This window comes from Erysipelatoclostridium sp. MSK.23.31 (assembly GCF_019125875.1).
In the GTDB taxonomy this organism is placed as follows: Bacteria; Bacillota_I; Bacilli_A; order Erysipelotrichales; family Coprobacillaceae; genus Thomasclavelia; species Thomasclavelia ramosa.
Genome location: NZ_JAHOCB010000002.1, coordinates 1 through 115,343, shown reverse-complemented (window position 1 = coordinate 115,343; position 115,343 = coordinate 1). Strand labels below are relative to the sequence as shown.

Genomic DNA, 115,343 nt, shown 5'->3' with positions numbered 1-115,343 from the left:
GTAATGTATTTGGTGAAAAATATAAGAGTAAAGCAGAATTAGCCGGTGGATTAATATTAATTGTGATGGGCGCAAAAATATTAATTGACCACTTGTTCTTTTAGGAGGATAAAAAATGAAGGTCTCGACTTTAAAGATGCATCATGAGCACCATCCTATGCGACCAACAAGACAGATTGCCATTAGCTTTTTAGCAGTTATCTTAATTGGTTCAGTTTTGTTAATGCTGCCAATTTGTAATAATACAACACCGACAGCATATTTAAATAATTTATTTATTGCTACTTCAGCAACTTGTGTAACAGGATTAGTACCTGTAGTAACAAGTGAACAGTTCAATATATTAGGACAAATCGTTATTATTATTTTAATTCAAATTGGTGGGTTAGGTTTTTTGACTTTTTTAAATTTATTATTAATAATGGTCAAAAAGAAAATATCTCTTACAAATAAGTTGGTTTTACAAGAAGCTTTAAATCAGCCATCGTTAAATGATCTGCCTAAGTTTGTAAAAAATGTAATTAAATATACATTTATTGTTGAAGGGTTAGGTGCAATCATTCTAGCATTTGTATTTATTCCTGATTTTGGAATCGTGAAAGGAATTTATTATTCAATCTTTCACTCGATTTCAGCATTTTGTAATGCTGGATTTGATGTGCTAGGAGCTAACTCATTGATTGGATATCAAAATAATCTGATTATCAATTTGGTTATTCCAGGTTTGATTATAATGGGTGGTCTTGGATTTGTTGTTTGGTTTGATGTTGCTCATTGTATAAAAAAAGAGTATGGAAAACGGTCGAAATTTAGTAAAAAACATTTATTTAAAAGTTTTTCATTACATACAAAACTGGTTATTATTGCAACAGTAGTATTGTTATTAGCAGGAGCTGTTTTATTTTATTTGTGTGAATTTAATAATATCAAAACAATTGGAGGACTACCTCTATTTGATCAAATACAGATTTCTTTTTTTCAATCAGCAACTCTTAGAACGGCTGGGTTTGCTTCAGTTGACATGGCAAGTTTACATCCTTCAACGAAGTTGATGATGTGTGTATTGATGTTTATTGGTGGTTCACCTGCAGGTACTGCTGGAGGAATCAAAACAGTAACGTTTGCAATAGGTGTATTAGAAGTATACAATATTTATCATGGACGCAAAGAAGTAACAGCTTTTTCAAGAAGAATTCCTAAACGTTTAATTGTGCGTTCATTTGCGATTATTTCTATGGCATTAGCAATTGTATTTTTAAGTATATTTGCTTTGAGTATTACCGAACAGGCACCATTTATTGATATTTGTTTTGAGGTTGTTTCTGCAGGAGCAACGGTAGGATTAAGTGCTTCACTAACACCGTATTTAAGTGTTTTCGGTAAAATTGTAATAATTATGTTGATGTATATTGGTCGAATCGGACCAATTACAATGATGATTTCTTTTGCAAGAAAATCATATATGCAAGCAAGTAAAAAAGAGGTAAGGTATCCTGATGGGAATATCTTATTAGGATAAAAAGAGGGTATAAAGATGAATAGTAAACAATATGCAGTATTAGGATTAGGAATTTTCGGTTCAACAGTCGCAACAACATTGGCAGAATATGGCTGTGAGGTTATTGCTGTTGATCAAGATGAATCATGTGTTGAGCGGGTAGCTGATGAAGTAACGAAAGCAGTTGTAGCGAATGTTACTGATCAAGAAGAGCTGCGAGCTATCGGTATTGAGGATATTGATGTTGCTATTGTTGCAATCGGAACACATTTGGAAGAAGCTGTTTTAGCAACTATGAATTTAAAAGAATTGGGTGTTCCATATGTTATTGCCAAGGCTAAAAATAAACAATTTATGAAAATTCTTGAAAAGGTAGGGGCTAATAAAGTTATTCGTGCTGAAAAAGATATGGGACTTAAAGTAGCTAAGAGTTTATTGAGAAAAAGTATTGTTGACTTAGTTGAACTTGATGAAGATTATTCAGTAGTTGAAATTAAAGCACCACTTGATTGGGTAGGAAAGAATTTTATTGATTTAAATATTCGTCGTGTTTATAATATGAATATTATTGGAATCAAACATGGTGATGAAGATCATCTTTCTCTAGATGTTGCTCCAGAATATGTGATCCAAAATGGGGATCATTTCTTGGTAATTGGTAAGACTAAAGAACTGGAAAGATTCGATTATATGACTAAATAAGGACACTTTTTAAACTAAATCCTATAGAAAAGACACAAAATAAAGAGGAGTGTCATCTATAGGATTTAGTTTATTTAGTCCTTTTTTATTTTGTTATAAATGGTTTACGAAGGCTAATATAGGCTAAGTTATTTAAATTTATACTAATGAATCATAGTTAATGAAAATGAGAAATCTATTTTAAAATTAAATGATATAAAAATTGTTAATCTTATAAGAACTTATTAAGTCCTTGTAAAAATGTTTCAATTTGGTAAACTTCTTATGTATTTGCCGAATTCCTATTGAGAAATATAGGAAAATGGACTACAATTTGGTTATTATCAAGGGAGGCTATTCTTTATGAATGTTATAATTTTGGGTGCTGGTAAGGTTGGAAAAACTTTAATTAAGCATATGTCCAACGAGGATCATGATATTATTGTGATTGACCAGGATGCACAAAAAATAGAAGATGTAGTAAACTTATATGATGTCATTGGAGTTGTAGGTAATGGTGGTTCTTATGATATCTTGATGGAGGCAGGGGCAACTACAGCAAATTTGATTATTTGTGTTACTGCATCGGATGAATTAAATATCTTAGCTGGATTAATGGCAAAACAAATGGGGACTCGCCATACAATTGCTCGAGTAAGAAATCCCGATTATTCTAAACAACGTGATTTTATGCGTAATCAGTTAGGTTTTTCAATGATTATTAATCCTGAATTAGAAGCAGCAAATGAGATTAGAAGATCATTATCATTTCCTTCGGCTGTAAAGGTTGATACCTTTGCTCGTGGAAAAGTTGAATTGGCAGAATTTTATGTAGAAGAAGATAGTTATTTACGTGATATTCCGCTAAGTCAATTACATAGTATTACTAAGACTAATATTTTAGTATGTGCTGTAAGTCACAATGAAGAAGTAATTATACCAGATGGTAATTATATTATTAAACCAGGTGATCATTTATTTATTACAGGATCACATCGAGACTTATCAAGATTTTGTTTAGATATTGGCATTGTTACAAATAGGATAAAAAATGTTTTAATTGTTGGTGGAGGAAAGATTGCTTATTATTTAGCTAAACAGTTAGGGGTTCAAGGAATAAAAGTAAAAATCATTGAAAAGGATATTGAACATTGTCGTGTGCTTGCTAAAAAATTACCGTTTGTTACTGTTATTAATGCAGATGGAAGTGATGAAGAGGTATTATTAGAAGAAGGTTTAGAGACAACAGATGCTTTTTTAGCATTGACAGGGTTAGATGAAGAAAATTTAATTTTATCTTTGTATGCTAAAAATATTTATCATAAAAAGACTATTGCTAAAGTTACTCGGATGAGTTTTACAGGTCTTGCGGATAGTCTAAAGGTTGATAGTATCGTAGCTCCAAAGAAAATTATTGCTGGTCAAATAATTCGTTATGTTCGAGCAAAAATGAATAAAGATGATGATTCAAGTGTTAAAACTTTATATAAGATTGTAGATGGTGAAGTGGAAGCTAGTGAATTTATCGCTACACCTAAAATAACTTTTTTAGGAATGACGTTAAATGATTTGAATTTAAAGAATCATGTGTTAGTTGCTGCTATTTCCCGAGAAAATGAAACAATTGTACCTAAGGGGGATACGACGATTGAATTAGGGGATCATTTAGTCATTATTTCTCGTGGTGAGACAATGAAAAGTCTAAATGATATTATAAGGAGATAAGCAGGATGAATAAAAAAATGATTGTTTTTACAATCGGTAAGTTATTAACAATTACCGGTTTATTAATGTTCATGCCAGTAATTGTCTCGTTGATTTATCAAGAAACAGAGGGGGTTTATTATGCGATACTTGGCATAATAATGCTGGCTTTAGGAATTCTAATTTCAAGAAAAGCTCCTCGTAAAAAGAATATTTATGCTCGTGAGGGTTTTGCTATCGTAGCATTGAGCTGGTTATTGATATCATTATTAGGGGCCATTCCGTTTTGTTTAACTGGTGAGATACCTTCATATGTAGATGCGGTGTTTGAAACTGTATCGGGTTTTACAACAACCGGATCTTCGATTTTATCCAATGTGGAGGCATTAAGCCATACAAGTTTATTTTGGCGAAGCTTTACACATTGGGTTGGAGGAATGGGGATTCTTGTGTTTGTAATCGCATTTATCCCGATTGCTTCAGGACGTTCATTACATATTTTACGAGCTGAGGTTCCTGGACCGGTGGTTGGAAAATTGGTTTCTAAAGTACGATTAACTGCACGAATCTTATATGTGATTTATGCAATTATGACGGTTATTGAAATAATTCTTTTACTATTTGGCGGAATGCCGTTATTTGATTGCATTTTGAATGCTTTTGGAACCGCTGGTACAGGAGGGTTTGGAATTAAAAACGCAAGTATCGCTGCTTATGATAGTGCTTATATTGATGGTGTGATAACTGTTTTTATGATCTTATTTGGAATTAATTTTAACTTGATTTATTTCTTCATTTTAGGGCGAATCAAGGAAGTATTAAAAAGCGAAGAATTGCGCTGGTATTTGATTATAATTGTTGCTGCAATAGCTTTAATTACGATTAATATTTTACCATTATATGATTCAATCTTATCTGCATTCCGTTATTCAAGTTTCCAGGTTGGGTCAATCATAACGACGACAGGATTTGTAACTGCTGACTATGGGCAATGGCCAGTATTTTCACAAGTAATATTATTATCATTGATGTTTGTTGGTGCTTGTTCAGGCTCAACTGGTGGTGGAATCAAGGTATCAAGAATTGTAATTTATTTTAAAAATGCAAGAAATGAACTGCATAAATTATTACATCCCCATAGCGTTCGTGCAGTTGAATTTGAAAATCAACCGGTTGAAGATAATGTAATCAGAACGATTCATGCATATTTAGTCGTATATATTACGATATTTGCTCTATCGTTATTGATTTTAACATTTCTTAATCTTGATTTTAAAAGTGCTTTTTCAGCTATTGCTTCTTGTTTAAATAATATCGGTCCTGGTTTAGATGTTGTTGGACCAGTAAGTAATTTTGGTTCGTTGCCAGATGTTTCTAAAATAGTTTTAACTTTCGACATGCTGGCAGGACGTTTAGAACTTTTCCCAATGCTGCTTTTGTTTTCACCATCACTTTGGCGAAAGTAGCATAAATAAGAAAAAATCGTGTAGAATATAGAGAGGTGTTCCAATGAAAAAAGAAGAAATAGTCATAAAAAATGCATTACGAATGACTAAAGAGGCCGATGATCAGCTTTCTATCTATGCCACTAAAAATCGTGATTGTATAAAAGTAAAACAGACGATTAGAAATCGTGAAGAATTTGATATCCGATGGCCGTTTGAAGAAGACATTGATCGAATTTTATATTGTAAATCATATCAGCGATATGTTGATAAAACTCAAGCATTATCTTTTTTTAATAATGCTCATATTTCAAAGCGTTCTATTCATGTCCAATGGGTGAGTCGGATTGCTCGTCAGATTGGTCGTGGTCTTGCTTTAAATCAAGATTTGATTGAAGCGGCGGCTTTAGGACATGATCTAGGCCATGCACCATATGGACATGTTGGAGAAAAAGCTCTTGATAAAATTCTGCAGATAAAGGGATTTGGATATTTTGCCCATAATGCTAATAGTGTACGGAATATTCTTTTTATTGAACGCGATGGAATCGGTTATAATGTCTCTTTACAAGTGTTAGATGCGATTCTGTGTCATAACGGTGAAATGTTATCGAAAAAATATATGCCGGATTATGATAAAACTATTGCGCAATTTTGGCAGGAATATGAAGATTGTTGGCACCAAAAGAATACTAGCTTAATTATTCGTCCAATGACATTAGAAGGCTGTGTTGTTCGGGTGTCAGATGTTATCTCATATATTGGTAAAGATATTGAAGACGCAATTAAAGTAGGAATCATTAAACAGTCTGATCTTCCTAAAGAGGTAACTGATATTTTAGGTTTTGATAATAAATCAATGATAAATCGATTGATTGGAGATATTGTTATTCATAGTTATGGAAAGCCATATCTTCGCTTTTCTAATGAAGTGTTTAGTGCTTTGAAAACTTTATTGAATTTTTTATCCAATCGGGTTCATCAACATCCGGTGCTAGTAAAAGAAAATACAAAATTAGTCCGAATGATTAATCAGTTATATCATGTTTATTATGATGAATTAACTGATCCTAATAATCATGATTGTAAAATAAAAGCATTTGTTAATAAGATGGCTCCGGCATATAGTAAAAATGATCCAGCATTAATAGTTGCTGACTATTTATCAATGATGACAGATTCTTATGTTTTAAATGAATATGAATCTATCTTCTTACCTATTCAACATAATGAAATACTTTAATTATTATATTTGTACTATCTTTTGAAAAATCGTAGTATAATATATGTATAAGAAGTATAAGGAGGAGTTAATATGAAACTTATAATCGCAATTGTTAATTCAGATGACAGCTCATCGGTTCAAGGAGCTCTTACTGAAGGCGGATACTTCGTAACTAAATTATCTACTACTGGGGGATTTTTGAAAAAAGGAAATACAACATTTTTTGTTGGAACTAATGATGATAAAGTAGAAGACTGTATTTCTATTATCAAAGCACATTCAAAGAAACGGGTAGAAAAAGAACCTACTGTTCCTCCAACAGAGATGGGAGAATTCTTTACACCAATTATGGTTGATGTTTTAGTTGGTGGGGCAACCGTATTTGTTTTAAATATTGATCAATTTGAAAAATTCTAAAAAAAGAAGTGGCTTAGCCACTTCTTTTATTCTATAATGTTCTAAGGTGGAGAATATGGAATATAGAATATTAAAAGAAAATGAAATAAAAGAAGCAATTGAATTAGTTGCACGAGTAGCTAAAAAAGATATTTATAAAGACTTTGATCAAGAGGGAATTAATAGTTTTAATCAAGTAAATTGTGATACATTTTATCGTAATAAACAAAATTTGACTTATATATGTTTAGAGAATAAAAAAATAATTGGGATTATTACACTTACTCAGGGAAAACATCTAAGTTTATTATTTGTTGATAATGATTATCAGGGAAATGGGATTGGAACAAAATTATTTGAGTTGATTGATAATTTGGCTTTAGCTGATCTTGAAGTTAATTCTGGAATTGGGGCTAAAGGATTTTATTTAAACTTAGGTTTTAAAATGGTCGGTGATCTAACTAAGAAAAATGGTATATTATATTATCCAATGCTTAAACAAAGGGTAGTCAATAAACGTTTTAATACTTATGATGAGGTAGTTAATTTTATAAATAGTCAAAAAGATCGGGTATACAGCCTTAATAATTTTAAACATTATATGGAAGATATAGGAAATCCTCAGTTATTTCTTGACTGTGTTCATATTGGTGGGACAAATGGAAAGGGTTCAACTACTAATTATATTAAAGAAGTTTTAAAACAGGCGGGATATAGGATTGCAACATTTACCTCACCAGCACTATACTCAAGATTAGATATTATTCGTATCAATGACCAGTTCATTGATGAAGAAACAATGGTTAGATATGCAAATCGATATGTGGAACTATGGTTAAAATATGAAATCTCAATGTTTGAAATTGAAGTATTTATTGCAATTATGTATTTTATTGAGCAGAATGTCGATTTTGCGTTATTTGAAGTAGGATTAGGCGGTTTATTGGATGCAACGAATATCATTATGCCTAAATTAGCAATCAATACTAATATTGGTTTAGATCACGTTGATTATTTAGGTCATGATTATCAAAGTATTGCTTTAAATAAAGCTGGAATTGTTAAAGAAGGAATTGATTACTTAACCGGGGAAACAAAGGAAGAATGTTTGGCTGTATTTAGAGATGTTTGTTTAAAACATCATAGTGAGCTTATAACTTTAAAACCAATAACTAAAATTATTGATGGGAATAATGTTAGTTATCATTATCGTGATTATGATATTATTCTTGATACACCGGCTTTATATCAGATTAATAATAGTGCTTTAGCACTAGAAGCACTGATATATTTAAAAGAACATCAATTTGTTGATTTTAGTGATGATGATTTACTTCAGGGAATGTATAATGCTCGCTGGGCTGGTAGATTTGAAATAATTAATATTGAACCTTTGATTATTATAGATGGTGCTCATAATAAAGAAGGAATTGATGCTTTCTATGAATGTGCTAAAAAATATGACAATATAAAAATAATCTTTAGTGCTTTACGGGATAAAGATTATAAACATATGATTGAAAAATTGTTACAATTAACTAAAGATATAACTATTTGTGAATTTGAACATGTTCGAGCTAGTGATGCTAAGACATTAGCAAATGGCTTTGATGTTAAAATTGAGCCAAATTTTAAAACAGCGATTGATAAGGCTTTTACTCATGAGGGGACAGTATTTGTAACGGGATCGTTATATTTCATCTCTAAGGTAAGGGAATATATAATTGATAGAAGTTAGAATCAGGTAATACTGATTCTTTTTTTGCTAAAAAAATTTCATAATGAGTTTTATTTATTATTTTTAATTAGATATGATATAATAATACAAAGATAGGAGGAATGACATGACGTTATTTTTATTATTGATTGCAGTAGTAGTAATTGTGTGTATTCTTGCAACAAGGCTTTCATCTAAATTTGGAGTACCAACTTTATTGATTTTTATTTTGTTGGGAATGGTATTTGGAAGTGATGGCTTGTTTAAAATCAGCTTTGATGATTTTATTATAAGTGAGCAAATTTGTACATTTGCATTAATTTATATTATGTTTTATGGTGGTTTTTGTTTGAATTTTAATAGTGCTAAACCGGTACTTATTAGAGCAACGATAATGTCGACACTTGGCGTTATTTTAACTTGTGGCTTTGTTGGTTTATTTTGTTATTGGGTATTGCACACTAGTTTAATTGAAGGGATGCTGATTGGAGCAGTAATGGCTTCAACTGATGCGGCTTCAGTATTTAGTATTTTAAGAATGAAGCGTTTAAATCTAAAAGCAGGTATTGCTCCATTGCTTGAAATGGAAAGTGGAAGTAATGATCCTACAGCATATATGCTGACAATTATTATTTTGACCCTTTTATCAAGCGGGAAAACTAATATTTATATGCTTATTTTTAGTCAGATAATATTCGGGATTATTAGTGGTGTAGTAATTGGTCTTTTAGCAAAAAATTATTTAGATAAGATTCAATTAAATGAAGTTGGCTTAAAATCGATTTTTGTAGCTGCTCTAGCATTGTTAGCATATGCATTACCAGTAGCACTGAATGGAAATGGTTTTTTAAGTGTTTATCTATTTGGAATAATATTAGGAAATAGTCGTTTAAAAAAGAAAGTTTCACTAGTTCATTTTTTTGACAGTATTTCTCATATGATGCAGATCTTGTTGTTTTTCTTACTAGGTTTATTGTCTTTCCCGTCACAAATTCCCGATATAATAGGCTCTGCTATCCTAATTACACTATTTTTAACTTTTGTTGCGCGTCCGTTAACGGTATTTATCTGTTTAACGCCGTTTAGAGTACCGTTTAAACAACAATTGTTTATTTCCTGGTGTGGTTTAAGAGGTGCGGCTTCGATTGTTTTTGCAATCATGACAGTGGTATCACCTGCATATACGAATAATGACATTTTTCATATTGTCTTTTTCGTTGCTTTACTTTCAATAACATTTCAAGGGAGTCTATTGCCTTTAGTAGCAAAATGGCTCAAAGTGGAAGATGATCAAAATGATACAATGAAAACATTTAATGATTATAGTGATGATAGCTCATTTGAATTAATTCGAGTTTATTTGAGTGATGATCATCCATGGATAAATCAAACATTAATTGATATTGTAATGCCGACTAATATGTTAGTTGCTACAATTATTCGCGATAATCAGATGATCTTACCTAAAGGGACAACAAGGGTTTTAAAAGGTGATCTATTGATTATGTGTGCACCAGGTTACGAAGGAAATGATATTTATTTAGATGAGGAATACATTGAAGAGCATCATCATTGGATCGATTGTACTCTAGCGATGATCAATCCTCGTAATAAGTTTTTAGTAGTCTTAATTAAACGTGATAATAAAATGATTATCCCTGATGGTAAAACACGGATAAAACGTGATGATATGCTTGTAATTTGTAAAAAGGAGTACTTAGGCTTTGTTGATGAATAATTAAATATGTTGAAGTGTCTGCTAATTTGTAGTATTATTTCCATTGTATACAATCTTGTATATAATTTAGAAAAAGGGGGAGTCTACTTTTTAGTAGCAATCGCATGTACGGTCAGTGATCGGAATTAACGCCTGTGGACTAGAAATGAGGTTGAAGCAGGAAAGATTGTAAATAAGTAGCAATCAAGTTATGATTCAAATTATTTGCGGAATTATTTTAGTTTTAATTGGAATTTTTGTATTTTGGAAATTTCCAATTAAGAGTGATACTAAATCACTCACATTAGCAGCTTTATTTATTGTTTTAGCCGCTATTTTAAAAAGGTTATCGATTATGATACCTTTGTTTGGTTTTGAGAGTCTAAAAATCTCAATTGAAGTAATCCCAATGCTTTTAGCAGGGATAATACTTGCACCAGGATATTGTTATATAATTGGTCTTGCTGTTGATTTAGTTGGATTAATTGTGACACCAACGGGATTTCCTTTTTTAGGATTTACTTTGAGTGCGGTATTACAATGTTTGATTCCATCCATTGTAGTTGCCACGATTAAAGAAAATTATATGAATTATTTAGAAAAGGCAATCCAAGTAATTTTAATTTTTTTAGGAATAGGGGCTTGCTTTTATGTATTTAGTTTAGATCAAGTAGTTATTTCTAAGAATGTTGTAGACATTACACTTAATTTTAAAATAATAATTAGTGTGGTTTGTATTGTGATGATAAGTGTCTTGTTTACTGTTATGCGTTATTATAAAAAGAAATTAAATGATCAGGAATATCATTTGTTTAATCTGTGGTTGATTTCGGTAGTATTAGTTGAAATGGTAATTACATTTATGTTAACGCCTTATTGGTTACAAGTTATGTATGGAATTCCATTTACATTATCGTTATTTATCCGAGTCATTAAAGAATGTATCATGATTCCAGTAGATATCATTTTAGGATATAGTGTTTTAAGAGTGTTAAAACGCCTATAAGAGTCAGTTTTGACTCTTTTTTGTTTAATTTTTTTTAATATGGAAAAAATATTGTGAGGTGAATAATATGAATACATCACAGTATAATGAAATTGCTGAAGATTTAAAACCCCAAAAACAAGTGGGGAAGCATTGTTTAAGTGCATTTATTTATGGTGGCATTATCGGTGCTGTCGGTCAAGGCATTTTAGAGTTTTACATGTATATTTTTGATGTGAGTGAAAAAGAAGCAACACCAATGATGATTATTACGATTGTTTTGGCTGCTGCTATTTTGACAGGATTGGGAATATATGATCGAATTGGAAAAAAGGCAGGAGCTGGAACTTTTATCCCAATTACTGGATTTGCTAATAGTATGACTTCTAGTGCCTTAGAAGCTAAAAGCGAAGGTTTAGTAACAGGTATAGGAGCTAATATGTTTAAATTAGGAGGAACAGTCATTACTTTTGGGATTGTTGCTTCGTTTGTGTTAGGAGGTATTCGTTATGTCATCAGTCTTATCTGGTAGTTCAATGCAGTTGAATAATGTTTATGTTAGAGCAACAGGAACAACGTGCGGGATTGACGAATTTAATGGACCGTTAGGTCAATATTTTGATAGACACTACCCTGATTTTCATTTTGGACATAAATCTTATGAATTAGCAGAAATGGCAATGCTTCAAGATGCGATTAGTCATGCTTTAAAAAAAGGAAAGTTGAAAAAAGATGACATTAATGTCTTTTTAGGTGGAGATTTAAATAATCAAGTCACTGCCAGTAATTACACTGCTAAAGATTTTCAAAGACCATTTATGGCGATGTATGGTGCTTGTGCAACAATGGGGCTAGTTATTAATACAGCCTCAATGTTAATTGAAAATCATTGTATTCATAATGCAAATTGTTTTGTTTGCAGCCATAATGCAACTGCTGAAAGACAATTTCGTTATCCAATTGAATATGGTGTCCAACGTAAAGAAACAATGACAACGACAGCTACAGGTGCAGTCAGTGTAATTCTTGATAATAATCCTAGCGCTGTTAGAATAGAAGCATTAACTATTGGTCGTGTTATTGATATGAACCAAAGTGATCCTAATGACATGGGAAGAGCAATGGCACCAGCAGCCTTTGATACATTAGTTAATCATCTAAAAGATTTAAACCGGCAAGGAACTGATTATGATTTGATTCTTACTGGTGATTTATCAACTTATGGGAAATCGATTATGAAGGAATTAATGAATGAAAATAGTGTTACCTATAATGAGTATGATGATTGCGGCTGTCTATTATATGATAGTGATCAAGATGTTAATCAAGGTGGGAGTGGGCCTTCGTGCAGTGCTTTAGTAGCATTTGGGTACATCTATCAGAAAATGTTAAAACATAAGTACAAGCGGGTTTTAGTGATTACAACAGGGGCATTATTGTCACCGGTTATGACTAATCAAAAACAAAGTATACCTTGTATTGCCCATGCCTTTAGTTTGGAGGTTGTTGAATAATGAATTATCTATTAGCATTTATTTTTTGTGGCTTTGTCTGTGTAATTGCACAGTTGATTTATGAATATTCAAAATTAACTCCTGGACATATTACGAGTCTATTTGTTGTTATTGGTGCTTTTTTAGATTTGTTTCATATCTATGATAAACTAGTTGAAATATTTCATGCAGGAGCATTATTGCCAATCACAAGTTTTGGTCATTCGTTGATGCATGGAGCGCTTGCAGCAACTAAAGAATTTGGCGTTTTTGGATTAGCGATGGGTATTTTTGATTTAACCGCAGCGGGTATTAGTAGTGCTATTTTATTTGCTTTTTTAGTTGCAATTTGTACTAAGCCAAAATCATGATCAATAACAATCCATCATTTGATTTAAATACCCGAACGCTTGATTTTGAAAATGAAAAAGTTACAATTAATTATGTTTCTAGTCTTTGCTCTGATGATCTAATTGCTTATTTAGTTGAAGGGATTACCAACCATCGTGGTGAAACATTAAAAGATTGCTTAAATAATGGTGATGTTAAAGACGAACCGGATTATCAAAAGGCCATGTATTCAATGTTAACTGGTTGTGCAATGATTAGTTATCGCAATAAAACTTATGTTTTAGATACTCGTCACTTTCCTAGTCGTTCTGTAGAAGAACCCGAGACAGAAAAAAGCGTCAGAGGCTCTAAAGATGGTTTTAATGAATCGATGCTGACTTGTGCGGGTTTGATTCGCCGACGAATTCGTACGATTGATCTAGTTATGAATAAACAGACGATTGGGAAAAATAATCCCTTAGATGTTTGTTTATGTTATTTAGATAGCACAGTTGATCAAACTATGCTGGAAACAGTATTACAACGTATAAAAGAAATTAAAAATGAAGATTTGGTCATGTCTGATCGTGCCGTTGAAGAGATGATCTTAGATCAAGGATATAATCCATTTCCACTTGTTCGATATAGTGAACGCCCGGATGTAGTAGCTACGCATATCCTTCATGGTCATATTGCTATTATTTGCGATACATCGTCTTCAGTAATGATGCTGCCGACCACATTATTTGAAATATTGGAGCATGTTGAGGAGCATCGTCAAACACCAATCATTGGGACTTTTATACGATTAATTCGTTGTAGTGCAGTATTAATTTCTATTTATTTAGTACCTTTATGGCTACTATTGACAAGTAAGGGGACTATTGATCTAGTCTTTTTAGGACAAGTCTTGCTTGTTGAATTAGCGATTGAGTTGTTACGGATTGCTACGATTCATACTCCTACCTCTTTGTCAAATGCGATGGGGATGATTGCCGCTGTATTATTAGGACAGTTTGCAATTGATTTAGGAATTTTTAGTGAAGAAATTTTATTATTCTGTGCAATTGGTGATGTCGGTGGTTTTGCAACCCCTAACTATGAGCTATCGCTTACTAATAAATATTTAAAAATATTTTTAATTATTTTTGTTGGTTTTTTAGGATGGATCGGTTTTGTCATTTATCATGTGATCTTAATTGGTTATTTAGTATCTTTAAAACCATTTGGGGTATCTTATTTATATCCTCTATATCCTTTTGATGGCAAAGAAATGCTTAATTTTATTATTCGTAAGCCCAAGACGAAAAGAGGCTCATAATAGACTATAACGTGATTTAAACGCTATAGTTTTTTGTTTGTTACGGTCCTAAAAGAATACTTCTAAAGCAATAATATATATGTTATAATAACAAATGCGTAATCGAAGTGAAGGAGGTATCGATAGTGGAATATCAAGTAATAATTGAAGATTTTCAAGGTCCATTAGATTTATTACTACATTTGATCAAGGAAAAAGAAATGGACTTAGAAAAATTAGAATTGTCTTTGATTGCAGATCAATATTTGCAATATATTCATGCTATGGATCCTTCTAAATTAGAAATCATGTCAGAGTATTTAGTGATGGCGGCAGATTTGATTGAAATGAAAAGTAAGATGCTGATTCCTAAAGAAAAGGTGACAATTAATGATGAATATCAAGAAGACCCTCGTGAAGCTTTGATCAAACGACTAATCGAGTATAAGCGTTATAAAGATGTTTTAGATGAAATTCGTGATAAATATGAACAGCGTCAAACAGTTATTATTAAACCGGCAGAGTCAATGGACGAGTATGTTGTGGATACTAGTTCAATGATTCCTGAAGGATTAGAAGTTTATGATTTAATGAAAGCAATGCAAAAAATGTTTCAGCGAAAAGCAATGATGAAACCACTGGATACACATATTGCTAAAAAAGATATTTCAATTGATGAAAGAACAGCTCAAATACGAAATTATTTTAAAACAAGAGTAAATAAGAAAGTTAAATTTGAGGAATTATTTGACCGTCATGACCGTTTCTATTTTATTGTAACTTTTATTTCAATATTAGTTTTAGCTAAAGATAAAGAAGTAGAGATTATTCAAGATGGGTTATTTGAAGAAATATATGTAGAGGGGAAAGTTTAATGGAACAAAATAATTATTTAGATATTATTGAGGGTATGTTGTATCTAGCTGGTGATGATGGTGTTGATATTAAACAAGTAGCCGGAGTATTAGAAATAAGTAAAAAAGAAGCAACGCTATTAATGGATCAATTTACAGAAATTTATGGGAATAAAGCTTTAAAGGGGATTGTTCTAGTTAATTTTGGCGGACGTTATAAATTAGCTACTAATGCTGATTACTTTATTTATTATCAAAAGATGGTCGAACAAAGCAGTGCTAGTTTATCGAATGCTGCTTTAGAGACATTAGCAATTATTGCTTATAATCAGCCCATTACACGGGCTGGAGTTGAAGATATTCGTGGAGTTGGATGCGATGCAATGATTCGTAAGCTCGTAGCTAAAGCCTTGATCAAAGAGGTTGGGCGAGAGGATACTCCGGGAATGCCTATTTTGTATGGTGTAACTGATGAGTTCATGGATACTTTTGGTTTAACAACACTTGAAGAATTACCAGATCTAGCTGACATTGTTGAAGTGGATGAACAAGAGGATATATTTGCTACACGATATCGTGAAGATACTAGTGACGATATTTCAAAGGCAGAAAGTGAATTAAATGAAACTGTTTAAGCATTTTAAAACAATTACAAAACATAAATTTTATGTAATGAAATTATGTTTCAGATTGGGTTTGTATAAACAAGGGTTAAAACATGATTTATCTAAATATTCTTGGACTGAATTAGTAACAGGTGCTAAATATTATTTGGGCTATAAATCACCAAATAGTAATGAACGTGATACTATTGGTTATAGCAGTGCCTGGCTGCATCACAAAGGACGTAATAAACATCATTGGGAATATTGGATCGATTTTACTAGCAAAGGAATTATCGCCATTGAAATGCCAATTAATTATGTTGTTGAAATGTTTTGCGACCGTGTTGCTGCAACGATGGTTTATCAAGGAACTCAGTTTAATTTTAAAGCACCACTTGATTATTATAATAAGACGCATCACTATTATGTGATTAATGAAAATACAGATAGAATCTTGAGAGATATGCTTGAACGCTTGGCGAATTCTAATTTAGATGAAACAATTGAATATATTAAAGAAAAATATTTAAGAAATCATTAAACTGTTCTTATAGAATAGCTACAAAATAAAAAGGAATATCGTCTATGAGAGATATGAAGTGAACCCAAATTATTAGGTTCCTTTTTATTTTAAGTTTATATATGAAAAATGGTATAAATTTACTATAATAGAGATGAACGAAGGTGATTAGATGAATGAAAAGGGGAAAGCTGCTCATAGTAACTATGTACGAAGTGTGTATTTACAAATTGTAGCTTTAGCATTAATTATGCATCTAATCTATTTATGTATTTTCTATTTATTAAACTTTAATTTTTTAGTAGTTTACAATCTGTTTAGTGTTATTTTTTATGGAATCATGCTGGTAATAATAAATAAAGGCTATTATCGAACTGCAGTATTATCGGTACATCTTGAGGTTATCACATTTGTTGGAATTACAGTTTTTACACTTGGATGGGAAAGTGGTTTTCCCTTGTACTTATTAGCAATGGTATCGCTAGTATATTTTTGGCCATTTAAAAATTCAAGATGGGCTTATTTATGTGCAATTATTGAAGTGTTTATTTATATTATTATTAGAATAATCAGTTCAACCCAAGATGCTCCAATATATATAATTTCTGATAAAAATATTATTTTAACTCTTTCAATATTTAATGCAGTTTGTTGTTTTATTGTTATGATATACAGTGTTTTTATTTCTGATGTTTCTTCAAAAGCAATAGATAAATTAAATGAAAATTTACAAGAAATAGCTGATAATGATCAGTTAACAGGACTTAGAACACGTCATTATCTATTTGATAGTTTAAATTCATCTCCTAATTTAGATTGTAATATTGTAATAGGCGACATTGATGATTATAAGATTATTAACGATACTTATGGTCATTTATGTGGTGATTATGTATTACATAGTTTAGCAAATTTGATGAAAGATAAGATACCTGATGATATTGATATATGTCGTTGGGGTGGTGAAGAGTTTGTTTTCTTATGTTTTAATACAAATAAAGAAGAACTTACTTATGTAATTGAACGTTTTAATAATCTCTTAAGGCAGCACTCTTTCATTTATGAGGGTAATGTTATTAAGATAACGATGACTTTTGGAATTTCAGATACGATGAAAGCAAAGCATTTAAATACTATGATAAAGTGTGCTGATGATCGTTTATATAAAGGAAAACGTTGTGGAAAAGTTCAGATAATTGTAGATGATAAAAAGTAAAGAAGTGTGATTAGCGCTAGTTATGGCAAATCGCTTGACTTCTTTACTTTTTATCTTTATTAATTATTTTATTAGTAAAATATGTAATTAACATAATAATAATAACCATCCAGATGGTCCAGGCAAAAATACTGACCATATCAATTTGTGCTCTAGCAAAATACAACTGTTTACCAATTCCTTGATTTGAGGAAACAAAAATTTCAGCCATCACACCGACCTTTAAACTTTGTGGTAGAGCTGTTTCAACGGCTGAGACGATATACCCTTTGATTAAAGGGAGATAAACATGAATTAGATTAAATTTAAATGGATGGTGATAGAGAATCGTAACATCATTTAAATCGTTACTTATGTTTTTAATACCGTTAACAGCATTATTATAAAATACTGGCAAAATCATCAATAAAACAATGATGATCAATGCAGTCAGACTTTTAAACCATACCAATAAAATTAAAATATAGGCAATTTGAGGGATAGTTTGTAAGAATGAGAAAATTGGAGCTAAGTATTCATTAACACTTTTAAACAAGCCACTAAAAACGCCTAAGATGGTCCCAACTATTAAAGCTAAAAAGAAACTTAAAGCAACACGTGATAAAGTTGCTCCAATTGCGATATAGAAGGATTGACTAGTTGCTAGGTTGAACATTTGGTTAAAGACTACAAGTGGTAAAGGCAAGATTACTGCTTTATCAATTGATAAAGCAAAACCTTGCCATAAACCAATAATTAATATTAAAGTAATTATTTTACGTCTCATGAACTTAACATATTTTTATTATAATCAATGTTAAATAATTTTAAGAAGTCTTTAATTTGCTCAGAACATTCACTAGCTTTTTTATAATGGACATTTTGACGATCGATAGATTTAACTGTAATTTCAACACTTGGCAAACTCAATGTCTCGATACCAATTTTTTCTAGATAGTCTTTTAATCCATTGTAATCATTATTAGTGAACTGATCGATTGCTTCAAATAGTTCATCATAGCTGTTATTTTCTTTAACAAAGATAGCGGCCTGAGGATAACCATCTTTACCGTATTCTTTTTGTAAATCAGCAATAATTGAAAGTTCAATTCCTGCTTGTTTAGCTTTAGCAATCGTTGCACTTGCAAGTGGTTCAGCTAACATTCCAACTTGAATGTTGCCCGATAATAATTGTTGTTGTACTAATGTTGCTGATTGATAGTACTTAGGAGTCAATGAAGTATTAATTTTTACAGTATCAACGATTTTTTGAGGAACTGCACCTTCACCGAATAAACCCAGTTCGCCAGTCTGATTTAATGCTTCGTTACTAGTTCCAATATAGTATAAATTACCCCAGGTAATAACCCCTTGAATACGATAATCGGTTTGTTCGCTAGCAATCAATTTAGCACCTAAATTAATTGGGGCAACAATAATATCGTAATCACTGCTATTTTTTGATAATTCAGCAACAAGCTGATCGCTACCATCAACAAAATCTATTTTTCCTTTTTTACTGATATTTTCATACTCACTGACAAAGGCAAGTGACGGAGCTCCCGCAGGACATAGTATTTTAACTGTATTGGATTTATCTTTAGTTTCTGTATTTGAACACCCAATCATCGTGAATATCATCATTAAACATAATAAATATTTAATTATTTTCTTCATATATTCCCCCCTAACGATAATTATTTAAACCGTTCTTTTCTTGTATAATGTGTGTGTAATAAATGATGTGCTTTTTCGCTGTTTGGTTCACCTAAGAAATCAGCATATAATTTTTGAATTTGTGAATTCTTATGGGATTTTCTAACAGGTAATGCTAAGTCTTCATCATACAACGCTTTAGCACGAGCTTGTTTCCAGTCAAAACCGCTATTACGAGTTAAAGCATTAACATATGATTGACCACCACCGTTAACACATCCGCCAGGACATCCCATGATTTCAATGAAATGATATTTAGATGTACCGTTTTTAATTTCTTCGAGTAAAGGTTTAGCTAGAACCATACTATGGGCAACTGCAACATTTACTGTCATATCACCAATTTTTAAACTAGCTTCTTTGACTCCTTCTTCACCACGAACTGCATGATAGTCTAAATTAGTTAAGTCTTCTTTTGTTAAAACATCAGTTACAGTTCTTAAGGCAGCTTCCATTACACCACCACTGGCACCAAAGATAACTCCGGCACCTGTGTATTCACCGAACATGTCTTGATCAAAATCTTCGTCTTTTAAATCACGGAAATTAATCCCAAACATTTTAATTAATTTACCTAACTCTCTAGTTGTTAATACCGCATCAACATCTTTTAAACCATCAGTTAAGTTTTCTTCACGTTCTTTTTCACCTTTTTTAGCAACACAAGGCATAATAGAAACAACATAGATATCTTTTGGATCAAGGTTATTTTCTTTTGCATAATAAGATTTAATCATTGAACCTAGCATCATATGTGGTGATTTACAACTTGATAAATGATCTAATAATTCAGGATATTCGTGTTCAATATAGTTTACCCATCCAGGACTACAAGATGTAATCATTGGTAAAACTCCATCATTGCTGATACGATGGATAAACTCGTATCCTTCTTCCATTATGGTCAAATCTGCACCAAAATTTGTGTCATATACTCTATCAAAGCCCATTAATTTTAAGGCATGGACCATTTTACCAGTTACTCTAGTTCCTATTGGCATTCCAAATTCTTCGCCTAAACTGGCTCTAACTGCTGGTGCAGTTTGCACTACAACATGTTTACTGTCGTCATTTAAAGCCGCAATAACATTATGGACTTCTTCTTTTTCTTGTAACGCTCCAACTGGACAAACATTGATACATTGTCCACATTGCATACAGTTGACATCATTCATACTCTTATCATAAACTGGACCAACTTTAGTTTTGAAACCACGATTCATAAAGCCTAGGATTCCTAAACCTTGGGTTTTAGCACATGTTTCAACGCAGCGGCCGCAAAGGACACACTTTGAAGTATTACGAACGATTCCAGGCGAAACTTCATCAAAGGTAGGAGCTGTTTTTTCGCCAGCAAAAGCATCTTCGCGGACTCCTAATTCTTGACAAAGTCGTTGTAATTCGCAGTTTGTATTACGGATACAAGATAGACAATCTTTAGAGTGGTTAGAAACAATTAATTCTACGACTCGACGTCTTGCATCTAAAGCTCGTTGAGAATTAGTTTTAACTACTAGTCCTTCTCTAACAGGATAAACACAGGCAGCGCATAATGTTTTTGCACCTTCGATTTCAACTTGGCAAACACGGCAAGCACCTGTTCCTGTAACATCTTTTAAATAACATAAAGTAGGGATATGGATTCCGTTATTTTTGGCTGCTTCCAAGACTGTTTGGCCTTCATATGCCTCTACCTCACGGTTGTTGATAGTCATTTTTATTTTCGACATTCCTTACACCTACTTTCTTTCAATTACATTAAAGTGGCATGCTTTAATACATTGACCACATTTAATACATTTTTCTTGATCGATAACATATGGAACTTTTCCAAGTTCACCACTGATTGCTCCAACTGGACATTGTTTAGCACAAAGACCACACTTACGACATTTATCTTCATCGATTTCATATTGTAATAATTCTTTACATACCCCAGCAGGACATTTTTTATCAACGATATGTGCAATATATTCGTCTCTAAATTGATGGATCGTAGAAAGTACAGGGTTAGGAGCAGTTTGACCTAAGCCGCATAGAGCAGTATCTTGAATTGTTGAAGCTAGTAATTCAAGTTCATCTAAAGTTTCCATTGTTCCTTTACCGTCACAAATTTGTTCAAGCAATTCTAGCATTCGTTTGGTTCCTACACGGCAAGGAGTGCATTTACCACATGATTCATCAACAATAAAATCCATATAGAAGCGGGCTACATCGACCATACAGTTGTCTTCGTCGAGAACGATCATTCCACCTGATCCCATCATTGAGCCAAGTTTTACTAATTCATCAAAACCAATTGGTGTATCTAGTTGTTCTTCAGTCAAACAGCCACCTGATGGACCACCTGTTTGAACTGCTTTAAAGCGTTTGTGATTTGGGCAGCCACCACCAATTTCATAAATTACTTCACGTAAAGTAGTTCCCATTGGAACTTCAACTAATCCAGTATTAACAATTTTTCCTCCAAGGGCAAATACTTTTGTACCAGGTGATGTTTCAGTACCAATGCTCCTAAACCATTCAGCACCATGTTGAATAATTTGAGCAATATTGGCATATGTTTCAACGTTGTTAATAATAGTTGGTTTTCCCCAGACCCCTTTATGGGCAGGAAATGGTGGTTTCGGATTAGGCATTCCCCGTTCACCTTCAATTGATTGAATCAAAGCTGTTTCTTCACCACAAACGAAGGCTCCAGCTCCTAAACGTAGTTCTAAATCAAAATCAAAACCACTCTCAAAAATATTTTTACCGATTAGTCCTAGCTCACGTGCTTGCTCTAAAGCTGTATTTAAACGTTCTACGGCAATAGGATATTCAGCTCGAATATAAATATATCCATGGTTAGCACCAATTGCATAAGCGGCAATAGCCATTGCTTCAATAACACTGTGGGGATTTCCCTCAAGAATTGAACGATCCATAAATGCTCCAGGATCACCTTCATCAGCGTTACAAATAACATATTTTTCTTTACCGGGTTCATTTAAAGCAAATTGCCATTTAACTCCAGCAGGGAATCCACCACCTCCACGGCCGCGTAATCCACTAGCTTTAATTACATCTACGACTTCTTGTGGAGTCATTTCGCTAACTACTTTAGCTAAGGCAAAGTAGCCATCTTTCCCGATATATTCATTAATGTTTTCTGGGTCAATTACACCACAATTATGAAGGGCGATTCTTTTTTGTTTATTATAGAATTTAGTATCATTTATATCATGAATCTCTTTTGTTTCTTCATCAGATTCATTTAACATTAAACGATGAACTGGACGACCTTTATAGAAGTGTTCCATAACGATTTCTTTAACATCAGAAACCTGAACAGTTTTATAAATGATATTATCTGGATAGATAGAAATATTTGGACCAACTCCACATAATCCTAAACAACCAGTTCTTAAAACTTCAACTTCTTTTTCAAGCCCAAGAGCTTTGATTTCTTTTTCGAATTCCGTGATTAGCTCACCTGAATTACCGATTGTACAACCAGTTCCAGCACAAACTAACACTTGGGTTCTTTTTGTTGGCATCTTACAACCTCCTATTTCTTATAATGTCCGACAGTATACTCGTCGATTATTTCATCATGTTTTAAGTGTTTTTCAGCAATTTCTTTAGCTTTAGCAGGGTTTACTAATACATATGTTGTTTTATTGTCATCGCGATCAAACACTTCTACGATTGGTTCTAGAGTGCACATTCCAATACATCCAGTTTGTAATACTGTTGCAGGTAATTTTTCTTGGGCAACAGTTTCTACTAAAGTGTTTAAAACAGGACGCGCTCCTGCTGCAATCCCGCAAGTTGCCATTCCTACGACAACCCGATATTTTTGTTGTTCATCTGTTCGCATTGACATGTTGCTTTGAGCAGCATCACGAAGTTTTTTTAAATCTTCTAAGGATTTCATAGTTGCAATCCCTCCTTTATATATTCTTTTAACCAGACAATTATCTCTGGTTGATTAATTGGAACACCCTCAAGAATTTTTTTAATTTCTTGAGTGTCTAAAATAAATTCTAATTTATCACTTGTATATTTAAATAAATAATTAATTTTTTCATCAGCTTGAATCAAAGTAATAATTGTTTCAACAATATTTCCCATTGGTGGCGTATCCAAATGATTTTTAATAAATTCACCAGTTACATGAGTACCTTTTCCAACTTCGGATTCGATTTTAAAGGTTCCTCCAGTAGCTTCAATGTTTTCCTTAAACATTGGGACTCCAAGACCGACTTTTCTAGTGGTTCTTGTTGTATAGAATGGATCAATAACATTTTTTACAGTTGTTTTGTCCATCCCAATGCCATTATCAATAATTTGGATATTAATAATATTTAATTTACTGCTATCGTGAATAATGATCTTGATCAAATTAGCCTGAGCTTTTATTGAGTTATAAGCAATATCGAGAATATTCATTGCGATTTCCTGCATTATATTTTCCTCCACAGTTGATAAAAATCATCTTTATTAATTTGATTGACTGGTTCATTGATAGCTTCTAAATTATGAGCATCGCTGTTATAAAAGACATGTTCACAACGCACAGAAGGGCATCTTTTTTTTAGTTCTTTTAATTCCCTTAAATTACCAACTTCAATACCATCATAAGCTAAATCATCGGGAATTCCTTGATATATCTCATAGATTCCAAATTTTTTAGCTAATACATGAGCTAAAACAGCTATTCCATTAAAAGAATGGATTGTCTCAATGATTTGATATATATCTAGATCAAGGGAACTGATCAATAAATTGTCTTCATGATCGATAATTTCATCATTGACATTAAAGATATATTGATTGCCATAATAATCGGGATTATTTGGAACTTTTATTAAATAACTGTCGATCCATGCTTGAATCGGTTTTAAATCGGTGTCTTTTAAAAAGTAGGCGAGAATATGAATCTCTTCTTTACTCTGTAATTCAACACCATGGATATAATCAATCTTGCCTTTTAAGATTTCATGATTGATGATTTCTTCTAAGTAGTTTTGTTGTTTTAAAGAATTATGATCAGTAATTGCAATTAATTCCAGACCTTTAATATAAGACATATTAAAAATGTTATTGATTGTCATAGTATCATCGCCACAAGGAGAGAGAGCTGAATGAATATGCAGATCGTAATACATTTTAAAGACCTAAAGAAATTAATTGTTTACAAAGATGATAAGCATCAAGCTGACTAATAAATAACGGAATTTCTAATTCGTCAGCTTTAGCGATGGTATCTCCATCCGGAAAACTATTTTGGACAAAGATAATTCCAGCAAAATCATTTAATTCAGCTACTGCTACAACATTTAAATGTTTTTGGACAGTCAACCATAAAGCACCTTCCTTACCATTTGCCATAACAAAACTTAACAAATCTCCAATATATACATTTTCAACAATATTAGTCAAAGGTGCTTTGTTTATTTGTTTGATTTCTAGTTGAAGTATTTCTTTGATATTCATACCATCACCTTCTTTTTACTCGACATAATGAATCATCAACCTCACCACTAGCAATTCGTGAAGCTAGACCGCGACAATTTGCGAATCCACAGCTGCCACAATCATATTGAGGTAAAGTTTCTAAAATAGCATTTACTTTATTAAACCAAGCTAAGCGTTCTTTGAAATTCTTTTCATTACCACTTGTTATTTCATGTGCTTTGATATAATCTTTTTTATCTAACGAAGCTAAATTACCATTACAATCATCGATCATGCTTTCAATATTAAAGCAGCCTTCAAAAGGATTAGACCATAAATAATAGCCGCCGATACATCCTTGGAAACAAGCAAATAATGCCATTAAATCTACATGTTTTAGTTGATCAAATTCAATTAAATCCAAGGCTTTTCTAATTTGTGATAATCCTTCAACACTGATTGCTGAAAGTCTTTTATCTCCATAAAGATCACCAACAATACTTTTTACTCCATATTCATTGATTTCAAGTTCTTCTTGTGAATCATTTTTAAATTGATTTATCCGTGGAAACATTTGTGAAACACTTAAGGCATAATCGATATTTGAATCTTCATTACCAAAAGGTTGTTTAGCAAGTGTTAATTTTCCAACACACTCACATAAAGAATAGATAGCAATATCTTTCTGTGCGTATTTTTGCCGTAATTTTTTAGCAGCAATCTCAACAGGATAATCATATGGTAGTAAATGATCGATCAAAGTAGGGTAATCATTAATAATCAGTTTATTAATTGTCGGGCAAAATGATGTTAACATTACTTCTTCACCATTTTTACTATCTTTTAAACCCTGTTTATATAAAAGTCCTTCAATATCACTATATTGAACTACTTCATCAAATCCAAACTCCTTGATTGCATGAGCAATATTTTTTATCTCATCATATGTTTTTAAATCAGATAAGATTGCAGTAGGAATCAATGCAATATTGTAATCATGTTTTTTTAAGGTGCTTTCAAGATCGATATTTTTAATTCTTAATACTTTCTGGTCACATGCCTGAATACAAATGTCGCAATTAATACACTTATCTTCATCGATAATTACTTGTTCATTGACAATTGAAATGGCATCCATAGGACATGATTTAACACATTTAATGCAGTTTTTACAACCACTGCCTAAATAACTAATAACTTGCTTCATTAAAATGTCATCTTGATGTGGGTTCCCTCATTTGAAGAAGTAATTTCAAAGGTAGAAGCCACACTTTTCATGTTGTAAAGACCCATTCCGGCACCAAAACCTAATTCCCGTGCTTTGGGTGAGGCCGTTGAATAACCGGGTGTTTGAGCAAGGTTTAAATCTTCAATCCCAGGACCAATGTCATCAAAAGCTAAATGAACAATACCGTCATCATCAATTTCAAAAGTAACTGTTCCTCCATCGGAATGAATTGCAATATTGATCTCAGCTTCATAGCAAGCAATCGCTACTGCTTTTAGAATTTTTCGGTCAATTCCTAGGGCTTTTAGAGTCCTTTTGATATCACTTGATGCTTTCCCGGCATCTTGATAATTATCTTTTTCTACTTGATAAGTTTTAATCATCGTCGCATTCCTGCCTCGTATAGCTTGCCGCAAGCTTCAAACATTGTTTCATCAGTTTGGAAGAGATTAATATGAAGATTTTTAGCCATATCAACAATTGTCATGTCTAGTGGCTTTCCTCTAACAAATAAAATTGTATCAATATCTAAAACTTCTGCTGTCCTTAAAGATTGTACGTTGGCTAGACCAGTAATAAATAATACTTCTTCGGTTTCGTTTTTCAATAATGCTAGAGCATCTGACATTAAATCAGAAGAGAAGCCCTTTTTATAGTCTTTTTGATAGATTGCTTGATCATCAATATATATTTCCTTCGCTTTTAGTATATCGACAATCTCTTTAACTAACATGGGGCTTCTTCTTTCAAATAATCTAAGACAAGCATTTTTAAATCTTCTAATTGTTTAGTACATCCAAAAACAATTCCGTCAACACTGACAACTGGCGCAAGACCACAGGCACCAACGCAGCGTGTTGCATCAATTGAAAATAGTCCATCAGGACTAGTAGAATTTACTTCGCATCCCGTCATTTCACAAAGTAAGTCTAGAATAGTTTGGGAACCATTGACATAACAAGCTGTTCCTAAACATACGGCGATAACATGTTTACCTTTAGGTTCAGTTGTAAATTGAGAATAGAAAGTGACTACACCGTATACTTTAGATACTGGAACACCAATTGTTTCAGAAATTTTTTCCATTGCTTCAAAAGGAATATAGCCTAATTCGTTTTGAATCTCGTGAAGCATAAGTTTCATTGGACCTTTTTCATCTTTGTGCTTAGCAACGATTTCGTCAATTTTATCCAAATATTCTTGTTTCAACTTTTTCATTTTTACACCTCTTTCTTTTTTATCATTTGATTTAATTATAACATAAGTTGAAAGCGCTTTAAATACAATTAAGTCAAAAGTACCATATATTTGTAAGTTATAGCGATAGATAAAAAAATATATATTTGATAAATATGTTAGAATATAAACACAATTTATCTTTTCTATGTTAAAATAATCACTAAGGAGATATTGGGATGAATCTATTACATTTAAAATACGTGATTGAAGTTGCAAAAGCCGGCTCAATTAGTAAAGCTGCCAGCAATTTATATATGAATCAGCCGCATTTAAGTAAAACAATTAAAGATCTGGAAGAAAATATGCAGATAATTATTTTTGAACGAACTTCAAAAGGAGTTATTCCAACAAAAAAAGGTGCTGAATTTATTGAACGAGCTAAAAGTATCATTATGCAGGTAGAAGAGATGGAAGCCATGTATCAAGGATATGATGATAAGTCTGTTCATTTAGATATATGTGTACCGCGGGCTAGTTATGTCGCTAATGCGTTTACTAATTATTTATCGATGATTAATTTTCATGATAAAAATATTAAGGTTAATTATCGCGAAACGAATTCTTTTGATACAATCAAGGATGTTTATGAAGGAGAAGCAAATATTGGAATAATTCGCTTTCCTATTGATGAAGAGAGTTATTTTCTCCATTTATTAGAAACAAAGGAACTAAATTTTGAAAAACTATATCAATTTAATTATCAATTATTATTTTCAAATGAAAATCCGTTATCATTTAAAGAGATTATTTATCTATCTGATCTAGAAACCCAAATAGAAATTACACATGGGGATACAGCTTTACCATCATTACCGATCGTAGCAACCAATCGTAATGATGAAACACGTCATAGTAAAAAAGAAATTTCGGTATATGAACGGGCTAGTCAATTTGAGTTATTAAATCATCTACCTCATACTTTTATGTGGGTGTCACCGATTCCTCAAGAAGTTTTAAGACGTTTTAATTTAGTTACTAAGGAGTGTCAAGAAAATAAAATGAGTTATCAAGATCTGTTGATTACGAGAAAAGGATATCGTTTGTCGAAAGAAGATGAGGGCTTTATTAGAGCAATCAAGCGTAGTATTAAAGAAATTAATATCTAGGTATACATAAAAAGGGATAGGGCTATTCCTTTTTTGTCTCTTCATAACTAAATATGTAAGCGCTATAATTTGGTTATGGAGGTGGTCTGATGCAAAGATTTACATTACCTAGAGATTTGTATCACGGAAAAGGTTCGTTAGAAGCTTTAAAATCTTTAGAAGGAAAAAAAGCGATTATTTGTGTCGGTGGCGGAAGTATGAAAAGAAATGGTTTTCTTGATCGTGCTATCGCTTATTTAGAAGAAGCTGGAATGCAAGTAAAACTATTTGAAGGGATTGAACCTGATCCATCTGTGGAAACAGTGATGAAAGGTGCTGCAGTCATGGAAGAGTTCCAACCTGATTGGATCGTAGCTATGGGTGGTGGTTCACCAATCGATGCTGCTAAAGCAATGTGGATTAAGTATGAATATCCGGAAATTACATTTGAAGAAATGTGTAAAGTTTTTGGTATTCCTAAACTAAGAAAAAAAGCACATTTTTGTGCAATTCCATCAACTAGTGGAACTGCTACAGAAGTAACAGCATTCTCAATCATTACAGATTATGAAAAAGGAATTAAATATCCAATTGCTGATTTTGAAATTACACCAGATGTAGCAATTGTTGATCCTGATTTAGCTGAAACAATGCCAATTAAGCTAGTTGCGCATACCGGTATGGATGCGATGACGCATGCGATTGAGGCATATGTTTCAACTGCGAATTGTAATTACACTGATCCATTAGCGATTCATGCCATTGAAATGATTCAAGCTAATTTAGTTAAATCATACAATGGAGATATGGGTGCTCGTGACGATATGCATGATGCCCAATGTTTAGCAGGACAAGCATTCTCTAATGCGCTATTAGGAATCGTGCATTCAATGGCACATAAAACTGGTGCAGCTTTTGTTGATCAAGGTGGTCACATTATTCACGGGGCAGCAAATGCAATGTACTTGCCAAAAGTTATTGCCTTTAATGCAAAAGATGAAACAGCTAAAAAACGTTATGGTGTAATTGCTGATTATATGCATTTAGGTGGAAATAGTGATGATGAAAAAGTAGCTTTATTAATTGCATACTTACGCAAAATGAATGATGAATTAAATATTCCACATTCAATCAATCATTATGGAGCTGATGGATTACCGGCAGATACTGGTTTTGTTAGAGAAGATGTATTCTTGGCACGAGTTGATAATATTGCAGCACTAGCAATTGAAGATGCTTGTACAGGTTCTAATCCAAGAATTCCAACTCAAGAAGAAATGGTTGAGTTGTTAAAAGCTTGCTATTATGACAGCGAAGTAGATTTTTAAAAAATAAAAACTTTTTAGCGATTTAGACAAGGAAGCAAGGGCCTTGTCTTTTCTTTTGTTTTATCAAAAGAATATACTATAATTAGTTGAATAAAGAGACTTATTTGTAGTAGAATAACCGTTAGTTAAGAAAAAATCATTGTGAGTACAGTGATAAAAGTAAAGCAGGTGAATGAAATGAGTCTTTATGTAACGAGACACGGACAGACAAATTATAATGTTAATAATTTAGTTTGCGGAATTAGTCCAGCCGCTTTGACAACAGATGGAATTGAACAAGCCAAAGAATTGGGTCGACAATTAAAATCAATTAAATATGATTTTTTATATGTATCACCGTTACAACGTGCTATTGATACTGCTGACTATGCTAATGTAGAAGGTTTAGAAGTGATTATTGAACCGAGAATCAGTGAAATTAATTTTGGTATCTATGAGGGGGTACATCGTGATGATCCTGGTTTTATTGCTAATAAACATAATTTAGCAATACGGTATCCTAATGGTGAATCGTTTATTGAATTATGCAAGCGGGTCTATGAATTTCTTGATGAAATCAAAGAACAGGCAACCAAAAGTAATGTTTTATTAGTGTGTCATGGTGCTGTTTGTCGGGCAATTAATACGTATTTTAATGAGATGAGCAACGATGATATTTTTTATTATCAAACGGAAAATTGCCAATTGCTTAAATATGATTATTTATCTAGATAATTGCTTAACTCATCATGGTCAACAATAATGATTTTACGATAGGCTAGGTCGATCCAGCCCTTTTGATAAAAATCATTGAGAATTTTAGTAACAGTAACGCGATTAAGTCCTGTTAAAGAGGCTATTTCTTCATGTGTGTATGAGATAGTCTTTTTCTTTTGTTCTAATAAAAAAGCAGCAATTTTTTCATGGCGGTTATAAAAATATGCTTTTTTTACTTGGTTAGTAAGATGATCATTAGTTGAAGATAAGAGCTGCATGATTGCTATAGTTAGTTCTTTTGATTCTAAAATGGCAGGATACAAATTTTCAAGATTACAAGAGATCAATTCAACTTCATCAATAGCACTAACACAAACTGGTCTTGAAGTGTTTAATAAAAATGAAGATTCGCCAAAGATTCTTCCTTTATCGATGATATCTAAAGTGATTTCTTGTCCGTCTTTTGAAATTAAATAAACACGAACACGTCCTTTTAAAATCAAATAAAGATTGTTGCTTGAATCTTCTTGCATATAGATAATATCGTTGGGCTGATATTTGATCAATGTACCTGTATTTTTAAAGTAATTAAAGAGATTTTCTGCTATTTTCATATTTTTTCCACCTTTTTTCTTAATTGTAGCATATGTTACATTCTTTGGTAAATAATTATGCTATCTTATACCCCGAGGTGATAATATGAAAGGAAAATTATTAAGAATCGGAACTATTATATTAGGAAATGTTTTTGTAGCTTTTGCGGTAAGTACTCTGGTTTTAGAAAATCAATTAATTTCTGGAGGAGTAACTGGTCTAGGAATCGTTACTAATCATTATACTGGGATAAATATTTCACTTATCGTAGGAATCATTAATGTTTTATTATTTTTATTAGGATTATTTTTTATTGGTAAAAAATTTGCTTTATCTACACTTATATCAACATTTGCTTTTCCTGTTTTGCTAGAATTTTTCAATACCAATGCAATTTTCCATAATTATTGTCAAGATACTTTATTAGCAGTCGTTTTAGCAGGCTGCTTAGTTGGAATTGGGGTAGGATTAATGATCCGTTCAGATGCATCATCTGGAGGTATGGATATTATTGCGATTATCTTGAATAGAAAATTAGGAATTCCAGTATTCATTATGGTTAACGTATTTGATTTTATTATCTTATGTATGCAAGCAACCTTCAGTAATCCAACTAAAATCTTATACAGTATTGTTCTTGTTTTTGTAACATCATTTATGTTGAATAAAACTTTAACAAAAGGTTCTAAGATGGTTCAATTAGTAGTAATTAGCGACTGCCATGAAATGATCAAAAAAATGATTATTGAAGAAGCGGATGCTGGGGTAACTTCTTTATATAGTCAAAAAGGTTTTAATGAGACTGACACTAAAACCTTATTAACAATTATTCCACCGGTTAAATTAACCAAAATCAAAGAACAGATTAAATTAATTGATCCTGTTGCATTTATGGTAGTAGCAACGGTTGATGAAGTTAGTGGCCGAGGATATACATTAGAACGGCATCATTAGTGATATTTCTTTGAGAATATGGTAAATATTACCATTTCCTGCAAAACGATTAAGATCTTTAAAATCATCAGTTAGCTTGATCCAGGCTAACTGATTTTCTTCACCGTGAATATCAACATTGGTTGAAAGGGTACCAATATATGTTTCTAGAAGAGTATCATCAAGGTAATAGGTAAAATCCATAAAATGGATCAGTTCAATATCTGTTTTAGATATATTAGTTTCCTCGGCTAATTCACGATATGCTGCCTGAAGATGATCTTCATTTGGCTCGATTTTTCCTCCGACAAAATTATAAAGTCCTTTAAAAGGAGCTTTTTTTCTTTTACACATTAATACTTTTGATTTATTTTGATTAAATACGACAATTATGTTTACATTTCTTTTCATTTCATTTTTCCTCTGCGTATATTCTATCATATTAATAAAATCTTAAGAATATATTTAATGTAATTTAGTTAAGATAGTGCTATAATGCACTAGTATAATTGGTGGAGGAGAGTATGGAAATTATTGAATTAATTAAAGTTATTATTTTAGGAATTGTTGAAGGTATTACTGAATGGCTACCAATTAGTAGTACTGGACATATGATTCTAGTTGATGAATTTATTAAATTAAATGTTAGTGCTGATTTTTTAGAAATGTTTCTAGTTGTAATTCAGCTAGGAGCAATTTTGGCAGTAGTTGTACTTTATTGGAAAAAGTTGATACCTTTTGATTATAAAAATAGATGGAGAATAAAGAAGGATACTTTTTCAATGTGGTTTAAAATTATTTTTGCATGCCTTCCAGCAGCTGTAGTAGGTCTTTTGTTTGATGATCAATTAAATGAGTTGTTTTACAATCCTTTGACAGTTGCAATTGCATTGATTGTTTTTGGGGTTCTGTTTATTTTCATTGAAAACTACAACAAAGGTAAAGAAACAAAAATCAATTCATTAAGTGAAATTACTTATAATACAGCCTTGATCATTGGAATCTTTCAATTGATTGCTGCGGTATTTCCTGGTACATCACGCTCAGGAGCAACGATCGTTGGGGCTTTATTGATTGGAGTTAGTCGAACTGTTGCAGCAGAATTCACTTTCTTTTTAGCAATTCCAGTAATGTTTGGAGCCAGTTTATTGAAATTAGTTAAATTTGGTTTTGCTTTTACAACAGCAGAATTGTTATTATTAGTGATTGGAATGCTAGTAGCTTTTGTGGTCAGTATGTTAACGATCAAATTTTTAATGAGCTATATTAAAAAACATGATTTCAAAGCATTTGGCTGGTATCGAATCATTTTAGGAATTATTGTTTTAATATATTTTATGGTATTTTAAAAGCTGAAGGATTGTAGCTATGTTACAACTTTTCAGTTTTTTTATAGGTGAAAATTTATTATCAAGCAAAGTAAAAGAGTATAAGTTTACTATTTTAACTTATACTTTTTGAATTCTATATTTTTCTATTATTTTAATGTATATTATTTCTTCTTTTTCCAACCATGTCTATTACTGTCATTTTTAATACAGTTGTAACCCTCATCATATCGGTATTAAATTTAAAATCTTCGGCATGATATTGTCGCATTAGAATCTTTAATGATTCATATTTATTCTCGTCGGGAACAGTTTCAATAACACCATGACCAATAACACTTTCATATCCCATTGTGCAGCTCATTCTTTCTTCATAAAGAATAAAATTGTGATCACAATCCATTTCAAATGTTACACGGTTATCTTTCGCAATCAAGTCTAATTTTTTTCCTTCCATGGCACAATGAAAATATAAATATACTTCTTTTCCCTGGATATCCAATCCAAAGTTGAGTGGAACAATATAGGGAAAATCTTTATCATTTAAGGCAATTCTACAAACATCACATTTTTTAATAATGTTAATGATTTCATTAAAATCTGTAATCTCTCTATCTTTTCTTCTCATAATATTCTCCTTATCAAAATCATATTTGTCTGTTTAATTTTATGTTATAGTATGATATTTATTGAATGGGTCTTTTTTCTAGATTTGAAAATATATTTATTATTTTGGATAAAATAAAAACCGCTCTAGAAAGCGGTTTATAGACTTCATGGCATCCTCAGTAGGAATCGAACCTACAACTTAACCTCCGGAGGGTTACGTGATATCCATTTCACTATGAGGACAGTACTTGATGATTATATCATCATTACTCTAAAAAATAAATATTAAAAAACTATTTTTCTGAAATAATTTGACTAGCACTGAAGAATAACTGACTAGGTAAGTATAAAATCCAAATCAAAATTCTAAATACAGCAGGGACCGGTAGATTGATATTAGTAAGTGCAACAAAAAAATCACAACATAATAAAAGAAAAATTGCTATAAATAAATAATATTGATGTTTTGATTGATAACGTGATTTAAAACTGTAATAAAGATTGTGTAAACTTAGTAATGCATAATTTGACGCTAAAGCAATAAGAGGATTAACAGGCCATAAGAGTATTGCGACAAAAGGAAAAAAAGTATATTGATCTAAAAGCTTCATATAGTTGCTTTGAACAATGATAAAGCATAGTACTCCAGCAAGCTGATTATTAGTGAAAAGTAAAAAGTAGTCAGCAATGCAGGTGAATAGACTTGCTAGAAGAGCTGTTTTATTTACAGATTTAACGAGTAGGTAAAGAAAATTATTAAAAATAGTTAGATATTTAATCAAGCAGCTATCTATATTATTGAAATCAAGATAAACAAAAATAAAACCTAAAAAAAGATTAAATAGATAAAACATATTTTATCACCAGTTGAATTATTAACTAATGATGATGAATTTAACAGAATTTCTCTACTAATTACTTAGAATATGGTAAAATATCCTAAATGTTATAAAGAGAAAGTAGGTGTAATTATGTATGGTAAGTCTTAGTGCTAAAGCAGTATGTATCATTGATTGTCATAATAAACTAGTCTACATGAATGATTTTTATCAAAATTTATTTAATGAAGAAAAAATTGGTTATAAAACAAAACTAGGGGATGCTGTAATAAATGAGATAAATAAAGTATCTTATCATACAATTCAAAAGACAGATTTTAAAGTTATCAAAGAGGACTTTATAATCAATGATCAAGCCAGCTATATTTATACACTTGAAAGAGTAAATATTAATTCTGTAAGTCCTGTATTAGAATCAGCATTATATGATGAATTAGTAGAAATTAATCTTACAAGAGATACTTATAATATTTTATTTTATCGTAAAGATAAATATATTATTCCAGCATTATCAGGTAGTTTTAGTAAGCGAATCAGAGAAATCGCTCAGAAAATTATTCATCCACATGATCAAAATGATTTTTTGCAGTTATTTAATAAAATGAAAAATAATCATGGGGATTTTAAGCCAGTTATGGGAAGGTTTAGGAGACTTTTAAATAATGGTGAATACAGTTGGATCAATGGTATTTTGATTGCAATAAGTAAAGGACAATTTAGTGATACTGTTTACATGTGCCTTTTTCAAGATGGGGGATTAACTCCGATAAATGTTGAAAGTACAAACTATAAGGAATATGATCAAACAACCGGTTTATTAAATGAGCATAGTTTTTTGAAAGCGGCAAGATTTTTATTAGAAGAAGGAGGTAATGATAACTATTGTTTGATTGCGATAGATATTGAGCATTTTAAATTATTTAATGACTGGTATGGTCGTCAAATGGGAAATAAAATATTAGGGCAAATTGGCCTAGAATTACAAAAGATACAAAATGAATTTAAAACAGTAGCAGGATATTTTGGTGGTGATGATTTTGTTGTCATTATGCCAAATGAACGACCATTGATTGATAAATTATTGACTGATTTAATCGCCCATATAAAAGTAGTAACTGTTAATCCAGGTTTCTTTCCAAAATTTGGAATTTATATTGTAATTGATGGTGAATACGTTGCAGCAATGTATGATCGGGCTTTAATCGCTTTAAGTTCAATAAAAGAAAATTATACAAAACAAATTGCTTACTATGACAGCAATATAAGACAAGATTTTGAATATAGCCAAAGTATTTTAATGGATACCCAACAAGCCCTTTATAACCATGAATTTATGGTATATTTCCAACCAAAATGTAATATGTTGAATGGAAAAATTGTAGGTGTTGAAGCATTAGTGCGATGGAATCATCCAACCAAGGGAATAATTTCACCAGGGGATTTTGTTTTTATTTTAGAAAAAAATGGATTTATTGTAAATTTGGATTTATTTGTCTGGCAAGAAACTTGCCGTTTGTTGAGTAATTGGCTTGATCAAGGAAATCAAGGTGTACCAGTATCCGTTAATGTTTCTAGAACAGATATTTATGCAATTGATGTAGTAAAAACATTTAAAGAACTCGTAGCTGAATATAAACTACCTGTAAATTTAATTGAAATTGAGATTACTGAGAGCTCATATGCGAGTGATTATGAAATTATTTCAAAAGTGGTAGATGATTTTAGACTAGCTGGATTTACTGTACTAATGGATGATTTTGGAAGTGGTTATTCTTCATTGAATATGCTTAAAGATGTAAATGTTGATATTTTAAAAATTGATATGAAATTTCTCGAATTACGTGAAGACAGTATTGGGCGTGGGATTGGAATTTTAGAGGCAATTGTAAAAATGGCTAAATTGATGGGTTTACGAGTAATCGCAGAAGGTGTGGAGACAAAACAGCAAATTGATTTGTTGAATGAATTAGGCTGTATCTATGGTCAAGGATATTATTTTTATCCTCCTTTATCAGTTCAGGAATTTGAAGCTATTATCAGTAATTCTGACCTTGTTGATTATCGAGGGATAATGTTAAAGCAGGTTGATCAAGTTAGATTACAAGATATTTTTATTAATGATATATCAAGTGAAGCAATGTTAAATAATATTTTAGGCGGGATTGCTTTTTATCAAGTTTCAGAGGATAAAATATCGATAATTAAAGTAAATGATATTTTTTATCATATTACTAAAATTAATCCAGCGGATTTTGAAAATATTCGAGATAGAATAATTGAATTTGTACATCCGGATGATCAAAATGAATTTATTAGTTTATTTGATCAAGCTTATCAAAACCCAATAAGTGGTAGTGAAGCTACGATTCGTTATTATTCATTAAAAGGAAAAGTTTCATGGATAAGTTTAAGAGTTTTTTTCTTACGAAAACAAGATAAAAGTCTGATTTTTTATGGTGCTATGAACGATGTTACAAAAAATAATTTGCAAGAACAAGAGCTTAAAGCATCAAAACAAACAATCAATCAATTGTTAGGTTTTCCTGAAGATACGGCTGTAGAAGATTATTTAAATTATCAAGATAGTCAAACAGCAGTTTCGATGTTTTCAAAAGTAGTTCCTGCGGGAATTTTAGGATGTTATCGTACCAAGGAATTGCCGATTTATTTTATTAATCGGGAAATGTTGAGTCTACTTAACCTTACTACAATGGAAGAGTTTAATCTTTTTTGTAAAGGGCAAATTATTAACATTATTCATCCTGAAGATCATCAAACAGTATATGCAGCCATTGGATTAGAAGAAGATGAAGGATTTGAATATACCGTTCGATATCGAATTATGAAAAAAGATCAGACTTGGCTTTGGGTTCAAGAAAAAGGGCGAATCGTTAAAGCTAAAGACGGACTATTAGCTTATATCTGCGCGATTGTAGATATTAATGAAACAATGTCATCAAAAATCGAGTTAGAAAAAATTAATCAACAGTTAATAAAACAAAAACAACAACTTTCATTTTTAAATGAATGTACGTTAGGTGGATATTTTCATTGTAAAAACAACAGCCAATTAGAATTTGACTATCTTAGTGAAAGTTTTTTAAATATTGTTGGTTTTAGCCAAGTGGAAATTATTACTAGCTATAACAATCAATTAGTACAATTGATTCATCCTGATGATCGTCATAAGATTACTGATAAATTAACAAGTAAGAGTACATCGATTAATTTGATGTATCGAATTAATAGTAGTACAGGATATATGTGGGTAACTAATCAATTAGAACTTGTTGCTCATCAAGGAAACCTGATTTGGCGTGGAATCGTTATTAATATAACCGAACGTGTAGAACTAAAAAATCATCTGGAGGCAGTAGTAAATAATTCGCCTGGAGATATTTTTATGATGACACCTAATCATATTGAATTTTTTAGCAGTAATTTATCAACATCGTTAGGTTATTGTAAAGAAGAATATTGTCAGCTGACAAAGCGGAGCTATGATTTAATTGATAAACGTGATATTGATTACGTTAATGAAGCATTTGAGGCAGCCTATAGGGAAAAAAGACCATTAGATGTTATCTATCGTGTTCAACATAAAAATGGGAGTATTGCTTATATTCAAATGATTGCAAGTTATTATGAAGACAAGGCTGGAAGACCATATTTTTATGGTGACTTTATTAATATTACCGAGGTAGTAAATGCACGAAAAAATAATCAGTTAGTTATTGATAATACTATGACCGTAGTCTTTTTAATTCGTTTGAGAGATGCTCCTCCAAATTTTGAAAATCCAGAAATAAATATGATTTCAATCGGTATTTTAGAAAAATATGGATATACAAAACAATCATGTATCGAAGCAATGAAAAAAGGTGGAAACTGCGGATTGATCAATAAAAATGATTATGCAGCAATTAAAGATGACTATATCAAAGCGGTAGATAATAAAGAAGATTACAATGCGATTTATCGATTTGAATTGGAACAAACAACATTGTGGATGGATTCCAAAACAAAATATTTAAATACTGAAAATGGTTATCGAACATATTTGTGTGTATTAAATGATGTAACATCAATGAAACAAAAAGAAGAGGAGATTTGGCTGTCATCACAAATTCTTGATCGCGTTATAAAAATGGCAAATCTAAATATTTGGCAGTATGATTATCAAACAAAGCAGCTGATTTTAATGAATTTAGAGAGAGATAGTTTTATTTATCAAATATTAGATCTTCCAAGGAATGAAGATATTATTATTGATAATTATTTAAATAAAATCAATAATATTGAAGTAATGAATGAACAAACTAAAGAAAAAATAAGGGAACAGCTGATTGCTCAAACAGTACAGAATAAATTTAGTTATGAATTACCGCTTACGCTTAATAGTAAAATTATTTGGATCAAAGTAGTCGGAGAAACTATTTATGATTACGGTGACCGTCCTTTGAAATTAGTAGGTTATTTTAAAGATGTTACTCTTGAGAAATCATCATTTCAAAAATATTTAGAAAATGCTAAAACATTAGAAGCATTACAAGAAAAATCTTTTTATGAGTTGTCAATTAATTTAAGTCAAAATCGAATTATTAATACTAATATACAGGAGGATGATTTAAGTTTTATAAACAGCAGTTATAGCAGCTATATCAATAGCATAACTGAAAAGATTATTCAAAAAGAATATCAGGATAAAGTTAAAGAAGTCTTAGGATTAGAGGCAATTCTCACTCGCTATCAACAAGGTACTACAACTAATTCTGTGGTGTATAAACGATATGTTGATGGTGAGTATTATTGGATGGAGGCAACTTATCATATTTTTGATCTGCAGGAAAATAAAGATATTTTTTGCTATTTATATGTCATTGATATTGATAAACAAAAACGGCAAGAATTGGCTTTGAAAAATAAAGCAGAACATGATGGTTTGACAGGATTATATAATCGGTCTAAAGCTATTAATGAAATCAATCAGATTTTGCTTAGTAACGAAATGACGTGCGGAGCATTATTGATGCTGGATATGAATGATTTTAAAGAAATTAATGATAATTACGGTCATGCTATTGGTGATAAAATAATTACTAAAACTGCTAAACGATTAAAAGAGATGTTTAGAAATGATGATATCTTGTGTCGACTCGGAGGCGATGAATTTATGATTCTATGTCGCAATATCGATGAAATATCAATCCGAATGAAATTAGAAGATGTCACAAGACAAATGAAAATACCATATTTGATTGAGGAGTACCAAATTATGGCTCCATTATCGATTGGGTTTGTGATGATCCCTTTGTATGGTACGACATTCAATAATCTTTATAAGAAGGCCGATATTGCTTTATACAAAGCTAAGCAGGATGGTTTGGCTAGTTATCGGATGTATCATGATGATATGAATAAAAAAGCTCTTTAGTAAATCTAAGAGCTTTTTGTTGTTTTAGCATTAGTGGGAATCCCATTTACAGCTTCAATATTGATGGAGTAGTGATGCTTATCTTTAGTAAAACTGATGTTATAGTAGATATTGCTACTGTCATTATCTAACTCAATGTTTAAGTTACTAATATCTGATTCAGTGAAATTAAAATAATTTAAGCTAATTGTTTTAGCTTCATCACTACTGATGATCTTATCATAATCATTGAGAGGAGAAAATTCTTTAACTAAGATTTCTTTATTCTCAATTGTTCCATCATGAATATCAATTTCATATTCATAAGTGTAATTATCATCTTCAAACAAATAGTGATATCCATTTTGATCTTTACCTTGAATCGTAAAAGTAATATTTGCTTCACTGACTTCAGCGTCATTCAATGCGATTTTTTTAGCTTTATCTTCAGCAATTGTTTTATTAGAACAGCCGGTTACTCCAATTAGTGATGTCACAACAGTGATGAGTAATATTTTCTTCATAGCAATCTCCTTTAGCATATGTTATCACATTTAAAAAAAGATGATAATAGTTATGACGTTTTTTATCAAAATTTGTTAGAATATACTAAAGTAGGTGAGAGAATGAAACATATATTTATTATTAAACCTGATCAAAATAATAAGAATATTGAAGCGATGATCGTTAAAGTGATGCAGGGATATCGTTATGAGATTAAATATACACATTATCCACGCCATGCAACTCTCTTAGCTAAAAGTTATAGTGGATGCAATTACCGAATTTACGCAGTAGGTGGTGATGGAATGATTCATGAAATAGTTCAGGGACTTGTGGGGAGTGATAATGAACTGGTAGTTATTCCAACAGGAACAGGAAATGATTTTGTCCGTACGATTGCTGATGAAAATGATCCAGAAAAGTTATTAAAGAAATCATTATCGTTAGCGGCATCAGAAATTGATTTGATTAAAGCTAATGATATTTATTGTATTAATGTTTTATGCTGTGCTTTTGATAGCGATATTGCAAATAATGTTCATAAATATAGTCAAATAAAATATCTTCCTCGTTCTTTGCAATATGCCAGTGTATTAGTTCGGCGAATAACTCAGTATTGTTTGTTTCCAACCGCTTTATTCCAAGATGGTAAAAAATTTTATGAAGGGAATTTAATCGTCGGGGCTTTTTGTAATGGAAAATATTTTGGAGGTGGTTTTAAAATCGGTAAAGAAGCTCAAATTGATGACGGAATGATTGATATTAATCTTGTTTCAAGTCTTCACAAACGATACATACCTTATTATTTAACATTACTATTAGCGGGCAAACTTGAACAAGGGAAGCTCTATTATCATCAAAAATTACCTTATTTAACATTAAAAACAAGACAGCAGGTCAATATTGATGGTGAAACATATCCGTCTGGAACTTATAATCTTAAAATTGTTAAGAATTCGTTAAAGATTGTTTTATATCGACAAAAAGATTGACTTTCGAATGAGTAGAGGATAATATTATGGTTAATAAAAGGGAGTAGCTAACACAATGTGTTTACGATTTCGTCAATACGATGGTTTTAAATCATCCGGAACGTAATGAAATAGCGAGACTTTTATTGCATTTTAAGTATGCAATAAAGGGCTCGCTTTTATTGTGTTGAGAAAAGGAGAAAATGAATGAAAGAATACTACAATGAGGCCAAGACGGAGGTCCGCAAAAGAGTAAATGGTTCATTAAAGCCACTAACTAATGAACAAGTTAAAGCTAACCAAGAAAAGTATGGTTTAAATGAGTTAATTGAAACTAAAGGAAAGAGTATACCTGTAATTTTCTTAGAACAATTTAAAGATTTTTTAGTAATTATTCTAATTTTTGCAGCTATTATTTCTGGAGTATTAGGTGATATCGAAAGTACGCTGGTTATTTTAATCGTTATTACGATTAATGCTATTTTGGGAACTGTTCAAACAGTCAAAGCAGAACAATCATTAAATAGTTTAAAAGAATTATCTTCACCAAGTGCTAAAGTCTTACGAGATGGAAAAGTTATTGAAATTCCCAGTAAAGAAGTAACGATCGGTGATGAGGTTTATTTAGAAGCCGGTGATTTTATTCCTGCAGATGGACGTATTTTAGAAAATGCTAGTATGAAGGTGGATGAAAGTGCTTTGACTGGTGAAAGTGTTGCCGTTGAAAAAAGCTCTGATCTAATCACTGGAGAAGTTGCTTTAGGTGATCGCACAAATATGGTTTATTCCGGGAGTTTTGTTACCTATGGACGTGGTAATTTTTTAGTAACAGGAATTGGAATGGAAACTGAAGTAGGAAAAATTGCACAATTATTGAAATCTACTTCTGAAAAGAAGACACCACTTCAAGTTAATCTGGATAATTTTGGAAAAAAACTATCAATTATAATAATGGTTTTCTGTGCATTGTTATTTGGTATTAATATCCTTCAAGGTGGTAATGTTGGAGATGCCTTTATGTTTGCTGTCGCACTAGCTGTTGCTGCAATTCCTGAGGCATTAAGTTCAATTGTAACAATCGTTTTATCTTTTGGAACTCAAAAGATGGCTCGAGAAGGAGCAATTATTCGTAAATTACAAGCAGTTGAGGGATTGGGCAGTGTTTCTATTATCTGCTCTGATAAAACTGGAACATTGACCCAAAACAAGATGACTGTTGAAGATTACTATATTGAAGGAAAACGAATTGATGCTAGTGAGATTGATCCAAGTATTCCTTTGCATAAAGATTTGATGCGTTTAAGTATCTTATGTAATGATTCATCAAATGTTGATGGTCAAGAAATCGGAGATCCAACAGAAACGGCATTAATTAATTTAAGCGCTCATTTAGGAGTACCAGCAAGTCGTGTTCGGGCAGTATATCCACGTTTAAGTGAAATTCCTTTTGACAGTGATCGAAAAATGATGTCAACCCTTCATTTATTAAAAGATGGGTACACGATGATTACAAAAGGGGCAGTTGATGTTTTGATCGAACGGATTAAATATATTCGTAAAAATAATCAAATCGTACCAATAACGGCACAAGATAGAGAAGATATTTTAGCGATGAATATGGAATTCTCACAAAATGGATTACGTGTTCTAGCGATAACTTATAAAAAATTAACTGCTGAAAAAAGTTTAGATTATGATGATGAAAATGATTTGATTTTCTTAGGTCTGATTTCGATGATGGATCCCCCACGAGTTGAAAGTGCACCAGCAGTAACAGAATGTCTCCAAGCGGGAATCACTCCAATTATGATTACCGGAGATCACAAGATTACTGCAGCTGCGATTGCGAAAAGAATTGGAATCTTAACAGATATTTCACAAGCTGTTGAAGGTAGTGAAATTGATGGTTTAAGTGATGAAGAACTAAAAACATATGTTGAAGATAAGCGAGTTTATGCGCGAGTTTCACCGGAACATAAAATAAGGATCGTTCGTGCTTGGCAAGAAAAGGGTAATATTGTAGCGATGACAGGTGATGGTGTTAACGATGCACCAGCTTTAAAGCAAGCAGATATTGGAGTGGCAATGGGAATTACCGGAAGTGAAGTTTCTAAAGATGCAGCTGCAATGGTCTTAACTGACGATAATTTTGCAACAATCATTAAAGCGGTTGAAAATGGGCGAAATGTTTATGCTAATATCAAAGATGCAATTCAGTTTTTATTATCAGGTAACTTTGGTGGAATATTAGCAGTTTTGTATGCTTCGATAATGGCTCTGCCAGTACCGTTTGCTCCAGTACACTTGTTATTTATTAACTTATTGACTGATAGTTTGCCAGCGATTGCACTAGGGCTAGAACCTCATAATGCAGGTGTTATGAAAGAAAAACCACGGCCAATGAATGAATCTATTTTAACAAAACCATTTTTAGCAAGTGTTGGAATTGAAGGTTTTGTTATTGCTGTAATGACGATGGTTGGATTTATGATCGGTTATCAAGAAAGTGCATTACTTGCTAGTACAATGGCATTTGGAACATTATGTCTTTCAAGACTAGTCCATGGTTATAACTGTAAATCTAAATCACCAGTATTATTTAAAAAATCATTTTTTAATAATAAATATTTGCAAGGTGCATTTTTAGTCGGCTTTATTTTAATTACACTTGTTTTAACAATGCCGCTTTTACAATCAATGTTTAAAGTTCAAACATTAAATATTGAACAATTAATGATAGTATATGGTCTTGCTTTAGCAAATTTACCAGTTATTCAATTTATTAAATATCTTAGAAATCGCTAAAGTTATATAAATAATGCGTTGGATATATTGACTAAGTAGTTATAAGGATAGAAAATAAGTAAATTTTCTATCCTTTTTCTTTTTTCAAAGACTTATTTATACTATAATAGAACTAAATGAGGTGAAGTAAAGTGGAAGTAGCTTTAAAAACAGATTCACGAGCAGTTAAACCAGGTGATACATTTATTGCCATCCCAAACGTAGCGCGTGATGGACATGATTATATTGAACAAGCAATTGCCAACGGTGCGACAAAAATTATTGCAGAACATGGAAGTTACAAGGTTGAAACAATAATCGTAGAAAGCACTCGTGAATATTTAAAAACATATTTATATGAAAATTATTATCCATTGATTAAAGATATAAAATTAATTGGATTAACAGGAACTAACGGTAAAACGACAACCTGTTTAATGACCTATCAGATTTTAAAAATGTTGAAAAAGAATGTTGCTTATATGGGAACAATCGGATTTTATTATGGTGATGTGAAAAAGCCGATGGTAAATACTACTCCTGATGTCGATGTGCTTTATAATATGTTATTAGAAGCTAAGGAAAATGGTGTAGAGTATTTTGTCATGGAAGTAAGTTCTCATGCCCTTGATAAAGATCGGATTCATGGTTTAGAATTTGATGAGGTGGCTTTTACAAATTTAACTCAAGATCATCTGGACTATCATAAAACATTAGAAAATTATGCTAATGCTAAAAGGATTCTATTTACTAAGACTAGAAATGATAAGATTGCTATTATTAATGGTGATGATGAACATTACCAGCATTTTGTTTTAGAATCAAACAATAATATCATTATTGGTCAACATGATAGTGATGTTAAAATTTTAGAAATGAGCTTTTCACATTTAGGAACAATATTTAAATTTGAATATTTAAATCATGAATATCAAGCTAGATTAAATATGGTGGGGCGATATAATATTTATAATTATTTAATTGCTCTATTATTAGTAAACAAGTTAGGTGTAAAAATCGAAGATATACTTGCTTTAAACGATAAATTAAAGGCACCAGCAGGAAGAATGGAATTGCTTAAATATGGAACAAATAGTATTTTTGTTGATTATGCTCATACTCCCGATGCGGTGATCAATGTATTAAAAAGTGCTGAAGAGTTTAAAAATGGTCGTATTATTACCATTATTGGTTGTGGTGGTGATCGTGATGCAACTAAACGTCCAATTATGGGAAAAGCGGCGTTAGAACATAGTGATTATGTAATTTTTACAAGTGATAATCCGCGCAGTGAAGATCCTCAAATGATCTTAGATGATATTACTAATGGACTTTCTGGAAGTAATTTTGAAATAGAAGTTGATCGCCAAAAGGCAATTATTAAAGGGATGCAACAATTAAAGCATAATGATATTTTAATGATTCTTGGAAAAGGACATGAGGATTATCAGATTACTAAAACAGGGAAACATCATTTTAGTGATCAAGAAGAAGTGATGAAATATATAACTAAACAGGGGACGCTTTAAGCGTCCTTTATCTCATAAGGAGGTTAAAATGAAACAGATAGAAATGCAAGATTTGACTATTCCTCCAATTGCTATTGGCACTTGGGCTTGGGGAAAAGGACCATTTGGGAGTAAATTTATTTTTGGTGTTAGTCATGGAATTGAAGAATTAAAGCCCATATATCATTATGCAGTAAAAAATGGGCTAACGCTTTTTGATACAGCGCCTGTTTATAGTTTAGGGTCATCTGAAAAAATAATTGGGGATCTATCTAACGGTGAAGATATTCTTATGTCAACTAAGTTTATGCCGACATCTTGGCTGCCGCGTAAATCAATGTCTTGGACACTTAATTCTAGTCTGAGTCGATTGAAAAGAGAAGATACTGATATTTATTGGATTCATCGACCTGCCAATGTAACTAAATGGGCTAAAGAAATTATTCCATTAATGAAGGCTAATAAAATTCGATATTGTGGAATCTCAAATCATAATTTGAAACAAATCAAAGAAGTAGAGCTAATTTTAAAGAATGCAGGTCTTAAATTAGCGGCAATTCAAAATCATTTTAGTTTATTATATCGTAACAGTGAAGAAAATGGGATTATGAAATATTGTGAAGAACAAGGAATTACTTTTTTTGCTTACATGGTTTTAGAACAAGGGGCATTAACTGGATATTACAATTATAATCATCCCTTTCCTAAACGGACAAGACGTGCCAGGGCTTTTAGTAAGCAACGTTTAAAACAGATTGAACCATTGATTCTAGAAATGAAAAATATTGGATTAAAATATAATGTCGGTGTTGCTGAAATTGCTATTGCTTATGCTCTGGCAAAAAATACTGTTCCAATTATTGGGGTAACGAAAGTTAAGCATATTGATAGTGCTTTGGCTGCTTTAAAAATAACTATGAGTGAAGAAGACATTCATAAACTAGAATATTTTAGTAATAATTTTCAATTAAAAATCAAAGGATTTTGGGAGAAGAAAATGTAATGATAGTGGTACGAGTAATGACAATTAAAGATTACGACGATGTGTATGAGCTTTGGATGAATACCAAAGGAATGGGAATGAGAAATCTTGATGATAGTCGTAGTGGAATTGCTAAATTTCTTGAACGCAATCCGACAACAAACTTTATTGCGAGTGATGGTAATAAAATTGTTGGGGTGATCCTTGCTGGTAATGATGGGCGCCGTGCTTATATTTATCATACAACTGTGCGAAGTGATTATCGTGGTCAGGGAATTGCGACGCAGCTAGTAAAAGAATGTTTGTCAGCGGTTAAAGCTGAGGGAATTAATAAGACTGCTTTAGTTGTTTTTGCGGACAATCAGCTAGGTAATGATTTTTGGCAGAGTCAAGGATTTAAGGAGCGTGAGGACTTAACTTATCGTGATTTTAGTTTAAATGAGGAGAATATTTGATGAGGATCCAGCAGGTAGATATAACAGAGGTTTTTTTTCAAACAAAGGAGTATACTCAAGGAATGTATGATTCGATTGTTCGAATTGGACTGTCATTTCCGGTAAAAGTAAGTTTAGAACAAGGGAAATTTTATTGTCAAGATGGTCATAAACGGTTAAGTGCAATTGCAAATATGGAAAAATTAGAAGTATATAAAAAACGTCGAAAAATAAATATTATTGTTATTAATAATGGTAATAGTCGTTCTAATGATTGCTGGAGAGGCAGAAATATGCATTAATTAGGATTAAATATGGAAAATTGGGAATAATATTGATGATCAAGAATTATTGTATTAGTTGCTTTTTAAAACGCTTAATGATAAAATAAGTATATATAAAAGGGAGTAGTTAGCCATTAGGTTTACGATGCCGTCAACTCGATATTATTTTATATCCGTATCGTAATTAAACAACGAGACTTTTATTGTATGCAAATACGATATAGTCTCGTTTTTTGCATAATGTTTTAGAAAAAGGAGAGATATTTATGTATTACAATCGTGAGATTAAAGAGTTAGCCCAGGAATTTTCAACTGATTTAAAAAGTGGCTTAACTGAACAGCAAGTCACAGAGAATTTGGCAAAATATGGTCCAAATGAATTAGAACAGACTAAAAAACAATCTATTATAGTTCGATTCTTTTTGCAGTTCAAAGATGCGTTAACGATTATTTTAATTATTGCTGCAGTTGTCAGCATTATTGTTGAACCAACTGAATGGATCGATAGTGCAATCATTGTTTTTGTGGTAGTAGTTAATGCGATTTTAGGCTTAGTTCAGGAAAATAATGCAGAAAGAGCACTAGAGGCTTTGCAAAAAATGGCGAGTCCTAAAGCTAAGGTTATTCGTGAGGGTAATATTATTACGATCAATGCCAGTCAAGTCGTACCAGGGGATCTGTTAGTGCTTGAAGCGGGTGACTGTATTGCAAGTGATGGGCGATTAGTGGAATGTTTTAACCTTAAAGTTGATGAGAGTGCACTAACTGGTGAAAGTGTTCCTGTCGAAAAAATCAGCTCGATTCTTGATAAAGAAGAGATCCCGTTAGCAGAACGAAATAATATGGTTTATGCTTCTTGTAATGTTACATATGGACGGGGAATCGCAATTGTTACCACGACTGGTGAAGAAAATGAAGTTGGAAAGATTGCAACGATGATTCAGCAGACTAAGCGTGAAAATACACCGCTTCAAGATCAATTGGATCAAATTGGAAGAACAATAGGAGTTATTTGTATTATTATTTGTATCGTTGTTTTTGGAATGGAACTGTTGGAAGGTCTCTCAATTCTTGAGGCTTTTAAAACATCAATTGCATTGGCAGTTGCAGCAATTCCTGAAGGGTTGGCAACTGTTGTTACTGTAGTTCTTGCCTTGAGTGTTCAGCGAATGGTTAAAAAGAATGCAATTGTTAAAAGTTTACCAGCAGTTGAAACATTAGGTAGTACCTCAATAGTATGCTCAGATAAGACGGGGACTTTGACTCAAAATAAAATGACAGTTGTAAAAACATATCTTTATAATCGCAAAATTGAATTATTAGAAACTTGTAGTGAAGAGACTAATCAATTATTGAATTATTTTACTTTGTGTAGTGATGGTAGTATTTCTACTGTTGCAGGAAAGGAAGTTGCAGTTGGTGATCCTACGGAAACTGCTCTTGTTAAAGCTAGTTTAGAAAAAGGATTTACCAAAGATGGTTTAGCCGAATTATATCCTCGATTTAATGAGCTGGCCTTTGATTCTGAGCGTAAAATGATGACAGTTTTTGTTAAACATGAAGATAAGATTATTTCGATTACTAAAGGGGGACCTGATGTTATTTTTGCGCGATGCAATAATTTAGACATTGATGAGGTTAGCGTAGTAAATGAAACAATGTCAAATGAAGCACTGAGGGTTTTAGCTTTAGGAATTAGATATTGGGATGAAGAACCACAAGAATTCACCAGTGAAATGATTGAAAATAATTTAACTTTTATTGGGATGGTTGGAATGATTGATCCCCCACGTGAAGAAGCTAAACAGGCAGTGGCAGAAGCTAAATCAGCTGGGGTCAGAACGATTATGATTACCGGTGACCATGTTATTACCGCAAGTGCAATTGCTCGAAGTCTTGGAATTTTAGAATCTGGTCAAAAAGCAATCATGGGAAGTGAGTTGGCAAAAATGTCAGATCAAGAACTAGCTGAGCATATTGAAGAGTATTCTGTTTATGCACGAGTTGCACCAGAACATAAAGTACGAATTGTTAATGCTTGGAAATCCAAAGGTAAAGTAGTAGCTATGACCGGTGATGGAGTTAATGATTCACCAGCTTTGAAAGCAGCGGATATTGGTTGCGCGATGGGAATAACTGGAACTGATGTTGCAAAAGGTGCTGCAAGCATGATTTTGACAGATGATAATTTTGCGACAATTATTACATCAATTCGTGAAGGTCGCGGTATTTTTGATAATATCAAAAAAGATGTTCAATTCTTATTATCAAGTAATATAGGTGAAGTATTGACAATTTTTGGAGCTTCGTTGATCTCATTGTTAACACCACATAATTTTGGGGTGCCATTGTTACCGATCCATTTGTTATGGGTGAATCTAATTACTGATAGTTTACCAGCATTTGCATTAGGAATGGAACCGACTGAACCAACAGTAATGCATCGTAAACCACGCCAAAAAGATGAAGGATTTTTCTCGCATGGTTTAGGTTTTACTATTGCTTGGCAAGGATTAATGATCGGAACGCTAACGTTGATTGCTTATGCAATAGGCAATAACCAAGATCATACAGTTGGGATGACAATGGCTTTTATTACTTTATGTGGTTGTCAGTTAGTGCATTCTTTTAATGTTAAAAGTAGTGCTTCGATTTTAAATCGAACACTATTTAATAATCCTTATTTATGGGGAGCATTAGCAGCAGGGTTATTGTTACAAGTGATTATTTTAGCAATTCCTGAATTAAGTGCGATTTTTAAATTGCAACCATTAAACATTGTTCAATGGGGAATTTGTGTAGGACTTTGTTTATCAACTACTGTGATTTGTGAACTTGTAAAATTTTTTGATAGACGAAAAAATAATCCATCTTAAGATGGATTATTTTATTATCTTATTAAGTAGTTCTACTGCTTCCATAGCATCTTTAGAATAATAATCAGCATTAATTTCTTTAGCATAATCAGCAGTAAGAACAGCACCACCTACAAAAATAGGGCATATATTATCGATTTGTTTTAATAGTTCGATAGTTTTTGCCATTGAAACTACGGTGGTAGTCATTAATGCACTTAAACCGATTGCCTTAGGATGATGCTTATGGAAAGCTTCAACAACAGTTTCTGGTGGAACATCTTTACCTAAATCGATTACCTTATAGCCATAGCTCTCCAATACTACTTTAACAATATTTTTTCCAATATCATGAATATCTCCATGAACTGTTGCCATAATGATTGGTCCTTTTGTAGCAGCAGTATCTTTAAAAGTATCTTTAATTATCCCGAAAGCAATTTTTGATGTTTCAGCAGATTGAATCAATTGAGGTAAAAAGATTATATTTTTTTCATACTGTTTACCAACGGTATCTAAAGCAGGAATGAGAATATTATTAATTATTTCTAAACCAGGTGTTGTTTTCAATAATTCTTTTGTAGCATTAGTAACTTCATCTTTTAAACCATGAAGAACAATATCATTTAAAGTAAATGTTGAAGTGTCCTTTTTTGTTATGGTTTCTTGATTGGCACGACGTTCAATATATACTGCAGCATCATGATCATAGTTGTATAATACGTTAAAAGCATCGATTGTAGCCATTAATTCTTGATCCATTGGATTAATGATTGGGAGATCTAGACCAGCTGACATAGCCATAGCTAAGAAAGTTTTGTTTAATAAAGGACGATTTGGCAGTCCAAAAGAGACATTACTTACTCCTAAAACAGTATGAACACCTAATTCTTTGACCATTGCAACTGCTTTGACCGTTTCCATAACTTCTTTTTGCTGAGCAGAAACAGTTAAAACTAAACAATCAATAATAATATTTTCTTTGGTAATACCATAAGAAGCTGCCTTATTTATTATTTTTTTAGCAATCTTATAGCGGTCTTTAGCAAGAGGAGGAATACCATTTTCATCTAACGTCAATCCAATGACAACCCCGCCGTATTTTTTTACGATTGGGAAAATTGCATCCATCGTTTCATCTTTACCATTTACAGAATTAATCAAGGGTTTACCATTATAATAACGGCAAGCTTGTTCAATTGCTCCAGGAACAGAACTATCAATTTGTAGTGGTAAAGAAATTACCTCTTGAAGTAACTTGATCACATGTTTCATAGTCGCAACTTCATTAATACCGGGAAGACCAACATTAACGTCAAGAACATGGGCTCCAGCTTGATCTTGTTTGATTGCTTCTACAACTAATTCATCATATCGTTCTTCTTTTAATGCTAATTTTAATTTCTTTTTACCGGTAGGGTTTAGTCGTTCCCCACAAACTACAACATGATGCCCAAATTCAACAGTTTTCGTTCCGCTAGAAACCCGAGTGGCTCGTTTTGGGGTAATTTTCTTACGAACAGGTAAATTATTTTTTAGTGAAGCGATAAAGTCGGGTGTTGTACCACAACATCCACCGATAATTGCTACCCCATTTTTTACGTGTTTTAAGCTTTCTTGAACAAACGTTTCTTTATCCATATTGTAACAGGTTTTACCTTCAACAAGGCAAGGAAGGCCAGCATTTGGCTGGAGCAGTACAGGGATTGTAGCTGCGGCTAAGATTTGGTCAATGATGGGGGTTAATTCAATTGGTCCTAATGAACAATTTACGCCTAAAACATCAACATTTAACCCTTCTAAGACATTGACCATAGTTAAAGGATCACAGCCGGAAAGTGTTCGCAGATTATTTTCATATGTCATGGTAACAAATACAGGAAGATCACTATTTTCTTTAACAGCTAAAATTCCAGCTTTTACTTCATAAATATCAGTCATTGTTTCTAATAATACAGCATCAACTTTATCTTTAGCGATAATAACTTGTTTTTTAATAATTTCATATGCCTCATCAAAAGTTAGAGTACCCATTGGTTCAAGAAGCTGACCAATGGGACCAATATCTAAAACAATATAACTATCGTTTTGACGGTCAGCTGTCTTACGAGCAATAGTCGCATTATCAATTGCAGCATTGATTATTTCTTCATAAGAATATGGAGCCTCTGCCATTTTTAGAGGATTTGCCCCAAAAGTATTAGTCGTAATAAAATCAGCACCAGCATTTAAATAATTTAAGTGAATTGTTTGAATTAGTTTGGGGTCAGTAATATTTAAACATTCTGGAATATCACCAGCTTTAAGTCCAGCATCTTGAAGTTGCGTCCCCATCGCACCATCAAAAACCAAAATATCATTTTTTAATCTTTCTTGTAACATCTTTGTCCTCTTTTCCGATACATACAATTTTCTTTATTAACACATGAAAAGCAATGTTTAGTCAATTTTTCATCTCCAAGACCAATTAGTCCGATCATTGATTTTTGCGGTAGCAGCAGATTACTTTCTTGAACAGTCAAACCAATATGTTTGCTGCAATTTAATGCGTTAGCAAGATTTTTGTTTAATTCGAGTGGAACATTACCATATCCCGGACAAAAACGGAAGGTCCGTTTACCAAAATTTTGCTTTGCTTCATATTCATCACATTTAATTTCAATATAACTACTAGCTAAGGCATCCATCACAGTCATTTTCGTTAAATTTATTTTTGAATAATAACGTAACTGTTGATCTAGCTGTAACCCCAAAGTACAGGCAATTATAACGATTCTATCGCAACTGTCAAATAAATCAATTAAATCGGGATAGTTAATCGTTAAGTTTAATTCTTTTATAGTTAAGGGATGATGAGTTAAGGTGTATATTTGATACATGAATTTGGGTGTTACTTGTTCTAATTCTTTAAGACATTCATTTAAAAGAATTTCAGTATTAGAATCTACTTGATTATCTAAATAGCCCAAATATTTTAAAGCATTTTCTTTAATCATTTTTAAACTCAGCTAAAATATTACTAGTTCGTTTTAAAATTTCATGTACAGTCTCCGGTTTATTCATTGTATAAAGATGAATTCCATCTACTCCATTAGTGATCAAATCAATAATTTGATTTGTCGCATAGTTCATCCCAACTTCTTTCATTGCTTGAGGATTGCTTTTGAAACGCTCAATTGAGGCTGATAAATTATAAGGAATATTACAACCACTTAATTTAGCAATATTTAATAACGACTTTGAATTTGTTGCAGGCATTATTCCTGCAATAATCGGAACATTGATTCCTCTAATTCGAGCTTCTCTAACCAAACGATAATAATAGTTGTTATCAAAGAAAATTTGTGTAATTAAATATTCTGCTCCAGCATCAACCTTTTTCTTTAAAGCGATTAAATCTTCTTCCAATGACGCTGCTTCTTGGTGTACCTCGGGATAACATGCACCACTTAAACAAAAAGTATCAGGATAATTTTTACTAATAAAATCATTTAATTCACTAGCATATTTATAATAGTGCGGAGCCTTCATCGGATCGTATCCTCTTGGATAATCTCCACGTAAAGCTAAGACATTTTCAATATTGTTAGCTTTTAATGAATCTAGAACGCGAATTAACTGTTCTGGTGTCGCATCAATACAACTTAAATGTGCAACTGCTTCAATACTATATTCGTTTTTGATTTTAGATGCAATTTCTACCGTGTTTTCAGTTGTTGACCCCCCAGCCCCATATGTAACTGAAATAAAGTCAGGTTTAAGTTTTGCTAATTCATCAATTGTTTGATAGATTGAGCTTATATCCCCATCGTGATTTTTAGGGGGAAAGATTTCAAACGACAAAGTTGGTCGCCGGTGTAATAAATCAATAATTTTCATGTGTAGTCTCTCCTTAAATAAATTACGTTAATTATAAGAAAAACAAGAGGTCTAGTCAACTAAAACCCCTTGTTACTCACTTTCAATATAATAGTTATCAATGATTCCTTGAACGATATTTGTTAATTGATTAGACAATGATGATAAAGCCATGATGCTAATCAACCTTTGGTTATCATTATCAATATCTAAATTAAAATTTTCAACTGTTTTCAATACTAATGGTTTTAATTGATCGCTTTGAAACTTTTTTATTTCAATAAATTGATCATAAATATTTTCTAACGATTCATCATTAGCATAAACAGGAGCCAAAACTTGTTTTATCTCTTGAATAGTAATCGTGTTTTTCAAGTTATAAACAAGAAGCATTCCAACGATTTGCTCTTTTGTATATTTCTTTCCTTTTACTGGTTTAATTACTCCGGCTTTAGAATAATTGTTGATCATTGTTTTGGTAAGTAATTTATCATCAACAAAGCGTTTATTGTCTTGAAGATGGTCATCAAACAAAGTCATAATCTGATCCATATATAGATCTAATGATGGAATATCTTTTGTGGTTAAATCGCTTTTATTTACAACTTTATCAATTATTTCTGATAATTCTAATTGATTCATAAAATCACCTCATGGATATTTTATAATATTTGAGTTAATGTTTCAAGATATGGTTGACATATCTTATAATAATGATATCATAAATACATAATATAGTTATTAAAACTACTTAAGGAGGTTGAGATATGAGATTTTTTAAAAAAGCGATGGATCCAGTTAGTAGTGAAACGCATTTTATTGGTGCTGTTTTATCATTGGCAACACTAGTTATGATGATGATTATTGCTATTATTGAAGGGTCAGATCACTTAACTATAATTGGAATTATTGTTTTTGGACTATCGTCAATTGCCTTGTATAGTGCCAGTTGTCTTTATCACTATTATAACGCGAATGAAGATAATAAAATTAAGCTGATTTTACGAAAACTAGATCATTCGATGATTTATGTACTGATTGCTGGTACGTATACTCCTATTTGTTTGTCATATTTAGAGTATCCGCATAGTATTTATTTTTTGGCAGTAATATGGGCAATTGCTTGTGTTGGTATTATCATTAAATTATTTTGGATGAATGCACCGAGATTTATTTCTACTATTTTTTATTTATTAATGGGATGGGCACTGATTTTTGATTTACCCGCATTTAGTAAGGTTCCGCTTGGTTGCTTGGGATTAATTGCCTGTGGTGGCATTAGTTATACAATTGGGGCAATCGTCTATATTGTGAAGAAGCCAAATTGGTTTAAAACATTTGGTTTTCACGAATTGTTCCATATATTTGTAATGATTGGCTCTGCTTTTCATTTTTTGGCAGTCATCATTTATATTTTATTGTAAAGGACAAATTTAATTTGTTCTTTTTTTATAAAGTGACATCTAGTATTTACAGTGGTAGAATTAGAGTGATATAACAAGGGGATTAGGAGCAGTAAAAGTTTAAAATAATGATCATTATTTTAAAGGGAGGAGAAATGAAATGGTGAATTGTAGGATTGAATCAATGTATTTATGTGTCAATGATATGGATAGGGCAGTTAGTTTTTATGAACAGTTTTTTGAACAAAGAGTGACAAAAAAAGATGAAATATATAGTATTTTTGATATTAATGGTTTCCGTCTTGGTTTATTTGCTTATAAAAAAATGAATGAAGAACATATATTTGGCAGTAATTGTTTACCTAGTATTGAGTTTCTTAATAAAGAAGTTTTAAAAGCAAAAATCAGCTCTTATAAATTATGTTTTCCATTAACTCCAATAGGCACTAATTGGGTTGTAGAAATAATTGATTCTGAAGGTAATCATATTGAATTGACTGCGCCAATAGAAATAGTAAAAGAAAGCTAGATGAATAATTATTTCATTGAAGTGCTAAAAGTAATTGAAACCAGTATTGATAATTGTAGTAAGATGCAACCTGAATTTAGAATTGAAACAGCTCAAGTAACATTATTAAAAATATAATTCAAACTTTAGAAATTACTAAAATGTTAATAATGAAAAGAAATGTCAATGATAAATATATATAAGAAGATTTACAAGTAGCTTTGGCACCAATCACATTAATCATTATCAAGAGTAGTAAGTGGCCTATTAAGTTTCAGGAATACACGTTTTAAAAACTTAATCAAAGTCGTTAATATTGCTAAAACTGCTATCATCAATGAAACAGTAATTTTAAGCTGAGAAGTTTATTAATTTTTTACTAAATGAGCAGTGGTGCTTTTTCTTGTGGTTAGTTTTAGATTATTGTATAATGTCGGTGGGTGATAAAAATAATGAATTTAACAAAAAAAAATAAAATATTATATTTAGTTACATTGATATTAGTAGTTGGTGGTGACTTGTTTACAAAACATTTAGTATCATCATCAATGTTATTAGGACAGTCTCATGAAATCATAAATAATTTCTTTTATTTTACCTATGCTCATAACACTGGAGTTGCCTGGGGGATGTTTGCTGGTAAATTAGGGTTATTTATTGTTGTTGCTATTATTGCAGCAGTTGTGATGATCGTATTTTTTAGAAAGACAAAAAGTGAGGAAGTGTTGACACGTTTTGGTCTAGTGTTGACTTTTGGAGGAATGATTGGAAACTTAGTTGATCGAATCTTTTTAGGATATGTCCGAGATTTTATCGATGTAATTATTTTCAATTATAATTTCCCAATTTTTAATATTGCAGATATGGCAGTTGTGATTGGAGTAGCATTGATAATTGTTGAGATTGTTTTTGAGGAGTACATTCATGGAAAAAATTAATTTAATAATTGAAGAGGATAATAATTTACGGCTTGATAAAGTTATTGCGATGCAGTTACAGGAGTTATCACGGACGCAGATCCAAGATATGATCAATCAGGGATTAGTGCTGGTTAATCAAAAAAAGGAAAAAGCAAGTTATAAAACAAAATTAAATGATGAAATTGAAATCACAATTTTAGATAATGTGGATTTGGATATCGAACCGGAAGATATTTCTTTAAAAATTGTTTATGAAGATGAGGATGTAATTGTAGTTGATAAGCCAACAGGAATGATCGTTCATCCATCGGCTGGAATAATGCACGGAACATTGGTAAATGCATTATTATTTCATTGTAAAGATCTTTCAGGAATCAATGGTGTTAACCGGCCGGGAATCGTTCATCGAATTGATAAGGAAACAAGTGGTCTCTTGATGGTCGCTAAAAATGATAATGCACATCGTTTACTATCAAAACAATTAAAGGATCATACTGTTGTTCGTCGATATGTAGCATTAGTGCATGGACTTATTCCTCATGAACATGGGAAAGTCGATGCTCCAATTGGGCGTAATCCTAAAGATCGTCAAAGTATGGCAGTGACACGGACAAACAGTAAAGAAGCAGTTACTAATTTTACAGTATTAAAGCGCTATAATGCTATGAGTTTGATTGAGTGTCGATTAGAAACAGGGAGGACACATCAAATTAGAGTACATATGAGTTATATTGGCTATCCGGTTTATGGAGATCCTAAATATGGGTATCGTAAGGATGATTTTAGTCACGGACAGTTTTTACATGCAAAAAAACTTGGTTTTATTCATCCAACCACACAAAAATATATGGAATTTGAAAGCCCATTACCTGATTATTTCCAAGCTAAATTAGATGAGTTACAGGAGGAATTGAAAGATGAGTAAAGTAATTAATTGGACCCAATATTTTATGGGAATTGCTAAATTATCAGCTTTTCGTTCAAAGGATCCAAATACCCAAGTAGGTGCTTGTATTGTAAATGAAGCAAATAAAATTGTTGGGGTGGGGTATAATGGTTTACCATGGGGATGTGAAGATAATGAATTTCCATGGGAAGTGCGTGAAGGTGATTTGTATGAGACTAAATATCCTTATGTCGTTCATGCTGAATTAAATGCAATTTTAAATAGTACAGGACAATTAAAAGGTTGTCGTATTTATGTTTCATTATTTCCTTGTCACGAGTGTGTAAAGGCGATTATTCAAAGTGGTATTAGTGAAATTGTTTATGAAGATGATAAATATAAAGGGACTGACAGCGATCGTGCGGCTAAAAGGATGTTAGATGCAGCAGGTGTAAAATATACTAAAGTTGAGCCTTTTGTGATTGAAGTTAAATAAGGTTGTCGTTTTGACAACCTTTTTGTATATTTATTTTAAAAAAATGAATAATAAAAAAGGATAACCATGTTATCCTAGATCAAATCTTTAATGCGTTTAAAGTTAGTCATGTTTGTTTTGGTAACTTTATTAAGCATCTTAGCGCCATATTTGTTAGCTACTTCAATAGCAATGGCATCAACGCTATTACTATTCCCGCGCGGTAACTTCATTTTAAGACTTCGTGACATGTTACTAAAATATTGTAAATATGCATATTTTGATAAAATCATTGAACATATAATTGCTAAATATTTTTCTTCGCCTTTTTGGACAAAGGTTAGATCTTTAACAACGATCACTTCACTTTTTAAATAGTTATAATACGTTTTGGGAGAAACAAACTGATTGACTAGTTTGTTTTTAATTGGCATACTTACTTTTTGCATTACATTAGTAACAGCTTGGTTATAAAGTTTTGCCTTAATATTAGCTAGGTTATTTCCAGCTTTGGCCATTGCATTATAATGAGAGTTATCAAGGATTAATAAGCTATATATAAGACGATCTTTAATCTCTTTAGCAACCCGAACAAGTTCTTTGTTGTCCATGTCTTTAGGGTCGCGAACACCGATACTGACTAACCAGTCAAAATCGCGCTCATCTACATAACAGGCAACAACGCATAATGGTCCAAAGAAATCTCCAGATCCAGTCTCGTCACATCCAATATGACTAATATTAGTATATTTACTAGCGTCGTTTAAGGCACTGCTACTGTCGGCCATACTAGAGTCGCTAAAAGCTACAAGTTTATCGTAAGCATGCATATTAATAATGTTGATTCTTTTTGAACTATTATTTCTAACTACATTCATGTTCATTACTTGTCCTCCTAGTCCTACTAAATTAGTATATCATATTTCTAATCTTTTTGACAGTACAAATTTGTTTTGATACAATGTATATTAAAAGAAATTGAGGTGTTTTAATGAATTTTGCACTAAATTCCATGGCAATCGACACAGTTATTGTTTTTATTCTATTGCTAATGTTGATTTTTGGCTATTTTAAAGGTTTTGTATATCGAGTATATGATTTGATGGCAACAGTAGTATCGTTGCTTGCAGCACTATATGCTTCTTCACCGCTTTCAGCAATATATCAAATATATAAAGTTGAAGGGATTGGGGAAATTGTTGGTAAGACAATAAATCGATTTATTATATTTATTATTTTATTTATTGCTTTAAAAGTTATTTTATTAATTATTGGTAAATTTATTAAACCAATATTAAAAAATATAATCTATACAATTAGTATTTTTGAGCATCTTGATCATCTTTTAGGAGCGTTAGTTAGCTTAATTGAAGGAACGATCATTATTTATTTAGCTTTAATTTTTGTAATTACACCAATTATTCCAGGAGGAAAAGAGAATGTTGAGAAAACAGTTGTAGCAAGCAAAATTTTAGAGCTTGTACCTTCAGTTACTGAAGAAATGAAAGCATTATCAGACGGGTTTGATGTTTTTACTAATATTATTAATGATGGGATAAATTATGATAGTTTTGATGCCCGAAACGTTGCTGCGCTTGCTGCTTCATTGAACAGTGCTTATAAACATGGTTTAATTAATCAGGAAGACCTTGAATCAGCGTTAATAAAATATTATGATGAAATCGATCGGGTTAATGAGCCTATTTCGTTAAATCAAGATCAATATAATGAGGTTGTTGATGTATTATCAAAATTAGATTCAGCTAAATTTGATCAAACAAAAATTTTAAATAAGATAATAGTGAGTGAATAGAATGAAAAATATATATGATACATTAGAATTTAATCAAATTAAAAATAAAATCAGTACTTATTGTGTTAGTTCATTAGGGAAAACAAGGATAGCTGAGTTAATGCCGTTAAAAGATACTGATGATTTGAAGCTGGAACAAAAATATTTAGATCAAGCAATGAAACTGATTTTTAAATACGGGAAAATGCCAATCGGTCATTTTATTGATATTGAACCGTTATTATTAAAAACAACAAAAGATGGTACTTTATTCGGTGAAGATTTTGTCCAAATTGTTTATTTGTTGAATAATGTCAAAGAAGTACAAAGCTATTTGAGCGAAAAAGAATTGGTAGACAATGAGCTGTTGCAATTATGCAATGCGCTAGTTTTACCTAAACAATTATTAGCTGATATTAATCGCTGTATTGATAGTAGTGGAAATGTTTTAGATGGTGCTAGTTCGGAATTAAGACGAATTAGACGCCAAATTTTATCAATTGAATCTAATATTAGAACAAAAATTGATCAAGTAAAAGTTGCTAATAAAGATTATTTAAGTCAAGAAGCTATTTCTTCAAGAAATAATCATCTGGTTTTGCCTGTCAAAGCCGGCAATAAAAATTTAATTAAAGGAATTGTCCATGCAGTTTCATCAAGCGGACAAACAATGTTTATTGAACCTGATATAATTGTTCAAATGAATAATCAGCTAGTTCATGCTAAAGATGATGAACGACGTGAAGTAAATCGAATCTTAACCGTACTTTCGAATAATGTAAAAGACCATTATGATGTTCTACATGAAGACCAAGAACTAATGATTGATATTGATGTTATTTTCGCAAAGGCTGCTTATGGAGTCAAAATAGATGGAATAGTTCCAGAAGTGGCTGAAGACTACCAGCATTTTAGCTTGATTAGAGCGAGACATCCTTTAATTGAGCCACATGATGTTGTAGCTAATGATATAGTGTTAAATGCACCAAAGAGAATGTTATTGATTAGTGGATCGAATACAGGAGGGAAAACAGTTGTTTTAAAAACGGCTGGGTTATTAAGTGTGATGGCACTGTGTGCTATGGCTTTGCCTTGTACTAAAGCAACGGTTCCAATGTTTGATCAAATTTGTGTTGATCTCGGTGATGAACAATCAATTGAACAATCATTGTCAACTTTTTCTAGCCATATGAAAAGATTAGTTGAAATAACAAATGAAGTAACTGAAAAATCATTAGTTTTACTAGATGAAATTGGTTCTGGAACAGATCCGCGTGAAGGACAAAGTATTGCTGAAGCAATCTTAAGATATTTACATCAAATCAATCCCTTGATTGTAGCTTCAACCCATTATTCAGGCTTAAAAGAATTTGCTAAAAATGAAGATTATATTTTAGTAGCAGCAGTAGAATTTGATCAAGAACTGATGCAGCCAACTTATCGCTTGATTGAGGGCAGTGTTGGGAATTCTTATGCGATCGAAATTTCATCGCGATTAGGTCTTAATCAAGAAATTGTTGATATGGCTTATCAAATCAAAGAAGAAAGTCTGACAGATACAGATAAATTATTAGAAAAACTGCAAAATGAACTAGCTCAGGTTCAAATTGAAAAAGATCGTTTAGAAGCTTTAACAAACGAAACAGAAGTTAAGATGAATAAATATGAACGCTTAATTAGCAGTTTTGAAAAACATAAAGATGAAATGATGGAAAAGGCAAAAGCGGAAGCTAATAAACTACTTGAGGAATCGAAGCAGGAAATTGATTTAGTGGTAGAAGATTTAAAACAACAAGCTGTTTTAAAACAACATGTTGTCATTGATGCTAAGAGAAATCTTGATTTATTAAAACATGAACCAAAAAAAGTTATTAATGAAGAAGTCCATGAATATCAAGTTGGTGACGTAGTCAAAGTATTATCAGCTAATCGTCAGGGGGAAATTCTTTCAATTAATAAAAAGGGAATTTTAACTATTAATATGAGTGGATTAAAATTAAATGCAAAGCCCGAGGAAGTTAGCTTTATTTCTAAGAAAGTGAAGCCTAAAAAAGTTAAATCAAATCTAAAATCTTTGCGAAAAACAACAAATCAAAGCTATGAGTTGAATATTATAGGTAAACGTTATGAAGAAGCAATGGCAATCGTTGACAAATTTTTAGATGATGCAATTGTTAATAATTATACAATGGTTCGGATTATTCATGGAATGGGAACCGGAGTATTACGAAATGGAGTTCGTAAAATGTTAGATAAAAACAAGAATGTTGTTAGCTACCGGGATGGTGGGCCTAATGAAGGAGGACTTGGGGCAACCCTTGTATATTTTGAATAATGAATCGTCAGATGATTAAAGATAAACTTTCGCTTTTACCGTTACAGCCAGGCTGTTATTTAATGAAAGATAAAGATAATACAGTTATATATGTTGGTAAAGCGAAAAAATTAAAAAATCGTGTTTCTTCATATTTTGTTGGAGCACATAATTATAAAACAACAAAGTTAGTTCAAGAAATTGTTGATTTTGATTATATTGTTACGGATTCAGAAAAAGAGGCATTATTATTAGAGATAAATTTAATCAAAGACTATAGTCCTAAATACAATATCTCTTTTATGGACAATAAATATTATCCATATATACAATTGACTAAAGAAAAGCATCCACGTTTAAAAATTGTTCGCAATGCTCAAGATAAAAAACATAAACATTTTGGTCCGTTTCCTGATGGTACAGCGGCTCGTGAAACATTTAAATTGTTAAATCGGCTCTATCCATTGAGAAAATGTAATCATATTCCTAAAAAACCATGTTTATATTATTCCTTGAATCAATGTGTTGCACCATGTATTCAAGAGGTCAGTGATGAAGTTTATAAGGAAATGACATCAAGTATTACGAAGTTTATTCAAGGGGATACGAAAGAAATCATTAATGATTTACAAAATAAAATGATGAGTGCCAGTGAGGTACAAAATTATGAATTGGCTAAAGAATGTCGTGATTTAATCACTCATATTCAGCATGTGACAAGTAAGCAACATGTGCAATTTAATGATTTAGTTGATCGTGATATTGTAGGTTATTATAGTGACAAAGGATATTTATGCTTACAGTTATTCTTTATGCGAAATGGAAAGTTATTAGCTCGTGATTTAAATCTAGTTCCTGCACAGGATGACTATCAAGAACAAATTATCTCATTTTTAGTACAGTTTTATCAAGAAAATACTGAGCCTAAAGAGTTGCTGGTGCCCCAAGAACTAGATATTGAATTATTAAAAGAAATTGTAAATTGTAAAATTATCAAACCCCAAAAAGGAAATAAAGCAAATTTAGTAGCAATGGCAAATGAAAATGCTAAAGAACAACTAGAAAAGAAGTTTTTATTGATTCAAAAAAATGAAGCTTCTACAATTGGAGCAATCAAGCAGCTGGGAGAAATATTAAATATTCAATTGCCTCGAAGAATTGAATTATTTGACAACTCAAATATCCAGGGGGCTTATGCGGTTGCAGGGATGGTTTGTTTTAAAGATGGAACACCATCAAAAAAAGATTATCGTAAATTTAAGATCAAGACAGTTGAAGGACCGGATGATTATGCCAGTATGAAAGAGGTAATTTATCGGCGTTATTATCGTGTTTTAATGGAAGGGCTGGAAAAGCCGGATTTAATTATCGTCGATGGTGGTAAAGGGCAAATTAAAGTGGCAAAAGAAGTCATTGATGCGTTAAATCTTAATATTATGGTCTGTGGTCTGGCAAAGGATGATAGACATTCAACTTCAGTCTTGTTAGATAGTAGTGGTGAAGTGGTAGAAATAAATCGAAAAAGTGAGTTATTTTTCTTACTGACAAGAATGCAGGATGAAGTTCATCGCTATGCAATCAGTTTCCATAAAAATGTTCGTTCTAAATCTTTATTTCAATCTATTTTAGATAGTGTAGAAGGAATTGGACCAAAGCGAAGAAAAATGTTACTTAAAGAGTTTGGCAGTGTAAAACAACTAAAAGAAGCACAACTGGAACAGTTAGAACGTGTTTTACCACATGAGGTAGCATTAAATCTATTTAATGTATTAAAAGCAGACACCGAAAAGTAGTTTTCTCATATATTAGAGTATGAGGTGAACGTAAAGATGAATATAATCCTGACTCCTAGAGAAAAGGAAATTTTTAATCTTTTAATTAAGAATCAGTCAACGAGAGATATTGCTAAAACGTTAGGAATTAGTGAAAAAACAGTTCGTAATCATATTTCTAATGTGATTCAAAAATTAGGTGTCGATTCAAGGATTCAAGCAGTTTTTGAATTGATTAAATTTAAGGAATTAGAACTATAATCTAGTTCCTTTTATTATGGTTTTTTAATACTAGTTGGTATATAATGGAACAAGGTGATATTATGAAATTGAAAAGATGGCATTTATATTTAATTGTAACACTTTGTTTTACGATTGCTTTTATTTCAATAAACCGCAAGTATGATCGCTTTTATCGGGTTAATGGAATTAATAATGATAATCGCGCTTTAATAGAGATGTATTTAGATGATGAAGAACAAGATTACTTAGTGGAAAATGCGATTGCAGTCGATCAGTTTATTAAATATATAGAATTTCCGGAGTTTAAATTACAGTATTATGAATTTTATAATGCGTTAAATAGAACAAATAAATATTCAAACTATAGTGATTTGATCAATGTTGGTAATCAGCTGGCAAGTAAATTGGAAGTTTCTTTTGCTAGTAATGCACTATCAAGATGCAATACACTAATAAAAAATGATTTAGTCAATGCTTATATTAATCAAGAAGGTTTTTCTTTCGATAATATTGATTATTACCAATTGTTACGGTCACTTTATGATGAGGGTGATTATACATACATTGCAGATACTAATACTTATTTATCAATTATGAAAGAGTTTGATGGTTTAGAAGGTAAAAAATTATATGATAATGTTAAATTGCTGAGTAATAATTTTACTAAGGGTTCATTAGCATCGCTCTTTAATCATGATTTGCAGCCTAATGCCAAACGAATTTATAACCCAAGTGATTTAGCTTTGGTTGTCAATAACGAGACATATATAGGTGGTTATGAACCGAAAAATCAGGTTGAGATACGAGGAATACCTCGAGTCAAATATTCTATGTATCTTCAAGAAGATGCAAATAATAGTTTAATGGAGATGTATCGGGCACTTAATGATGAGGGATATAATGATATGGTTTTAACAGCGGCTTATATCAGCTATGATGTGGCATCTTTAGGTAGTAGCGGGATCTTACCGGGCTATAACGAATATCAGCTTGGGACCACTATAAATCTTCAAAAAAGGGAAATAAGTATTGCTGATTTTGATCAAACTGACATATATAAGTGGTTGATCAATCATTGCCATGAATATGGTTTTATACTGCGGTATCCAAGTGATAAAGTTGATGTGACAAATCATGAATATAGCTCTACAACATTTAGGTATGTAGGTAAAGAAATTGCTTCTAAATTACATGTTCAAAATTTAGCTTTAGAAGAATATAACGCAAACGAGGAGTAACTATGGAAAGAGCGATTGGGGTATTTGATTCCGGTGTAGGCGGTCTAACGGTCTTGAATTCTATCAGGACCCTGCTGCCTAATGAAAATATTATTTATATTGGTGATAATTATCATTGCCCTTATGGTGAAAAAACACGAGAACAACTATTTAGTTATGCAAGTGAAATAGTTGAGTATTTTATTAAAGAAAATGTCAAATTGATTGTCTTGGCATGTAATACTACTAGTGCTACGGTCTTAAATGAACTGCAAGCTGTTTATAAGGAAGTCTTGATCATTGGAGTGATTGATGCAACAGTGGAAGATTTTATCAGTCGCGGAGTCGATAATACTCTTGTTATAGCAACAGCAGCGACGATTAATTCTCATAAGTATCCAGATACGATTGATTGTTATCAGACTGGAATTGAGGTGTTTACGTTGCCAACACCTAAGTTAGTTCCTTTAGTGGAGGCTGGAATGGATAAAAAAGATATTTATGATGTATTGCATGAGTATTTGGATTCTTATGCAGGAAAGATTAAATCAATTATTTTAGGTTGTACGCACTATCCCATTTTAGAGAATCAAATAAAAGATATTTTACCAGATATTGAATATATTTCCAGCAGTGATGCTGTTTGTAAAAATGTTCGAGATGTTTTAATTAAAAATAATCTATTAAATCTTAATAAAAATAAATTTATTAAGATTTATACAACAGGTAGAGTTGATGAATTTTTAAAATCATCAACAGGTTTTTTTGATTATACAGATTTGGTTGTTGAACATATTATTATAAAATAGTTAGTCGTGATTTTATAATCCGACTAATTTTTTTGATGAAAGTATTTTTATTAAATAAGAAATATATAATATTTATTTGGTCTTTTAAGAGGATCACTTCATATTATTATATTGAGGTGATTGGATGAAAAGAAAACTACGTAATGGTATTATCATTTGTGCTTGTTTGATGGTATGCTTTTTCTGTATTAAACAAGATAATAATAGGAATGAAAAAAAGAATACTGCTACGATGACAGCAAATTATCAAACAGTTGTATTTAGAGACGATAAAAACACATTAGTTCCAATTGAAGTAGATTTTGGTGCTGAAGTTGAAGATGATACAAAATATCGTAATATGATTGAGGTAATGAAATCTAATGATTACGAGTATTTAGGTTTACATCCTATCTTAGATTCGAACCTGCAAGTGAATGCCATGGCAATTAATGATAAATCATTAACCTTTGATTTAAGTGATAATTTGTATGTTAACAGTAATCAGGAAGCACTTGACATTTTTGAAATGTTTTCTTATGTTTTTTGTAACGGAGATATTGAAAAAGTAAATTTAAAAATTGATGGTAATGATATTAGTACTTTACCGAATAGTACAGTACCAGCAAGCTGTATTACAAATCAGTTGGGTATCAATAATTTTGAAGCAAGCACTAATTATATTTATAAAACAACACCAGTTGTTGTTTATAATACAGAGACTATCAATAACAAAGAATATTATGTTCCTGTAACTAAACGAATTGAAACAAATGAAAATGATATTGATACAAAAGTATCAATCATGTTAAATGAAATGGATTATGATAAACCATTATCATTAGTTGATCAATGTTCGTTACAAGATGGAACACTATCAATTCATTTAGCTGCTAATATTTTAAATGATAATGAATCGATTGATAATACTTTGTATAATCGAATCGTTAAATCAGCTAGTCATTTAGAAAATGTTAAAAAAGTTTCATTATTTGTAGATAATCAAGAGATAGACCCAGTTCAAGATGTAAATGGTGAAGTAGACAACCGAATTAAAATGTAATTTAACTTTGAACCTTAATTGTGTATAATAATGTCAGGTGATAAATATGAAGAAAGTAGTAGTAATGTCCGATAGCCATGGTTATCATAAGATGATCGATGAAGTACAACGTTTAGAACCTGATGGCGATTACTATGTTCATTGTGGTGATAGTGAAGCACGTGAAGAGCAGTTAAAAGGCTGGATATGTGTTCGTGGAAACAACGATTGGATGGCTCCTTTTGATGATGAAGTTGTTTTTGAAGTTGAAGGAGTAAGATTTTTAGTTACTCATGGGCATCGTTATGGATATTATAAACGTGAAGAAGCGATGGTAGATGATTTGCTGAGACATGGTTGTGATGTATTATTATCAGGACATACCCATGTTCCTCAATGTGATGAGGTGACGGGTTTTTATTTAATTAATCCTGGTTCAACCACTTTGCCTCGTCGTGGGAGTGGAAAATCTTATTGTATTATTCTAGTTGACCAGGGAAAAATAGAAGTTAAATTTAAACAAATATTTTGTTAAAAAATGCTTGCACATCTCTTTTAGATATGCTATTATATATGAGCAGTCAAGAGAGAGAGGTCTACGTAGCTCAGCTGGATAGAGCACACGCCTTCTAAGCGTGCGGTCAGGGGTTCGAATCCCTTCGTGGACGCCATTGATTAAAAATGGCTCTAAACCAATGGTTTGGAGCTTTTTTATTTTATATAAAAGGAACATTTGATGCTCATGATGCATATAAATAAATAGGAGATGAGCAGATGGAAAATTTGTATTGTTATGAACAAAAACTTCAATCCTATTTAGATGAGTATCACTGTATTTTAAATCAAATGATTAATAAAATGACTAGTGTTGAATTGTCGTGCAGCATATCTTATAATTTTATGGTTCAAATGATCCCGCATCATCGTGCGGCAATTTTAATGTCATGTAATTTATTAAAATACACTAAGAATGAAGCTTTACAAAATATTGCTTTTAACATTATAAAAGAACAAACAAGAAGTATTGAGAATATGCGGAGAATTTTATGTGATTGTCAAAATCAGACAAATTCTCAAGAACAGTTGTATGATTATCAAAATAGGCTTGATATTATCGTAGGAACTATGTTCACAAAAATGGCTGAGCCATCATGCAGTAATGACATTGATGTAAATTTTATTAATGAAATGATTCCACATCATGAAGGTGCTATTGCAATGGCGAAAACAACTTTGGAATATCCAATTTGTTCTGAATTAAAAACAATTTTACAAGCTATTATAACGTCTCAATCAAATGGAGTAAGGCAATTAAAAACAGTTTTAGAAGATATAACTTGTTAATTAATATTGGCTATTAAATGGAAAGGTAACTATGATGGATTTAAATTACATTCAAACTCCACTAAGGAATCAAACTATTGAAGAACAAATAAAAGATTTTTATTTGCTTAATAATAAAGAAAGAACATATCAGCATGTTCTTGGAGTGGCTATGGCAGCAGAAAAATTAGCTTTGCAATATCAAGAAGATATTAGAGCTTGTATTGTAGCAGCTTTATTACATGATATTAGTGCTGTTATTACTCCCCAAGATATGATGAAAATTGCTAATGAATTACAATGGCAATTAGATAGTGCAGAAAAGATATATCCATTTTTATTGCATCAAAAAATATCTGCTTTAATAGCTTATGAGTATTTTCAAATTAGGAATTTATCAATTTTAAAGGCAATCGAATCACATACAACACTAAGATCTAATCCTAGTAAATTAGATATGATTATTTTTATTGCTGATAAACTAGCTTGGGATCAGCCTGGGGAACCACCGTTTAAAAAGAATATTGAAATGGCATTAAATGATTCTTTAGAAGCAGCTTGTTATCAGTATATAAAATATCAGTTTGACCACGATCTATTATTATTTCCTCATTGTTGGATCATTGAGGCATACCGATGGTTAGAAAAGTCACATTGTAAATAACATGTGGCCTTTTTGTTTGCTTAAAATTTTAAGGGGGTTTAAACTGTAGGAAGAAGGGAGATTATTAAATGTTAATACGTAAAATAGAGGAAGTTGATTATCAGGACGTGTATCAATTAGTTAAATATGAATTAGGATACCAAAACTTGGAATTTAATAAATTTTGTTGGCGACTTGATCAAATGCTTCAAGATACAAACTATCAAATTTATGTTGCAATTATCGATTACAGAGTAGTAGGGATAATTGGATTGATGTTAGGTTGGGGGTTAGAAATTGAAGGGAAAATTATGAGAATTATTGCGTTGGCAGTAGAACATAGATATCAAGGGCAAAAAATTGGAAGTTCTTTAATTGCATATAGTGAACAATACGCCCTGAGCAAACAGGTAAGTGCCATCACAGTCAATAGCGGACTTGAACGTCGTCGAGCACATGAATTTTATAAGAAAAATGATTATTATAAAAAAGGTTATAGCTTTATTAAGAAATGTGAATAAGTTGTGAATAAAGTACTAATTGTTCTTGAATTTCACCTTTGACAAAGGAATACAATATTGATGAGGTTTTAGAATTGCTTGATATTAAAAATAAAAAAACTGCTTTTATTAGTGAATTATCAGGCAGACCGCATCATTACAATTGAAGATGGAATCATCATTGATGACATTAAAAGTAAATAAAAGCGTAATAATAGATTTTAGAGTTAACGTTATGAGTAGAGGGATTCAACTAATGACGTTACTCTATTTTTATTAATTGAAACAATTAATAACCTTGATATAATAATAAAAAAAGATGATTTTTAAAAGAGGCAGGTGATCTTTATATGGATATTAAGAGTTTGCTAGAGTTATTTAGAAAATCTCCCGAACTATTTTTAGATACAAGTGGGAGATCTGGTGCCAAAACCTACTGCTATCAAGATTATTATTTAAAAATTGGAAAAAAACATGAATTAGAGGCAGAGTATCGGGCATTAATATATTTTAGTAAGTATAATTACAGTCAAGCGGCGCTAGAATATAGCAGTAGTGAGCGAGATTATTTATTAACTAAGAGAATGTCAGGTATGTGCAGCTGTGCCCCAAAACTAATTTCTAATCCAGAGATATTAGCAGTAACTTTGGGAAAGCTGTTAAGAAAGTTCCATGATACAAAATTTACTGAAGCTATATCTATAAATCATAATGAAGAAATATTAAAACGTGTATTTTTAAATTATCAACAAGCCAACTTAGATGAGCAAATGACACAAGGTATTGGCTGCTTAGAACTTGACGAGGTGTTTAGTTATATTAATGCTAAAAAGGATATTTTAGTTGAAGATACAGTTATTCATGGTGATTATTGTTTGCCAAATATTTTTTTAGACCAAGATTATCGTTTTTGCGGTTTTTTGGATATGGGACGTGCGGGAGTAGGTGATCGCCATTATGATTTGTTTTGGGGAAGATGGTCACTTGCTTATAATCTAGGTAATGATAAATATGGTGATTTATTTTATGAAGCATATGGAAATGAAGTAATTGATCCAGAGCGTTTGAAATTAATCGCATATATTGCTTGTCTAGATGGATAAGGGTAAATAACTTGGCGTTTTAAAAATAAAAAATGACGAATATTCGTCATTTTAAAATAAACCTAATAGTGCTTGCATTGATAAACAAACCACAGTAATAGCCACCCAACAGCAAAATCCCATGAAAATTGGTTTGGCACCGCTTTTTACAAGTTTAACAATATTTGTATTTAATCCGATAGCTGCCATTGCCATAACAATAAAAAATTTGCTAAGATCTTTAATTGGTGCGGTAATATTACCAGGCAGGTTGAAGACTGTTGTAATAACAGAAGCTAGGATAAAGAATAAGATAAAGAAAGGAAAAATTTTCTTGAGATTAAAAGTACTTTCACTTTTTTCAGCATCGCGAGTACGTTTAAAAGCTAATACTAAGGTAATTGGAATAATTGCTAGTGTTCTTGTTAATTTAACAATCGTTGCTTGATCTAGGGTATTACTTCCATGAATACCATCCCATGCAGTTGCAGTGGCGGTAACAGAGGATGTATCATTGACTGCACTTCCAGCAAAAAGTCCAAAACCATCATTTGATAATCCTAGCATACCGCCCAAAGTTGGGAAAATTAAGGCGGCAAGAATATTGAATAAAAAGATTACTGATATAGCTTGAGCGATTTCTTCATCGTCAGCTTCGATAACTGGTGCGGTTGCAGCGATTGCAGAACCACCACAAATTGATGAACCAACCCCGATCAGTGTTGAAATCTTTGATGGCATTTTTAATACTTTGCATAGTACATAGGCTACGACTAGAGAAGTTGCAATCGTTGAGATAATTATTGGTAAAGATGAACTTCCTGTTTTTACAATATCGCTTAAATTCATACCAAATCCTAATAATATAACGGCGTATTGTAAGATTTTTTTAGAAGTATATGTGATCCCACTTTGAACTTTGCTTTTATCTTTAACTAAGAATGTAATGATCATTCCCATTAAAATGGCAAATACGGGACCGCCAATCAATGGCAGTTGTTTACCGAGATAGTATGCTGGCATTGCAATAGCTAGACATAGAATAACTCCTAAAGCATTATTTTTTATTTTTGACATTTCTAATCCCCCTTTGTCGAAGTTATTATACATAAATCAAACAATAAATAAAAATTATATATATTTATATAACGATAATAATATGTTATAGTTATAATGAGGTGATTTAATGTTAGATTTTCGGATCGATACTTTTTTGGCGGTATGCAAATATATGAATTTTACTAAAGCAAGTCAGTATTTAAATATTACTCAGCCAGCTGTTTCGGGTCATATTCGTTATTTAGAGGAATATTATGATGTTAAGTTATTTATGTATATTGGTAAAAAGATGCAATTAACTAAAGCAGGAAAAATTTTGCTTGATGTAGCTACAACATTAAAGCATGATGATATTTTTTTGAAAAATAAATTAAATAATTTGTCATTGAAACAAGAGCTGGTTTTTGGAGCAACACTTACAGTAGGGGAATATGTGATGCCTAAAGTGATTGATCAATTGTTAAATGAAAATCAAAACACAATGATTAAGATGCAGGTTGCAAATACAAGTGAGTTATTAAAGATGATCAATGAAGGACAACTTGATTTTGCTTTAGTTGAAGGATACTTTAATAAATTAGAGTATGATTATCGAAAATTTTGTCAAGATGAATATATATGTGTTGGTTCAATTGATTTTCCATTGTCAATAGTCCATGATATTAGTGAATTATTTAAGTATAATCTAATTATTCGTGAAAATGGCTCAGGTTCACGAGAAATTATTGAACGATGGTTAAAAGAGCGGAATTTAGATATTGATGATTTTAGTAATATTATTGAAATTGGTAATATTAATATGATCAAACGTCTTGTTAAAAATAATCATGGAATAACTTTTATCTATAAATTAGCTGTTGAAAAAGAATTAGCTGAAAGAAGATTGAAGCAAGTCAAAGTAAATGCTTTAACAATAAAACATGATATTAATTTTATCTGGCGTAAAAATAGTGTTTTTAATGACTACTACGAAGAATTATTTGAGGTGTTTCGATTGCAAAATGATAAAGTATTGCTATAATTACGTTTGTAAGGAGTGATGATTATGCCTTTGACAGATGATGATTTTTTAAAGGATAGTAAGTTAGAACTTTATAATGAAGTGATTGAAAGTCTCCAAGAACAAGAAGAAACTACAGATGTCTTGGATTATGAATTTGATTTAGAAGAAGAATAGTGATGTATCCTCGATACATCATTTTTAAGGAGAAAATATGATTGAAGAATATATAGCTAATAATCAATTTCAAGATGCACTTGATCTATTGAATGATATGGATGACGAAATGACGCGGTATCAGCGTCTTGTTTGTCTTTATGGTTTAGGTGAATATCAAATGGCTAAAGCTGAAGGAATGTTAGCAAAAGCGAAAGCAAGTAATACCTATTATGATGTTGTAAGTATTTATGTGGCTACTTTAAAGGAACTAGAGGAGTTTGAAGAAGCAATCAATATCATGGTAGAAGAATTATCAATGCCATATATTCCGTATGAATATGAAGCAATCTTTAATGCTGCTCATGATGAACTGCTGTTAGCTAAACGTGAAGCAAACGAGGGAATGGAACGGCATAATAATGCTTTTAGTTTGGATGATATGGAAAATATTTTGATGAAAGATTTGCCTAATGAGGATTTATTGTATATGGCAATTGAACAAATGGAAGGAATTAATATTCGGCGCCTATTACCAGCTATTCGTAATTTTTTGAAAGATGAAAATAAGCCTAGCTTCGCTAAGAGTTTACTCATTGAATTGATGATTGATCAAGAAATAGATGAAGAAATGACCTTGGTAAAAAAGGGGATTGAATATGGAATTAATCCAAGTTATGCTCCATTAGTTTTGAATCAAGAAGTTGGTGGAACGATCTTAAATCTTTTATCTGAAGGAATTGAAGATGATAATCCTTCGTTATATTCATTGTGTGAGCAGTTTCTAAATTTCTATCTATATTTAGTTTATCCTAAATATATCGATGATTATGATTATCGTCCAATTGCTGCAGCAATTCATTATCATATTGCGTCGATGCAGTATATTGACATTGAATTAGATGATATCGAGTACCTTTATAATTGTGATAAAGAAGAAATTTTAGAAAAATTAAATGAAATTAAAGAAATTGAATATTAAAGTACTGAAATTGCAAGATTAATTGTTCAAAAAAGTTGAATTAATAGTATTGTTAGTATATAATACGTGATGAAACTAAAAAAGGAGAATAGTATGAAAATCAATAATAAAAAATTAGAAAATGCAATCGTAGAACTAACAGTAGCATTTGATAGTGAAGAATGGAAAGCTACTCAAGAAAAAGCACTTGATAAATTAGCTAAAAATGTAAAAATCGATGGTTTTAGACCAGGTAAAGCACCTGCAGCTATGGTAAGAGCAAGAGTTTCTAAAGCTAGTGTTTTAGAAGAAGCAACAGATATGATTTTACAAACAAAATTTGTTGAAATTTTAACTGAGGCAAATGTTGAACCAGTAGCACAACCTGCTTTAAGTGTTCAAAAAGTAGATGCTGATGAATTGGAAGTTCAAATCTTAGTACCAGTAAAACCACAAGTTGAGCTTGGTGAATATAAAGGATTAGAAGTTAAAAAAGGTCGCGTTACAGTAACTAAAAAAGAAATCGAAGAACAATTAGCAAACTATCAAACTCAATTTGCTGAATTAACAGTAAAAGAAGGTGGGAAAGTTGCTAAAGGTGATACTGCAGTAATTGATTTTGAAGGATTTGTAGACGGTGTTGCTTTTGAAGGTGGAAAAGGTGAAAACTATCCATTAGAAATCGGTAGTGGTTCATTTATTCCAGGATTTGAAGATCAAGTGATTGGAATGACTGTAGATAAAGAACAAGATATCGTTGTTACTTTCCCAGAAGATTATGGTGCAGCTGATTTGGCTGGTAAAGAAGCTATTTTCAAAGTGACTGTACATGAAATCAAAGAAAAACATTTACCAGAAATTGATGATGAATTAGCTAAAGATGTAAATATTGATGGTGTTGAAACTTTAGATCAATTGAAGGATCATATCAAAGCTAATATTAAAACTCGTAAAGAATCTGAAAATGAAAATAAATTCATGGATGATTTATATAAAGCAATCGTAGCGTCTTCTAAAGTAGAAGACAGTGATGCTTTATTAGAACAAGAACAAGGATTAATGTTACAAGAAATTGAACAAAATTTACAAAGACAAGGGTTAAATTTTGAAGTTTACCAACAATTTACTGGTAAATCAAAAGATGATATCAAAGAAGATATTAAACCTCAAGCTGAAGAAAGAGTGAAATTAAATGCTATTCTTGCAGCAATTATCGAAGAAGAAAAATTAGCAGTTAGTGATGAAGAATTAGAAACAGAATTAAAAACAATTGCTGAATATTATCAAAAAGAATTAGACGAAGTTAAGAAAATTTTCGAAGGAAATATGAGCCGTATCGAAAACGATTTGTTAACTCGTAAAGCTGTTGATTTAGTAAAAGACAACTTAAAATAATGAAAAGACGCTCATGCGTCTTTTTAGTAAAATAGCGAAATAGGAGGAAATAGAATGAATGAACAAACTGTATTAACGTTACCGGTAGTTTGTACACGGGGCATGATTGTTTTCCCAGAAAACAGGTTAACATTAGATGTTGGTCGTCCAGTGAGTTTAAAGGCACTTGAATTAAGTGCTAATGAACATGATAACAATATCATTTTTGTCTCACAAATCAATCCATTAGTGGATAATCCTTCTTTTGATGATGTGTTCCATATTGGAACTCTTTGTAAAATTGATCGTAAAGTGCGCCGTGACAGTTCGGGAACTATCAAATTAACTGTTTTGGGGGCAAAAAGAGTTAGGCTGACTAACTTTGAAGAACAACAAGGAAGTATCTACTCAACTGTTGAAATTATTGAAGATGAATTTGGAGATCGAAATGAAGAAGTTGCTTTAGTTCGTAAGACAACTTCGTATTTTGAACAAGCAAAACGCAGTATGCCAAATATGCCGCTAGATTCAATCAATCGATTAACTAGTGGAGTATCAGCAAGTGTTTTAGCTGACACAATTGGACAATATTTACCAATTGATCTTAATCAAAAACAAAAAATCTTAGAAACTATTAATATCAATGAACGTTTATTATTAGTAGCTAGTTCAATTGAATCGGAAAAAGTGATAGGTGAAATTGAAGAAACGATTAATCGTAAAGTTCGTGAAAGTATTGATGAAAATCAACGTGAGTACTATTTAAGAGAAAAACTTCGGGCTATTAAAGAGGAATTAGGTGATAGTGTACCGAAGGAAGACGATGCAGAAATGATTCGTGAAGAACTTGAAAAAAATCCTTATCCACAGCATGTTAAGGATAAAATTGAAGAAGAATTACGCCGTTTTGAAACAATGCCAGCAGCTTCTTCAGAAGCTAATGTAGTAAGAACATATATTGACTGGATGATGAAAACACCTTGGTATCAAGAAACTAAAGATGTTGAAGATATTCAAGCAATTGAAGATGTTTTAAATGAAGATCATTATGGTCTTGAAAAGGTAAAGGAACGAATTGTTGAATACTTAGCGGTTAAACAAATGACTAAATCGCTAAAAGCACCAATTATTTGTCTTGCTGGGCCACCAGGGGTTGGGAAAACTTCAATCGCTAAAAGTATTGCCCGTGCACTACAGCGTGAATTCATCAAGGCATCATTAGGTGGAGTTAAAGATGAAGCTGAAGTACGTGGACATCGTCGTACTTATCTTGGGTCTATGCCAGGAAGAATTATTCAAGGGATGAAGAAAGCGGGAGTAATAAATCCGGTCTTCTTACTTGATGAAATCGATAAGATGTCAAGTGACTATAAAGGTGATCCGACTAGTGCAATGCTTGAAGTTTTAGACCCTGAACAAAATAGTCAATTCTCTGATAATTATTTGGAAGAACCATATGATTTATCAAAAGTATTGTTTATCGCTACTGCAAATGATCTAGGAAATATTCCAGCTCCGCTTAGAGATCGTTTGGAAATCATTGAACTATCTTCATATACAGAACAAGAAAAACTAATGATCGCTAAAAATCATTTAATTAAAAAGCAGTTAGCTTTACACGGTTTAAAGGAAGATCAACTAGTAATTGAAGATGATGCAATTATGGCGATTATTCGTCACTATACGCGCGAAGCTGGAGTTCGTGATCTTGAGAGATTGCTGGCAAAGATTTGTCGTAAAGCGGTATTAATCGTTTTAAAAGAAAAACGTGATAACTTAACAGTTAATAAAGAAAGTTTAGAAAAACATTTAGGTAAAGCACCATTTGAACATACTAAGAAATTAGATCATAGCCAAATAGGTGTCGTTACTGGTATGGCATATACACAATTTGGTGGAGATATTTTACCAATTGAAGTCAATCATTTCCAAGGATCTGGTAAATTTATTATTACTGGTCAATTAGGGGATGTAATGAAAGAATCAGCATCGATTGCATTAGACTATATGAAAGCTAATAAAGAGAAATATGGTCTTGAAAAAATTGCATTTGATAAAGAAGATATTCATATTCATGTGCCTGAAGGAGCTGTAAAGAAAGATGGCCCTAGTGCAGGTGTTACCTTGACCACTGCTATCTACTCAGCTTTTAAAAATCAGCCGGTTCGCAATGATATTGCTATGACGGGTGAAATTACATTACGGGGAAATGTGCTGCCAATTGGTGGTTTAAAAGAAAAATCAATTTCAGCGCATCGTTCTGGAATTAAAAAGATTATTATCCCAAAGGATAATGCTAAAGATATTGATGATATACCAAAATCTGTTCAAGATGAATTAGAAATCGTATTAGCTGATCATATTGATACAGTACTAGATCACGCACTTGAAAAATAGGGTTAAAAATAACCCTTTTTTTCTTATTGTGTGGTACAATGAAAAAGGTGATGAGAATGGTAAAAATAAAGAAAGCAGAATATGTTTTATCCGCAGCATGGAAAAGTCAATGGCCAGAAGAAAGTTTTCCTGAAATGTGTTTGGCGGGACGTAGTAATGTTGGTAAAAGCAGTTTTATTAATGCAATGTTAAATCATAATGGTTTAGCTAAAGTTTCAGGAACTCCAGGAAAGACAAGAACATTAAATTTTTTTAATGTCAATGATGCATTATATTTTGTTGATGTTCCTGGTTATGGTTATGCTAAAGTTAATGATAGTATTACTAAGCAATTTGGTAAGACAATGGATGAATACATAACTTTACGTTCAACTTTAAGAGGATTTATTTTATTAGTTGATTATCGTCATAAACCGACTAAAGATGATGTGCTGATGTATGAATTTGTTAAACATCATGATGTTCCGGTAATGGTCGTGGCAACCAAAGAAGATAAATTAAAAAGAAATGATCTGAAAAAGAATGAAAAAATTATCAAAGATACTTTGGGGTTTCATCCTGAAGATAAATTTGTTCGTTTTTCAAGCTTAAGGAAAAAAGGAATTGAAGAAGCATGGAACTTTATCTATGAGCTATGCGATATTAATTTTAATTAGATTTTAAAAAGTAAAATGATGGTAGATGCAAGAAAGATAGAGCTTTTAAATGTATCTACTTTTATTTTGTTTAAATAATATCAAAGTATCTAGATTCTGGTGGAACAAAGTAGAATGAATTAGTATATTCTATAAAAGGCGGTCTTTTTTCATATTTTTAAGAATCGTGCATATAGTTTGATGGGAGGTATATATGCAAAAGATATATTTTGAAAAATGGATTGATTTAAATCATCAATTGAATGAATTATTATCATTATCAGTAGATGAGTCTATTAATTACAAGATTGAAAGTGTAGGCGTTCGAGCAGTAGGAAGTTTAATTGTTAAAGGAGAGTATAATGGCAATCATAAATTTGATGAAAATATTGAATTAGATGTATTGGCAACATTTGATAAGATTGTTGATCAGCGAGATTTCAATATTAAAGTTGAAGATTTTGATTATTTTATTAAAGATGGAAATATCCAAATTAAGATTGAAGTAGGTATTCATGGGGTGGTAGAAGGAGAAGATCGATATGTACGGGATGAGCATCTTGGGCATGATGAAGCACTTGAAGAAATTGAAAACTTAATCAAGGATACTGAACCAGCTAATGCTTCAATTGAGCAATTAGTTCGAGCTAAACCTGTCGAAGTCCAAGAAACTGGACCAGTAACTCCAGCTTACGTTGCTCAAGCAAAGCAGCCAGAAAGTAAGCCGATGGCTGCTGAAACTACGACTTCAACAGTAAAAGAGATAAAAGCAGTGGCAAAAGAAATGGATAATCATCCTAAAAACTTAGAAACATCAAAAGTTGCTGTAATACCGCAGAAATCAGAGTCATCAGTACACGCAGCAAAAGAACCGGCTGTTCATATGACCAAAGAACCAATGGCACATGTTGCTAAAGAAGCTGCTGTAATGGAAGTCAGTAAAAAAGAAACAGCTATGGCTGAGGAGATTAGTGAACAACTTCAAGAAAAGGTTTACCAAAGCAAGTCACGACCAATTTTTCAAGACACTAGCGATAGTGTGGGAACTTATTACTTATATATAGTTAAAGAAAATGATAGTTATAGTGAAGTGGCGACCCGTTATAGTGTGGAAGAAGAAATAATCCGCAATTATAACCAAGATAAGGCTCTAGAAGCCGGCAGTGTCTTAATCATTCCATATGTTCCATGAACGAATTAATTAAGGAAGCCTATTCACTAGAAGTTATTGGTTATATTAAAGTAACAAAAAAAGTCTATAAAGTAAAATGTCGTGAAGGATTCTTTTGTTTAAAGTTTGTTGAAGACAATGGATTGACTGTTGTTATTGATCATATAGAGAGCTTGCATTTAAAATGCTTTTTGCCAGTAATCAGAAATTATAAAAAACAAGTTCTAACAAGTTATGAGGATAAAACTTTTTATTTAAGTCCTTGGTTAGCAAGTGATAATGCAATCGTTAAAGAATTAAAATTAAAATTTTATTATGAATGCTTATCATATTTGCATTCAACTTCTTTTTTTAATTATAGTGTTTCAAAGAGTTTTTTTAAACGTCAAATTGAAGATATAGCAAATATTATTCATGAGCGTCAAGCTTATTACAATGAAATTATGAGTAATTTTGAAGTTTTATCGTATCGTAGTCCAACAGGATGGATGTTTGTTTTAAATTATCATCGAATTGAAGGTTGTCTAAAAAAAGCCTTAGAACTTTTGGAATGCTATGAACAATATGTTTGCAATCTAGATACGATAAGATTATGTCTGACATATAATAATTTTAATTATAGTCATGTAATGATGAAAGAAAGTAAATTAATTTCTATTGATCAAATTAAAATCAACTTATGTATTTATGATATTTATAATATGTATCAAAGAATTCCAGAGTTTATCTTTGATTTTGACGTTATTCTTGATAGTTATTTTTGTAAGATAAAGCTCTTAAAAGAAGAGCGGCTTTTATTACAGTGTTTGTTACATGTTGTTCCGATCATTGAATTAGGACATGATGAAATTAATAATATTATCATGATGTCTCGCTTATTATATTATTTGGATTCAATTTCTTCGTTAAATAAAAAGTTAGCGATTGACTAGGGATGATGATTTTGTTAGAATATTTCTAGCAATGATTAGGAGGAGTAGATCCAGAAACTTTTAAGAGAGTCCCTGGCTGGTGGAAGGGGATAAGATAATGGATTGAAGGTAGCCTAGGAGCATGTCTATTGAAAAAAGTAGGTAGACACGTATGACTGCGTTAAGGTCTTGAGGCATAGATAAGCTATGCAAAGTAAGGTGGTACCACGAGCATTCGTCCTTATGACGGTGCTTTTTTATTTTAAGGAGGAAATTATGAGTTATTCAGTGGTTTGGATTTTATTTTTAGGTGGATGTTTATTTTTAATGTATTTTTATAGTGGTAAAATGCGTCAAGTTAAAAAATATCAAAAACAACAGCGGGCTGCATATGAAGAAAACCGGGTTAAGTATAGTCATTTTACAAGCGAAGTGTTTGATCAAACTCCTGATGAAGAGTTAACACATGCTGTTTTATTCCACCTTTTAGCAAAAGAAGATAAATTGTATGAAGGAGAAGAAATTACTGGAACATTGATTGATGTAATGACACCAAGCGAATTACTGATCTACACTATTTATCAAGTAGAACTTTCAATGGAAGGAGGGCGTGGTTCATTGCACTCATTCTTTATTAAGGAACCATATTGCCTTTATCGTCCATATGCCATTAAAGCATTTGAGGCTGTGGATTGCCATGAAATTGCTGAGTTGATGACTGCAGCAGAAAAATTAGCTGTAATGATTGAAAATGAGGAAGAAATTGAATTAGATGAAGATAGTGATTATGGAAAATATAATTTTTCTGATTTTACAAGCTCATTATTGTCAATGTTGAAATCTTCTGGAATTGTTAATAAAGCAGCTAAATTTATTCGTGAAAACAAAAATGATTTTATTGATTTGGAGGTAACAACTGATGAGCAAACAACTGGAACCGAAGTATAATCATCATAAAGTAGAAGAAGGAAAATATCGTCATTGGATCGATAAAAAATATTTTGAAGCTGGTGATACTAGCAAAAAGCCGTATTCAATTGTTATTCCCCCACCTAATGTAACTGGTAAATTACACTTAGGTCATGCTTGGGATACAACTTTACAAGATATGATCATCCGTTATAAAAGAATGCAAGGTTATGATGCTTTGTGGCTGCCGGGAATGGATCATGCGGGTATTGCAACTCAAGCTAAGGTAGAGGCAAGGATGCGTGAAGAAGGTATTTCTCGTTATGATCTTGGTCGTGATGGCTTTTTAGAAAAAGCATGGTCATGGAAGGAAGAATATGCTTCAATTATTCGAGCTCAATGGGAAAAATTAGGTTTATCATTAGATTATTCTAAAGAACGTTTTACTTTAGATGATGGTTTAAGCGAAGCAGTTAAAGAAGTATTTGTTAAATTATATAATGAAGGATTGATTTACCAAGGGAAACGGATCATTAATTGGGACCCAGTTCAAAGAACGGCATTAAGTAACATTGAAGTGATTCATAAAGAAATTGAAGGGGCGATGTATTATTTTAAATATCAAATCGTTGATAGTGATGAACAATTAATTATTGCGACAACACGTCCTGAAACAATGTTTGCCGATCAAGCTATATTTGTGCACCCTGATGATGAACGTTATACTCACCTAGTCGGGAAAAAAGCAATCAATCCAGCTAATGGTGAAGCGTTACCAATCATGGCTGATAGCTATATTGATATATCATTTGGGACAGCGGTAATGAAATGTACCCCTGCTCATGACCCTAATGACTTTGCGTTAGCAAAAAAATATAACTTAGAAATGCCAATTTGTATGAATGATGACGGAACTATGAATGAACTGGCACATAAATATGCAGGAATGGATCGTTTTGCTTGTCGAGAGGCTTTGGTTGCTGATTTTAAAGCAGCTGGGGTTGTTGACCATATTGAAAAACATATGCATCAGGTGGGGCATTCAGAAAGAAGTAATGCAATCGTTGAACCATATTTATCAAAACAATGGTTTGTTAAAATGGAGCCATTAGCTAAGGCAGCTTTAGAAAATCAGTTAAAGGATTCTAAAGTAAATTTTGTCCCTGAACGTTTTGAAAAAACATTTAATCAGTGGATGGAAAATATTGAAGACTGGTGTATATCTCGTCAATTATGGTGGGGACATCAAGTACCGGCTTGGTATCATAAAGAAACCGGTGAAGTTTATGTTGGGAAAAATCCACCTGCTGATTTAGAAAACTGGAAACAAGACGAAGATGTCCTAGATACATGGTTTTCAAGTGCACTATGGCCATTTTCAACACTTGGATGGCCTAATACCGATAGTGAATTATTTAAGCGTTATTTTCCTACCAATACTTTAGTTACAGGGTACGATATTATTTTCTTCTGGGTGAGCAGAATGATTTTCCAATCATTACACTTCACTGAGGAAAGACCATTCGAACATGTTTTAATTCATGGTTTGATTCGTGATGAACAAGGGAGAAAGATGTCAAAATCGTTAGGCAATGGTGTTGATCCGATGGATGTTATTGATGAATATGGTGCTGATACATTACGCTTCTTCTTAACAACTAATTCGGCACCAGGAATGGATTTGCGTTATATTCCGGAAAAATTAGAAGCATCATGGAACTTTATCAATAAAATTTGGAATAGTGCTCGTTTTGTTTTAATGAATATTGATGATGAAATGAAATTTGAAGAATTATCATTTGATAATCTAAATCTTTGTGATAAATGGATTTTAAATCGTTTAAATGAAGTGATTCGTGAAGTAGATATTAACATGGATAAATTTGAATTTGTTAATGTTGGTAGTGAGTTATATAAATTTATTTGGGATGACTTCTGTTCATGGTATATTGAACTTACAAAAGTACATTTAAATAGTACTAATGATACAGAAAAACAGGCAAGTTTAAATACATTAGTTTATGTTTTAAATGCGATTGTTAAAATGCTGCATCCATTCATGCCATTTGTAACTGAAGAAATCTTCCAGGCAATTCCACATTTAGAAGAATCTATTTGTATTGCTATCTGGCCAGAAGTAAATGATCATTTTACTGATGAAAGTATTAATGATCAATTTACATATTTAATCGATATTGTAAAAGGTATCCGTGAAATTAGAACACAATATACGATTAAAAATGCAATTGAAGTGCCATACGTGATCAATACTAAAAACGATGATCTAGAAGGATTGTTAAATAAATGTTTACCTTACATCAAGAAATTATGTAATGCAGTTTGTTCAGGTTATAATCTTAATGCTGCTGGTGAGGTTGCAAATATTACAATTAAAGGTGGCAATTCATTATTAGTTGAATTAGGGGATTATATTGATAAAGATGCTGAAAAAGAAAAATTAGCTAATCAACTTAAAAAGTTAGAAGGAGAAATTAAACGTTGTCAAAATATGTTGGCAAATGAGAAGTTCACTTCAAAAGCTCCAAAAGAAAAAGTTGAACTAGAAAGAAATAAATTAGCGGATTATCAATCTAAGTATGATGCTGTAAAAGAAAAATTAGAACAAATGTAAAAAGATGAAGAAATTCATCTTTTTTCTATTTTTAAAAGTAAAAATTATTTTCTTGCAGTAAATAATAATATAAGGTTTAGTGGTGAGTGTGACCTTAAATTCAAAAGAGGAGGCAAGAAAAATGAATGAATTACAGCAATGTATGCAAATGGAAGTAATGGGCGGTGGTGTTACGGGATTTTTCTTTTGTGTCGTAATTGGAACTGCAATTTATAAGATGTTTCGTTCGGGGGCTGGACGTGTATCGATTCCTAAAATTATTTCAATCGAGTGGCGTTAAAATGAAAGAATTATCGATTACATCTCAGCAAAAGATCAATGGTGGCGGAGCGATTGTTTATGTGATTTCTTTAGTAGCTGTAGCTGCTGGTTATAGCGTTGCTAAATTATTAAGAAAACGTTTTTCAATTACACGTTAATTGAGCATATTTATAAACTGCTAACATATACTAGATTTGGAGGTGCAAGATGAAAATAGTAAGACTTGTAGTAGTGTTAGCAGTTGCTTTATCAATTTGTTTTTGTGGAATCTATTTGAAGTTTTTTTCAACGATCAATAGTTATATTAATACTTACATAGTTCAAGTAGGAATATATAAACAAGATGAAAACGCTAATGAAATGATAAAAAAGTTATCAGATTTAGGGAAACCGAATTATAAGTATCAAAAAGATAATAATTTCGTAGTGATAACAGGTGTGTTTTTGGATGAAAAGGAGGCAAAGGACATGGGGAATACAATTAGTGAAAGTGGAATCACATGTGTAATAAAACAAACGAAATTCGAAAGTAGTTTTAAAGAGGTTATTGAAAAACAAGATTATGAAGCAATTATTAAAGAATTAGGATCATGAAATTAAAAAACTATCCATTGGAAGAACGACCGCGCGAAAAAGCCTTCCATCACGGAATTGAAAGCCTAAATAATATTGAATTATTAGCATTAGTCTTAAGAACTGGAAATAAGCAAGAATCAGCGATTGAATTGGCTCAACGTGTTATAAATGAAATTGGGGGTTTTCGTTATTTGCATGATATCAATTATTATCAGTTGATTCAGATTAAAGGAATCAAACAAGCTAAAGCAATAGAAGTTTTAGCTATTATTGAAATTGCTAAACGTTTGGATAAACAGCCTGTGGCTATGTCAGCTATTAAAGAACCGCGTGATGGTTATGAATTGTTGAAAAATCAATTAATGTTTGAACAGCAGGAAAAAGTGATTGTATTATGTTTAAATTCACGCTTAGAGGTAATTAAAGAAAAAACCGTATTTATTGGTGGGAATAACATATCTATTATTAGTGGGAGAGAGCTGTTTAAAGAAGCATTGATCTGTGGTAGTAATCGTGTGATGGTCGTTCATAATCATCCTTCAGGTAATCCTGAACCATCAATTGAAGATATTGAAGCAACCGAGCGCCTATATAGTATGGCAAAAGAATTAGATATAGATGTAGTTGACCATTTAATTATTGGTCGTAGTAGATTTTATAGTTTTGCTTCAAATAAGATTATTGAAGTTTAAAGATAATTGATTATTTTATATTAATGCCTTATAATGATATGGATGTGAGGTGGTAATTTGAATAATCGTAAAAAACAAAGAAATAAGAGAATAGTTTTAATTATAACGGTAGCAATTGTTGTTTTTTCTACTATATCATTGGTATTTTCAAGAACCCAAGGGGGACTTGAGCGAATGGTCAGCGATTCGATTGCTGCAATAGAGTATTATGTAGTAAAAAAACCAGTTGAATTTGTAAGTAATTTATTTAGTGAATATAATGAGTTAAAAGATGTTTATAAAGAAAATAAGATTTTAAAAGCAAAATTATCATCTTATGCCAGTGTCGAAGTTAATACTGATGTTCTTTCAAAAGAGATTGATGAGTTGAAAAAGATGCTAAATATTGAATATTTGCCAACTGATTATAATGTTAAGACAACATCATTTGTTCGTGAAAGTGATGATTGGAATAACGAAATTACAATTGATTTAGGAAGTTTGGCTGGAGTTAGCAAAGATATGGTCGTAATTTCTTCAAAAGGAATGATTGGTAAGGTTACTTCGGTTACAGAAGTGACGGCGCGAGTTCAGTTATTAACAGCAGAGAATCCTACTTCTGCATTACCGATTCAAGTTATTAATGGTGATCAAAATGTTTATGGACTTTTAAATCGTTATGACATTGAGTCAAAATGTTTTGAAATTACTCTATTTAGTGATGTTGAAAAATTTGAAGATAATGCCAAAGTAATAACTTCTGGCTTAGGTGGGAAAGCGCCTAAAGGAATTTATATTGGAACTGTAGAAAGTTCTATTGTTTCTGAAGATGGAACATCAAAAACAATTAGAGTTAAGCCGGCAGCAGATTTTAATGATCTGTCATATGTTGCGGTAGTATTTAGGAGCGATAGTAATGAATAAGCAATTATATCGTTATTATCTAGTGATGGCATTAAGTTTTGTTGTTGATAGCATTATTAGTTATTATTTACCGTATAATTTTGATAAATTAGGAATAACAATTGTTCCTTGTGTTAGTTTGATGATGTTCACATTGCTGAATAATACAATTGGTGATGAACACCGATACATATTTGCAACTGTGACTGGACTTTATTATGCGATTGTCTACGCAAATAGTTTACTGATTTATGTGTTGCTTTATTGTGTTTATGCTTTTTTTGGAAAGAAATATACTAAATTAGCAACTTATACCCTTTTAGAGATGTTTATCGCCGTAATTGTGACAATAATCGCCCAAGAAGTTGTGATATATTGGTTAGTGTGGATAACAAATGTTACGCAGCTATCAATCGTAGCTTTCTTGACAAATCGTCTTTTACCGACGTTAGGAGCTAATTTATTATTGATTGCACCAGTATATTTTATCCACAAGAAATTAGGATTCGAGGGTAAAGTCAATGCATATCAAAGTAAAAGGAGTTAATAATCATCTAGTTTTTGTTTTAGATGATAATCAAGATTTTAATAGTTTAATGAATGAATTGGAAAGTCTCTTGGAATCACCATTGCTTAAAAGTGATGGCTATTATCCGAGGGCTTTTTTTGATTTTAAAAGTCGAATTTTAAGTATTCATGAATTATTAAGATTATTGGATTTATTATTTAGTAAGCAGGTATTATTGTTTGATGGAATCAATATGGCCAAAGTAGAGAAGAAAAATAAGATTAAAGTAATCAACAAAACTGTTCATGCTGGAGAAATTTTAGAATTGGATCAAGATGCTTTGATTATTGGTCAAGTTAATCCCGGAGCTATTGTTAGATTTAAAGGAAAGTTGTATGTAATGGGGCGCGTCAGTGGATTGGTTGAGGGATTAAATGCTCGAGCAAAAATTAGTGGACAATTCTTTAAAAATGCCCATGTTAGAATTAATGGGGTATCTCGACGAAATTATACAAGTTATGAACTTACGATGCTTTATTATAAGGACAACGAAATATTCTTAGATAAGGGGGATATGATATATGTCTAGAGTTATTGTAGTTACTTCCGGAAAAGGTGGGGTAGGTAAAAGTAGTGTTAGCGTTAATCTGGCTAGTGCCTTAGCTTTTTCAAAATTTAAAGTATGTTTAATTGATGGTGATTTTGGATTGAAGAATTTGGATGTGATGATGGGGTTAGAAAATCGTGTAGTTTATGATTTAAATGACGTCGTTGAAGGCCGCTGTACAATTGAACAAGTATTAGTTAAGGATAAGCGTATAGATGGATTGAGCTTATTACCGTCATGTAAATCTTTATCATTTGAAAATCTAGATACAGAAATAATGAATTCATTAATTGAACGATTAAATAAAGATTATGATTTTATTATTGTGGACAGTCCAGCTGGAGTCGAAAAAGGTTTTCAATATTCTGCTTCATTAGCTAATGAAGCAATTGTTGTTGTCAATTTAGATGTATCATCATTACGTGATGCCGATCGCGTTGTTGGTTTATTGATGAAAAAGGGAATTAATACTATTAATATGATCATTAATAAAGTTAATGTTGATGATATTGAAGGAGCTCGCTCATTAACGGTGGAAGATGCTCAAGAGATTTTATCATTACCGCTGCTAGGGATTGTTTACGATAGCCATGATATGATTGAAGCTAATAATCGTGGTGTGCCGATTTTCTTAAATAATCAACATTTATTACATAGCTGTTTTGTTAATATTTCAAAGCGCATACTCGGGCAGCAAGTACCTTATGCTAAATATAAAAAGAAAAGTTTAATTCGTCGATTTTTTTATTCATAATTAACGTCTTTAATATCATCAGATTCATATAATGGAATAGGTGATAGAATGAGTAATCTAGATGATGTAAGAAAAAGAATGCAAAAGCGCCGGGGTACTAATAAAAAGCCATTAAATGATGATAATTTTAAGCGATTCTATAATTTTATGGTAAAGTTTATGGTCGTAATTTTAGTGGTTTTAGTATCAATGTCATATATTAAAATCAATCCGGATTCTAATATTAAGAAAATGATTTTGAATGATACTAATTATAAAGCGGTAACAAGCTGGATATCTGATAATTTATTTTCTTTTTTGCCAAGTGATGATGTTAGTGTTTCTAGTGGCGTGGAGTATCAGCATGTTAAAGATGACTATTATAAAAATAATAGTAATGAGGTATTAAGTATTGAAGCTGGGCGCGTAATTGCAACTGGTAATGATGAAAACTTGAGCGGATATGTAGTAATTCTAGGCAAGAATGATGTAGAAATTACTTATAGTAATATTGATAATGTAATGGTGACATTGTATGACGAGGTAGATCAAGGGATGGTTTTAGGCAGTTATCAAGATCAGTTTGTTTTACAGTTTGAACATTTAGGTAAGGAAATTAGTTATGAAGAGTATCAAAGGATGGAGTGATTGGTATATCCATCCTTTTACTTTGATTTATCTAATCGCTGCTTGGTTAAATGACAATTTATTTGCTTATTTGAGTGCTTTGTTTATTGTCTGTACTCATGAATTTGGACACTATTATTTTGCTAAAAAATTTAATTTTGAAATTGAGAAAGTTGAGATTTTCCCTTTTGGAGCTTTTTTGAGTTTAAATGATTATGGGACTCATCATATTATTGAAGAACTGGTAATAGTCATGGCGGGTCTATCTACTCATTTGGGAATGTTTATAGTAATAAAAGTATTTTTTGATAGCGAATATTTATTGGCAGTTAACCAATTAGTATTTGTTTTTAATCTCTTACCGATTTATCCTCTTGATGGATCAAAAATATTATTACTAGTTTTTTCATTATTTAAAGATTATTATCGAGCAGTCAAGTTACAAATTAAAGTTTCAATTTTTTCTTTATCAGTTTTGATTGTATTATATAATCAAATGGGATATATCTTAGTTTATTTTTATTTGCTCTATATAAATTATCAATATATTAAAGAGTTCCGTTATATAATTATCAGATTATATTTGAAAAGGATGCATGATAATCAATATCATCGGCTTAAAATTAATCATGACTACCGTTTTTACCGCCCATATGAAAATTATTATTTGATTGGTGGGAATGGTTATAGTGAAAAAGAAGTACTTCAATATTTAATAAAAAACTTAAAAAGTAATTGACTTTGATGGGTAAAAATAATATAATGCATATGTTGTAGACCTCTAGCTACAACCGCACATAAAAGGTATTAAAGCAATGCTGCCTTGGTTGGCGAGTCTTAGAATATTATAGGAGGTGCGATATGTACGCAATTATTGAAACAGGTGGAAAACAATTAAAAGTTGAAGCCGGAGATACTATCTTTGTAGAAAAATTAGATGTTGAAGCAGGAGAAAAAGTTGTTTTTGATAAAGTATTAGCTGTAGGCGATAAAACAATGAAATTAGGTGCTCCTTATGTAAAAGGTGCTACTGTTGAAGCTACTGTTGAAAAACAAGGTAAAGAAAAGAAAGTTGTTATTTATAAATATAACGCTAAAAAACATTACCACAAAAAACAAGGTCATAGACAACCTTATACAAAATTAGTAATCAATACAATTAATAAAACTGCTAAAAAAGCTGCTGAAGAAACTGCAGAAGCTTAATCAAATGATTAAGGTTTTAGTAAAACAAAATAATAATCAAATTGTTAATCTTAGTATTACAGGTCACGCTGACAGTGGAGAATATGGTAAAGATTTAGTTTGTGCTGGTGTTTCTACTGTTGGTATTGGAGCAATGAATATGCTTGCAAAAAAAGGATTCTTAGCTAAAGGCTTAGGAACGATTGAGATTAATGAAGGATATATAAATGTAGTTGTCAATCATACTGATGAAGTTTGTCAAGTGGTGCTAGAGACACTTGTTGTAACTTTAGAAACGATGGTTGAAAGCTATGGTCGATTTATTAAGATATCTAAAGTGGAGGTGTAACATATGATGTTCAAATTAGATTTACAATTATTCGCTTCTAAAAAAGGGGTAGGGTCAACTAAAAATGGTCGTGATTCTAAATCAAAAAGATTAGGAGCTAAATTATCTGACGGGCAATTTTGTACTGCAGGGTCTATTATTTATAGACAAAGAGGAACTAAAGTTCATCCAGGTACTAATGTAGGAAAAGGTGGAGATGACACTTTATTTGCTACAGTTGATGGAGTTGTAAAATTCGAAAGACTTGGTAGAGATAGAAAACAAGTTTCTGTTTACCCAGCTGCATAATTAAAATCCCTGCAAAGGGATTTTTTCTTGTACTAATAACTGATTATTTGTATCATAATAATAAAGAGATGAAAAGAGGTGGATATATGCAGTTTATTGATAAAGCAAAAATTAGAGTTGAAGCTGGAAAAGGCGGTGACGGGACAGTAGCTTTTAGACGTGAGGCCCATGTACCAAAAGGTGGTCCAGCTGGAGGTGATGGCGGTCGTGGTGGAAGTGTGATTTTTCAAGCGACGACCTCATTATCAACTTTGTTAGATTTGAAATATAATCGATTATATAAGGCACCATCTGGTCAAAATGGGATGGCTAAAAAAATGCATGGTAAAGATGCTATTGATACGGTCATTAAAGTACCGGTTGGAACAATGATTCTTAATGAAGAAACTGGGCAGATCATGGCGGATTTAACCGAAGATAAGCAACGTGTTGTAATTGCTAAAGGTGGCCGTGGTGGTCGCGGAAATGCGCGTTTTGCAACTTCACGGAATCCTGCACCACAAATTTGTGAGCGTGGTGAACCTGGTGAAAATTTCGATCTTATTTGTGAATTGAAATTATTGGCGGATGTGGGATTGGTTGGTTTTCCATCAGTAGGTAAATCAACACTCTTATCAGTTGTTTCACGAGCACGTCCGGAAATTGCAGATTATCATTTTACTACGATCGTTCCTAATTTAGGAGTGGTTCAAGTAAAAGATGGACGTAGTTTTGTTATGGCTGATTTACCAGGATTGATTGAGGGAGCGGCTCAAGGTAAAGGTTTGGGGCATCAATTCTTGCGCCATATTGAACGTTGTCGAGTAATCGTTCATATTGTTGATATGGGAGCAGTCGATGGCCGTGATCCATATGAGGATTATGTTACTATTAATAAAGAACTTGGTGAATATCAATATCGTTTATTAGAACGTCCTCAAATCGTTGTAGCAAATAAAATGGATGAAGATGGGGCTGAAGAAAATTTAGTTCGTTTTAAAAAACAGGTTGGTGAAGATGTTAAGATTTTCCCAATTAGTGCTATTATTCATGATGGTGTAGATCAGGTTTTATATGCGGTTGCTGATGCGTTAGCTACTGCACCAACTTTCACAATGGAAGATGAAGTTGAACATACTGTTCTTTATACAATGGGTGATGAGGAAGATAAACCATTTGAATTACATAATTTAGGTAATGGTAATTGGCAAATTACTGGCAAGAAGATCGAGAGAATGGTGGCAATGACATCGTTAGTAAGTGATGATTCATTAAAACGACTATTGATTAAAATGCGTAATATGGGTGTTGATGATGCACTTAGAAATGCCGGAGCTCAAGATGGTGATAATGTTGCTATCGGTGAGTTTGAATTTGATTTTTATGAGTAACCAGCTAGTAATACTAGTTGGTTTTTTTCTTTTACAATGCTATAATTGTTGAGAATGGTTTGAAACGATTTTGAGATAAAAAACAGTACGATGTGCTGTATAATAGTAAATGTGAAGGAGTAGGGAATGTATAGTTACTTAATTGGTACGGTAGTTGAGATGAATATTGATCATATTGTTGTAGAAAATAGTGGAATTGGTTATTTGATATATGTCAATAATCCATATGAATATACACGAGGTAAAGAAATAAAGATTTTTCTTTACCAACAAGTTAAAGAAGATGCATTATTATTATATGGATTTAAAACAAGTGAAGAAAAAGAAATGTTTTTAAAATTAATTCTGGTCAAAGGGATTGGTTGTAAAACAGCGATAGGAATTTTAGCTACTGGTGATGTAACAAGCATTATAAGTGCAATTGAAACAGGGAATGTAGCATATTTAAAGAAAATTCCTGGAATTGGACCAAAAGCAGCGCAGCAGATTATTTTAGATCTTCAAGGTAAGTTTAAAAATACACCAACAGCAACAACACTGATAAATAATAATGATTTAGACGAGGCGGCTGAAGTATTAATTGCCCTAGGTTATAAAAAATCTGAAGTGGATAAAGCTTTGGCAGTCCTATTAAATGAAAAACTAGATACTAACGGTTATGTAAAAAGAGCTTTAAGTTTATTAGTAAAGTAGGAGGTAGAAAATGACAAGGAATGAGATTCTTGATGCAAATGTTATTGATGATGATAGTAGTTTGCGTCCTTCATCATTCGATGAATATGTTGGTCAAACTAACTTAAAAGAAAATCTAAAAGTTTTTGTTGGGGCAGCTAAACTGCGTGACGAATCACTAGATCATGTGTTATTGTACGGGCCTCCTGGACTAGGAAAGACAACGATGTCAATGATTATTGCTAATGAGATGGGGACAAATATCAAAATTACAACTGGTCCAAGTATTGAAAAAACTGGTGATTTAGTTGCTATTCTAACAGCATTGGAACCGGGTGATGTTTTATTTATTGATGAAATTCATCGTTTAAATAAAGTGGTTGAAGAAATTCTTTATCCAGCTATGGAAGATTTTTGTGTTGATGTAGTGATTGGTAAAGAAGCATCAACACGTTCAGTAAGAATTGATTTACCGCCATTTACTTTAGTTGGAGCAACAACTAGAGCTGGTGATCTGTCAGCACCATTACGAGACCGTTTTGGAATTATTTCTAAACTGGAATATTACGATGAAACGGATTTAAAAACGATTATTGATCGGACCAGTCGTGTCTACTCAATGCCAATGGATGATGACGCTAAATCGGCTTTGGCGATGCGTTCCCGCGGAACACCGCGTATTGCTAATCGATTATTTAGACGGGTTCGAGATTTTGCACAGTTCAACGGTGAAGAAATTATCAGTAAAGAGCGGACGATTGAGGCTTTAGATCGTCTTAAAGTAGATCAATTAGGACTAGATGATGTGGATCATAAATACTTGTTAGGAATCATTCATCGCTTTAAGGGGGGACCGGTAGGTTTGGAATCTCTGGCAGCTTCAATTGGAGAAGAACCACAAACATTAGAAGATGTCTACGAACCTTATCTTCTTCAAATCGGTTTGATAAAGAGAACTCCTCGCGGTCGTGTTGCAACGAGTGAAGCATATAAACATTTAAATATAAATATTGATGAATAAGGCTGTTTTTACAGTCTTTTTTTGTGGAGGTATTGTGAAAAAACATGAAATTATTGGTTTGTTAATTATTTTAATTATCTCAACTGTTTATTCATTTACATTGCCTGAAACATCATTAAATGAAATTGAATCAGATCCACAAGTAAAAATAATTGTTGAAGGTAAGTATAATGAAACTTTAGTATTTAATTCTTCACCAACAATCGAAGATGTATTTAAAGCATTAAATACTGATAATGTTTATGGATTTGATCAAAAAACTGTTTTGGATAGCCAAACAGTTTTTTATATCCCTATAAATAAAAATTTAATTTCTTTAAATCATGCATCAAAAGAACAATTGATGACGATTAAGGGAATTGGACCAAAAACTGCAGATAAAATTATTGATTATCGTAATGAACACCCATTTGCTACCATCGAAGAGATAAAAGAAGTATCAGGGATAGGAGAAAAAACTTATTTGCGAATAAGGGAGTTATTATGTCTTTAAGATATCATTTGATTTACTATGCGGTAGCATGTTTGTTAGGTGTTTTGGTCATGTTGATTCATCCAGTTTTTTTAGTGCTCTTAATTATTTATGCGTTCTTTATAATTCGTCATTTTGGGTGGGGACGACTTGTAACGATAGGGCTGGTTATGATTTTCTTTTTAGTGTTTATTAGGTGGCCTCAGCCGACCGATGAACCAATTATAAGCGGGTATATAATTAGTAGGGATGAAAAGAGCATTGTATTGAAAACAACAAAAACAAAGATCAAAGTATATGGTGAGTTTATTGGCTATGAAGTTGGTGATGAATTAGAAATTGAGGTTAATTATTTTGAAATTAGTCGTGCAACAAACGATAACGCATTTGATTATCGTAACTATTTGTATAGTCAAGGGATTACTAATAATGCATCTTTACTACGCCTTATAAATAGTCAAAAACATAATACGCTTTTTCAAAAACTTCAAAAACGAATAGACGGTAAAGAGCTAGTTAATAGTTATGCAAGCATGTTTATTTTGGGAATAAGAGATGAAATGATCAATGATTATTATCATCAATTAACAGAGTTGTCGATTGTTCATTTGTTTGCTTTGTCAGGACTACATATTCATATATTAAGAAGGTTGATTAAAAAAGTATTAATTTTTTTATTACCGGAATATTTAATTAATTACCTCAGTCTAATTATAATTGGTGTGTATATGTATATTATTCCATATAATATTTCTTTTATGCGGGCGTATTTAGTAATGCTTTTGATGACTTTGTTTAAAAAGTATCTAAATCAATTAGACTGCTTTAGTCTTGTTGCTATGTTTTTTGTATTTATGAATCCATATATTATTTATAATTTATCTTTTGTTTTTTCCTATTTTATGTATTTAATAATTATTTTGATTAATCATCATAGGTACCTGAATGAGATAGTTTATGGAGCTAGCGTACCAATCGTTATTTCGATTCAATATCGAATTAATATACTGTCATTGTTTTTAGGGATTATTTTAACACCACTGATTTCAGTGTTATATCAACTGCTATGGTTATATGTGATTTTTGGTAATTTCTTTAAACCGGTTATTAGTCTAGTAATTGAAGTTCTAGATAATATTGTTGTTTTTAGTACGGACTTCTCTTTTTTTATTAATTTTTCTAAACCATCTTTATTTTTTATTTTAGGATATTACTATATTTATTTTAAATTAATAGTCAAAATAAATATTAAACAGCGAATTCACCGTGAGATTCTATTACTGCTAAGTTTAGTGATCATGTTTTATTTTAAACCATACTATCAGACTTTTGGTCAAGTGGTTATGATTGATGTAGGTCAAGGTGATTGTTTTTTTATTCAACAGCCTTATAATCAAGGAAATATTTTAATCGATACTGGGGGATTGCGAAATAAAGATCTAGCTGCTTTAACATTAGTACCATATTTACGTTCGGTAGGAGTGTTTAAATTAGATCATGTTTTTATTTCTCATGATGATTTTGATCATAGTGGAGCTTATCAGTCACTTGCGGATCAAATTGAAATTGGACATACTATTACATCATACCAAGATAAATTTAAAATTGGGCAGGTAGAAATTGAGATACTGAAAACACCTGAATCAACAGATAATAATGATAGTTCGTTAGTTTTGTTGGTAACGATCAATAAGTTGAAATATTTATTTACAGGGGATATATCCAATGCAGTAGAACGACAGTTGATCAACGATTATCCAGAGCTTAAAATTGATGTATTAAAGGTTTCCCACCATGGCAGTAATACGGGGACTAGTGCAGCTTTTTTAAATGCAATAAAACCTAAAATTGCCCTAATTAGCTGTGGTAAAGATAATTATTATGGTCATCCCCATGATGATGTAATTACCCGCTTAAATGATTATGGAGTAAAGGTTTATCGTAGTGATGAAATGGGCATGGTGAAGATTGTTTATTATGGTAATGATAATTATATTTTCAATGACTTTAATGATTAAATAGTCTATAATTATTACTGTTGGAGGAACGATAAATGATATTTGTAATATATGGTGAAGAAAGTTTTTTGATGGAACAAAAATTACAGTCTTTAAAAAAAGAATATGATTGTAATGAGGATAATATGAATATTTCAACATATCGGGCTAATGAAGATAGTTTAGAAGAAGTTTATGAAGATTTGATCACACCTCCTTTTTTAACCGACAAGAAAATGGTTGTGTTGAAAAACCCTTATTTTTTAACGACAAAGAAAGTAAAAAAAGATAATAATGAGTTAGAGTATTTTGAAAAATGTTTAATTAATAGTGAAGAAGTAATATTTGTAATTTATCATGTTGGTAAAGATTTTGATGAGCGTAAAAAAATTGTTAAAAATTTACGTAAACAAGCACAATTTTTTGAAATAGATAAAGTTAATCATTATAAGCTATCAGACAGTACACGTCAAGCAATCAGACGTCGAGATGCAACGATCGATGATGATGCATTAGAATTATTATTGAGTCGTTTAGGAGATAGTTTGAATAATGTTGCTCTTGAGGTGGAAAAACTATGTTTGTACAGCAAACATATTACATATGATATTGTTGATGAATTGGTAAGTAAGCCGTTGGATGAAAATGTTTTTGCATTAACTAGTGCGATTCTTCAAAAAGATCGAAGAAAAATGTTTTCGATTTATCATGATCTAATGATTTTAAATGAGGAACCAATTAAGTTGATTGTTCTTATAGCGGGTCAAATGCGGCTAATTTACCAAGTTAAATTATTGGATCGTAAAGGTTATAATGATAAAGAAATTGGAAAAATACTGGGAGTTAATCCTTACCGATTAAAATATGTTCGTCAAGAAGGAAAAGATTTTGATTTAAATGAATTATTGCAATGTTTAGATGATTTATCACGTCTTGATGTAGAAATCAAAACAGGTAAAATGGATAAAAAAATGGGTTTAGAATTATTTATGGTAAGAATTTAGGAGGTATTATGGAATCATTAAGAGAGTTATATAAAATTGGGGTTGGACCATCTTCGTCCCATACGATGGGACCACAAAGAGCGGCATTAAAGGTTAAGGAAACCTATCCTCAGGCTACACATTTTGAAGTATATCTACATGGCTCGTTAGCATTGACAGGGAAAGGCCATTTAACAGATTACATTATTGAAGAAACTTTAGGTAAAGATAGTGTTAAGATACACTTTGTTAATACAGCATTACCTAAACATCCAAATGGGATGATTTTTGAAATATATCGGGAAAATCAATTGCTTGATAAAATTACAGTTTATTCAGTAGGTGGTGGAGCTTTAATGTATGATGATAGTTCTTTGCAACCTTCTAAGCAAGTATATCCGCATGGTAATTTAACGGAAATTTTAGAATATTGTGATCGTAAAGGAATCAATTTATATGATTATACAATCGAGTATGAAGATGAGCATTTTAAAGCTTATTTATTTGAAGTACTAAATGCAATGTTTGCTTGTGTTGAAGCTGGATTATCAACAACGGGAGTTATTCCAGGAAAACTGGGATTGAAAAGAGTTGCTAAATCAATGTATCAACAAGCAATCAACACACGTCGTAGTGGAGAACGAGATCGCTTATTAGTTAGTAGTTATGCTTATGCGGTTAGTGAAGAAAATGCCAGTGGACATCGTATTGTTACTGCACCGACATGTGGAGCTAGCGGAGTTTTACCAGCAGTCTTATATTATTGTTACAAACAATTAGAAATTCCTCGAAAAGAGATTATAAAAGCATTAGCAGTAGCTGGAATATTTGGCAATGTTATTAAAACAAATGCAACTATTTCTGGCGCTGATGGTGGTTGTCAGGCAGAAATCGGAAGTGCTTGTGCAATGGCAGCGGCTGCTTATGGCTGGATTTTAGAACTTAATAATAATCTGATTCAATATGCTGGTGAAATGGGCTTAGAACATAATCTTGGTTTAACATGTGATCCTGTAGGCGGCTATGTTCAAATTCCTTGTATTGAGCGTAATGGTTTTGGTGCACTTAGAGCAATGGATGCGGCGATGTATGCTAAGCAGCTGGGTTACTTGAGAAAAAATAAAGTTTCTTTTGATGCGGTTGTTCGGGTGATGAAAGAAACAGGAAAAGATTTAAATAGTGCGTATAAGGAAACTTCTTTAGGTGGTTTGGCTAAAGAATTTGGTTTTGAAAATGAAGACTAATTCATTATATCTGCATATTCCTTTTTGTGAACAAATTTGTGCATATTGTGACTTTTGTAAAGTTTTTTATAACGAACATCAAGCTGATGATTATTTGGCGGTTTTAAAACATGAACTTCAAGCTTTAAATATTACAGAGCCGCTAAAGACTATATATATTGGTGGTGGAACACCGAGCAGTTTAAATGATGAACAATTAGAATGGCTGATGGATATTATTAAACCATACATAAGTAGTGAGACTAAAGAGGTGTCCATAGAAGTTAATCCAGAAAGTATCGATTATTATAAATTAGATATTTTAAAAAGAGGTGGTGTTAGCCGTTTAAGTATCGGGGTTGAAACATTTAATGATATCCTTTTAAAAAAGATTAATCGCCAGCATACGAGTATACAAGTTGAGCGGATTATCGATTATGCACGCAAAATTGGTTTTAATAATATTTCAATTGATCTTATGTATGGTTTGCCTAATCAAACGATTACGGATATAAAAAATGATTTAGCTAAGGTTAGACAGTTACCGATCGAGCATATTTCTTACTACTCACTAATTTTAGAAGATCATACTGTCTTGAAAAATCTAAATTATCAACCGCTTGATGAAGAGGTGGAATCGAAAATCACTCAATTGATAGAGGAATCTTTAGAACAAATAGATTTCCATAAATATGAAATCAGTAATTTTGCGAAAACTGGATATGAGTCACTTCATAACCTAGCTTATTGGCAGTATGATAACTATTATGGAATTGGGGTAGGAGCCAGTGGAAAAATTGATGATTGCTTAATAGAACATAATCGTAATTTAAATGCTTATTTACGTCGTCAAAATACAATCACAAAGATGATTAATTCTAAAGAAGAAACGATGTTTAACCATTTAATGATGTCATTACGTTTGGTGAAAGGCTTAGATTTAAAAGAATTTGAAAAGAGATATGGTTTTAGAGCAGTTGATGTTTATCAAACTGCTATTGATAAACATTTGAAGATGAAAACGTTAGTAATTGAAAATGATTATTTACATGCAACTAGTGAATCAATTAAGTTATTAAATGAAATCTTAATAGATTTTTTATAAACGGGGATAATTAGATGAGTTATCGTATAGTGAACGGTTAAATCTTCTAAATTGGGTTTACAATAGGAAATAAAAGATGTATAATCAAATAGTAATCATTACTAATAAGGAGATTGGGATATGAACAATAAAGCATTTTTTAAGTTAAGTTATGGGTTGTATGTTGTATCTAGCAGTTGTGATGGTAAGGACAGTGCTTGTATTGCTAACACTTTTGTACAGGTTACTTCAGAGCCGGCACGAGTTTGTATTACGCTGAATAAAAATAATTATACTACATCGTTAATTGAAAATAGTTGTGTTTATAACGTTGGGGTATTACTTGATGATATTGATATGGATGTTATCAGAAGATTTGGTTTTCAGTCTGGTAAAGATGTTAACAAATTTGATGGGATTGATTATGAAGTTGATTGTCAAAATATTAAACAAATCACCGAAGGAATAGCTGCTTCATTTAGTGTTAAAGTTATTTCAATGACAGATGTTGGAACACATATTATGTTTGTTGGCGATGTTATTGATTGTAAAGTGATTAATGAAGGTGAAGTATTAACTTATGCAAATTATCATAATAAGAAAAATGGAACAACACCTAAAAATGCTTCTAGTTATCAAGCAGATACTTCAAAACATGGTTGGAGATGTACTGTTTGTGGATTTATTTTAGAAGCAGATGAATTGCCTGAAGATTTTATTTGTCCAGTATGTAAACAACCGGCAAGTGTTTTTGAAAAAATTTAACAGCCTTAGGGCTGTTTTTTTTGTGATTTTATCAAGGAATTAGATTGATTATAGAGTTGTTTTAAATAGAAATCGGATTTATAATTCTTTTTTTATTTTTTAGCACAAAGGTGTTGACAGTGCTAATTATTGATGTATAATGTATTTAGCACAAAGGAAAGATGAGTGCTAAGGGTGGTGAAACTGATGCTTACAGCGAGGCAACTATTAGTATTTAAATGTATTGTTGATGAGTTTATTGAAACGGCTGAACCAGTTGGGTCAAAAGCTTTGATGACAAAATATCAATTGCCTTATTCAAGTGCAACCATTCGTAATGAGATGAGTTTTCTTGAAGAGTATGGTTATTTAGAAAAAACTCATACATCTTCCGGACGAGTTCCTTCGGTTGAAGGATATCGATTCTATGTTGATAATCTTGCAAAGCGGGATCTAGATGAAGGGATTAAAAACCAAGTAGCGCAAATTTTTAGCGATCGTCATCGTGGTTTGAATGAAATCATTCATGAAAGTTGTGAGATGTTAAGTGAACTAACGCATCTAACATCGGTAGTCTTGGGACCAGATTCTAGCGAAGATACTTTGCAGCAAATCAATATTGTTCCTTTGAATGATAACCGAGTTACTGCGATTATTATTACGAATCAAGGCTATGTTGAAAACAAGGTGTTTGATTTAAACCGTAATCATAAAATTGATGATTTGGTGAGTTGTGTTGCAGTGATGAATGATTTATTGATAGGGACACCGATTGATCAGGTAGCATTTCGTTTAGAACGTGATGTAAAACCGGTGTTATCAGCTAAAATCAAGGAGCATGAGGAATTATTTAATGCTTTTCTTGAAGCTTTTGTTCGATTTGCTTCGAGCAATGTATATTTTTCAGGAAAAGAAAATATGTTATACCAGCCTGAGTATAATGATGTAAATAAATTGAGAAGAATCGTTAGTGCATTTGAAAACTCTCAAGTATGGAATGCCTTACAACCTTTATCTGATGAAGAAGGAGTAACGGTAAGAATTGGTTCTGATTCACCGATTAATGAAATTGAGGATGTATCGGTCATCTCAGCTTCATTTAGAACAGGAGAGAGAACCAAGGGATCTATTTCAGTAATTGGGCCAACAAGAATGCCTTATGAAAAAGTAGTTTCCTTAGTAGAGTATATTTCAAGGAATATTGAAGAGGCGTTCTTTGACGAATCAGATGATTCAAACGATGAATAGAGGTGAATGTAGTGGCTAAGGAAAAAGAAACAGTAGTAGATGAAGAATCTACAGAAAAGACTGCAGAAGAAACAGTTGAAACAAAAGAAGATGAAATTACAGTTGAAGATCAACTTAAGAATTTAGAAGATGAAGTAAATACTTGGAAAACTGATTATTATAAAGTGTTTGCTGATATGGAAAATCTTAAGAAGAGATTACAGAACGAACATGCTAATGCAATGAAATTTATGATGCAATCATTTATTGAAGAATTATTACCTGTTGTAGATAATTTTGAAAGATCATTAGCTGTAGTTGATCCTAGTGATGAAATTAAAAACTTTTTGAAGGGTTATGAAATGATTTATAACCAACTGATGGAAGTATTAAAGTCACAAGGTGTTGAAGTAATTAAAACTGAGGGTGAAGAGTTTGATCCAAACTTCCATCAAGCAGTTATGACCGTAAAAGATGATAACTTTAAAACAAATATGATTGTTGAAGAGTTACAAAAAGGATATAAGTTAAAAGATCGCGTTATTCGTGCATCTTTAGTAAAAGTAAGTGAATAAATAGGAGGAATTTAATTATGGGTAAAATTATTGGTATTGACTTAGGTACAACAAATTCATGTGTCAGTGTTATGGAAAACGGTGAAGTTAAAGTAATCGCTAATCCAGAAGGAAATAGAACAACTCCTTCAGTAGTATCATTTAAAAATGGAGAGATTATCGTTGGTGAAGCTGCTAAACGTCAAGCAGTAACTAATCCAGATACAATTATGTCAGTTAAACGTCATATGGGTACTGATCATAAAGAACATGCAAATGGTAAAGACTATACACCACAAGAAATTTCAGCAATGATCTTACAAAACTTAAAAGCAACAGCTGAAGCATATTTAGGTGAAACTGTAACACAAGCAGTTATTACAGTTCCTGCATACTTTAACGATGCACAACGTCAAGCTACTAAAGATGCTGGTAAAATTGCTGGTTTAGAAGTAGAACGTATTATCAATGAACCAACTGCTGCTGCTTTAGCGTTTGGATTAGATAAATTAGATCAAGAACAAAAAGTATTAGTATATGACTTAGGTGGAGGTACATTTGACGTTTCTATCTTAGACTTAGCTGATGGAACTTTTGAAGTATTAGCTACTGCTGGGGATAATAAACTTGGTGGTGATGATTTTGATGAAAAAATCATGAATTGGGTTGTTGAAGAATTCAAAAAAGATCAAGGTGTTGATTTATCAAATGATAAAATGGCAATGCAACGTGTTAAAGAAGCTGCTGAAAAAGCTAAAAAAGACTTATCAGGAACTATGCAAACACAAATTTCATTACCATTCATCTCAGCTGGTGCAGCGGGGCCTTTACACTTAGAATTAACATTAACTAGAGCAAAATTTGATGAATTAACTCGTGATTTAGTTTTAAGAACTGAAACTCCTGTACGTCAAGCATTGAAAGATGCTGGTATGGACCCAACTGAAATTCATCAAGTATTATTAGTAGGAGGTTCTACTCGTATTCCTGCTGTTCAAGAATCAGTTAAAAAATTATTAGGAAAAGATCCAAATAAATCTGTTAACCCTGATGAAGTAGTATCTATGGGTGCTGCAATTCAAGGTGGGGTTATTGCTGGTGATGTTAAAGATGTATTATTACTAGATGTTACTCCATTATCATTAGGTATTGAGACTATGGGTGGTGTAATGACAGTATTAATTGAAAGAAATACAACTATTCCAACAACTAAATCTCAAGTATTCTCAACTGCTGCTGATAATCAACCTGCTGTAGATATCAACGTTTTACAAGGTGAAAGATCAATGGCTAAAGATAATAAACAATTAGGTTTATTTAAATTAGACGGTATTGAACCAGCTCCACGTGGTGTACCTCAAATCGAAGTAACTTTCAGCATTGACGTTAATGGTATCGTAAATGTTAAAGCTAAAGATTTAAAATCTCAAAAAGAACAATCTATCGTTATTCAAAACTCAACTGGTTTAAGTGATGAAGAAATTGATAGAATGGTTAAAGAAGCTGAAGCTAATAAAGCTGAAGATGAACAAAAACGTAAAGATATCGAAACAAGAAATAAAGCTGAACAAATGATTAATGAAATCGATAAAGCTTTAGCAGAACAAGGTGACAAAATTGATGCTACTCAAAAAGAATCTGCTGAAAAATTAAAAGATGAGTTAAAGGCAGCTTTAGATAACAACGATATGGCTACATTAGAAGCTAAAATGTCTGAATTAGAACAAATGGCACAACAAATGGCTTCATATGCATATCAACAACAAGGTGGAGCAGGAGCTAGTGATGCAAATGCTGGTACAGCAAATGCACAAGATGATAATGTTGTTGATGCAGATTTCGAAGAAAAGAACTAATCATTTAAAGCCAAGGCTTTGCCGCCTTGGTTTTAAATAGTATAAAAAGAGGGTGAAAATATGGCTGATAAAAGAGATTATTATGAAGTCTTAGGTGTAAGTAAACAGGCTTCAGCTGATGAGATCAAACGAGCTTATCGTAAAAAAGCAAAACAATATCATCCTGATGTCAACAAAGAGCCTGGTGCTGAAGAAAAGTTCAAAGAAGTCCAAGAAGCTTATGAAGTATTATCAGATGCTAATAAAAAAGCCACTTATGACCGCTTTGGTCATGCTGCATTTGAGCAAGGTGCTGGTAATGGTGGTGCTGGTGGTTTTGGTGGATTTGGATTTGAAGATGTTGATTTAGGAGATATTTTTGGATCTTTCTTTGGTGGTGGCGGAAGATCACGTCAAAGAAATACAGGACCACGTCGTGGTGATGATCGCTTAATGCGTTTAAATATCAGTTTCATGGAAGCAGTAAATGGTGTAAAGAAAGATATTAAAGTTACTTATGATGCACCATGTACTCATTGTAACGGTAGTGGGGCTAAAAATCCTAATGATGTCCAAACGTGTTCACGCTGTGGTGGACGTGGAACTGTTCAACAGCAGCAAAGTTCACCATTTGGGACATTTGTAACTGAAACTACTTGTCCTGACTGTAATGGAACTGGAAAAGTTGTTAAAGAGAAATGTCCACATTGTCATGGACGTGGATATGAAACTAAGACAGTGACAGTACAATTAGATATACCAGCTGGTATTAATTCTAATCAACAATTGCGCGTAGCTGGCAAAGGTGGACGAGGAGCAAATGGTGGACCTAATGGAGATTTATTTGTAGAAATTCAAGTAGGAAGTCACGAACATTTTAAACGTGAAGGGCGAAATATTCATATTACTATTCCTGTTTCTAATGTAGATGCTACATTAGGATGTGAAGTTGATGTTCCAACTGTTCAAGGGGATGTTACAGTAAAAATTCCTGCTGGAACACAATCAGGAACAATACTGCGTCTAAAGGGTAAGGGCGTTAAAGATCTTCGTAGTACTAATTATGGTGATGAAATGGTTAGAATCGAAGTTAAGATTCCGACTAAACTTTCATCTGAAGAAAAAGAATTATATACTAAATTATCAAAACTTTCAAAGAAGAAAGAATCAATTTTTGATGCATTTAAACGTCAATTTAAAAAATAAAAACGAAGGAAAAATATTCTTCGTTTTTTATTTTTTTAAGAATGATTATTTTTTTTCATTTCAATGATTAATCTTTTCATATGAGCTTCAAACATGATATACATGCCAATAAAAATTGTTTCAGCAATCAGAGAAAAAGATATCATAATAACTACAACAGAAGCCAATGGACCGTATACGCTAGTATAATCTGCTATGCTAAAATAAAATTCAAGAGCAGATAATAAAATTAACATCAGTATACTTGAACAAAAGGCTCCTTTTACAATGTCAAAAATGTGAACATGAACATCTGGAATAATCTTATATAATAAAAATAAAATAATAAAAAAAACTAAAAATAAATATAAATCACCAAGTACTAAAATATCTTTAAAATTAATAAAATAATTAATTAGAGGGATGATTGTTAATATGGATATTATTAGTAATAATAAAACGAAAACAGCAATCGTTTTTAAAAGCATTAATAATTGTTCAATAATTATATTCCTTTGATGTGCAGAAGGAAATAAGTTTTTTGAAATTCCATAAAGCTGGTTGATTCCTCGACTAACAACAAATAATGAGATAAATAAGATAATTATTGATGATAAAGTAATATGACTTGATTTTAAGGATGCAATTATTATGTTAGAAAATTCAGGAGTTAAGTAGTTTTTTAGTAATTGTTCTAAGGTGCCAAGATCAACATTTAATATGGAGGCAAAGAAGGCAAACAGTGAACAAATCGGTATGATTGACATGATTAAATAGTAAGCAAAGCATAAACCAGCATTTTTATTAACTTTATAGCGGTAGTCGAGGACCCGATTATTAATACGATAATATAATCTTTGAATTAGTTTTTTCATTTCTATCACCTACTTTTTATTGTACCTTACTTTTTATTTAGATGTATAGATATTAAAACAAAAAAATTAGCCAAAACGGCTAATTTTTAGATTAATCATTTTTTATATCGTCACCATTGGTAGAAATAACTTTTTTATACCAATAAAAACTTTTCTTTTTATAACGTTTCATATCTTTTAAGTCTTTATCATCCCGATTAACATAAATAGTACCATAGCGTTTAGACATCTCTCCTTGAGAACTCAAAATGTCAATTGGTCCCCACATTAAATATCCACGACAGTCAACACCTTCATTAATTGCTAATGCGATTTGCTCAAGATGATCTTTCATGTAATCAATTCTTGTATCATCGATAACGGTTTCATTTTCTAAAATATCACGCATTCCAAAGCCGTTTTCAACGACCATAATCGGTAAACGATATTTCGCATAAATATCCCTTAAACCAATACGTAAACCAAGGGGATCGATTTGCCAACCCCATTCACTAGCTTTTAAATATGGATTGGTAGCTGCTTTTGCATTACCGTTCATTTCAATGCTTAGTTTGCCATGTGAAGCTACTGTTGAAAAATAATAACTTAATGATAGCCAGTCAACCTTATTCTTTTTGAGCAACTCTAAATCTCCATCTAGCATTTTTGGCAGATTATTTTCATTTTTCATTTTTGCCATCATGTAACTTGAATACTCCCCGTACGTAAACATATCAAAATACATGTCTGTAAGTGCCATTTGATTTCGAGATTCTAGCTCGTCAAGAGGATTACAAGTGGCGGCATAAGCAGGAATATATATTACCATTCCTAAGACTTTAGCATCAGCGATAGTATGAACTTTTTCAACAACTTTAGCATGAGCAACAAAAGTATTGTGAACCAGCTGATTAATAATGTTTGTTCGTCAATGTCTTTTGGACAAACGGCACCATAAGCTACCTTACTGCTGCCTGGTAAAGCAATTGCATTTTGTTCGTTAAATGAAATCCATTTTTTTACACGATCACCATAACGGTCAATCATTTTATTAGCATAGGTAACAAACATATCTACTACTTCCCGTGAATAAAATCCGTTATATTTATTCATTAGCAATTGGGGCATTTCGAAGTGATATAATGAGCACATTGGCTCCATTCCATGCCGAATCATTGAATCAATAAAATCATCATAGAATTGCATACTTTCTTCACTAAAGTTAATACCATCTGGGCATACTCTTGACCAGTCAATTGAGAAACGATAACTGGTGAAGCCCATTTCTTCAAATAATGAAAAATCGTCATCATAACGATGATAGCTATCAATTCCGTCTTTAAAATCACTATGTTCTGGTTTAGGGAAGAGATCACACACTGCAGGACTTTTACCACCTGCGTTATAAGCACCTTCGCTCTGGTGAGCGGTTACAGCACCACCCCATAGAAAATCTTTTGGAAATGTCATTTAATTATCCTCCTAATTTATATAGTATTATCATATTAGGAAATAATTGAGGTGTAAATACATTGGCCTTGTTTATTAATATAGTTTCATTGAATAAGAAAATAATGTAAATTTAATGAAAAAAAGTTTCAAAAAAACCAATCATAGAATAACTATAATTGGATAAAATAAAAATAGTACCGCAGTACTATTTATATTATTAAGCTGATTTTCTCAAAGTTCTTAATTCTCTAGCAGAAATTCTTACAGTCGTAGGTTTACCATCTACTAAAATAGTAGCTTTTTGTAAATTAACATTCCATTTTCTTCTACTTGAGTTTAATGCATGAGAACGTGTATTTCCAGACATAGGTCCTTTACCACTGATTTGACATTTTCTTGACATAGGTTCTCCTCCTCTTCATTAGTAGTGTTTTAACGTACTTGCATATAGTATCATTTTTAGTTTTAAATTGCAATTATTTTTTGAAAAATTATTACATTTATTACATTTTTTTTGCTTGAATTTTTTTTATGGTTTGTTACAATAATTTCTGACTGCAATATAATTGTCAAGAACGAATTTTTAAGATATAATTAGTTATTGATGAATACAATTCAATTGTATACGAGGAGGTATATAAATGATTGAAAAAAATAATAATATGGGAACTGTTAACATTTCTTTAGATGTTGTTGCTACAATTGCTGGCGGTGCTGCAATTGAATGTTATGGCGTTGTTGGAATGGCAAGTCAAAAAAAATTAAAAGATGGTTATTATGATTTGTTACGTAAAGAAAATTATTCTAAGGGAATCGTTGCTCGAGATGGTGAAACTGGTTTAATTTTAGATCTATATGTTTTATTAGGATATGGAATTAAAATGACGGAAGTATTACGTGAAGTCCAAAAGAAAGTTAAATATGTAGTTGAGTCTACTTTAGATGTAAATGTCGAATCAGTGAATGTATATGTTCAAGGTGTTCGAGGAATAGAGTAGAGGAGATAGAAGATGAAAGTTGTAACTGGAAAATTATTTAAAGAGATGGTTTTATGTGGCGCAAATACGTTGCATAATAATCATCCTGAAATTGATGCATTAAATGTCTTTCCTGTACCTGATGGTGATACTGGAACAAATATGTCTTTGACATTTTCTGCTGGTGCTAAAGAAATTGAGGGAATGGATTCAAATAATATTGGAGAAATTTCAAAAAAATTATCTAAGGGACTTTTAATGGGAGCTCGAGGAAATTCTGGAGTTATCTTATCACAAATTTTTAGAGGGGTTTCAATGGCACTTCAAGGTCATGAAGAAGCTGATGCAGTACTTTGGGCTCAAGCACTAGAAAGTGGTGCAAAGGTTGCTTATAAAGCTGTTATGCGTCCTGTTGAAGGAACTATTTTAACAGTGATTAGAGAATCGAGTGAAGCGGTAGTAAAATACGCAAAGCCTGGAATGGAAATTGAAGATGTTTTCTCTTATTTTGTTAAAGAAGCAGAGGCTTCATTAGAAAGAACACCGGAATTATTACCAGTTTTAAAAGAAGTTGGAGTAGTAGATAGTGGTGGAGCAGGACTACTATTAGTTTTTACTGGCTTTTTAGCTGGATTAGCAGGAGAAACAGTCGATTATGTAGAAATTAAATCATCTGATTCCGCGATGAATGCTGTAGCTGATATTGAAGGTGGAGAAGAAGGTTATGGATATTGTACAGAGTTTATTGTTCGTCTAGAGCCTTCTTTGGTTGATAAATTTAAAGAGGAGCAATTAAAGAAAGAATTAGCGAGAATTCCTGGTGAAAGTATTGTTGTTGTTCAAGATGAAGATATCGTTAAAGTTCATGTTCATACTTTAAAACCTGGTAATGCTTTAAACATTGCTCAACGATTTGGTGAATTTGTTAAACTGAAAATTGAAAATATGCAAGAACAGGCAGATACTATTCAAAGTAATGCAGGAACGATTGTCGGAGTTGATGACAATGCTAAACCAAAACGTGAAGCTAAAGAAACAGCAGTTATCTCTGTTTGTGCAGGTGATGGTCTAAAGGATGCTTTTTTAGAACTACATTGTGATTATGTTGTTAGTGGTGGACAAACAATGAATCCATCAGCTGAGGATATGGTTCAAGCAGTTAGAGATGTAAATGCGAAAAATGTAATTATTCTTCCAAACAATTCTAATATTGTTATGACTGCGCAACAAACAGCAACAATTTTAGAAGATGAAGTAAATGTTATTGTTATTCCAACGAAAACTATTCCTCAAGGGTTATCAGCATGTATCATGTTTAATCCTGATGCTTCATTGGATGATAATGTTGCTGAAATGACAGAAGCAGTAGGAAATGTAAAAACAGGACAAGTAACTTTTGCAATTAAAGATACTAATATCGATGGTGTAGAAATTAAAGCTAACGACTATATGGCTTTGGTGGAAAAAGATATTGTTGCTTGTAAAGATAATAAATTAAAAGCATTAAAAGTTGTTTTAGAAAAACTAGTAGATGAGGATGCTGAATTGATTACATTGATTTATGGTGAAGACGTAAATGATGATGACATTGAAGAAATTGAAAGTTTTGTTGAAGATAATTTTGAGGCTGAATTAGAAGTAGTAAATGGTAAACAGCCTGTTTATTCATTTATAGTTGGTGTAGAATAGATACTCAAAGATACTACACAATACTCAATAATACAATAGAATATGAAAAGCTCGATAGATTCGAGCTTTTTTGTATCTTGTAGTTTGATGATGTATTGTTGATTATGCTTCAAATTTATTTTAGGTGCTTATTTAGGGGTTTATTTTTTTAGGTTATTAAATATGTTCTCAATGTTTATAGATAACTGTTCACTCGCTTCATGAGCTGTATGTAAATAGATATCAGATGTTATCCTAATACTGCTATGTCCAAGATGTGTTGATATACTTTTTAAATCCACTTTATTGTAAAGAAGTAATGACGAGTGGATATGTCTTAAATCATGAATTGTTAGATTGTGATAAGGTGTATTCTTAAGAATAGTTTTAAGTCTTGAGCGAACATTAGCATAGTGGATGTATGAATCATTAATTGAAAATAATAGGTCTGATTTCAAGTTATGATTAATTATTTTTTTCAGTAGCTTATTTATATAGATTCTCCGATAAGAATTATTGCTTTTAGGAGTACCAACAATAAATTCATTATTTGCTTTTGAAACAGATTTGTTAATGTCGATATAATTCTCACTAAAGTTAATATCATTGATTGTGATAGCTAGTGTTTCACCTATACGTAATCCAGTTAGTAGTTGAAATTTGATGATGTCATCATAAATATTTTCATCTTTTAGATAAGAATATATCTCTTTGATACTTTGAATAGAGAAAATGTATTTCTCCTTTGGATACTTTTCAGATTTTATTTTGCATTTACTACAAGGATTTTTATCAATCCATTCTAATTCAACAGCGTATTGTAGGATTGAATGAAGTTTAATCTTAATAGTCTTTAGATAGGAAATCGTTAATGTATGATTTCCTCTTTTCTTTTTACTACAATGAATTAAAAATTTTTGAATGACTAAAGGATTGATTTGAGATAGCTTCATATCTTTAAAATAGGGAAGTATATGAACTTCTACTATATTAATTGTAGTCACTTGAGTGGTGATTTTTTGATTTAATTTCATATAGTTATTCAAATACATTTCCCATAAATAATCAATGGTTAATTCACTAGGAACATATCTGACCATATTAATATGATTTTGTAACTGTTCTTCAATGAGAAGAGCTTTTTTATATGCTTTTTGTTCAGATATATTTTCTGGTGGGTGAAAGGTCTGACTAATCCGTTTTTGCTTTCTTTTACCATTATCATCAATGTAATAACCAGCATAAGCTATGATTTTAAAACTTATACCATTTTTTCTTATTCTTTTTTCAATTGCCATTTTATTTGCCTCCTGCTTTTAAGTAAAAGCAGGACTAATTATAGAGAGGAGTTGTTAATAATGGAAACTGAATTATTAAAAGAGATTGTCGATAAATTAAAAGAGTTAGACTTATCATTAAATGAAATTAAGAAGGATATTCAATCAACACCTAAAGTTAAAACTATTATGTCTATTAAAGAATTTTGTGTTGCATCAGGTTTAGCAGAGTATGTAGTAAGAAGAATGATTAAAGAAGGTACGGCGGTTACTTATAACTGTGGTAATAAAGCTTATATTCATTATGACAGAACTTTAGAAAAAATGTTTAAATAATTCAATCAAATATGCGTAGTTCTTATGCATAGATTTTTATAAAGATCTGTTTTAGAAAAGTTGTTCAATATTAGTTTTAATCGATTAAAACTACCAAATTTATTTAATTTTTACAGAAAGGTAAATTAGAAAGAGACATAAGATAGAAAATGATATATAATTACATTAAAATAATGAAAGGGGTGACATATGTGGACTCTAATCAACTAAAATCAAATATACAAAATTTTTTTCAGGAAGGAACTGTTATTGTTGTTGGATCAGGGTTATCCCTAGCGGAAGGAATACCTGGTATGAAAGAATTGGCAGATGAATTATTTAATGTATTGCCAAATTATCTTGTTGATCAAGATGATAAATTGATTTGGGATAAGATAAGGTCTAGTATATTAGCAGGAGATGGATTAGAAAAAGCGCTTCATGTGGTCAAACCGTCGTTGTTTATAGAAGATAAAATTAGAGACATTACAGCTAAATTAATATATAGGTATGATAAAATCGTGTTAAATGATATTATTTGCAATCATAGAAAATTAAGATTTTCAAAATTTTTAGAGTATTTCAATATAAGAAATGATGGTATAGTTGTAATTACAACTAATTATGATAGATTGTTAGAATATGCATGCGAGTATAATGAATTAAGAATTGATACCTTATTTGTAGGAAAGTGTATATCTTCGTTTCAGCCAAATAAAAATAAGTTTCAATTTTGTGAAGGAATTAAAAAAATAGGAAAAACAACAAAACCTATATTTTCACCCAAAGTAAAAATATTAAAACCGCACGGTTGCTTGAGTTGGCATTTGATTGATGACAAAGTATATTCACTACCTATTGAGGTTGACAATACACCTTTAATTATCACTCCAGGTTTAAATAAGTATAGAGAAGGCTATAATATCCCGTTTGACACACATAGAAATATGTCTAACGAGGCAATAGATGGAGCACAAAAATTTATTATAATTGGATATGGTTTCAACGATGACCATCTAGAAACTCATTTGATGAGGCAACTTGAAGCTGGGAAACCAACTTTAATATTATCATGGGGATTATCAGAAAAAATAAGAAGTTATGCAATGAATCATCGCAATATAATTGCAATATGTTGCGATCAAAAAACAAATGGTTCAAAAATTATATTTAAGAAAGAAGAGACTATTATGGAAAATGTTAATATGTGGGATATTGTTGAAATGTTGAAGGAGGTATTTTAGTGGAAAATTTATTTAAATTTACAAAGCAAGATTTCTTAGGAAGTGTAATCAATGTTGATTCTGAGCATGTAATTATTCAAATCGAAAATGAAAGTATTATGACACAAATATGTGTTGGTAACTTAATAGCTATTGAGACAAGTAAAGGTCATCAATTATTAATTGCTTCAATAGACAGAGTAACTAGAAAAACTTTAGATGATTTAGATGATGAGGACGATGTCATTTTGAGTGCAGATTACGTTAAGGCTAGTATTATTGGTACTTTTCATGCAGTGTTTGGTGAACAAAAAAATTTATTTAAACGAGGGATTGAAGCTTTTCCTAAAATTGATAGTAATTGCAATTGTATTTTAGGAACAAATTTACAAAAGTTAATGAATATTCTTAGTAACAATATCAAAACGGAGAAAAAATTAAAATTAGGGAATTTTGTAATGGATGCGGAAGCAAATGCGATTTTAGATGGAAATAAACTTTTTCAGCGACATGCTGCTATTTTGGGTAGTACTGGTTCTGGTAAAAGTTGGTGTGTAGCTAATATTTTAGAAAAATCTAGTGAATTGAACTTTGCAAATATAATTGTATTTGATATGCATGGAGAATATAGTAATTTATCAGAAGGTGTTGAAAAAATTGCGGAAAGCTTTCGGATTGCTGGACCTGGAGATCTTGAAACTGATAGTGATGAAATCATATTTCTTCCATACTGGCTTTTAAATAGAGAAGAATTATTATCTATGATATTGGATAGAAGTGATATGAATGCACCAAATCAAGCCTCAAGGTTTACAGCGCATATAAATAATTTAAAAGCAGAAACATTAGAAGTTGAGAAGAAAAAAGATGTATTAAAATCGTTTACTGTTGATTCGCCAATCCCATTTAAAATAAATGACTTGATTAGTCTTTTAAAAGTGGATGATACAACTCCAGGTGTTGGAGCAAATAATAAACCTATAAAGGGTGAGTGGCAGGGAAAATTAACAAGATTTATTTCTAGATTAGAAGCTAAAATTCAAGATAAAAGATATGGTTTTATGTTTCAGCCTAGTTCAAAAAGTTTAGCATATGAATGGCTTGAAGAAATGATGTGTAATTTGTTAGGTGCTATTGATGGCAAAAAAGGGATTAAAATAATTGATTTTTCTGAAGTTCCATCAGATATTCTACCAGTTGTTACAGGCACACTTGCTAGATTATTGTACAATGTACAATTTTGGATTGATGAAGAAAGTCGAACTCCTTTCACGATAATATGTGATGAAGCTCATCTGTATCTGCCTGTAAAAGAAGATGCAGATAGTGTTCAAAAGCAAGCGTTATATAATTTTGAAAGAATTGCGAAAGAAGGAAGGAAATATGGTGTATCTATTTTAGCGGTTAGTCAAAGACCAGCTGATGTAAGTAAAACTATTTTAAGTCAATGTAGTAATTTTATAGTTTTGAGATTAACAAATGAACGTGATAAAGGGGTAATTAAAAATCTATTACCAGACTCCTTAAAAACCACTATCGAATATCTACCACTTTTAGATATTGGAGAAGCTTTAGTAGTAGGTGATGCCATCTTGTTACCAAGTAAAATAAAACTTGATAAACCGAAAGAGTCGCACCAACCTCTAAGTGGTACAAAAGATTTTTGGGATGAATGGGATACAATAAAACCAAATAATGATGCTGTTAAAATTGCAATAGAATCATTAAGAAAACAAAGTCGAAGTTAATATATTAATTTTATAGGTAGTTTCTTTGCTTGTGAATTTGATTATATTTACGGTTATTATAGATAGAAATTTACATTTTGATTGTTCTAAATAATTGCTTCAAATAGGGGCTTATTTGGAGTTTAAAACTATTTCACACTCTCAATATCACTTAACTAGGGGGTACGGATTTATGCAAAAAACATCCTGTTTATCGTATTATTTGCGTTTCAGTACACTAGAAGGAACGGGTTATGAAATTGGTGTCGAATAATAAAGAGAAATTAAAAAATAATGTATTGTAGTGACCCCGGCTCCGTGTCAATAGTGGAGGGGCTTAAGAGATAGCGAAAGCTATCTCTTTTCT

The 115,343-nt window shown here is 31.7% G+C and carries 115 protein-coding genes, 2 tRNA genes, 1 pseudogene and 2 other annotated features (1 of these 120 running past the window's edge); of the genes and pseudogenes, 90 read left to right on the top strand and 28 right to left on the bottom strand.

Annotation, left to right across the window (positions count from 1 at the left end):
- The 18 genes from KSU54_RS01940 to KSU54_RS01855 all read left to right on the top strand — a co-directional run.
- Positions 1–104 carry the final stretch of a manganese efflux pump MntP gene (locus KSU54_RS01940; RefSeq protein ID WP_003536583.1) on the top strand. It extends 457 nt beyond the left edge of the window, so 104 of the gene's 561 nt are visible here — the last part of the coding sequence; its start codon lies beyond the left edge, outside the window; its stop codon occupies positions 102–104.
- Positions 105–115: 11 nt separating this feature from the next.
- Positions 116–1,519, top strand: a complete 1,404-nt coding sequence (locus KSU54_RS01935) for a TrkH family potassium uptake protein (protein WP_003536584.1) — start codon at positions 116–118, stop codon at positions 1,517–1,519.
- 15 nt (positions 1,520–1,534) lie between these two features.
- Positions 1,535–2,200, top strand: coding sequence for a potassium channel family protein (locus KSU54_RS01930; protein ID WP_003536585.1), 666 nt, complete (start codon positions 1,535–1,537; stop codon positions 2,198–2,200).
- 342 nt (positions 2,201–2,542) lie between these two features.
- Positions 2,543–3,904 (top strand): Trk system potassium transporter TrkA, encoded by a 1,362-nt coding sequence (gene trkA / locus KSU54_RS01925; RefSeq protein ID WP_003536586.1) that lies wholly within the window; start codon positions 2,543–2,545, stop codon positions 3,902–3,904.
- A 5-nt stretch (positions 3,905–3,909) separates the two neighbouring features.
- Positions 3,910–5,349 carry a TrkH family potassium uptake protein gene (locus tag KSU54_RS01920; protein ID WP_003536587.1) on the top strand — a complete coding sequence of 480 codons (1,440 nt, stop codon included), beginning with the start codon at positions 3,910–3,912 and terminating at the stop codon, positions 5,347–5,349.
- A gap of 43 nt (positions 5,350–5,392) precedes the next feature.
- On the top strand, positions 5,393–6,571 hold the full coding sequence (locus KSU54_RS01915) for a deoxyguanosinetriphosphate triphosphohydrolase family protein (protein WP_003536588.1): 1,179 nt from the start codon (positions 5,393–5,395) through the stop codon (positions 6,569–6,571).
- Between the two features lie 72 nt (positions 6,572–6,643).
- On the top strand, positions 6,644–6,970 hold the full coding sequence (locus KSU54_RS01910) for a cyclic-di-AMP receptor (protein WP_003536589.1): 327 nt from the start codon (positions 6,644–6,646) through the stop codon (positions 6,968–6,970).
- A gap of 55 nt (positions 6,971–7,025) precedes the next feature.
- On the top strand, positions 7,026–8,687 hold the full coding sequence (locus KSU54_RS01905; RefSeq protein WP_009008964.1) for a GNAT family N-acetyltransferase: 1,662 nt from the start codon (positions 7,026–7,028) through the stop codon (positions 8,685–8,687).
- Positions 8,688–8,793: 106 nt separating this feature from the next.
- Complete coding sequence (locus KSU54_RS01900) at positions 8,794–10,404, top strand: potassium/proton antiporter (protein ID WP_022007787.1); 1,611 nt, start codon at positions 8,794–8,796, stop codon at positions 10,402–10,404.
- A gap of 190 nt (positions 10,405–10,594) precedes the next feature.
- Positions 10,595–11,389 carry a folate family ECF transporter S component gene (locus tag KSU54_RS01895; RefSeq protein WP_003536592.1) on the top strand — a complete coding sequence of 265 codons (795 nt, stop codon included), beginning with the start codon at positions 10,595–10,597 and terminating at the stop codon, positions 11,387–11,389.
- A 67-nt stretch (positions 11,390–11,456) separates the two neighbouring features.
- Positions 11,457–11,900, top strand: a complete 444-nt coding sequence (spoVAC, locus tag KSU54_RS01890; protein WP_003536593.1) for a stage V sporulation protein AC — start codon at positions 11,457–11,459, stop codon at positions 11,898–11,900.
- Positions 11,878–12,882 carry a stage V sporulation protein AD gene (locus KSU54_RS01885; RefSeq protein WP_008791436.1) on the top strand — a complete coding sequence of 335 codons (1,005 nt, stop codon included), beginning with the start codon at positions 11,878–11,880 and terminating at the stop codon, positions 12,880–12,882. Before spoVAC ends, KSU54_RS01885 begins: the two co-directional genes overlap by 23 nt.
- Complete coding sequence (gene spoVAE, locus KSU54_RS01880) at positions 12,882–13,232, top strand: stage V sporulation protein AE (RefSeq protein ID WP_003536595.1); 351 nt, start codon at positions 12,882–12,884, stop codon at positions 13,230–13,232. The genes KSU54_RS01885 and spoVAE overlap by 1 nt, the downstream gene beginning before the upstream one ends.
- Positions 13,229–14,512 carry a spore germination protein gene (locus tag KSU54_RS01875; protein ID WP_003536596.1) on the top strand — a complete coding sequence of 428 codons (1,284 nt, stop codon included), beginning with the start codon at positions 13,229–13,231 and terminating at the stop codon, positions 14,510–14,512. Before spoVAE ends, KSU54_RS01875 begins: the two co-directional genes overlap by 4 nt.
- Positions 14,513–14,637: 125 nt before the next feature.
- The gene (locus tag KSU54_RS01870) at positions 14,638–15,366 is read left to right on the top strand and encodes a segregation and condensation protein A (protein ID WP_003536597.1); all 729 of its coding nucleotides are present in this window, start codon (positions 14,638–14,640) and stop codon (positions 15,364–15,366) included.
- Positions 15,366–15,980, top strand: a complete 615-nt coding sequence (gene scpB / locus KSU54_RS01865; RefSeq protein ID WP_003536598.1) for an SMC-Scp complex subunit ScpB — start codon at positions 15,366–15,368, stop codon at positions 15,978–15,980. Before KSU54_RS01870 ends, scpB begins: the two co-directional genes overlap by 1 nt.
- On the top strand, positions 15,967–16,491 hold the full coding sequence (locus KSU54_RS01860) for a DUF5662 family protein (protein WP_117791873.1): 525 nt from the start codon (positions 15,967–15,969) through the stop codon (positions 16,489–16,491). The genes scpB and KSU54_RS01860 overlap by 14 nt, the downstream gene beginning before the upstream one ends.
- 151 nt (positions 16,492–16,642) lie before the next feature.
- Positions 16,643–17,686 carry a GGDEF domain-containing protein gene (locus KSU54_RS01855; RefSeq protein WP_117791874.1) on the top strand — a complete coding sequence of 348 codons (1,044 nt, stop codon included), beginning with the start codon at positions 16,643–16,645 and terminating at the stop codon, positions 17,684–17,686.
- A 43-nt stretch (positions 17,687–17,729) separates the two neighbouring features.
- Here KSU54_RS01855 and KSU54_RS01850 read toward each other — a convergent pair whose 3' ends face one another.
- From KSU54_RS01850 to KSU54_RS01795, 12 genes are read right to left on the bottom strand one after another with little or no spacing between them, the layout of a single operon-like run.
- On the bottom strand, positions 17,730–18,452 hold the full coding sequence (locus tag KSU54_RS01850; protein WP_003536601.1) for an ABC transporter permease: 723 nt from the start codon (positions 18,450–18,452) through the stop codon (positions 17,730–17,732).
- On the bottom strand, positions 18,449–19,342 hold the full coding sequence (locus tag KSU54_RS01845) for a hypothetical protein (RefSeq protein ID WP_117791875.1): 894 nt from the start codon (positions 19,340–19,342) through the stop codon (positions 18,449–18,451). The genes KSU54_RS01850 and KSU54_RS01845 overlap by 4 nt, the downstream gene beginning before the upstream one ends.
- A 20-nt stretch (positions 19,343–19,362) precedes the next feature.
- Positions 19,363–21,111 carry an NADH-dependent [FeFe] hydrogenase, group A6 gene (locus KSU54_RS01840; RefSeq protein WP_003536603.1) on the bottom strand — a complete coding sequence of 583 codons (1,749 nt, stop codon included), beginning with the start codon at positions 21,109–21,111 and terminating at the stop codon, positions 19,363–19,365.
- 9 nt (positions 21,112–21,120) lie between these two features.
- Positions 21,121–22,920 (bottom strand): NADH-quinone oxidoreductase subunit NuoF, encoded by a 1,800-nt coding sequence (locus tag KSU54_RS01835; protein ID WP_003536604.1) that lies wholly within the window; start codon positions 22,918–22,920, stop codon positions 21,121–21,123.
- 11 nt (positions 22,921–22,931) lie between these two features.
- The gene (locus KSU54_RS01830; RefSeq protein WP_003536605.1) at positions 22,932–23,300 is read right to left on the bottom strand and encodes a (2Fe-2S) ferredoxin domain-containing protein; all 369 of its coding nucleotides are present in this window, start codon (positions 23,298–23,300) and stop codon (positions 22,932–22,934) included.
- Positions 23,297–23,830, bottom strand: coding sequence for an ATP-binding protein (locus KSU54_RS01825; RefSeq protein WP_008791439.1), 534 nt, complete (start codon positions 23,828–23,830; stop codon positions 23,297–23,299). The genes KSU54_RS01830 and KSU54_RS01825 overlap by 4 nt, the downstream gene beginning before the upstream one ends.
- Positions 23,830–24,534 carry a PHP domain-containing protein gene (locus KSU54_RS01820; protein ID WP_003536607.1) on the bottom strand — a complete coding sequence of 235 codons (705 nt, stop codon included), beginning with the start codon at positions 24,532–24,534 and terminating at the stop codon, positions 23,830–23,832. The genes KSU54_RS01825 and KSU54_RS01820 overlap by 1 nt, the downstream gene beginning before the upstream one ends.
- Position 24,535: 1 nt before the next feature.
- Positions 24,536–24,862, bottom strand: coding sequence for a hypothetical protein (locus KSU54_RS01815; protein ID WP_003536608.1), 327 nt, complete (start codon positions 24,860–24,862; stop codon positions 24,536–24,538).
- A 4-nt stretch (positions 24,863–24,866) separates the two neighbouring features.
- Positions 24,867–26,030 (bottom strand): [Fe-Fe] hydrogenase large subunit C-terminal domain-containing protein, encoded by a 1,164-nt coding sequence (locus tag KSU54_RS01810; protein WP_003536609.1) that lies wholly within the window; start codon positions 26,028–26,030, stop codon positions 24,867–24,869.
- Entirely contained in the window at positions 26,030–26,434 is a 405-nt protein-coding gene (locus tag KSU54_RS01805) for an ATP-binding protein (protein WP_003536610.1), read from the bottom strand. The genes KSU54_RS01810 and KSU54_RS01805 overlap by 1 nt, the downstream gene beginning before the upstream one ends.
- Positions 26,431–26,784: a hypothetical protein gene (locus KSU54_RS01800; RefSeq protein ID WP_003536611.1), complete on the bottom strand. Its 354-nt coding sequence runs from the start codon at positions 26,782–26,784 to the stop codon at positions 26,431–26,433. The genes KSU54_RS01805 and KSU54_RS01800 overlap by 4 nt, the downstream gene beginning before the upstream one ends.
- A complete protein-coding gene (locus tag KSU54_RS01795) occupies positions 26,778–27,269 on the bottom strand; it encodes an NADH-quinone oxidoreductase subunit NuoE family protein (protein ID WP_008791440.1) in 492 nt (163 codons plus the stop codon). Before KSU54_RS01795 ends, KSU54_RS01800 begins: the two co-directional genes overlap by 7 nt.
- Before the next feature lie 197 nt (positions 27,270–27,466).
- Between KSU54_RS01795 and KSU54_RS01790 the strand changes: the two genes are divergently transcribed.
- From KSU54_RS01790 to KSU54_RS01780, 3 genes are all read left to right on the top strand, one after another.
- Positions 27,467–28,396, top strand: a complete 930-nt coding sequence (locus KSU54_RS01790) for a LysR family transcriptional regulator (protein WP_117791876.1) — start codon at positions 27,467–27,469, stop codon at positions 28,394–28,396.
- An 89-nt stretch (positions 28,397–28,485) separates the two neighbouring features.
- Complete coding sequence (locus tag KSU54_RS01785) at positions 28,486–29,703, top strand: iron-containing alcohol dehydrogenase (protein ID WP_117791877.1); 1,218 nt, start codon at positions 28,486–28,488, stop codon at positions 29,701–29,703.
- Between the two features lie 177 nt (positions 29,704–29,880).
- A complete protein-coding gene (locus tag KSU54_RS01780) occupies positions 29,881–30,417 on the top strand; it encodes a histidine phosphatase family protein (protein WP_008791442.1) in 537 nt (178 codons plus the stop codon).
- Here the strand turns inward: KSU54_RS01780 and KSU54_RS01775 are convergent.
- Positions 30,402–31,013: a Crp/Fnr family transcriptional regulator gene (locus tag KSU54_RS01775; RefSeq protein ID WP_003536616.1), complete on the bottom strand. Its 612-nt coding sequence runs from the start codon at positions 31,011–31,013 to the stop codon at positions 30,402–30,404. The two genes, KSU54_RS01780 and KSU54_RS01775, sit on opposite strands and share 16 nt — an antisense overlap.
- 85 nt (positions 31,014–31,098) lie before the next feature.
- Here KSU54_RS01775 and KSU54_RS01770 point away from each other — a divergent pair, with 85 nt between their 5' ends.
- Positions 31,099–31,947 carry a YitT family protein gene (locus KSU54_RS01770; RefSeq protein ID WP_003536617.1) on the top strand — a complete coding sequence of 283 codons (849 nt, stop codon included), beginning with the start codon at positions 31,099–31,101 and terminating at the stop codon, positions 31,945–31,947.
- On the opposite strand, the gene KSU54_RS01765 is transcribed toward KSU54_RS01770, so the two are convergent.
- Positions 31,930–32,337 carry an NUDIX hydrolase gene (locus KSU54_RS01765; RefSeq protein ID WP_008791444.1) on the bottom strand — a complete coding sequence of 136 codons (408 nt, stop codon included), beginning with the start codon at positions 32,335–32,337 and terminating at the stop codon, positions 31,930–31,932. The two genes, KSU54_RS01770 and KSU54_RS01765, sit on opposite strands and share 18 nt — an antisense overlap.
- A gap of 113 nt (positions 32,338–32,450) precedes the next feature.
- On the opposite strand from KSU54_RS01765, the gene KSU54_RS01760 reads away from it, so the two are divergent.
- The gene (locus KSU54_RS01760) at positions 32,451–33,275 is read left to right on the top strand and encodes an undecaprenyl-diphosphate phosphatase (RefSeq protein ID WP_008791445.1); all 825 of its coding nucleotides are present in this window, start codon (positions 32,451–32,453) and stop codon (positions 33,273–33,275) included.
- Positions 33,276–33,408: 133 nt separating this feature from the next.
- Here the strand turns inward: KSU54_RS01760 and KSU54_RS01755 are convergent, their stop codons facing one another.
- The 3 genes from KSU54_RS01755 to KSU54_RS01745 all read right to left on the bottom strand — a co-directional run bounded on the left by KSU54_RS01755 (position 33,409) and on the right by KSU54_RS01745 (position 34,717).
- On the bottom strand, positions 33,409–33,882 hold the full coding sequence (locus KSU54_RS01755; RefSeq protein WP_003536622.1) for a pyridoxamine 5'-phosphate oxidase family protein: 474 nt from the start codon (positions 33,880–33,882) through the stop codon (positions 33,409–33,411).
- A 149-nt stretch (positions 33,883–34,031) separates the two neighbouring features.
- A tRNA-Arg gene (locus KSU54_RS01750) sits at positions 34,032–34,106 on the bottom strand.
- 50 nt (positions 34,107–34,156) lie between these two features.
- Entirely contained in the window at positions 34,157–34,717 is a 561-nt protein-coding gene (locus KSU54_RS01745; RefSeq protein ID WP_009300140.1) for a hypothetical protein, read from the bottom strand.
- A gap of 121 nt (positions 34,718–34,838) precedes the next feature.
- On the opposite strand from KSU54_RS01745, the gene KSU54_RS01740 reads away from it, so the two are divergent.
- On the top strand, positions 34,839–40,136 hold the full coding sequence (locus KSU54_RS01740; RefSeq protein ID WP_117791878.1) for an EAL domain-containing protein: 5,298 nt from the start codon (positions 34,839–34,841) through the stop codon (positions 40,134–40,136).
- A gap of 5 nt (positions 40,137–40,141) precedes the next feature.
- Here KSU54_RS01740 and KSU54_RS01735 read toward each other — a convergent pair whose 3' ends face one another.
- Entirely contained in the window at positions 40,142–40,639 is a 498-nt protein-coding gene (locus tag KSU54_RS01735; RefSeq protein ID WP_008791461.1) for a PepSY domain-containing protein, read from the bottom strand.
- A 102-nt stretch (positions 40,640–40,741) separates the two neighbouring features.
- Between KSU54_RS01735 and KSU54_RS01730 the strand changes: the two genes are divergently transcribed.
- From KSU54_RS01730 to KSU54_RS01700, 7 genes are all read left to right on the top strand, one after another.
- Positions 40,742–41,611, top strand: coding sequence for a diacylglycerol/lipid kinase family protein (locus KSU54_RS01730; RefSeq protein ID WP_224209014.1), 870 nt, complete (start codon positions 40,742–40,744; stop codon positions 41,609–41,611).
- A 186-nt stretch (positions 41,612–41,797) separates the two neighbouring features.
- Positions 41,798–44,395, top strand: a complete 2,598-nt coding sequence (locus tag KSU54_RS01725; protein ID WP_003536629.1) for a cation-translocating P-type ATPase — start codon at positions 41,798–41,800, stop codon at positions 44,393–44,395.
- A gap of 131 nt (positions 44,396–44,526) precedes the next feature.
- A complete protein-coding gene (locus KSU54_RS01720; protein ID WP_003536630.1) occupies positions 44,527–45,903 on the top strand; it encodes a UDP-N-acetylmuramoyl-L-alanyl-D-glutamate--2,6-diaminopimelate ligase in 1,377 nt (458 codons plus the stop codon).
- Between the two features lie 28 nt (positions 45,904–45,931).
- Positions 45,932–46,885, top strand: coding sequence for an aldo/keto reductase (locus tag KSU54_RS01715; protein WP_117791879.1), 954 nt, complete (start codon positions 45,932–45,934; stop codon positions 46,883–46,885).
- The gene (locus tag KSU54_RS01710) at positions 46,885–47,319 is read left to right on the top strand and encodes a GNAT family N-acetyltransferase (RefSeq protein ID WP_008791463.1); all 435 of its coding nucleotides are present in this window, start codon (positions 46,885–46,887) and stop codon (positions 47,317–47,319) included. The genes KSU54_RS01715 and KSU54_RS01710 overlap by 1 nt, the downstream gene beginning before the upstream one ends.
- Positions 47,319–47,600: a hypothetical protein gene (locus KSU54_RS01705; protein ID WP_003536633.1), complete on the top strand. Its 282-nt coding sequence runs from the start codon at positions 47,319–47,321 to the stop codon at positions 47,598–47,600. Before KSU54_RS01710 ends, KSU54_RS01705 begins: the two co-directional genes overlap by 1 nt.
- A 248-nt stretch (positions 47,601–47,848) precedes the next feature.
- On the top strand, positions 47,849–50,458 hold the full coding sequence (locus KSU54_RS01700; protein ID WP_008791465.1) for a cation-translocating P-type ATPase: 2,610 nt from the start codon (positions 47,849–47,851) through the stop codon (positions 50,456–50,458).
- 6 nt (positions 50,459–50,464) lie between these two features.
- On the opposite strand, the gene KSU54_RS01695 is transcribed toward KSU54_RS01700, so the two are convergent.
- The 4 genes from KSU54_RS01695 to KSU54_RS01680 all read right to left on the bottom strand — a co-directional run bounded on the left by KSU54_RS01695 (position 50,465) and on the right by KSU54_RS01680 (position 54,937).
- A complete protein-coding gene (locus KSU54_RS01695) occupies positions 50,465–52,819 on the bottom strand; it encodes a homocysteine S-methyltransferase family protein (protein WP_003536636.1) in 2,355 nt (784 codons plus the stop codon).
- A complete protein-coding gene (locus KSU54_RS01690) occupies positions 52,801–53,433 on the bottom strand; it encodes a hypothetical protein (RefSeq protein WP_008791467.1) in 633 nt (210 codons plus the stop codon). Before KSU54_RS01690 ends, KSU54_RS01695 begins: the two co-directional genes overlap by 19 nt.
- Positions 53,426–54,316 (bottom strand): methylenetetrahydrofolate reductase [NAD(P)H], encoded by an 891-nt coding sequence (gene metF, locus KSU54_RS01685; protein WP_003536641.1) that lies wholly within the window; start codon positions 54,314–54,316, stop codon positions 53,426–53,428. Before metF ends, KSU54_RS01690 begins: the two co-directional genes overlap by 8 nt.
- 72 nt (positions 54,317–54,388) lie before the next feature.
- On the bottom strand, positions 54,389–54,937 hold the full coding sequence (locus tag KSU54_RS01680; RefSeq protein WP_117791880.1) for a DUF1836 domain-containing protein: 549 nt from the start codon (positions 54,935–54,937) through the stop codon (positions 54,389–54,391).
- A gap of 125 nt (positions 54,938–55,062) precedes the next feature.
- Here KSU54_RS01680 and trhA point away from each other — a divergent pair, with 125 nt between their 5' ends.
- From trhA to KSU54_RS01655, 5 genes are all read left to right on the top strand, one after another.
- Entirely contained in the window at positions 55,063–55,719 is a 657-nt protein-coding gene (gene trhA, locus KSU54_RS01675) for a PAQR family membrane homeostasis protein TrhA (RefSeq protein WP_003536645.1), read from the top strand.
- Positions 55,720–55,858: 139 nt separating this feature from the next.
- Positions 55,859–56,227 carry a VOC family protein gene (locus tag KSU54_RS01670; protein ID WP_008791469.1) on the top strand — a complete coding sequence of 123 codons (369 nt, stop codon included), beginning with the start codon at positions 55,859–55,861 and terminating at the stop codon, positions 56,225–56,227.
- Between the two features lie 431 nt (positions 56,228–56,658).
- Complete coding sequence (gene lspA, locus KSU54_RS01665; protein WP_003536649.1) at positions 56,659–57,144, top strand: signal peptidase II; 486 nt, start codon at positions 56,659–56,661, stop codon at positions 57,142–57,144.
- A complete protein-coding gene (locus KSU54_RS01660; RefSeq protein WP_003536651.1) occupies positions 57,131–58,051 on the top strand; it encodes an RluA family pseudouridine synthase in 921 nt (306 codons plus the stop codon). Before lspA ends, KSU54_RS01660 begins: the two co-directional genes overlap by 14 nt.
- The gene (locus KSU54_RS01655; protein WP_117791881.1) at positions 58,044–58,508 is read left to right on the top strand and encodes a deoxycytidylate deaminase; all 465 of its coding nucleotides are present in this window, start codon (positions 58,044–58,046) and stop codon (positions 58,506–58,508) included. The genes KSU54_RS01660 and KSU54_RS01655 overlap by 8 nt, the downstream gene beginning before the upstream one ends.
- 74 nt (positions 58,509–58,582) lie before the next feature.
- On the opposite strand, the gene rnhC is transcribed toward KSU54_RS01655, so the two are convergent.
- Positions 58,583–59,371: a ribonuclease HIII gene (gene rnhC, locus KSU54_RS01650; RefSeq protein WP_008791471.1), complete on the bottom strand. Its 789-nt coding sequence runs from the start codon at positions 59,369–59,371 to the stop codon at positions 58,583–58,585.
- Positions 59,372–59,478: 107 nt separating this feature from the next.
- Here rnhC and KSU54_RS01645 point away from each other — a divergent pair, with 107 nt between their 5' ends.
- From KSU54_RS01645 to KSU54_RS01585, 13 genes are all read left to right on the top strand, one after another.
- On the top strand, positions 59,479–60,300 hold the full coding sequence (locus KSU54_RS01645) for a CvpA family protein (protein WP_003536657.1): 822 nt from the start codon (positions 59,479–59,481) through the stop codon (positions 60,298–60,300).
- Between the two features lies 1 nt (position 60,301).
- Entirely contained in the window at positions 60,302–62,614 is a 2,313-nt protein-coding gene (locus KSU54_RS01640) for an endonuclease MutS2 (protein ID WP_008791472.1), read from the top strand.
- The gene (gene uvrC, locus KSU54_RS01635; protein WP_003536660.1) at positions 62,614–64,386 is read left to right on the top strand and encodes an excinuclease ABC subunit UvrC; all 1,773 of its coding nucleotides are present in this window, start codon (positions 62,614–62,616) and stop codon (positions 64,384–64,386) included. Before KSU54_RS01640 ends, uvrC begins: the two co-directional genes overlap by 1 nt.
- 36 nt (positions 64,387–64,422) lie before the next feature.
- The gene (locus KSU54_RS01630) at positions 64,423–64,626 is read left to right on the top strand and encodes a helix-turn-helix domain-containing protein (RefSeq protein ID WP_003536661.1); all 204 of its coding nucleotides are present in this window, start codon (positions 64,423–64,425) and stop codon (positions 64,624–64,626) included.
- A gap of 62 nt (positions 64,627–64,688) precedes the next feature.
- Positions 64,689–65,846 carry a M15 family metallopeptidase gene (locus tag KSU54_RS01625; protein ID WP_009008991.1) on the top strand — a complete coding sequence of 386 codons (1,158 nt, stop codon included), beginning with the start codon at positions 64,689–64,691 and terminating at the stop codon, positions 65,844–65,846.
- A gap of 2 nt (positions 65,847–65,848) precedes the next feature.
- On the top strand, positions 65,849–66,634 hold the full coding sequence (gene murI / locus KSU54_RS01620) for a glutamate racemase (RefSeq protein WP_003536663.1): 786 nt from the start codon (positions 65,849–65,851) through the stop codon (positions 66,632–66,634).
- A 124-nt stretch (positions 66,635–66,758) separates the two neighbouring features.
- The gene (locus KSU54_RS01615; protein ID WP_003536664.1) at positions 66,759–67,676 is read left to right on the top strand and encodes a GerMN domain-containing protein; all 918 of its coding nucleotides are present in this window, start codon (positions 66,759–66,761) and stop codon (positions 67,674–67,676) included.
- A gap of 46 nt (positions 67,677–67,722) precedes the next feature.
- The gene (locus KSU54_RS01610) at positions 67,723–68,190 is read left to right on the top strand and encodes a metallophosphoesterase family protein (RefSeq protein ID WP_003536665.1); all 468 of its coding nucleotides are present in this window, start codon (positions 67,723–67,725) and stop codon (positions 68,188–68,190) included.
- A gap of 59 nt (positions 68,191–68,249) precedes the next feature.
- Positions 68,250–68,326, top strand: a tRNA-Arg gene (locus KSU54_RS01605).
- Positions 68,327–68,429: 103 nt separating this feature from the next.
- Positions 68,430–68,999, top strand: coding sequence for a DUF305 domain-containing protein (locus tag KSU54_RS01600; protein WP_003536666.1), 570 nt, complete (start codon positions 68,430–68,432; stop codon positions 68,997–68,999).
- Between the two features lie 34 nt (positions 69,000–69,033).
- Positions 69,034–69,642, top strand: a complete 609-nt coding sequence (gene yqeK / locus KSU54_RS01595) for a bis(5'-nucleosyl)-tetraphosphatase (symmetrical) YqeK (RefSeq protein ID WP_029480336.1) — start codon at positions 69,034–69,036, stop codon at positions 69,640–69,642.
- 68 nt (positions 69,643–69,710) lie between these two features.
- A complete protein-coding gene (locus KSU54_RS01590) occupies positions 69,711–70,142 on the top strand; it encodes a GNAT family N-acetyltransferase (RefSeq protein WP_003536668.1) in 432 nt (143 codons plus the stop codon).
- 329 nt (positions 70,143–70,471) lie between these two features.
- Positions 70,472–71,224: an aminoglycoside phosphotransferase APH(3') gene (locus tag KSU54_RS01585; RefSeq protein ID WP_003536669.1), complete on the top strand. Its 753-nt coding sequence runs from the start codon at positions 70,472–70,474 to the stop codon at positions 71,222–71,224.
- Positions 71,225–71,275: 51 nt separating this feature from the next.
- Here KSU54_RS01585 and KSU54_RS01580 read toward each other — a convergent pair whose 3' ends face one another.
- A complete protein-coding gene (locus tag KSU54_RS01580; protein WP_008791477.1) occupies positions 71,276–72,280 on the bottom strand; it encodes a YeiH family protein in 1,005 nt (334 codons plus the stop codon).
- A gap of 109 nt (positions 72,281–72,389) precedes the next feature.
- Between KSU54_RS01580 and KSU54_RS01575 the strand changes: the two genes are divergently transcribed.
- The 36 genes from KSU54_RS01575 (at position 72,390) to dnaJ (ending at position 105,504) form a co-directional block, all read left to right on the top strand.
- Positions 72,390–73,283, top strand: a complete 894-nt coding sequence (locus KSU54_RS01575; RefSeq protein ID WP_008791478.1) for a LysR family transcriptional regulator — start codon at positions 72,390–72,392, stop codon at positions 73,281–73,283.
- A gap of 24 nt (positions 73,284–73,307) precedes the next feature.
- Positions 73,308–73,439, top strand: coding sequence for a hypothetical protein (locus KSU54_RS19100; RefSeq protein ID WP_003536675.1), 132 nt, complete (start codon positions 73,308–73,310; stop codon positions 73,437–73,439).
- A 37-nt stretch (positions 73,440–73,476) separates the two neighbouring features.
- On the top strand, positions 73,477–74,400 hold the full coding sequence (locus KSU54_RS01570; RefSeq protein ID WP_003536677.1) for a hypothetical protein: 924 nt from the start codon (positions 73,477–73,479) through the stop codon (positions 74,398–74,400).
- 93 nt (positions 74,401–74,493) lie between these two features.
- The gene (tig, locus tag KSU54_RS01565) at positions 74,494–75,774 is read left to right on the top strand and encodes a trigger factor (protein ID WP_117791882.1); all 1,281 of its coding nucleotides are present in this window, start codon (positions 74,494–74,496) and stop codon (positions 75,772–75,774) included.
- Between the two features lie 54 nt (positions 75,775–75,828).
- Positions 75,829–78,150, top strand: a complete 2,322-nt coding sequence (lon, locus tag KSU54_RS01560; protein WP_003536682.1) for an endopeptidase La — start codon at positions 75,829–75,831, stop codon at positions 78,148–78,150.
- A 56-nt stretch (positions 78,151–78,206) separates the two neighbouring features.
- On the top strand, positions 78,207–78,806 hold the full coding sequence (gene yihA, locus KSU54_RS01555; protein WP_008791481.1) for a ribosome biogenesis GTP-binding protein YihA/YsxC: 600 nt from the start codon (positions 78,207–78,209) through the stop codon (positions 78,804–78,806).
- 193 nt (positions 78,807–78,999) lie between these two features.
- Positions 79,000–79,977 carry a LysM peptidoglycan-binding domain-containing protein gene (locus KSU54_RS01550; RefSeq protein ID WP_003536685.1) on the top strand — a complete coding sequence of 326 codons (978 nt, stop codon included), beginning with the start codon at positions 79,000–79,002 and terminating at the stop codon, positions 79,975–79,977.
- Positions 79,974–80,888 carry a hypothetical protein gene (locus KSU54_RS01545; protein WP_003536687.1) on the top strand — a complete coding sequence of 305 codons (915 nt, stop codon included), beginning with the start codon at positions 79,974–79,976 and terminating at the stop codon, positions 80,886–80,888. Before KSU54_RS01550 ends, KSU54_RS01545 begins: the two co-directional genes overlap by 4 nt.
- Positions 80,889–80,910: 22 nt before the next feature.
- Positions 80,911–81,113, top strand: a binding site (T-box leader).
- 30 nt (positions 81,114–81,143) lie between these two features.
- On the top strand, positions 81,144–81,815 hold the full coding sequence (locus tag KSU54_RS01540; protein WP_008791483.1) for a hypothetical protein: 672 nt from the start codon (positions 81,144–81,146) through the stop codon (positions 81,813–81,815).
- Positions 81,787–84,408: a valine--tRNA ligase gene (locus KSU54_RS01535; RefSeq protein ID WP_117791883.1), complete on the top strand. Its 2,622-nt coding sequence runs from the start codon at positions 81,787–81,789 to the stop codon at positions 84,406–84,408. Before KSU54_RS01540 ends, KSU54_RS01535 begins: the two co-directional genes overlap by 29 nt.
- Positions 84,409–84,529: 121 nt before the next feature.
- The gene (locus KSU54_RS01530; protein ID WP_008791484.1) at positions 84,530–84,688 is read left to right on the top strand and encodes a hypothetical protein; all 159 of its coding nucleotides are present in this window, start codon (positions 84,530–84,532) and stop codon (positions 84,686–84,688) included.
- A gap of 1 nt (position 84,689) precedes the next feature.
- On the top strand, positions 84,690–84,827 hold the full coding sequence (locus tag KSU54_RS01525; RefSeq protein WP_003536696.1) for a hypothetical protein: 138 nt from the start codon (positions 84,690–84,692) through the stop codon (positions 84,825–84,827).
- 49 nt (positions 84,828–84,876) lie between these two features.
- On the top strand, positions 84,877–85,263 hold the full coding sequence (locus KSU54_RS01520; protein WP_003536698.1) for an SPOR domain-containing protein: 387 nt from the start codon (positions 84,877–84,879) through the stop codon (positions 85,261–85,263).
- Positions 85,260–85,937 (top strand): RadC family protein, encoded by a 678-nt coding sequence (gene radC / locus KSU54_RS01515; RefSeq protein ID WP_003536700.1) that lies wholly within the window; start codon positions 85,260–85,262, stop codon positions 85,935–85,937. Before KSU54_RS01520 ends, radC begins: the two co-directional genes overlap by 4 nt.
- A 57-nt stretch (positions 85,938–85,994) precedes the next feature.
- Positions 85,995–86,840 (top strand): rod shape-determining protein MreC, encoded by an 846-nt coding sequence (gene mreC / locus KSU54_RS01510; protein ID WP_003536702.1) that lies wholly within the window; start codon positions 85,995–85,997, stop codon positions 86,838–86,840.
- Entirely contained in the window at positions 86,833–87,366 is a 534-nt protein-coding gene (locus KSU54_RS01505; protein ID WP_003536703.1) for a rod shape-determining protein MreD, read from the top strand. The genes mreC and KSU54_RS01505 overlap by 8 nt, the downstream gene beginning before the upstream one ends.
- Entirely contained in the window at positions 87,341–87,916 is a 576-nt protein-coding gene (locus tag KSU54_RS01500; RefSeq protein WP_003536704.1) for a septum site-determining protein MinC, read from the top strand. Before KSU54_RS01505 ends, KSU54_RS01500 begins: the two co-directional genes overlap by 26 nt.
- Positions 87,909–88,688 carry a septum site-determining protein MinD gene (gene minD, locus KSU54_RS01495; protein WP_003536705.1) on the top strand — a complete coding sequence of 260 codons (780 nt, stop codon included), beginning with the start codon at positions 87,909–87,911 and terminating at the stop codon, positions 88,686–88,688. The genes KSU54_RS01500 and minD overlap by 8 nt, the downstream gene beginning before the upstream one ends.
- 48 nt (positions 88,689–88,736) lie before the next feature.
- A complete protein-coding gene (locus tag KSU54_RS01490; protein WP_117791884.1) occupies positions 88,737–89,315 on the top strand; it encodes a M23 family metallopeptidase in 579 nt (192 codons plus the stop codon).
- Positions 89,290–90,033 (top strand): site-2 protease family protein, encoded by a 744-nt coding sequence (locus KSU54_RS01485; RefSeq protein WP_003536707.1) that lies wholly within the window; start codon positions 89,290–89,292, stop codon positions 90,031–90,033. Before KSU54_RS01490 ends, KSU54_RS01485 begins: the two co-directional genes overlap by 26 nt.
- A 40-nt stretch (positions 90,034–90,073) precedes the next feature.
- Positions 90,074–90,142: a sequence feature (ribosomal protein L21 leader region), on the top strand.
- Between the two features lie 13 nt (positions 90,143–90,155).
- Complete coding sequence (gene rplU / locus KSU54_RS01480; RefSeq protein WP_003536708.1) at positions 90,156–90,500, top strand: 50S ribosomal protein L21; 345 nt, start codon at positions 90,156–90,158, stop codon at positions 90,498–90,500.
- 4 nt (positions 90,501–90,504) lie between these two features.
- Positions 90,505–90,828: a ribosomal-processing cysteine protease Prp gene (locus tag KSU54_RS01475; protein ID WP_003536709.1), complete on the top strand. Its 324-nt coding sequence runs from the start codon at positions 90,505–90,507 to the stop codon at positions 90,826–90,828.
- A gap of 3 nt (positions 90,829–90,831) precedes the next feature.
- A complete protein-coding gene (gene rpmA, locus KSU54_RS01470; protein ID WP_008791486.1) occupies positions 90,832–91,116 on the top strand; it encodes a 50S ribosomal protein L27 in 285 nt (94 codons plus the stop codon).
- Between the two features lie 86 nt (positions 91,117–91,202).
- The gene (gene obgE / locus KSU54_RS01465; RefSeq protein ID WP_008791487.1) at positions 91,203–92,486 is read left to right on the top strand and encodes a GTPase ObgE; all 1,284 of its coding nucleotides are present in this window, start codon (positions 91,203–91,205) and stop codon (positions 92,484–92,486) included.
- A gap of 126 nt (positions 92,487–92,612) precedes the next feature.
- The gene (gene ruvA, locus KSU54_RS01460; RefSeq protein ID WP_003536713.1) at positions 92,613–93,179 is read left to right on the top strand and encodes a Holliday junction branch migration protein RuvA; all 567 of its coding nucleotides are present in this window, start codon (positions 92,613–92,615) and stop codon (positions 93,177–93,179) included.
- 10 nt (positions 93,180–93,189) lie between these two features.
- Complete coding sequence (gene ruvB, locus KSU54_RS01455) at positions 93,190–94,179, top strand: Holliday junction branch migration DNA helicase RuvB (RefSeq protein ID WP_003536715.1); 990 nt, start codon at positions 93,190–93,192, stop codon at positions 94,177–94,179.
- A gap of 34 nt (positions 94,180–94,213) precedes the next feature.
- On the top strand, positions 94,214–94,672 hold the full coding sequence (locus KSU54_RS01450; RefSeq protein WP_224209011.1) for a ComEA family DNA-binding protein: 459 nt from the start codon (positions 94,214–94,216) through the stop codon (positions 94,670–94,672).
- On the top strand, positions 94,663–96,669 hold the full coding sequence (locus KSU54_RS01445; protein WP_009009002.1) for a ComEC/Rec2 family competence protein: 2,007 nt from the start codon (positions 94,663–94,665) through the stop codon (positions 96,667–96,669). Before KSU54_RS01450 ends, KSU54_RS01445 begins: the two co-directional genes overlap by 10 nt.
- A 35-nt stretch (positions 96,670–96,704) precedes the next feature.
- Entirely contained in the window at positions 96,705–97,652 is a 948-nt protein-coding gene (holA, locus tag KSU54_RS01440; RefSeq protein ID WP_003536721.1) for a DNA polymerase III subunit delta, read from the top strand.
- A gap of 8 nt (positions 97,653–97,660) precedes the next feature.
- The gene (locus KSU54_RS01435; RefSeq protein WP_003536723.1) at positions 97,661–98,875 is read left to right on the top strand and encodes an L-serine ammonia-lyase, iron-sulfur-dependent, subunit alpha; all 1,215 of its coding nucleotides are present in this window, start codon (positions 97,661–97,663) and stop codon (positions 98,873–98,875) included.
- On the top strand, positions 98,865–99,959 hold the full coding sequence (gene hemW, locus KSU54_RS01430) for a radical SAM family heme chaperone HemW (protein ID WP_226814519.1): 1,095 nt from the start codon (positions 98,865–98,867) through the stop codon (positions 99,957–99,959). Before KSU54_RS01435 ends, hemW begins: the two co-directional genes overlap by 11 nt.
- Before the next feature lie 120 nt (positions 99,960–100,079).
- Positions 100,080–100,703, top strand: coding sequence for a flavin reductase family protein (locus KSU54_RS01425; RefSeq protein WP_008791489.1), 624 nt, complete (start codon positions 100,080–100,082; stop codon positions 100,701–100,703).
- Between the two features lie 186 nt (positions 100,704–100,889).
- On the top strand, positions 100,890–101,930 hold the full coding sequence (hrcA, locus tag KSU54_RS01420) for a heat-inducible transcriptional repressor HrcA (protein WP_008791490.1): 1,041 nt from the start codon (positions 100,890–100,892) through the stop codon (positions 101,928–101,930).
- Between the two features lie 2 nt (positions 101,931–101,932).
- The gene (gene grpE / locus KSU54_RS01415) at positions 101,933–102,484 is read left to right on the top strand and encodes a nucleotide exchange factor GrpE (protein ID WP_003536732.1); all 552 of its coding nucleotides are present in this window, start codon (positions 101,933–101,935) and stop codon (positions 102,482–102,484) included.
- Positions 102,485–102,501: 17 nt separating this feature from the next.
- Entirely contained in the window at positions 102,502–104,319 is a 1,818-nt protein-coding gene (dnaK, locus tag KSU54_RS01410) for a molecular chaperone DnaK (RefSeq protein WP_003536734.1), read from the top strand.
- Positions 104,320–104,379: 60 nt separating this feature from the next.
- Positions 104,380–105,504: a molecular chaperone DnaJ gene (gene dnaJ, locus KSU54_RS01405; RefSeq protein WP_003536735.1), complete on the top strand. Its 1,125-nt coding sequence runs from the start codon at positions 104,380–104,382 to the stop codon at positions 105,502–105,504.
- 35 nt (positions 105,505–105,539) lie between these two features.
- Here dnaJ and KSU54_RS01400 read toward each other — a convergent pair whose 3' ends face one another.
- The 3 genes and pseudogenes from KSU54_RS01400 to rpmB form a co-directional block, all read right to left on the bottom strand.
- Positions 105,540–106,358, bottom strand: coding sequence for a YhjD/YihY/BrkB family envelope integrity protein (locus KSU54_RS01400; protein WP_008791493.1), 819 nt, complete (start codon positions 106,356–106,358; stop codon positions 105,540–105,542).
- Between the two features lie 91 nt (positions 106,359–106,449).
- Positions 106,450–107,807: pseudogene (locus KSU54_RS19265) on the bottom strand (glycoside hydrolase family 1 protein).
- Positions 107,808–108,006: 199 nt separating this feature from the next.
- The gene (gene rpmB, locus KSU54_RS01390) at positions 108,007–108,192 is read right to left on the bottom strand and encodes a 50S ribosomal protein L28 (protein ID WP_003536741.1); all 186 of its coding nucleotides are present in this window, start codon (positions 108,190–108,192) and stop codon (positions 108,007–108,009) included.
- A gap of 238 nt (positions 108,193–108,430) precedes the next feature.
- Between rpmB and KSU54_RS01385 the strand changes: the two genes are divergently transcribed.
- Together KSU54_RS01385 and KSU54_RS01380 are read left to right on the top strand one after the other, a co-directional pair.
- Entirely contained in the window at positions 108,431–108,787 is a 357-nt protein-coding gene (locus KSU54_RS01385) for an Asp23/Gls24 family envelope stress response protein (RefSeq protein ID WP_003536743.1), read from the top strand.
- A 12-nt stretch (positions 108,788–108,799) separates the two neighbouring features.
- Positions 108,800–110,455, top strand: a complete 1,656-nt coding sequence (locus KSU54_RS01380; RefSeq protein ID WP_003536744.1) for a DAK2 domain-containing protein — start codon at positions 108,800–108,802, stop codon at positions 110,453–110,455.
- 140 nt (positions 110,456–110,595) lie between these two features.
- Here the strand turns inward: KSU54_RS01380 and KSU54_RS01375 are convergent, their stop codons facing one another.
- Positions 110,596–111,732 (bottom strand): site-specific integrase, encoded by a 1,137-nt coding sequence (locus tag KSU54_RS01375; RefSeq protein WP_117791886.1) that lies wholly within the window; start codon positions 111,730–111,732, stop codon positions 110,596–110,598.
- A 60-nt stretch (positions 111,733–111,792) separates the two neighbouring features.
- Between KSU54_RS01375 and KSU54_RS01370 the strand changes: the two genes are divergently transcribed.
- The 3 genes from KSU54_RS01370 (at position 111,793) to KSU54_RS01360 (ending at position 114,997) form a co-directional block, all read left to right on the top strand.
- A complete protein-coding gene (locus tag KSU54_RS01370; protein ID WP_117791887.1) occupies positions 111,793–112,047 on the top strand; it encodes a hypothetical protein in 255 nt (84 codons plus the stop codon).
- Between the two features lie 191 nt (positions 112,048–112,238).
- Positions 112,239–113,270, top strand: coding sequence for an SIR2 family protein (locus KSU54_RS01365; protein ID WP_158561780.1), 1,032 nt, complete (start codon positions 112,239–112,241; stop codon positions 113,268–113,270).
- Positions 113,270–114,997, top strand: a complete 1,728-nt coding sequence (locus KSU54_RS01360; protein WP_117791889.1) for an ATP-binding protein — start codon at positions 113,270–113,272, stop codon at positions 114,995–114,997. Before KSU54_RS01365 ends, KSU54_RS01360 begins: the two co-directional genes overlap by 1 nt.
- Positions 114,998–115,343 lie beyond the last annotated feature (346 nt).

Coding starts and splice junctions, on each gene's coding strand:
- KSU54_RS01505 (WP_003536703.1), top strand. CDS start 86,833: ATGAATAAGCAATTATATCGTTATTATCTAGTGATGGCATTAAGTTTT.
- KSU54_RS01570 (WP_003536677.1), top strand. CDS start 73,477: ATGATTGAAGAATATATAGCTAATAATCAATTTCAAGATGCACTTGAT.
- KSU54_RS01790 (WP_117791876.1), top strand. CDS start 27,467: ATGAATCTATTACATTTAAAATACGTGATTGAAGTTGCAAAAGCCGGC.
- KSU54_RS01930 (WP_003536585.1), top strand. CDS start 1,535: ATGAATAGTAAACAATATGCAGTATTAGGATTAGGAATTTTCGGTTCA.
- KSU54_RS01875 (WP_003536596.1), top strand. CDS start 13,229: ATGATCAATAACAATCCATCATTTGATTTAAATACCCGAACGCTTGAT.
- KSU54_RS01375 (WP_117791886.1), bottom strand. CDS start 111,732: ATGGCAATTGAAAAAAGAATAAGAAAAAATGGTATAAGTTTTAAAATC.
- KSU54_RS01520 (WP_003536698.1), top strand. CDS start 84,877: ATGAAAATAGTAAGACTTGTAGTAGTGTTAGCAGTTGCTTTATCAATT.
- KSU54_RS01640 (WP_008791472.1), top strand. CDS start 60,302: ATGAAAAATATATATGATACATTAGAATTTAATCAAATTAAAAATAAA.
- KSU54_RS01475 (WP_003536709.1), top strand. CDS start 90,505: ATGATTAAGGTTTTAGTAAAACAAAATAATAATCAAATTGTTAATCTT.
- KSU54_RS01370 (WP_117791887.1), top strand. CDS start 111,793: ATGGAAACTGAATTATTAAAAGAGATTGTCGATAAATTAAAAGAGTTA.
- lspA (WP_003536649.1), top strand. CDS start 56,659: ATGAATTTAACAAAAAAAAATAAAATATTATATTTAGTTACATTGATA.
- KSU54_RS01900 (WP_022007787.1), top strand. CDS start 8,794: ATGACGTTATTTTTATTATTGATTGCAGTAGTAGTAATTGTGTGTATT.
- KSU54_RS01500 (WP_003536704.1), top strand. CDS start 87,341: ATGCATATCAAAGTAAAAGGAGTTAATAATCATCTAGTTTTTGTTTTA.
- KSU54_RS01645 (WP_003536657.1), top strand. CDS start 59,479: ATGAATTTTGCACTAAATTCCATGGCAATCGACACAGTTATTGTTTTT.
- KSU54_RS01705 (WP_003536633.1), top strand. CDS start 47,319: ATGAGGATCCAGCAGGTAGATATAACAGAGGTTTTTTTTCAAACAAAG.
- KSU54_RS01715 (WP_117791879.1), top strand. CDS start 45,932: ATGAAACAGATAGAAATGCAAGATTTGACTATTCCTCCAATTGCTATT.
- tig (WP_117791882.1), top strand. CDS start 74,494: ATGAAAATCAATAATAAAAAATTAGAAAATGCAATCGTAGAACTAACA.
- KSU54_RS01920 (WP_003536587.1), top strand. CDS start 3,910: ATGAATAAAAAAATGATTGTTTTTACAATCGGTAAGTTATTAACAATT.
- KSU54_RS01490 (WP_117791884.1), top strand. CDS start 88,737: ATGAGTAATCTAGATGATGTAAGAAAAAGAATGCAAAAGCGCCGGGGT.
- KSU54_RS01840 (WP_003536603.1), bottom strand. CDS start 21,111: ATGTCGAAAATAAAAATGACTATCAACAACCGTGAGGTAGAGGCATAT.
- KSU54_RS01615 (WP_003536664.1), top strand. CDS start 66,759: ATGAAAAGAAAACTACGTAATGGTATTATCATTTGTGCTTGTTTGATG.
- yihA (WP_008791481.1), top strand. CDS start 78,207: ATGGTAAAAATAAAGAAAGCAGAATATGTTTTATCCGCAGCATGGAAA.
- KSU54_RS01710 (WP_008791463.1), top strand. CDS start 46,885: ATGATAGTGGTACGAGTAATGACAATTAAAGATTACGACGATGTGTAT.
- KSU54_RS01830 (WP_003536605.1), bottom strand. CDS start 23,300: ATGAAATCCTTAGAAGATTTAAAAAAACTTCGTGATGCTGCTCAAAGC.
- KSU54_RS01910 (WP_003536589.1), top strand. CDS start 6,644: ATGAAACTTATAATCGCAATTGTTAATTCAGATGACAGCTCATCGGTT.
- KSU54_RS01935 (WP_003536584.1), top strand. CDS start 116: ATGAAGGTCTCGACTTTAAAGATGCATCATGAGCACCATCCTATGCGA.
- KSU54_RS01745 (WP_009300140.1), bottom strand. CDS start 34,717: ATGTTTTATCTATTTAATCTTTTTTTAGGTTTTATTTTTGTTTATCTT.
- trkA (WP_003536586.1), top strand. CDS start 2,543: ATGAATGTTATAATTTTGGGTGCTGGTAAGGTTGGAAAAACTTTAATT.
- KSU54_RS01625 (WP_009008991.1), top strand. CDS start 64,689: ATGAAATTGAAAAGATGGCATTTATATTTAATTGTAACACTTTGTTTT.
- KSU54_RS01575 (WP_008791478.1), top strand. CDS start 72,390: ATGTTAGATTTTCGGATCGATACTTTTTTGGCGGTATGCAAATATATG.
- spoVAE (WP_003536595.1), top strand. CDS start 12,882: ATGAATTATCTATTAGCATTTATTTTTTGTGGCTTTGTCTGTGTAATT.
- holA (WP_003536721.1), top strand. CDS start 96,705: ATGATATTTGTAATATATGGTGAAGAAAGTTTTTTGATGGAACAAAAA.
- KSU54_RS01630 (WP_003536661.1), top strand. CDS start 64,423: ATGAATATAATCCTGACTCCTAGAGAAAAGGAAATTTTTAATCTTTTA.
- rnhC (WP_008791471.1), bottom strand. CDS start 59,371: ATGAACATGAATGTAGTTAGAAATAATAGTTCAAAAAGAATCAACATT.
- KSU54_RS01800 (WP_003536611.1), bottom strand. CDS start 26,784: ATGTTAGTTAAAGAGATTGTCGATATACTAAAAGCGAAGGAAATATAT.
- uvrC (WP_003536660.1), top strand. CDS start 62,614: ATGAATCGTCAGATGATTAAAGATAAACTTTCGCTTTTACCGTTACAG.
- KSU54_RS01610 (WP_003536665.1), top strand. CDS start 67,723: ATGAAGAAAGTAGTAGTAATGTCCGATAGCCATGGTTATCATAAGATG.
- KSU54_RS01860 (WP_117791873.1), top strand. CDS start 15,967: ATGAAACTGTTTAAGCATTTTAAAACAATTACAAAACATAAATTTTAT.
- hemW (WP_226814519.1), top strand. CDS start 98,865: ATGAAGACTAATTCATTATATCTGCATATTCCTTTTTGTGAACAAATT.
- KSU54_RS01695 (WP_003536636.1), bottom strand. CDS start 52,819: ATGTTACAAGAAAGATTAAAAAATGATATTTTGGTTTTTGATGGTGCG.
- ruvB (WP_003536715.1), top strand. CDS start 93,190: ATGACAAGGAATGAGATTCTTGATGCAAATGTTATTGATGATGATAGT.
- KSU54_RS01700 (WP_008791465.1), top strand. CDS start 47,849: ATGTATTACAATCGTGAGATTAAAGAGTTAGCCCAGGAATTTTCAACT.
- KSU54_RS01445 (WP_009009002.1), top strand. CDS start 94,663: ATGTCTTTAAGATATCATTTGATTTACTATGCGGTAGCATGTTTGTTA.
- KSU54_RS01530 (WP_008791484.1), top strand. CDS start 84,530: ATGAATGAATTACAGCAATGTATGCAAATGGAAGTAATGGGCGGTGGT.
- KSU54_RS01485 (WP_003536707.1), top strand. CDS start 89,290: ATGAAGAGTATCAAAGGATGGAGTGATTGGTATATCCATCCTTTTACT.
- radC (WP_003536700.1), top strand. CDS start 85,260: ATGAAATTAAAAAACTATCCATTGGAAGAACGACCGCGCGAAAAAGCC.
- KSU54_RS01600 (WP_003536666.1), top strand. CDS start 68,430: ATGGAAAATTTGTATTGTTATGAACAAAAACTTCAATCCTATTTAGAT.
- KSU54_RS01905 (WP_009008964.1), top strand. CDS start 7,026: ATGGAATATAGAATATTAAAAGAAAATGAAATAAAAGAAGCAATTGAA.
- KSU54_RS01915 (WP_003536588.1), top strand. CDS start 5,393: ATGAAAAAAGAAGAAATAGTCATAAAAAATGCATTACGAATGACTAAA.
- KSU54_RS01895 (WP_003536592.1), top strand. CDS start 10,595: ATGATTCAAATTATTTGCGGAATTATTTTAGTTTTAATTGGAATTTTT.
- KSU54_RS01810 (WP_003536609.1), bottom strand. CDS start 26,030: ATGAAGCAAGTTATTAGTTATTTAGGCAGTGGTTGTAAAAACTGCATT.
- KSU54_RS01535 (WP_117791883.1), top strand. CDS start 81,787: ATGAGCAAACAACTGGAACCGAAGTATAATCATCATAAAGTAGAAGAA.
- obgE (WP_008791487.1), top strand. CDS start 91,203: ATGCAGTTTATTGATAAAGCAAAAATTAGAGTTGAAGCTGGAAAAGGC.
- trhA (WP_003536645.1), top strand. CDS start 55,063: ATGAGATTTTTTAAAAAAGCGATGGATCCAGTTAGTAGTGAAACGCAT.
- spoVAC (WP_003536593.1), top strand. CDS start 11,457: ATGAATACATCACAGTATAATGAAATTGCTGAAGATTTAAAACCCCAA.
- KSU54_RS01680 (WP_117791880.1), bottom strand. CDS start 54,937: ATGAATCAATTAGAATTATCAGAAATAATTGATAAAGTTGTAAATAAA.
- rpmA (WP_008791486.1), top strand. CDS start 90,832: ATGATGTTCAAATTAGATTTACAATTATTCGCTTCTAAAAAAGGGGTA.
- scpB (WP_003536598.1), top strand. CDS start 15,366: ATGGAACAAAATAATTATTTAGATATTATTGAGGGTATGTTGTATCTA.
- KSU54_RS01820 (WP_003536607.1), bottom strand. CDS start 24,534: ATGTATTACGATCTGCATATTCATTCAGCTCTCTCTCCTTGTGGCGAT.
- KSU54_RS01780 (WP_008791442.1), top strand. CDS start 29,881: ATGAGTCTTTATGTAACGAGACACGGACAGACAAATTATAATGTTAAT.
- hrcA (WP_008791490.1), top strand. CDS start 100,890: ATGCTTACAGCGAGGCAACTATTAGTATTTAAATGTATTGTTGATGAG.
- KSU54_RS01525 (WP_003536696.1), top strand. CDS start 84,690: ATGAAAGAATTATCGATTACATCTCAGCAAAAGATCAATGGTGGCGGA.
- KSU54_RS01550 (WP_003536685.1), top strand. CDS start 79,000: ATGCAAAAGATATATTTTGAAAAATGGATTGATTTAAATCATCAATTG.
- KSU54_RS01425 (WP_008791489.1), top strand. CDS start 100,080: ATGAACAATAAAGCATTTTTTAAGTTAAGTTATGGGTTGTATGTTGTA.
- KSU54_RS01825 (WP_008791439.1), bottom strand. CDS start 23,830: ATGCAGGAAATCGCAATGAATATTCTCGATATTGCTTATAACTCAATA.
- KSU54_RS01795 (WP_008791440.1), bottom strand. CDS start 27,269: ATGAAAAAGTTGAAACAAGAATATTTGGATAAAATTGACGAAATCGTT.
- KSU54_RS01385 (WP_003536743.1), top strand. CDS start 108,431: ATGATTGAAAAAAATAATAATATGGGAACTGTTAACATTTCTTTAGAT.
- KSU54_RS01765 (WP_008791444.1), bottom strand. CDS start 32,337: ATGAAAAGAAATGTAAACATAATTGTCGTATTTAATCAAAATAAATCA.
- yqeK (WP_029480336.1), top strand. CDS start 69,034: ATGGATTTAAATTACATTCAAACTCCACTAAGGAATCAAACTATTGAA.
- KSU54_RS01815 (WP_003536608.1), bottom strand. CDS start 24,862: ATGAATATCAAAGAAATACTTCAACTAGAAATCAAACAAATAAACAAA.
- KSU54_RS01855 (WP_117791874.1), top strand. CDS start 16,643: ATGAATGAAAAGGGGAAAGCTGCTCATAGTAACTATGTACGAAGTGTG.
- KSU54_RS01655 (WP_117791881.1), top strand. CDS start 58,044: ATGAGTAAAGTAATTAATTGGACCCAATATTTTATGGGAATTGCTAAA.
- KSU54_RS01760 (WP_008791445.1), top strand. CDS start 32,451: ATGGAAATTATTGAATTAATTAAAGTTATTATTTTAGGAATTGTTGAA.
- rplU (WP_003536708.1), top strand. CDS start 90,156: ATGTACGCAATTATTGAAACAGGTGGAAAACAATTAAAAGTTGAAGCC.
- KSU54_RS01735 (WP_008791461.1), bottom strand. CDS start 40,639: ATGAAGAAAATATTACTCATCACTGTTGTGACATCACTAATTGGAGTA.
- KSU54_RS01785 (WP_117791877.1), top strand. CDS start 28,486: ATGCAAAGATTTACATTACCTAGAGATTTGTATCACGGAAAAGGTTCG.
- KSU54_RS01805 (WP_003536610.1), bottom strand. CDS start 26,434: ATGATTAAAACTTATCAAGTAGAAAAAGATAATTATCAAGATGCCGGG.
- KSU54_RS01545 (WP_003536687.1), top strand. CDS start 79,974: ATGAACGAATTAATTAAGGAAGCCTATTCACTAGAAGTTATTGGTTAT.
- KSU54_RS01775 (WP_003536616.1), bottom strand. CDS start 31,013: ATGAAAATAGCAGAAAATCTCTTTAATTACTTTAAAAATACAGGTACA.
- metF (WP_003536641.1), bottom strand. CDS start 54,316: ATGAAAATTATTGATTTATTACACCGGCGACCAACTTTGTCGTTTGAA.
- KSU54_RS01740 (WP_117791878.1), top strand. CDS start 34,839: ATGGTAAGTCTTAGTGCTAAAGCAGTATGTATCATTGATTGTCATAAT.
- dnaJ (WP_003536735.1), top strand. CDS start 104,380: ATGGCTGATAAAAGAGATTATTATGAAGTCTTAGGTGTAAGTAAACAG.
- lon (WP_003536682.1), top strand. CDS start 75,829: ATGAATGAACAAACTGTATTAACGTTACCGGTAGTTTGTACACGGGGC.
- KSU54_RS01580 (WP_008791477.1), bottom strand. CDS start 72,280: ATGTCAAAAATAAAAAATAATGCTTTAGGAGTTATTCTATGTCTAGCT.
- KSU54_RS01670 (WP_008791469.1), top strand. CDS start 55,859: ATGGTGAATTGTAGGATTGAATCAATGTATTTATGTGTCAATGATATG.
- murI (WP_003536663.1), top strand. CDS start 65,849: ATGGAAAGAGCGATTGGGGTATTTGATTCCGGTGTAGGCGGTCTAACG.
- KSU54_RS01845 (WP_117791875.1), bottom strand. CDS start 19,342: ATGAAGAAAATAATTAAATATTTATTATGTTTAATGATGATATTCACG.
- KSU54_RS19100 (WP_003536675.1), top strand. CDS start 73,308: ATGCCTTTGACAGATGATGATTTTTTAAAGGATAGTAAGTTAGAACTT.
- KSU54_RS01690 (WP_008791467.1), bottom strand. CDS start 53,433: ATGATTAAAGAAAATGCTTTAAAATATTTGGGCTATTTAGATAATCAA.
- minD (WP_003536705.1), top strand. CDS start 87,909: ATGTCTAGAGTTATTGTAGTTACTTCCGGAAAAGGTGGGGTAGGTAAA.
- KSU54_RS01755 (WP_003536622.1), bottom strand. CDS start 33,882: ATGAGAAGAAAAGATAGAGAGATTACAGATTTTAATGAAATCATTAAC.
- rpmB (WP_003536741.1), bottom strand. CDS start 108,192: ATGTCAAGAAAATGTCAAATCAGTGGTAAAGGACCTATGTCTGGAAAT.
- KSU54_RS01540 (WP_008791483.1), top strand. CDS start 81,144: ATGAGTTATTCAGTGGTTTGGATTTTATTTTTAGGTGGATGTTTATTT.
- KSU54_RS01435 (WP_003536723.1), top strand. CDS start 97,661: ATGGAATCATTAAGAGAGTTATATAAAATTGGGGTTGGACCATCTTCG.
- KSU54_RS01585 (WP_003536669.1), top strand. CDS start 70,472: ATGGATATTAAGAGTTTGCTAGAGTTATTTAGAAAATCTCCCGAACTA.
- KSU54_RS01835 (WP_003536604.1), bottom strand. CDS start 22,920: ATGCCAACAAAAAGAACCCAAGTGTTAGTTTGTGCTGGAACTGGTTGT.
- KSU54_RS01770 (WP_003536617.1), top strand. CDS start 31,099: ATGAAAGGAAAATTATTAAGAATCGGAACTATTATATTAGGAAATGTT.
- KSU54_RS01885 (WP_008791436.1), top strand. CDS start 11,878: ATGTCATCAGTCTTATCTGGTAGTTCAATGCAGTTGAATAATGTTTAT.
- KSU54_RS01590 (WP_003536668.1), top strand. CDS start 69,711: ATGTTAATACGTAAAATAGAGGAAGTTGATTATCAGGACGTGTATCAA.
- KSU54_RS01725 (WP_003536629.1), top strand. CDS start 41,798: ATGAAAGAATACTACAATGAGGCCAAGACGGAGGTCCGCAAAAGAGTA.
- KSU54_RS01730 (WP_224209014.1), top strand. CDS start 40,742: ATGAAACATATATTTATTATTAAACCTGATCAAAATAATAAGAATATT.
- dnaK (WP_003536734.1), top strand. CDS start 102,502: ATGGGTAAAATTATTGGTATTGACTTAGGTACAACAAATTCATGTGTC.
- KSU54_RS01850 (WP_003536601.1), bottom strand. CDS start 18,452: ATGAGACGTAAAATAATTACTTTAATATTAATTATTGGTTTATGGCAA.
- ruvA (WP_003536713.1), top strand. CDS start 92,613: ATGTATAGTTACTTAATTGGTACGGTAGTTGAGATGAATATTGATCAT.
- KSU54_RS01380 (WP_003536744.1), top strand. CDS start 108,800: ATGAAAGTTGTAACTGGAAAATTATTTAAAGAGATGGTTTTATGTGGC.
- KSU54_RS01400 (WP_008791493.1), bottom strand. CDS start 106,358: ATGAAAAAACTAATTCAAAGATTATATTATCGTATTAATAATCGGGTC.
- KSU54_RS01660 (WP_003536651.1), top strand. CDS start 57,131: ATGGAAAAAATTAATTTAATAATTGAAGAGGATAATAATTTACGGCTT.